At 67.4% G+C, this 114,242-nt stretch carries 112 protein-coding genes and 2 tRNA genes (1 of these 114 running past the window's edge); 23 read left to right on the top strand and 91 right to left on the bottom strand.

Annotated features, from left to right (window positions below; genetic code table 11):
- The 10 genes from clpX to FFS56_RS03250 all read right to left on the bottom strand — a co-directional run.
- On the bottom strand, positions 1-902 hold the 5' portion of the coding sequence (clpX, locus tag FFS56_RS03295) for an ATP-dependent Clp protease ATP-binding subunit ClpX (protein WP_127012095.1). 367 nt of this gene lie to the left of the window's left edge; only the first 902 of its 1,269 coding nucleotides appear in the window; it begins with the start codon at positions 900-902; the stop codon falls past the left edge of the window.
- 176 nt (positions 903-1,078) lie between these two features.
- Positions 1,079-1,930, bottom strand: a complete 852-nt coding sequence (locus tag FFS56_RS03290; protein WP_046749263.1) for an aldehyde dehydrogenase family protein — start codon at positions 1,928-1,930, stop codon at positions 1,079-1,081.
- Positions 1,927-3,369, bottom strand: coding sequence for an aldehyde dehydrogenase family protein (locus FFS56_RS03285; protein WP_058632256.1), 1,443 nt, complete (start codon positions 3,367-3,369; stop codon positions 1,927-1,929). Before FFS56_RS03285 ends, FFS56_RS03290 begins: the two co-directional genes overlap by 4 nt.
- Before the next feature lie 13 nt (positions 3,370-3,382).
- Complete coding sequence (gene deoC, locus FFS56_RS03280) at positions 3,383-4,384, bottom strand: deoxyribose-phosphate aldolase (protein ID WP_127012094.1); 1,002 nt, start codon at positions 4,382-4,384, stop codon at positions 3,383-3,385.
- Positions 4,381-5,316 carry a sugar-binding domain-containing protein gene (locus FFS56_RS03275; protein WP_231728769.1) on the bottom strand — a complete coding sequence of 312 codons (936 nt, stop codon included), beginning with the start codon at positions 5,314-5,316 and terminating at the stop codon, positions 4,381-4,383. The genes deoC and FFS56_RS03275 overlap by 4 nt, the downstream gene beginning before the upstream one ends.
- 148 nt (positions 5,317-5,464) lie before the next feature.
- The gene (locus FFS56_RS03270) at positions 5,465-6,106 is read right to left on the bottom strand and encodes an ATP-dependent Clp protease proteolytic subunit (protein ID WP_046749265.1); all 642 of its coding nucleotides are present in this window, start codon (positions 6,104-6,106) and stop codon (positions 5,465-5,467) included.
- A 20-nt stretch (positions 6,107-6,126) separates the two neighbouring features.
- Positions 6,127-6,723 (bottom strand): ATP-dependent Clp protease proteolytic subunit, encoded by a 597-nt coding sequence (locus tag FFS56_RS03265; protein WP_017830295.1) that lies wholly within the window; start codon positions 6,721-6,723, stop codon positions 6,127-6,129.
- 81 nt (positions 6,724-6,804) lie between these two features.
- Positions 6,805-7,299, bottom strand: coding sequence for a tetratricopeptide repeat protein (locus FFS56_RS03260; protein WP_127012093.1), 495 nt, complete (start codon positions 7,297-7,299; stop codon positions 6,805-6,807).
- A gap of 72 nt (positions 7,300-7,371) precedes the next feature.
- The gene (gene tig, locus FFS56_RS03255; RefSeq protein WP_127012092.1) at positions 7,372-8,862 is read right to left on the bottom strand and encodes a trigger factor; all 1,491 of its coding nucleotides are present in this window, start codon (positions 8,860-8,862) and stop codon (positions 7,372-7,374) included.
- A gap of 63 nt (positions 8,863-8,925) precedes the next feature.
- Positions 8,926-8,999 (bottom strand) — tRNA-Pro (locus FFS56_RS03250).
- Positions 9,000-9,108: 109 nt separating this feature from the next.
- Here FFS56_RS03250 and FFS56_RS03245 point away from each other — a divergent pair.
- Together FFS56_RS03245 and FFS56_RS03240 are read left to right on the top strand one after the other, a co-directional pair.
- Positions 9,109-9,182, top strand: a tRNA-Gly gene (locus tag FFS56_RS03245).
- Positions 9,183-9,291: 109 nt separating this feature from the next.
- A complete protein-coding gene (locus FFS56_RS03240) occupies positions 9,292-10,494 on the top strand; it encodes a hypothetical protein (protein WP_127012091.1) in 1,203 nt (400 codons plus the stop codon).
- A gap of 67 nt (positions 10,495-10,561) precedes the next feature.
- On the opposite strand, the gene FFS56_RS03235 is transcribed toward FFS56_RS03240, so the two are convergent.
- The 16 genes from FFS56_RS03235 to FFS56_RS03160 all read right to left on the bottom strand — a co-directional run bounded on the left by FFS56_RS03235 (position 10,562) and on the right by FFS56_RS03160 (position 26,555).
- Positions 10,562-10,915 (bottom strand): RNA polymerase-binding protein RbpA, encoded by a 354-nt coding sequence (locus FFS56_RS03235; protein ID WP_017830291.1) that lies wholly within the window; start codon positions 10,913-10,915, stop codon positions 10,562-10,564.
- Positions 10,915-11,163: a preprotein translocase subunit SecG gene (secG, locus tag FFS56_RS03230; protein ID WP_017202783.1), complete on the bottom strand. Its 249-nt coding sequence runs from the start codon at positions 11,161-11,163 to the stop codon at positions 10,915-10,917. The genes FFS56_RS03235 and secG overlap by 1 nt, the downstream gene beginning before the upstream one ends.
- 81 nt (positions 11,164-11,244) lie before the next feature.
- A complete protein-coding gene (gene tpiA / locus FFS56_RS03225; protein WP_046749268.1) occupies positions 11,245-12,036 on the bottom strand; it encodes a triose-phosphate isomerase in 792 nt (263 codons plus the stop codon).
- Positions 12,027-13,241, bottom strand: a complete 1,215-nt coding sequence (locus FFS56_RS03220; protein WP_127012090.1) for a phosphoglycerate kinase — start codon at positions 13,239-13,241, stop codon at positions 12,027-12,029. Before FFS56_RS03220 ends, tpiA begins: the two co-directional genes overlap by 10 nt.
- A 10-nt stretch (positions 13,242-13,251) precedes the next feature.
- A complete protein-coding gene (gene gap, locus FFS56_RS03215; protein ID WP_046749270.1) occupies positions 13,252-14,262 on the bottom strand; it encodes a type I glyceraldehyde-3-phosphate dehydrogenase in 1,011 nt (336 codons plus the stop codon).
- Between the two features lie 115 nt (positions 14,263-14,377).
- On the bottom strand, positions 14,378-15,004 hold the full coding sequence (locus tag FFS56_RS03210) for a superoxide dismutase (protein WP_137772074.1): 627 nt from the start codon (positions 15,002-15,004) through the stop codon (positions 14,378-14,380).
- A 185-nt stretch (positions 15,005-15,189) separates the two neighbouring features.
- Positions 15,190-16,167 (bottom strand): DNA-binding protein WhiA, encoded by a 978-nt coding sequence (gene whiA / locus FFS56_RS03205; protein ID WP_017830285.1) that lies wholly within the window; start codon positions 16,165-16,167, stop codon positions 15,190-15,192.
- A gap of 67 nt (positions 16,168-16,234) precedes the next feature.
- The gene (rapZ, locus tag FFS56_RS03200; RefSeq protein WP_046749271.1) at positions 16,235-17,107 is read right to left on the bottom strand and encodes an RNase adapter RapZ; all 873 of its coding nucleotides are present in this window, start codon (positions 17,105-17,107) and stop codon (positions 16,235-16,237) included.
- Positions 17,108-17,141: 34 nt separating this feature from the next.
- Positions 17,142-19,046, bottom strand: coding sequence for an excinuclease ABC subunit UvrC (gene uvrC, locus FFS56_RS03195; RefSeq protein WP_113680974.1), 1,905 nt, complete (start codon positions 19,044-19,046; stop codon positions 17,142-17,144).
- Positions 19,046-21,934, bottom strand: a complete 2,889-nt coding sequence (uvrA, locus tag FFS56_RS03190) for an excinuclease ABC subunit UvrA (protein ID WP_137772075.1) — start codon at positions 21,932-21,934, stop codon at positions 19,046-19,048. The genes uvrC and uvrA overlap by 1 nt, the downstream gene beginning before the upstream one ends.
- Before the next feature lie 9 nt (positions 21,935-21,943).
- Complete coding sequence (locus FFS56_RS03185) at positions 21,944-22,540, bottom strand: hypothetical protein (protein WP_127012089.1); 597 nt, start codon at positions 22,538-22,540, stop codon at positions 21,944-21,946.
- On the bottom strand, positions 22,537-23,850 hold the full coding sequence (locus tag FFS56_RS03180; RefSeq protein ID WP_233437402.1) for a DUF58 domain-containing protein: 1,314 nt from the start codon (positions 23,848-23,850) through the stop codon (positions 22,537-22,539). The genes FFS56_RS03185 and FFS56_RS03180 overlap by 4 nt, the downstream gene beginning before the upstream one ends.
- A complete protein-coding gene (locus FFS56_RS03175; protein ID WP_046749276.1) occupies positions 23,847-24,818 on the bottom strand; it encodes a MoxR family ATPase in 972 nt (323 codons plus the stop codon). Before FFS56_RS03175 ends, FFS56_RS03180 begins: the two co-directional genes overlap by 4 nt.
- Entirely contained in the window at positions 24,815-25,288 is a 474-nt protein-coding gene (locus tag FFS56_RS03170; protein WP_233437401.1) for a hypothetical protein, read from the bottom strand. The genes FFS56_RS03175 and FFS56_RS03170 overlap by 4 nt, the downstream gene beginning before the upstream one ends.
- Entirely contained in the window at positions 25,285-26,040 is a 756-nt protein-coding gene (locus FFS56_RS03165; RefSeq protein ID WP_127012087.1) for a DUF4129 domain-containing protein, read from the bottom strand. The genes FFS56_RS03170 and FFS56_RS03165 overlap by 4 nt, the downstream gene beginning before the upstream one ends.
- A gap of 71 nt (positions 26,041-26,111) precedes the next feature.
- Complete coding sequence (locus tag FFS56_RS03160; protein ID WP_058632243.1) at positions 26,112-26,555, bottom strand: MarR family transcriptional regulator; 444 nt, start codon at positions 26,553-26,555, stop codon at positions 26,112-26,114.
- Positions 26,556-26,600: 45 nt separating this feature from the next.
- Between FFS56_RS03160 and FFS56_RS03155 the strand changes: the two genes are divergently transcribed.
- Complete coding sequence (locus tag FFS56_RS03155; RefSeq protein WP_105724504.1) at positions 26,601-26,843, top strand: hypothetical protein; 243 nt, start codon at positions 26,601-26,603, stop codon at positions 26,841-26,843.
- Between the two features lie 55 nt (positions 26,844-26,898).
- Here the strand turns inward: FFS56_RS03155 and FFS56_RS03150 are convergent, their stop codons facing one another.
- The 12 genes from FFS56_RS03150 to rpsA form a co-directional block, all read right to left on the bottom strand.
- Positions 26,899-27,249, bottom strand: a complete 351-nt coding sequence (locus FFS56_RS03150) for a TfoX/Sxy family protein (RefSeq protein WP_046749280.1) — start codon at positions 27,247-27,249, stop codon at positions 26,899-26,901.
- 13 nt (positions 27,250-27,262) lie between these two features.
- Complete coding sequence (gene uvrB, locus FFS56_RS03145) at positions 27,263-29,335, bottom strand: excinuclease ABC subunit UvrB (RefSeq protein WP_127012086.1); 2,073 nt, start codon at positions 29,333-29,335, stop codon at positions 27,263-27,265.
- Positions 29,336-29,382: 47 nt separating this feature from the next.
- Complete coding sequence (locus tag FFS56_RS03140) at positions 29,383-30,174, bottom strand: GNAT family N-acetyltransferase (protein WP_046749281.1); 792 nt, start codon at positions 30,172-30,174, stop codon at positions 29,383-29,385.
- Between the two features lie 12 nt (positions 30,175-30,186).
- Complete coding sequence (locus tag FFS56_RS03135) at positions 30,187-31,404, bottom strand: MFS transporter (RefSeq protein ID WP_127012085.1); 1,218 nt, start codon at positions 31,402-31,404, stop codon at positions 30,187-30,189.
- Positions 31,401-32,000, bottom strand: coding sequence for a dephospho-CoA kinase (gene coaE, locus FFS56_RS03130; protein WP_127012084.1), 600 nt, complete (start codon positions 31,998-32,000; stop codon positions 31,401-31,403). Before coaE ends, FFS56_RS03135 begins: the two co-directional genes overlap by 4 nt.
- A gap of 31 nt (positions 32,001-32,031) precedes the next feature.
- Positions 32,032-32,619, bottom strand: coding sequence for a CoA-binding protein (locus FFS56_RS03125; protein ID WP_233437400.1), 588 nt, complete (start codon positions 32,617-32,619; stop codon positions 32,032-32,034).
- Positions 32,616-33,920 carry an O-acetylhomoserine aminocarboxypropyltransferase/cysteine synthase family protein gene (locus FFS56_RS03120; protein ID WP_127012083.1) on the bottom strand — a complete coding sequence of 435 codons (1,305 nt, stop codon included), beginning with the start codon at positions 33,918-33,920 and terminating at the stop codon, positions 32,616-32,618. Before FFS56_RS03120 ends, FFS56_RS03125 begins: the two co-directional genes overlap by 4 nt.
- 25 nt (positions 33,921-33,945) lie before the next feature.
- Positions 33,946-35,940, bottom strand: a complete 1,995-nt coding sequence (gene acs, locus FFS56_RS03115) for an acetate--CoA ligase (protein WP_233437421.1) — start codon at positions 35,938-35,940, stop codon at positions 33,946-33,948.
- A gap of 2 nt (positions 35,941-35,942) precedes the next feature.
- Positions 35,943-36,803 carry an ABC transporter permease gene (locus FFS56_RS03110; protein ID WP_046749286.1) on the bottom strand — a complete coding sequence of 287 codons (861 nt, stop codon included), beginning with the start codon at positions 36,801-36,803 and terminating at the stop codon, positions 35,943-35,945.
- The gene (locus FFS56_RS03105) at positions 36,800-37,840 is read right to left on the bottom strand and encodes an aliphatic sulfonate ABC transporter substrate-binding protein (RefSeq protein WP_127012081.1); all 1,041 of its coding nucleotides are present in this window, start codon (positions 37,838-37,840) and stop codon (positions 36,800-36,802) included. Before FFS56_RS03105 ends, FFS56_RS03110 begins: the two co-directional genes overlap by 4 nt.
- Positions 37,837-38,685, bottom strand: coding sequence for an ABC transporter ATP-binding protein (locus tag FFS56_RS03100; RefSeq protein WP_046749288.1), 849 nt, complete (start codon positions 38,683-38,685; stop codon positions 37,837-37,839). The genes FFS56_RS03105 and FFS56_RS03100 overlap by 4 nt, the downstream gene beginning before the upstream one ends.
- Before the next feature lie 142 nt (positions 38,686-38,827).
- A complete protein-coding gene (gene rpsA / locus FFS56_RS03095) occupies positions 38,828-40,282 on the bottom strand; it encodes a 30S ribosomal protein S1 (RefSeq protein WP_046749289.1) in 1,455 nt (484 codons plus the stop codon).
- Positions 40,283-40,521: 239 nt separating this feature from the next.
- Between rpsA and FFS56_RS03090 the strand changes: the two genes are divergently transcribed.
- Together FFS56_RS03090 and FFS56_RS03085 are read left to right on the top strand one after the other, a co-directional pair.
- On the top strand, positions 40,522-41,079 hold the full coding sequence (locus FFS56_RS03090) for a hypothetical protein (RefSeq protein ID WP_127012080.1): 558 nt from the start codon (positions 40,522-40,524) through the stop codon (positions 41,077-41,079).
- A 221-nt stretch (positions 41,080-41,300) separates the two neighbouring features.
- The gene (locus FFS56_RS03085) at positions 41,301-41,900 is read left to right on the top strand and encodes a hypothetical protein (RefSeq protein WP_233437399.1); all 600 of its coding nucleotides are present in this window, start codon (positions 41,301-41,303) and stop codon (positions 41,898-41,900) included.
- An 18-nt stretch (positions 41,901-41,918) separates the two neighbouring features.
- Here FFS56_RS03085 and FFS56_RS03080 read toward each other — a convergent pair whose 3' ends face one another.
- Positions 41,919-42,098, bottom strand: coding sequence for a hypothetical protein (locus tag FFS56_RS03080; protein WP_127012079.1), 180 nt, complete (start codon positions 42,096-42,098; stop codon positions 41,919-41,921).
- A 61-nt stretch (positions 42,099-42,159) separates the two neighbouring features.
- Complete coding sequence (locus FFS56_RS03075) at positions 42,160-42,666, bottom strand: hypothetical protein (protein WP_127012078.1); 507 nt, start codon at positions 42,664-42,666, stop codon at positions 42,160-42,162.
- A 107-nt stretch (positions 42,667-42,773) separates the two neighbouring features.
- Here FFS56_RS03075 and FFS56_RS03070 point away from each other — a divergent pair, with 107 nt between their 5' ends.
- Complete coding sequence (locus tag FFS56_RS03070; protein ID WP_127012077.1) at positions 42,774-43,709, top strand: 5'-3' exonuclease; 936 nt, start codon at positions 42,774-42,776, stop codon at positions 43,707-43,709.
- A 21-nt stretch (positions 43,710-43,730) separates the two neighbouring features.
- Here the strand turns inward: FFS56_RS03070 and FFS56_RS03065 are convergent, their stop codons facing one another.
- Together FFS56_RS03065 and trpD are read right to left on the bottom strand one after the other, a co-directional pair.
- Positions 43,731-44,717 (bottom strand): PHP domain-containing protein, encoded by a 987-nt coding sequence (locus tag FFS56_RS03065; protein ID WP_171011007.1) that lies wholly within the window; start codon positions 44,715-44,717, stop codon positions 43,731-43,733.
- A gap of 2 nt (positions 44,718-44,719) precedes the next feature.
- Positions 44,720-45,790 (bottom strand): anthranilate phosphoribosyltransferase, encoded by a 1,071-nt coding sequence (gene trpD, locus FFS56_RS03060; RefSeq protein ID WP_046749293.1) that lies wholly within the window; start codon positions 45,788-45,790, stop codon positions 44,720-44,722.
- A gap of 288 nt (positions 45,791-46,078) precedes the next feature.
- On the opposite strand from trpD, the gene FFS56_RS03055 reads away from it, so the two are divergent.
- The 7 genes from FFS56_RS03055 to FFS56_RS03025 all read left to right on the top strand — a co-directional run bounded on the left by FFS56_RS03055 (position 46,079) and on the right by FFS56_RS03025 (position 51,946).
- The gene (locus FFS56_RS03055; protein ID WP_227751204.1) at positions 46,079-46,636 is read left to right on the top strand and encodes a heme-copper oxidase subunit III; all 558 of its coding nucleotides are present in this window, start codon (positions 46,079-46,081) and stop codon (positions 46,634-46,636) included.
- A 20-nt stretch (positions 46,637-46,656) separates the two neighbouring features.
- Positions 46,657-47,460: a c-type cytochrome gene (locus tag FFS56_RS03050; RefSeq protein ID WP_046749294.1), complete on the top strand. Its 804-nt coding sequence runs from the start codon at positions 46,657-46,659 to the stop codon at positions 47,458-47,460.
- A gap of 36 nt (positions 47,461-47,496) precedes the next feature.
- Positions 47,497-48,573, top strand: coding sequence for a Rieske (2Fe-2S) protein (locus FFS56_RS03045; RefSeq protein WP_046749295.1), 1,077 nt, complete (start codon positions 47,497-47,499; stop codon positions 48,571-48,573).
- A complete protein-coding gene (locus tag FFS56_RS03040; RefSeq protein WP_046749296.1) occupies positions 48,570-50,381 on the top strand; it encodes a cytochrome bc complex cytochrome b subunit in 1,812 nt (603 codons plus the stop codon). Before FFS56_RS03045 ends, FFS56_RS03040 begins: the two co-directional genes overlap by 4 nt.
- 79 nt (positions 50,382-50,460) lie before the next feature.
- A complete protein-coding gene (locus tag FFS56_RS03035; RefSeq protein ID WP_046749297.1) occupies positions 50,461-50,865 on the top strand; it encodes a Rid family hydrolase in 405 nt (134 codons plus the stop codon).
- A gap of 30 nt (positions 50,866-50,895) precedes the next feature.
- Entirely contained in the window at positions 50,896-51,411 is a 516-nt protein-coding gene (locus tag FFS56_RS03030; RefSeq protein WP_046749298.1) for a GNAT family N-acetyltransferase, read from the top strand.
- A 115-nt stretch (positions 51,412-51,526) separates the two neighbouring features.
- Positions 51,527-51,946, top strand: coding sequence for a rhodanese-like domain-containing protein (locus FFS56_RS03025; protein WP_046749299.1), 420 nt, complete (start codon positions 51,527-51,529; stop codon positions 51,944-51,946).
- A gap of 68 nt (positions 51,947-52,014) precedes the next feature.
- Here FFS56_RS03025 and FFS56_RS03020 read toward each other — a convergent pair whose 3' ends face one another.
- From FFS56_RS03020 to FFS56_RS03000, 5 genes are all read right to left on the bottom strand, one after another.
- Positions 52,015-52,449, bottom strand: a complete 435-nt coding sequence (locus FFS56_RS03020) for a cytochrome c oxidase subunit 4 (RefSeq protein ID WP_046749300.1) — start codon at positions 52,447-52,449, stop codon at positions 52,015-52,017.
- A gap of 3 nt (positions 52,450-52,452) precedes the next feature.
- Positions 52,453-54,186 carry a cytochrome c oxidase subunit I gene (gene ctaD / locus FFS56_RS03015; RefSeq protein WP_171011008.1) on the bottom strand — a complete coding sequence of 578 codons (1,734 nt, stop codon included), beginning with the start codon at positions 54,184-54,186 and terminating at the stop codon, positions 52,453-52,455.
- A 3-nt stretch (positions 54,187-54,189) separates the two neighbouring features.
- Positions 54,190-55,092, bottom strand: coding sequence for a cytochrome c oxidase subunit II (gene coxB / locus FFS56_RS03010; RefSeq protein WP_046749301.1), 903 nt, complete (start codon positions 55,090-55,092; stop codon positions 54,190-54,192).
- 139 nt (positions 55,093-55,231) lie between these two features.
- On the bottom strand, positions 55,232-55,594 hold the full coding sequence (erpA, locus tag FFS56_RS03005) for an iron-sulfur cluster insertion protein ErpA (RefSeq protein ID WP_017830247.1): 363 nt from the start codon (positions 55,592-55,594) through the stop codon (positions 55,232-55,234).
- A gap of 61 nt (positions 55,595-55,655) precedes the next feature.
- The gene (locus tag FFS56_RS03000) at positions 55,656-57,068 is read right to left on the bottom strand and encodes a dipeptidase (protein WP_046749302.1); all 1,413 of its coding nucleotides are present in this window, start codon (positions 57,066-57,068) and stop codon (positions 55,656-55,658) included.
- A 46-nt stretch (positions 57,069-57,114) separates the two neighbouring features.
- Between FFS56_RS03000 and FFS56_RS02995 the strand changes: the two genes are divergently transcribed.
- Complete coding sequence (locus tag FFS56_RS02995) at positions 57,115-57,687, top strand: DUF3043 domain-containing protein (protein ID WP_046749303.1); 573 nt, start codon at positions 57,115-57,117, stop codon at positions 57,685-57,687.
- Here the strand turns inward: FFS56_RS02995 and FFS56_RS02990 are convergent.
- The 29 genes from FFS56_RS02990 to FFS56_RS02850 form a co-directional block, all read right to left on the bottom strand.
- On the bottom strand, positions 57,662-58,699 hold the full coding sequence (locus tag FFS56_RS02990) for a quinone-dependent dihydroorotate dehydrogenase (protein WP_127012075.1): 1,038 nt from the start codon (positions 58,697-58,699) through the stop codon (positions 57,662-57,664). The two genes, FFS56_RS02995 and FFS56_RS02990, sit on opposite strands and share 26 nt — an antisense overlap.
- Positions 58,700-58,709: 10 nt before the next feature.
- A complete protein-coding gene (gene nrdR, locus FFS56_RS02985) occupies positions 58,710-59,180 on the bottom strand; it encodes a transcriptional regulator NrdR (RefSeq protein WP_046749305.1) in 471 nt (156 codons plus the stop codon).
- A 10-nt stretch (positions 59,181-59,190) separates the two neighbouring features.
- The gene (hisD, locus tag FFS56_RS02980; protein ID WP_127012074.1) at positions 59,191-60,495 is read right to left on the bottom strand and encodes a histidinol dehydrogenase; all 1,305 of its coding nucleotides are present in this window, start codon (positions 60,493-60,495) and stop codon (positions 59,191-59,193) included.
- Between the two features lie 2 nt (positions 60,496-60,497).
- Positions 60,498-61,727 carry a UbiA prenyltransferase family protein gene (locus tag FFS56_RS02975; protein WP_127012073.1) on the bottom strand — a complete coding sequence of 410 codons (1,230 nt, stop codon included), beginning with the start codon at positions 61,725-61,727 and terminating at the stop codon, positions 60,498-60,500.
- Between the two features lie 72 nt (positions 61,728-61,799).
- Positions 61,800-65,318: a DNA polymerase III subunit alpha gene (gene dnaE, locus FFS56_RS02970; protein WP_127012072.1), complete on the bottom strand. Its 3,519-nt coding sequence runs from the start codon at positions 65,316-65,318 to the stop codon at positions 61,800-61,802.
- Positions 65,319-65,390: 72 nt separating this feature from the next.
- Complete coding sequence (locus FFS56_RS02965) at positions 65,391-66,491, bottom strand: hypothetical protein (protein ID WP_127012071.1); 1,101 nt, start codon at positions 66,489-66,491, stop codon at positions 65,391-65,393.
- Positions 66,466-67,071, bottom strand: coding sequence for a sigma-70 family RNA polymerase sigma factor (locus FFS56_RS02960; RefSeq protein WP_127012070.1), 606 nt, complete (start codon positions 67,069-67,071; stop codon positions 66,466-66,468). The genes FFS56_RS02965 and FFS56_RS02960 overlap by 26 nt, the downstream gene beginning before the upstream one ends.
- 38 nt (positions 67,072-67,109) lie before the next feature.
- On the bottom strand, positions 67,110-68,237 hold the full coding sequence (locus FFS56_RS02955) for a hypothetical protein (RefSeq protein ID WP_046749311.1): 1,128 nt from the start codon (positions 68,235-68,237) through the stop codon (positions 67,110-67,112).
- Positions 68,224-68,814 (bottom strand): sigma-70 family RNA polymerase sigma factor, encoded by a 591-nt coding sequence (locus tag FFS56_RS02950; protein WP_046749312.1) that lies wholly within the window; start codon positions 68,812-68,814, stop codon positions 68,224-68,226. Before FFS56_RS02950 ends, FFS56_RS02955 begins: the two co-directional genes overlap by 14 nt.
- Before the next feature lie 31 nt (positions 68,815-68,845).
- Complete coding sequence (locus tag FFS56_RS02945) at positions 68,846-69,445, bottom strand: GNAT family N-acetyltransferase (RefSeq protein ID WP_127012068.1); 600 nt, start codon at positions 69,443-69,445, stop codon at positions 68,846-68,848.
- Between the two features lie 50 nt (positions 69,446-69,495).
- On the bottom strand, positions 69,496-70,416 hold the full coding sequence (locus FFS56_RS02940) for an RluA family pseudouridine synthase (RefSeq protein WP_046749314.1): 921 nt from the start codon (positions 70,414-70,416) through the stop codon (positions 69,496-69,498).
- A gap of 2 nt (positions 70,417-70,418) precedes the next feature.
- Positions 70,419-71,093, bottom strand: a complete 675-nt coding sequence (gene lspA / locus FFS56_RS02935) for a signal peptidase II (protein ID WP_249352931.1) — start codon at positions 71,091-71,093, stop codon at positions 70,419-70,421.
- A gap of 9 nt (positions 71,094-71,102) precedes the next feature.
- Positions 71,103-71,693: a DivIVA domain-containing protein gene (locus FFS56_RS02930; RefSeq protein WP_046749316.1), complete on the bottom strand. Its 591-nt coding sequence runs from the start codon at positions 71,691-71,693 to the stop codon at positions 71,103-71,105.
- Between the two features lie 181 nt (positions 71,694-71,874).
- On the bottom strand, positions 71,875-72,174 hold the full coding sequence (locus FFS56_RS02925; RefSeq protein ID WP_046749317.1) for a YggT family protein: 300 nt from the start codon (positions 72,172-72,174) through the stop codon (positions 71,875-71,877).
- A 3-nt stretch (positions 72,175-72,177) separates the two neighbouring features.
- Positions 72,178-72,651 (bottom strand): cell division protein SepF, encoded by a 474-nt coding sequence (gene sepF / locus FFS56_RS02920; RefSeq protein ID WP_046749318.1) that lies wholly within the window; start codon positions 72,649-72,651, stop codon positions 72,178-72,180.
- 43 nt (positions 72,652-72,694) lie between these two features.
- Positions 72,695-73,402 (bottom strand): YggS family pyridoxal phosphate-dependent enzyme, encoded by a 708-nt coding sequence (locus FFS56_RS02915; RefSeq protein WP_082108726.1) that lies wholly within the window; start codon positions 73,400-73,402, stop codon positions 72,695-72,697.
- The gene (gene ftsZ, locus FFS56_RS02910; protein WP_127012066.1) at positions 73,399-74,541 is read right to left on the bottom strand and encodes a cell division protein FtsZ; all 1,143 of its coding nucleotides are present in this window, start codon (positions 74,539-74,541) and stop codon (positions 73,399-73,401) included. Before ftsZ ends, FFS56_RS02915 begins: the two co-directional genes overlap by 4 nt.
- A gap of 164 nt (positions 74,542-74,705) precedes the next feature.
- Positions 74,706-75,638, bottom strand: a complete 933-nt coding sequence (locus tag FFS56_RS02905) for an FtsQ-type POTRA domain-containing protein (protein WP_046749320.1) — start codon at positions 75,636-75,638, stop codon at positions 74,706-74,708.
- A 3-nt stretch (positions 75,639-75,641) separates the two neighbouring features.
- Positions 75,642-77,042 carry a UDP-N-acetylmuramate--L-alanine ligase gene (murC, locus tag FFS56_RS02900; RefSeq protein ID WP_046749321.1) on the bottom strand — a complete coding sequence of 467 codons (1,401 nt, stop codon included), beginning with the start codon at positions 77,040-77,042 and terminating at the stop codon, positions 75,642-75,644.
- Positions 77,043-77,081: 39 nt separating this feature from the next.
- A complete protein-coding gene (locus FFS56_RS02895; RefSeq protein WP_046749322.1) occupies positions 77,082-78,158 on the bottom strand; it encodes a UDP-N-acetylglucosamine--N-acetylmuramyl-(pentapeptide) pyrophosphoryl-undecaprenol N-acetylglucosamine transferase in 1,077 nt (358 codons plus the stop codon).
- Complete coding sequence (gene ftsW / locus FFS56_RS02890) at positions 78,155-79,360, bottom strand: putative lipid II flippase FtsW (protein WP_046749429.1); 1,206 nt, start codon at positions 79,358-79,360, stop codon at positions 78,155-78,157. The genes FFS56_RS02895 and ftsW overlap by 4 nt, the downstream gene beginning before the upstream one ends.
- Positions 79,329-80,864: a UDP-N-acetylmuramoyl-L-alanine--D-glutamate ligase gene (gene murD, locus FFS56_RS02885; RefSeq protein WP_127012065.1), complete on the bottom strand. Its 1,536-nt coding sequence runs from the start codon at positions 80,862-80,864 to the stop codon at positions 79,329-79,331. The genes ftsW and murD overlap by 32 nt, the downstream gene beginning before the upstream one ends.
- Entirely contained in the window at positions 80,854-81,960 is a 1,107-nt protein-coding gene (mraY, locus tag FFS56_RS02880) for a phospho-N-acetylmuramoyl-pentapeptide-transferase (RefSeq protein WP_046749324.1), read from the bottom strand. Before mraY ends, murD begins: the two co-directional genes overlap by 11 nt.
- Positions 81,957-83,369 carry a UDP-N-acetylmuramoyl-tripeptide--D-alanyl-D-alanine ligase gene (murF, locus tag FFS56_RS02875; RefSeq protein ID WP_127012064.1) on the bottom strand — a complete coding sequence of 471 codons (1,413 nt, stop codon included), beginning with the start codon at positions 83,367-83,369 and terminating at the stop codon, positions 81,957-81,959. Before murF ends, mraY begins: the two co-directional genes overlap by 4 nt.
- 27 nt (positions 83,370-83,396) lie before the next feature.
- Entirely contained in the window at positions 83,397-85,166 is a 1,770-nt protein-coding gene (locus FFS56_RS02870) for a penicillin-binding protein 2 (RefSeq protein WP_137772077.1), read from the bottom strand.
- A 25-nt stretch (positions 85,167-85,191) separates the two neighbouring features.
- A complete protein-coding gene (locus tag FFS56_RS02865; protein ID WP_127012063.1) occupies positions 85,192-85,758 on the bottom strand; it encodes a hypothetical protein in 567 nt (188 codons plus the stop codon).
- Positions 85,755-86,693 carry a 16S rRNA (cytosine(1402)-N(4))-methyltransferase RsmH gene (gene rsmH / locus FFS56_RS02860; protein WP_046749328.1) on the bottom strand — a complete coding sequence of 313 codons (939 nt, stop codon included), beginning with the start codon at positions 86,691-86,693 and terminating at the stop codon, positions 85,755-85,757. The genes FFS56_RS02865 and rsmH overlap by 4 nt, the downstream gene beginning before the upstream one ends.
- A 102-nt stretch (positions 86,694-86,795) precedes the next feature.
- Positions 86,796-87,227, bottom strand: coding sequence for a division/cell wall cluster transcriptional repressor MraZ (gene mraZ, locus FFS56_RS02855; protein ID WP_017830220.1), 432 nt, complete (start codon positions 87,225-87,227; stop codon positions 86,796-86,798).
- 265 nt (positions 87,228-87,492) lie between these two features.
- On the bottom strand, positions 87,493-87,867 hold the full coding sequence (locus FFS56_RS02850; protein WP_046749329.1) for a DUF3040 domain-containing protein: 375 nt from the start codon (positions 87,865-87,867) through the stop codon (positions 87,493-87,495).
- Between the two features lie 97 nt (positions 87,868-87,964).
- Here FFS56_RS02850 and FFS56_RS02845 point away from each other — a divergent pair, with 97 nt between their 5' ends.
- On the top strand, positions 87,965-89,053 hold the full coding sequence (locus tag FFS56_RS02845; RefSeq protein WP_231589736.1) for a polyprenyl synthetase family protein: 1,089 nt from the start codon (positions 87,965-87,967) through the stop codon (positions 89,051-89,053).
- Between the two features lie 4 nt (positions 89,054-89,057).
- On the opposite strand, the gene FFS56_RS02840 is transcribed toward FFS56_RS02845, so the two are convergent.
- Positions 89,058-89,411 carry an Rv2175c family DNA-binding protein gene (locus FFS56_RS02840; protein ID WP_046749430.1) on the bottom strand — a complete coding sequence of 118 codons (354 nt, stop codon included), beginning with the start codon at positions 89,409-89,411 and terminating at the stop codon, positions 89,058-89,060.
- Positions 89,412-89,543: 132 nt separating this feature from the next.
- Here FFS56_RS02840 and FFS56_RS02835 point away from each other — a divergent pair, with 132 nt between their 5' ends.
- Complete coding sequence (locus tag FFS56_RS02835; protein WP_127012062.1) at positions 89,544-90,758, top strand: LysM domain-containing protein; 1,215 nt, start codon at positions 89,544-89,546, stop codon at positions 90,756-90,758.
- 78 nt (positions 90,759-90,836) lie between these two features.
- Entirely contained in the window at positions 90,837-92,783 is a 1,947-nt protein-coding gene (gene pknB / locus FFS56_RS02830) for a Stk1 family PASTA domain-containing Ser/Thr kinase (protein WP_127012061.1), read from the top strand.
- 110 nt (positions 92,784-92,893) lie between these two features.
- On the opposite strand, the gene FFS56_RS02825 is transcribed toward pknB, so the two are convergent.
- Positions 92,894-94,234, bottom strand: coding sequence for a class II 3-deoxy-7-phosphoheptulonate synthase (locus tag FFS56_RS02825; RefSeq protein WP_046749332.1), 1,341 nt, complete (start codon positions 94,232-94,234; stop codon positions 92,894-92,896).
- A 47-nt stretch (positions 94,235-94,281) separates the two neighbouring features.
- Positions 94,282-94,971 carry a lysophospholipid acyltransferase family protein gene (locus FFS56_RS02820; RefSeq protein WP_046749333.1) on the bottom strand — a complete coding sequence of 230 codons (690 nt, stop codon included), beginning with the start codon at positions 94,969-94,971 and terminating at the stop codon, positions 94,282-94,284.
- A 151-nt stretch (positions 94,972-95,122) separates the two neighbouring features.
- Between FFS56_RS02820 and FFS56_RS02815 the strand changes: the two genes are divergently transcribed.
- Positions 95,123-96,955 (top strand): AMP-dependent synthetase/ligase, encoded by a 1,833-nt coding sequence (locus tag FFS56_RS02815; RefSeq protein WP_058632789.1) that lies wholly within the window; start codon positions 95,123-95,125, stop codon positions 96,953-96,955.
- Positions 96,956-97,010: 55 nt separating this feature from the next.
- On the opposite strand, the gene def is transcribed toward FFS56_RS02815, so the two are convergent.
- The 3 genes from def to FFS56_RS02800 all read right to left on the bottom strand — a co-directional run bounded on the left by def (position 97,011) and on the right by FFS56_RS02800 (position 102,690).
- Positions 97,011-97,502 carry a peptide deformylase gene (gene def / locus FFS56_RS02810; protein ID WP_046749335.1) on the bottom strand — a complete coding sequence of 164 codons (492 nt, stop codon included), beginning with the start codon at positions 97,500-97,502 and terminating at the stop codon, positions 97,011-97,013.
- Positions 97,502-99,217, bottom strand: coding sequence for a MinD/ParA family protein (locus FFS56_RS02805; protein WP_127012060.1), 1,716 nt, complete (start codon positions 99,215-99,217; stop codon positions 97,502-97,504). The genes def and FFS56_RS02805 overlap by 1 nt, the downstream gene beginning before the upstream one ends.
- A gap of 65 nt (positions 99,218-99,282) precedes the next feature.
- Positions 99,283-102,690, bottom strand: a complete 3,408-nt coding sequence (locus FFS56_RS02800; protein ID WP_046749337.1) for a pyruvate carboxylase — start codon at positions 102,688-102,690, stop codon at positions 99,283-99,285.
- A gap of 93 nt (positions 102,691-102,783) precedes the next feature.
- Here FFS56_RS02800 and FFS56_RS02795 point away from each other — a divergent pair, with 93 nt between their 5' ends.
- Positions 102,784-103,596: a ParA family protein gene (locus tag FFS56_RS02795; protein ID WP_046749338.1), complete on the top strand. Its 813-nt coding sequence runs from the start codon at positions 102,784-102,786 to the stop codon at positions 103,594-103,596.
- Positions 103,597-103,671: 75 nt separating this feature from the next.
- On the opposite strand, the gene FFS56_RS02790 is transcribed toward FFS56_RS02795, so the two are convergent.
- From FFS56_RS02790 to FFS56_RS02780, 3 genes are all read right to left on the bottom strand, one after another.
- On the bottom strand, positions 103,672-104,217 hold the full coding sequence (locus FFS56_RS02790; RefSeq protein ID WP_046749339.1) for a MerR family transcriptional regulator: 546 nt from the start codon (positions 104,215-104,217) through the stop codon (positions 103,672-103,674).
- A gap of 99 nt (positions 104,218-104,316) precedes the next feature.
- Positions 104,317-105,003 carry a MerR family transcriptional regulator gene (locus FFS56_RS02785; RefSeq protein WP_046749340.1) on the bottom strand — a complete coding sequence of 229 codons (687 nt, stop codon included), beginning with the start codon at positions 105,001-105,003 and terminating at the stop codon, positions 104,317-104,319.
- Complete coding sequence (locus tag FFS56_RS02780) at positions 105,003-105,488, bottom strand: FHA domain-containing protein (RefSeq protein ID WP_046749341.1); 486 nt, start codon at positions 105,486-105,488, stop codon at positions 105,003-105,005. The genes FFS56_RS02785 and FFS56_RS02780 overlap by 1 nt, the downstream gene beginning before the upstream one ends.
- 100 nt (positions 105,489-105,588) lie before the next feature.
- Between FFS56_RS02780 and FFS56_RS02775 the strand changes: the two genes are divergently transcribed.
- Both FFS56_RS02775 and lpdA read left to right on the top strand, forming a co-directional pair.
- Complete coding sequence (locus FFS56_RS02775; protein ID WP_061018625.1) at positions 105,589-106,239, top strand: copper resistance CopC family protein; 651 nt, start codon at positions 105,589-105,591, stop codon at positions 106,237-106,239.
- 9 nt (positions 106,240-106,248) lie between these two features.
- The gene (gene lpdA, locus FFS56_RS02770) at positions 106,249-107,646 is read left to right on the top strand and encodes a dihydrolipoyl dehydrogenase (RefSeq protein WP_046749343.1); all 1,398 of its coding nucleotides are present in this window, start codon (positions 106,249-106,251) and stop codon (positions 107,644-107,646) included.
- 67 nt (positions 107,647-107,713) lie between these two features.
- On the opposite strand, the gene FFS56_RS02765 is transcribed toward lpdA, so the two are convergent.
- From FFS56_RS02765 to FFS56_RS02740, 6 genes are all read right to left on the bottom strand, one after another.
- Positions 107,714-108,832 (bottom strand): NAD(P)/FAD-dependent oxidoreductase, encoded by a 1,119-nt coding sequence (locus FFS56_RS02765; RefSeq protein WP_046749344.1) that lies wholly within the window; start codon positions 108,830-108,832, stop codon positions 107,714-107,716.
- Positions 108,819-109,556 (bottom strand): methyltransferase domain-containing protein, encoded by a 738-nt coding sequence (locus tag FFS56_RS02760; RefSeq protein WP_127012059.1) that lies wholly within the window; start codon positions 109,554-109,556, stop codon positions 108,819-108,821. Before FFS56_RS02760 ends, FFS56_RS02765 begins: the two co-directional genes overlap by 14 nt.
- Positions 109,553-110,713, bottom strand: coding sequence for a type III polyketide synthase (locus FFS56_RS02755; protein ID WP_046749346.1), 1,161 nt, complete (start codon positions 110,711-110,713; stop codon positions 109,553-109,555). Before FFS56_RS02755 ends, FFS56_RS02760 begins: the two co-directional genes overlap by 4 nt.
- A 62-nt stretch (positions 110,714-110,775) precedes the next feature.
- The gene (locus FFS56_RS02750) at positions 110,776-111,390 is read right to left on the bottom strand and encodes a CYTH domain-containing protein (protein ID WP_127012058.1); all 615 of its coding nucleotides are present in this window, start codon (positions 111,388-111,390) and stop codon (positions 110,776-110,778) included.
- A complete protein-coding gene (locus tag FFS56_RS02745) occupies positions 111,383-111,595 on the bottom strand; it encodes a hypothetical protein (RefSeq protein WP_046749348.1) in 213 nt (70 codons plus the stop codon). Before FFS56_RS02745 ends, FFS56_RS02750 begins: the two co-directional genes overlap by 8 nt.
- Positions 111,596-111,644: 49 nt before the next feature.
- Entirely contained in the window at positions 111,645-112,115 is a 471-nt protein-coding gene (locus FFS56_RS02740; protein WP_127012057.1) for an A24 family peptidase, read from the bottom strand.
- A gap of 127 nt (positions 112,116-112,242) precedes the next feature.
- On the opposite strand from FFS56_RS02740, the gene FFS56_RS02735 reads away from it, so the two are divergent.
- Both FFS56_RS02735 and FFS56_RS02730 read left to right on the top strand, forming a co-directional pair.
- Positions 112,243-113,031 carry a hypothetical protein gene (locus FFS56_RS02735; protein WP_046749350.1) on the top strand — a complete coding sequence of 263 codons (789 nt, stop codon included), beginning with the start codon at positions 112,243-112,245 and terminating at the stop codon, positions 113,029-113,031.
- Positions 113,028-114,242: DNA polymerase Y family protein (locus FFS56_RS02730; protein WP_137772322.1), on the top strand; the 1,215-nt coding region annotated here is incomplete at its 3' end. The genes FFS56_RS02735 and FFS56_RS02730, both read left to right, overlap by 4 nt.

Genomic DNA, 114,242 nt, shown 5'->3' with positions numbered 1-114,242 from the left:
CCGAACTTGTGCAGGTCTTCCGGAAGCACCTCGCTGAACAGGTCGAGGTCCTTGCCCTTGTCGTGCAGCGGAGCACCGAAGCCGATTCCATGCTTGCCGACGCGGGCCGACACGATGTCTTCGAGACCCGCGAAGGCTCCGGCGACGATGAACAGCACGTTGGACGTGTCGATCTGCAGGAACTCCTGGTGCGGGTGCTTGCGACCGCCCTGGGGCGGCACCGAGGCTACCGTGCCCTCGATGATCTTCAGGAGCGCCTGCTGGACGCCCTCGCCCGAGACGTCGCGCGTGATGGAGGGGTTCTCCGCCTTGCGGGCGATCTTGTCGACCTCGTCGATGTAGATGATGCCCTGCTCGGCGCGCTTGACGTCGTAGTCGGCGGCCTGGATGAGCTTGAGAAGGATGTTCTCGACGTCTTCACCGACATAGCCGGCCTCGGTCAGAGCGGTGGCATCGGCAACGGCGAACGGGACGTTCAGCCGCTTCGCGAGCGTCTGTGCGAGGTACGTCTTCCCACAGCCGGTCGGGCCGATGAGCAGGATGTTGCTCTTGGCGATCTCGACCTCTTCGGCCTTCTGCTCAGCGGTCTGAAGAGTGCCGTGGGCGCGAACGCGCTTGTAGTGGTTGTAGACGGCGACGGAAAGAGCGCGCTTGGCCGGCTCCTGGCCGACGACGTACTCCTCAAGGAAGGAGAAGATCTCACGCGGCTTGGGAAGCTCGAACTCGGCGACCCCGTCGGCAGACGACTCGGCCATGCGCTCTTCGATGATCTCGTTGCACAGTTCGACGCACTCGTCGCAGATGTACACACCGGGGCCGGCGATGAGCTGCTGCACCTGCTTCTGGCTCTTTCCACAGAAAGAGCATTTGAACAGGTCAGCGCTTTCACCGATGCGGGCCATGCGCGTCCTCCTAGGGGGGATCAGAGATCGTCCTTCGAGCCTAACCGCTGCTTACGACACCGGGCCGCATTGAGGGCACTCGACATCGCGCCCATTGGACGGCGAAGGGATCGACAGCCGTCTGGCGCCTTCTCCGGGCGATGGCTGCCGACCCCTTCACGAGATCGACTGTTCGGTCAGACCATGCTCTTCGTGTGCCAGACGGTCTTCACCTCGGTGAAGGCGCCGATCCGTTCCGGCGAGGCGACGACCTCACCGGGGGTAAGCACACGCTTGAGCGTCTCCGCTGCGGCGATCTGCATGTCCACCCAATCCAAGGCGCCGGCACCCGCGAGGTCGAGGGCGTTCACGTCCTGGTGGGATGCCAGCCATGGAGCCATCTCCGCCGGCGAACCCGTCAGCACGTTGACGACGCCACCGGGGACATCGCTGGTGACGAGGACCTCGGCGAGGCTGATGGCCGAGAGCGGGTGCTGCTCACTCGCGATGACGACCACGGTGTTCCCGGCGACCAGCGCGGGAGCCACGACCGACACCAGGCCGAGCAGCGCCGAGTCCTGCGGTGCGATGATCGCGACGACGCCCGTCGGCTCCGGCACGGAGATGTTGAAGTACGGCCCGGAGACGGGGTTCGCGTTGCCCGCCACCTGGGCGTACTTGTCGCACCAGCCGGCGTACCAGACCCAGAGATCGATCGCCTCATCGACCTGCGCGGCCGCAGCGGCGGACGACACGCCCTCCTGCGCCGAGATCTCGTCGATGAACTGCGCACGGCGACCCTCGAGCACCTCTGCGACGCGGTACAACACCTGTCCGCGGTTGTAGGCGGTCGCCCCCGACCAGCCCTTCACCGCCGCGCGAGCGGCGACGACGGCGTCACGGGCATCCTTGCGAGAGCCCTTCGCGGCGTTCGCGAGGAAGGCCCCCTTGGAGGAGAGCACCTCGTACGTGCGGCCGGACTCGCTCCGCGGGAACGCTCCGCCGATCGCGAGCTTGTAGGTCTTCGGCACGGTCAGTCGCTTGCTCATGCTGCGGCTCCCTTGAGGTAGGCGGTGAGCCCCTGACGGCCGCCCTCGCGACCGTATCCGGACTCCTTGTAGCCGCCGAACGGGCTCGACGGGTCGAAGCGGTTGAAGGTGTTCGCCCAGATGACACCGGCACGCAGGCGATCGGCCACCGCGAGGATGCGCGATCCCTTGTCGGACCAGATACCCGCGGAGAGCCCGTACGGCGTGTTGTTCGCCTTCGCGATCGCCTCGGCGGGGGTGCGGAACGTGAGCACCGAGAGCACAGGCCCGAAGACCTCGTCGCGGGCGATGCGGTGCGACGCCTCGACGCCGGTGAAGATCGTCGGCGCGAACCAGAAGCCCTGCTCCGGGATCGCGCAGTCCGCCGTCCAGCGCTCTGCGCCCTCGGCCTCGCCGATGTCGCTCAGCTCACGGATGCGGGCGAGCTGCGCTGCGGAGTTGATCGCGCCGATGTCGGTGTTCTTGTCGAGAGGGTCGCCGAGGCGGAGGGTCGACAGGCGCGACTTGAGCCGATCGACGACCTCGTCGTGGATCGACTCCTGCACGAGCAATCGGCTTCCGGCGCAGCAGACGTGGCCCTGGTTGAAGAAGATGCCGTTCACGATGCCTTCGACCGCCTGATCGATGGGGGCGTCGTCGAACACGATGTTCGCGGCCTTGCCGCCCAGTTCGAGCGTCAGCTTCTTCGGAGTGCCGGCGACAGCCCGGGCGATGTCCCGTCCGACACCGGTCGAACCGGTGAAGGCCACCTTGTCGACGTCGGGGTGACGCACGAGCGCAGAGCCCGTCGCTCCGGCACCCGTCACGATGTTGACGACACCGGCCGGAAGGTCGGCCTGCTGCAGGATCTCGGCGAAGATCAGCGCGGTGAGGGGCGTCGTCTCGGCCGGCTTGAGCACCACCGTGTTACCGGCGGCGAGAGCGGGAGCGATCTTCCACGCCAGCATCAGCAGCGGGAAGTTCCACGGGATGATCTGACCCGCGACGCCGAGAGCCCGCGGGTTCGCGCCCAGTCCCGCGTGATCGAGCTTGTCGGCCCAGCCCGCGTAGTAGAAGAACCAGGAGGCGACGAGCGGCACGTCGACGTCGCGGCTCTCCTTGATCGGCTTGCCGTTGTCGAGGCTCTCGGCGACGGCGAGCTCACGGGCGCGCTCCTGCACGAGGCGGGCGATGCGGAAGAGGTACTTCCCTCGGTCGCGACCGCTCATCTTCGACCAGGTCTTCTCGTAGGCGCGACGCGCGGCGGCGACCGCACGGTCGACGTCCTCATCACTCGCCGAAGCGATCTCGGCGATGTGCTTCTCGGTCGCCGGTGAGATGGTGTTGAACGGCGTGCCGGAGCCGTCGACGAACTCGCCGTCGATGAACAGCCCGTAGCTGTCCTTGAGGTTCAGGACCGCGGTGGACTCCGGTGCGGGAGCGTATTCCAGAAATGACATGTTCGTCTTCCCGTCAGTCGATCGTGACGTAGTCGGGGCCCGAGTAGTGGCCGGAGCTGAGCTTCTGTCGCTGCAGGAGCACGTCGTTGAGGAGGCTGGAGGCGCCGAAGCGGAAGAGGTGCGGCTGGAGCCACTCCTCGCCGACAGTCTCGGCGACGGTGACGAGATACTTCACCGCATCCTTCGACGAGCGGATGCCACCGGCCGGCTTCACACCGATCTTCTCTCCGGTGCCGCGGTACCAGTCGCGCACGGTCTCCAGCATGAGGAGCGTCGTCGGGAGGGTGGCTGCGGGCTGCACCTTACCGGTCGAGGTCTTGATGAAGTCCCCTCCCGCCAGGATGCCCAGCCACGAGGCGCGCTTGATGTTGTCGTAGGTGTTCAGCTCGCCGGTCTCCAGGATCACCTTGAGCGAGGCGTGCGAACCGTCCTCACGACGGCAGGCCTCCTTGACCTGGGCGATCTGGTCGAAGACCAGGCCGTACCGGCCGGACAGGAACGCTCCACGATCGATCACCATGTCGATCTCATCGGCGCCCGCAGCCACCGCCTCGGCGGTGTCGGCGAGCTTGATCGCAAGCGAGGAGCGTCCGCTGGGGAATGCCGTGGCGACGGCCGCGACGGAGATCAGGCCGTCATCGGGGTCACCGTGCATCCCGCCGAGCGCGGTCACCGCGTCGCCGACCATGTCACCGTACACGCAGACCGCTGCGACCCGCGGGGTCGAAGGATCCGCGGCGTCCGGATTCTTCGCCTTGGCCACGAGAGAGCGCACCTTTCCGGGAGTGTCAGCTCCCTCGAGCGTCGTGAGGTCGATCAGCTTGATGATCGTGTCGAGCGCCCACGCCTTCGAGGTGGTCTTGATCGACCGGGTGCCGAGCCCGGCAGCGCGCTGCTCCAGACCGACGGCATCCACGCCGGGAAGTCCGTGCAGGAATCGCCGGAGCGTGGCGTCGTCGGGCTCGCCGCCCAGAACGTCCACCGCCGCCCTGCGACTGAGTTCTTTGGTCGTCACTGTTCCTCCAACAATGCTCGTGCTGTGGTCTCATCGGTCACCAGAACGCCGCACAGGCCGCTGGTGACCACGGTGCGTGCGATGTCGTGCTTGGCGGGGCCCGCCGTCACGAAGATCGCACGAGCGGCTCCGCGCAGACGGTCGAGAGAGACTCCGACGGTCCGTGCATCGAGCTGCGAGTCGACGATGTTGCCCTCCGCGTCGACGTAGCGCCCGAGGACGTCGCCGACGGCGCCGCGTCGTGCGAGCTCTTCGACATCCTCCGCACTGAGGTAGCCGTTCTCGACATGGGCGGACGAGGCATCGCAGGGTCCGGCGGTGAACAGGAAAGCCTGGGCTTCGGCTGCCTCTTCGAGGACGGCGGCGACGGTGCGGTCGGACTCGATCGCCTGCTTCGTCTCCACGCGCTCGAGGATGGCCGGGCTCGGCAGCAGGGAGACTTGCCCCGAAGCGCGCTGGGCGATCGTGACGGCGAGGCCTGCTGCGCCTCCGGAGCGTCGGTTCAGGCTCACTCCCCCGTTGAGCTGCACCACGGTCACGCCGTTCGCCCAGCCGTCCGGAAGCGCCTCGGCCACGGCACGGAGTGTACGGCCCCAGCTCACCCCGAGGGTGCGGGGAACGGGGCGCAGCGCGGTCAGGAAGTCGGCTGCGGCCTGAGCGACGCGTTCGAGGGTGCCGTCATCGCCTTCCGGAGCCGGCACGACCACGGCATCGGTGAGGCCGAAGCGTTCGACGAGAAGCCGCTCCAGGCCGAGTCGGCGGGCGCGCGGGTGCACGATCTCGATGCGGACGATGCCGCGTTCGCGGGCCTGGGTCAGCAGACGGCCGACCTTCCAGCGCGAGATCTTGAGGAGTCCGCCGATCTCGTCCTGGGTCTTGTCCTCGTCGTAGTACAGCTCGGCGACGCGGACCATGAGCAGATCTTCTTCCACGGCTTCCTCCTTCCTCCTCCAGAGTAGGCCCTCGTCAGCGTTCGCGCACCACAGTGCTCATATGCGCACTTTGTCGTCGGGTCGTGCACATCCGCCGGGCACGACGAAGGGCGCCCGTCGGATGACGGACGCCCTTCGATCGATCGGGTCAGACGCGCTTGCGCGTCGTGAGCACCTGGTCGACGATGCCGTACTCCAGCGCCTGTGCGGCGGAGAGGATGTTGTCACGATCGATATCGCGGTTCACCTGCTCCGGGGTGCGGTTGGTATGTCCCGCGAGCGTCTCCTCCAGCCAGGTGCGCATGCGGAGGATCTCCGCGGCCTGGATCTCGATGTCGGACGCCTGGCCGTGGCCGGCCTCCCCCATCGCGGGCTGGTGGATGAGCACGCGGGCGTTCGGGAGCGCGAGACGCTTGCCCGGCGCACCGGCAGCGAGCAGCACGGCCGCAGCCGAAGCCGCCTGGCCGAGCACCACGGTCTGGATCTGCGGCGCGACGTACTGCATCGTGTCGTAGATCGCCGTCATCGCGGTGAACGAGCCACCAGGCGAGTTGATGTACATCGTGATGTCGCGCTCGGCGTCCTGGCTCTCCAGAACGAGGAGCTGCGCCATCACGTCGTCGGCCGAGGCGTCGTCGACCTGCACGCCGAGGAAGATCACGCGGTCTTCGAACAGCTTGTTGTACGGGTCCTGGCGCTTGAAGCCGTAGGCGGTGCGCTCTTCGAACTGCGGCAGCACGTAGCGGCTGGAAGGCAGGTCACCGGCTGAGCGGAAGGTGGGTGTGTACATGAGCGTCCTTTCGCTTTCCGTTACTCGGTGTCCTGGTCGGTTCCGCCGCCGCCGATGACGTCGGAGGCCGATTCGCGGATGTGATCGACGAAGCCGTACTCGAGCGCTTCCTCGGCCGTGAACCAGCGGTCGCGGTCACCATCAGCGTTGATCTGCTCGACCGACTTGCCGGTCTGGGCAGCGGTGATCTCGGCGAGGCGGTTCTTCATCGACATGATGAGCTGCGCCTGCGTCTGGATGTCGCTCGACGTTCCGCCGAACCCGCCGTGGGGCTGGTGCAGCAGCACGCGTGCGTTGGGCGTGATGTACCGCTTGCCCTTTGTGCCGGCGGTCAACAGCAGCTGCCCCATGGAGGCGGCCATTCCGATGCCGACCGTGACGATGTCGTTCGGCACGAACTGCATCGTGTCGTAGATCGCCATGCCCGCGGTGATCGATCCGCCGGGCGAATTCACGTAGAGGTAGATGTCTCGCTCGGAGTCTTCTGCGGCGAGGAGAAGGATCTTCGCGCAGATCTCGTTCGCGTTCTCGTCGCGCACCTCCGACCCCAGCCAGATGATGCGGTCCTTCAGCAACCGGTCGAAGACGCTCGTTGCGAGGAGGGGTTCTGCAGCCATGTCAGCTCCTGATTCCGTGTTTCAGTGATTCGAATCTACCGGCGACAACGCAGCGCCCAGGCCGTGTTCGCCGTCGGCATATCAGGTGTCGGCGTCCGCGATCTCGTGGGCATAGGCCGTCATCGAACGGTGGTAGCGCGGCAGATGCGGGACGAGGGCGAGCAGCGCCACGGAGAGACCCTCTGCCGGGCGCCCGGCGCTGGCCAGGATGAGGGCATGCACGCAGGCGACGGCGTCGCGATAGGGGCCGTCGGGCGCGAGCTCCTCCTCGGCACGGATCACGGCGAGTGCTTCGTCGTACTCGCCGAGGTTCCGGAGCGAGCTGGCCATCTGGATCACGCACTGCGGACGATGCTCACCATCCAACCCCAGAGCCAGCGCGCGTCGATACAGGGCGACAGCCTCCGCCGGCCGGCCAGCGGAATCCCGTGCACCACCGCGCTCGAACTCCGCGCGAGCGTTGTCAGGGCCGCGCTCAGCGGCGAGGGCGTCGATGCGGCTGATCGTGTCGTCACCGACCTCTTCGCCCGTCGCGTCGTCCCACACCTCGTCGATGCGCTCATCCCACGTCTTCATCGCTGCCCTCTCCTCGGATGGAAAAGAGGGCGGATGCCGCAGCACCCGCCCTCTTCACTGGATCGTGTTCGATCACTCGGCCTTGTCGGCCGCCTTCTTGGCCGGAGCCTTCTTGGCAGCAGGCTTCTTGGCCGGAGTCTTCTCGGCAGCGGGCGTCTCGGCGTCGTCGGCCTCGGCGGCCTTCTTCGCCGGAGCCTTCTTGGCGGCGGGCTTCTTGGCAGGAGCCTTCTTCGCCGGCTTCTCCTCGGCTTCCGCGGAGTCCGCGTCTGCAGAATCGGCCTCGTCGTCGGTGACGATGAAGTCGGACAGATCGACGGGCTTGCCGTTGCTGTCGACGACCTTCACCTTGCCGAGCGCGATCGCGAGCGCCTTGTTCCGGGCGACCTCGCCGACGAGCGCCGGGAGCTGGTTCGAGGACTGCAGCGCCTCGACGAACTCCTGCGGGGCCATGCCGTACTGGGCAGCCGACTGGATGAGGTACTGCGAGAGCTCCTCCTGCGAGACCTGCACGTCGGCCTGCTCGGCGATCGTGTCGAGAAGAACCTGCGTGCGGAACTGCTTCTCGCTCGCCTCGGTGACCTCGGCGCGGTGCACGTCGTCCTCGAGACGGCCTTCGCCCTCGAGGTGGTTGTGCACCTCGTCCTCGATGAGCTGCGGCGGAACCGGGATCTCGATCTGCTCGAGCAGCACCTCGACGAGCTTGTCGCGTGCGGCGGAGCCCTGAGTGAACACGCCCTGCTGAGCGACGCGCTCCGCGAGGCTCGCACGGAGCTCGGCGATCGTGTCGAACTCGCTCGCGATCTGCGCGAAGTCGTCGTCGGCCTCGGGAAGCTCGCGCTCCTTGACCGCCTTGACCGTCACGGAGACCTCGGCCTCGGACCCGGCGTGGTCGCCACCGACGAGAGCGGAGCGGAACGTGGTGTCCTCACCCGCGGTGAGCGACTCGATCGCGTCATCGATGCCCTCGAGTAGCTCGCCGGAGCCGATCTCGTAGGAGACGCCCTCGGCGCGGTCGATCTCGGCGCCGTCGATCGTGGCGACGAGGTCGAGCTCGACGAAGTCACCCTTCGCGGCAGGCCGGTCGACCGGCACGAGCGTGCCGAAGCGGGCGCGCATGTTGTCGAGCTCTGCATCGAGCGCAGCGTCATCGGCCTCGACAGCGTCGACGGTCACGGTGATGCCGTCGTAGGAGGGCAGCTCGATGTCGGGACGGACGTCGACCTCGATGTCCACGAGCAGGTCACCCGAGAAGTCCTTCTCGTTCGGCCACTGCGTGATGTCGGCCGCCGGGCGCCCCACGACGCGCAGCTTGTGCTCGTTGGTCGCCTCGCGGAAGAACTTGTCCAGGCCTTCGTTCACGGCGTGCTCGATGACGGCGCCACGACCGATGCGCTGGTCGATGATCGGTGCCGGGACCTTGCCCTTGCGGAAGCCGGGGATCTGGACGTCCTGAGCGATGTGCTCGTACGCGTGAGCGATGCTGGGCTTGAGGTCGTCCGGGGTGACCGTGATGGTGAGCTTGACCCGGGTCGGGGTCAGCTTCTCGACGGTGCTGTTCGCCATGCTGGTGTGTTCTCCTTGTGATTTCCGCTTCGAATCGCGGCTGTAAGGTCCGTGGGGGCCGTGTCGGGGCGACAGGAGTTGAACCTGCGACCTCCCGCTCCCAAAGCGGGCGCTCTACCAAACTGAGCTACGCCCCGGGGAATCCGCATGCGGATTCAGCCCCCCCGAGTCTAACGGACAGGAGCATGCGTCAGAGTCCGGTATAGTCGATGAGTCGGTAACCGAACCTTTCGAGGCTCGGATTCCGGGGCTGTAGCTTAGTGGTAAAGCCTTAGTCTTCCAAACTAATGATGCGGGTTCGATTCCCGTCAGCCCCTCCACTCGAGAAGGCCCCCGCCATACGGCGGGGGCCTTCCGCATTTCCGGTCGCCTCGTCGAATACGCTGACAGCATCGCTGCACGCAGGCTCCGACCGGAAGGCATCATCGAATGGGTCAGTCGCCCCGCGACGACGGGCATCAGCTTCCCGTCGTCTTCTCTTCCGGGGCCTCGTCCTCCACGCCGACACGGTCGCGTCGGAGGAGACGGCCGGGGCTCGTCATCGGCCTGCTCGGCGGCGCCGCACTGATCGCGGCTTTGGCCATCGTCCAGGTGAGCGCGAACCTCGGTTACGACGATGCGGCGTCCCGTTATGAGAGCGCAGCTCAGACGACATCGACCGCGAAGACGCAGCTCCGCGCCGACACCGCTGAACTGCGAACCGTCACCGACGCAGCGGGCCAGGTGGCTGCAGGGGGCGATCAGCCGATCTCCGTGCCCGACGAACTGCACGCGAGCTTGGCCTCTGCCGTCGAGGCGGGCACCGCTACCGCGTCAGACGCGGACGGCGTGGTCTCCGTGGCGATCGCTCCGGTGAGCGAGAAGCCCCATTGGTTCTGGGAACTGTTCGGTGCCACCTCGGAGCTCGAACAGCGACGTGACGAAGTGGAGGACCTGTCCGTCGACGTCGCCGGCGCGGCCGGCGACGTCTCGTCGGCGCACACGGCGATGACGGAGCGCGGCCTCGCGGTGATCACGACGGCCGGAGCGGCTGCGCCTGGATTCGAAGCGGCACATCTGTCGGCCCGCAACGACGCGGTGATCGCGCTACGCGACGCCGCCGCCGATGCCACCGCCGCGACGACACTCGACGAAGGCACCGCAGCCGCCTACCTCGCCCTGCAGACCGCGGCGGCGCAGGTCGTCGCCACCGAGAGAGAAGAACTGGCGGAGAAGGCAGGCCCGCTCCTGAACTCCCGGCTCGAGATCGAAGCGTTCGCCCGCTCCCTCGCGCCCGGCGTGCTCCTGGACTTCGACTGGGCGCCGGTCGTCAGCGGCGCCGGTTACAACGGCAGCATGGGCGGCTACACGACCTGGTGGTGGGGCGAGTCGGGGCGGGCGACCATCGCGTTCTCGAACTCGGTCGCCGAGCAGTGGCCGGCCGTTCGCAGCAAGGCACTGATCGCGCACGAGGTGGGGCACGCGATCAGCGTGAGGTGCCAGAGCATGTACGACTCCTCCACGCAGGACAGCATCGAGAAGTGGGCGACGGCGTGGGCCATCAGCATGGGCTACACCGATGATGCGAACGGCGTCTGGGCGTATGGGTACCCGCCGCAGAGCTACATCGATGCGGCGGCGGGCTGCCGCTGACCGCCGCCTGATACGGAAGAGGCCGCCGCGATCGCTCGCGACGGCTTCTTCGATGTCAGCCTCGAGGTCACTGCCCCCGACGCTCGCGCAGCTGCGTGAGCGCGTCGTCGAGCAGCTGGACGGCTTCCTCGTCCGTACGGCGTTCCTTCACGTAAGCGAGGTGCGTCTTGTACGGCTCCGCCTTCGCGAGCGCAGGAGGATTCTCCTTGTCGCGACCGGCGGGGAGCCCGGACTGCGGGTGGTCGATCGTCTCCGGGATCTCCTCTTCGGGGAGACCAGCGGCGAAGTAGCGGACGGTCTCGTTGCCGAGACCATCCCAGTAGGAGACCGCGATGCGGTCGGCGTGATAGCCGTGGTCCTGCTCCCCCATGGGGCCGGAGCCCACGCGGGTGCCACGGATCGCGTTTCCACCGGTAGCCATCAGATGACCTCGAATTTCGTGATGAGGCCCAGCGCGACGATGGAGACGAACCATGTCAGAGCCAGGACGACGGTGAAGCGGTTGAGGTTCCGCTCCGCAAGCCCGGACGAGCCGACCGCAGAGGTCATGCCCCCGCCGAACATGTCGGAGAGGCCGCCACCGCGGCCCTTGTGCAGGAGGATGAGGAGGGTCAGCAGAACGCTGGTGATGCCCAGCACGACCTGCAGGACGAACTCGAGAATTGCCACGAGAAAGAGCCTTTCGCTGGGGCCGGAGCGCCCCCGTAACGGTCAAGTATACGGTGCAGCGGGGCCGAAGCCCCGCCGCACTCACACGCCGACGTGCTTCTCGAAGCGGATGATCGCGGCGAACTCGTCCACGACGAGGCTCGCCCCGCCGACGAGTGCGCCGTCGACATCGGGCTCGCGCATGAAGCTGGCGATGTTCCCCGACTTCACGGAACCTCCGTAGAGGATCCGCGTGCGCGCTGCCGCCTCGTCGCCGAGCACCTTCGCGATGACGGCGCGCAGAGCGGCGCAGACGTCTTGCGCCTGCTGAGGCGTCGCCGCCTGACCGGAGCCGATCGCCCACACGGGCTCGTACGCCACGACGATGTCCGCCTTCGGCGAGACCCCCTCGAGCGCTGCCTCCAGCTGCGACACCGGAACCGCACTGGCACCGAACTTCTCGAGGTCGCCGGCCGTCTCGCCGACGCAGATGACCGGCACCAGGCCGTGCTTGAGCGCTGCCTTGACCTTGGCGGCCACGACATCGTCACCTTCGGAGTGGTACTCACGACGCTCGGAGTGGCCGATGATCACGTACTTCGCATCGAGCTTCGCCAGGAACGCTCCCGACACCTCGCCCGTGTACGCGCCCGAGTCGTGTGCCGACACATCCTGCGCTCCGAGCGCGAACGGGATCTTGTCCGCGTCGATGAGGGTCTGCACGCTGCGGATGTCGGTGAACGGCGGGAACACCGCGACCTCGACGGATCCGTCCTCGTGCTTCGCATCCTTCAACGTCCAGTGCAGCTTCTGCACGAACGCGACCGCCTGCAGGTGGTCCAGGTTCATCTTCCAGTTTCCCGCGATCAGCGGGGTACGAGAGTTCACACCCATCCGAGGACCTCCAGCCCAGGTAGTTTCTTGCCCTCGAGGAACTCGAGGCTCGCGCCGCCACCGGTCGAGATGTGACCGAACTGGTCGTCGCTGAAGCCGAGCTGGCGCACGGCTGCAGCGGAGTCTCCCCCGCCGACGACGCTGAGGCCGTCGACCTCGGTGAGCGCTTGCGCGACGGTCTTGGTGCCCGCTGCGAAGGCGGGGAACTCGAACACGCCCATGGGTCCGTTCCAGAACACCGTCTTCGACCCGCGGATGACCTCGGCGAAGCGTGCCGCCGTCTCCGGACCGATGTCGAGCCCGATGCCGGAGGCACCGAACGGCGTCGACTCGATCGCGTCGGCTGCGGCGACCTCGTGCGCGGCGTCGGCGCCGAAGGACGCGGCCACCACGACGTCGGTGGGGAGCACGAGCTCCACGCCGCGCTCAGCCGCTTCCGCGATGTACCCGCGCACCGTGTCGAGCTGATCCTCTTCCAGAAGGCTCGAGGCGACGGCGTGCCCCTGGGCCTTGAGGAAGGTGAAGAGCATTCCGCCACCCACCAGGATCTTGTCCACGCGCGGGAGCAGGTGCGAGATGACGCCGAGCTTGTCGCTGACCTTCGAGCCGCCGAGCACGACCGCATAGGGGCGCTCGGGGTTCTCGGTCAGGCGGTCCAGCACGTCGAGTTCCGCGGCGATCAGCAGACCGGCCGCCGACGGGAGCAGCTCGGCGAGCTCGTAGACGCTGGCCTGCTTGCGGTGCACGACGCCGAACCCGTCGGAGACGAGCACGTCCCCGAGTTCTGCGAGCTCGGCGGCGAAGGCACCACGCTCGGCGGCGTCCTTCGAGGTCTCCCCCGGGTTGAACCGCAGGTTCTCGATCACGACGACCCCGCCGTCCTCGAGCGATGCCACGGCCTCCTTGGCGGATTCGCCGACCGTGTCGCGCGCGAACGCGACCGGGGCGCCGAGCAGCTCGGAGAGCCGCTGAGCCACCGGCTCGAGGCTGTACTGCGGGTCGGGCGCACCGTCGGGTCGGCCGAGGTGCGAGCACACGACAACACGGGCGCCCGCGTTGATGAGTGCGTTGAGGGTCGGCAACGAGGCGCGGACACGGCCATCGTCCGTGATGATCCCATCCCGCAGGGGGACGTTGAGATCACAACGGACGATGACGCGCTTGCCCTCGAGCGACCCCAGGGTGTCCAGGGTGCGCAGAGTCATGTGTCTGAGCTTAGAGGCGCTCGGCCACGTACTCGGTCAGGTCGACGAGACGGTTGGAGTAGCCCCACTCGTTGTCGTACCAGCTGGACACCTTGATCAGGTTGCCGCTCACGTTGGTGAGCGTCGAGTCGAAGATCGAGGAGTGCGGGTTGTGCACGATGTCGCTCGACACGATCGGGTCCTCGTTGTACTGGAGGTAACCCGCGAGGCGACCGTCGGCGGCGGCCTTCTTGTAGGCCTCGTTGACCTCGTCGACCGTCAGGTTCTCACGGTCGGTGATGAGGGTGAGGTCGACGATCGAGCCGGTGGGAACCGGCACGCGGTACGACGAGCCGCTCAGCTTGCCCTGGAGCTCAGGGAGCACCTCGCCGATGGCCTTGGCCGCACCGGTCGATGCCGGGGTGATGTTGATCGCAGCGGCACGGGCACGACGGAGGTCGCTGTGCGGGCCGTCCTGCAGGTTCTGGTCGGCGGTGTACGCGTGCGCGGTCATCATGAAACCGCGGTCGATGCCGAACGCGTCGTTGAAGACCTGAGCCAGCGGCGCGAGGCAGTTCGTGGTGCAGGACGCGTTGGAGATGATGTGGTCGGTCTCCGGGTTGTACGTGTCCTCGTTCACGCCCATGACGAACGTGCCGTCGACGCCCGTACCGGGAGCCGAGATGAGGACCTTCTTCGCGCCGGCCTCGATGTGCTTCTTGGCGAGCTCGGCCTTGGTGAAGAAGCCGGTCGACTCGATCACGATGTCGACGCCCAGCTCGCCCCACGGGAGGCCTGCGGGGTCGCGCTCGGCGAACGCCTTGATGGTCTTGCCGTTGACGGTGATGCTCTCGTCGTCGTAGCTGATCTCGGCGTCGAGGACGCCGCCCACCGAGTCGTACTTCAGCAGGTGCGCCAGGGTCTTGTTGTCGGTGAGGTCGTTGACGGCGACGATCTCAAGGTCTGCTCCCTGCGCGAGAGCCGCGCGGAAGTAGTTGCGTCCGATGCGGCCGAAGCCGTTGATACCGATCTTGACAGACACTCAGGTCTCCCTGTTTCTCGTGCATCGCACGCGGCTTTCCAGCGAGCGTGAGGTGCGGGGTTTTTTGGCTGAGAGGGCGTCCCGACGAGCCGTGGCCCGTCGGGACGCGACCCGATTACGACAGTACCAGCAGGCCGTTCGTCTGCTGACGGGCGACCTCGAGGCGCTGGGCGACGTTCTCCCAGTTGGCGATGTTCCACGCGGCCTTGACGTAGTCGGCCTTCACGTTGAGGTAGTCGAGGTAGAAGGCGTGCTCCCACATGTCGAGCTGGAACAGCGGGATGGTGCCCTGCGCCGTGTTCGACTGCTGGTCGAAGAGCTGCTGGATGATGAGGCGCGAGCCGATCGAGTCCCAGCTGAGCACCGCCCAGCCGGAGCCCTGGATTCCGGTGGCCGCGGCGGTGAAGTGCGCCTGGAACTTCTCGAACGAGCCGAAGTACTCATCGATCGCGGCCTTCAGCTCGCCCTCGGGCTGACCTCCGCCGTTCGGCGACAGGTTGGTCCAGAAGATCGAGTGGTTGACGTGACCGCCGAGGTTGAAGGCGAGGTCCTTCTCGAGCTTGTTCACGTTCGCGAGGTTGCCGCTCTCGCGAGCCTCGGCGAGCTGCTCGAGAGCGGTGTTCGCGCCGGCGACGTAGGTCGCGTGGTGCTTGTCATGGTGCAGCTCCATGATCTTGCCGCTGATGTGCGGCTCGAGGGCTGCGAAGTCGTGGGGAAGGTCGGGGAGCGTGTAGGTCGCCATATCGCTTTCATCCAATCCGCGCCGCGCCGCGGCGCTTGCCGATCCTCCGCGCCGCCGATGTGCGGCGTAGAGCGGACGTGATTCATCCTACTGACGACAACGCGCCCACGGCCCCGATCCTTCCGCCGTATGACGAAGACCCGCCGTCCGGATGCCGGACGACGGGCCTTGGTCGAGGATGCGGATCAGACGTCGAGTCCGACGGGGACGGCGGCTTCCGTTCCGGGAATGCCCTCCTGCTGCGCGCGCTTGTCCGCCATCGCCAGCAGGCGACGGATGCGACCGGCGACGGCGTCCTTCGTCAGTGGCGGGTCGGCATGGTGTCCCAGCTCGTCGAGGCTGGCATCACGGTGCGCGAGACGGAGCTCGCCCGCCACCTTCAGATGATCGGGGACCTCGTCGGCCAGGATCTCGAGGGCACGCTCGACACGCGCGCACGCGGCAACGGCGGCCTGTGCGGAACGGCGCAGGTTCGCGTCGTCGAAGTTCACCAGACGGTTGACGCCGGCCCTGACCTCGCGGCGCTGGCGGAGCTCCTCCCAGGCGATCGCGGTCTTCTGCGCTCCCATCTCGTTCAGGATGGTGCGGATGGCCTCGCCTTCGCGCACGACCACGCGCGGCATACCGCGCACCTCACGGGCCTTCGCGGCCACCCCGAGTCGATGCGCGGCGCCGACGAGAGCCATGGCCGCCTCCGAGGACGGGCAGACGACCTCGAGCATGGCGGAGCGTCCTGGCTCGCTCAGGCTGCCGGCCGCGAGGAACGCGCCGCGCCACAAGCCGGCGACCTCGGCCCGGGAACCGGTGGTGAGCCGGTTGGGAAGCCCACGGACGGGCCGTCGACGCTGATCGAGCAGACCCGTCTGACGGGCCAGGGTCTCCCCCTGCGCGATCACGCGCACAGCCCAGCGTGCACCGTCGTTCGCGGTGCTCGACTGCACCTGGGCGATCTCCGGGCGCACGCCGTAGATCTCGGCGAGGTCGCGGGCGACGCGTCGTGCGAGAGTCTCGGCATCCACCTCGGCCTCCACGGCCACACGGCCGGCGATCGAATGCAGACCACCGGCGAACCGGAGGATGGCGGTCACTTCAGCGACTCGCACCGTCGGGGGTGCGTTGCGGATGCTGACCAGCTCGGCCTTGACGTCGGTGGTTAGTGCCACGACACTCCTTCACGTTCACGCGCCGGATCGCGACGCAAACGTCCAGCTTACTCGGCCGGACGGCCCGCTACTCTCGGCCCAGGTCCCGGTGACGGACGTTCACGGCCACTCCGGGGATCGCAGCGAGGCGGCGCGCCAGCTCTTCCGACATCGCCACGGAACGGTGCTTCCCGCCGGTGCAGCCGATAGCGATCGTCGAGTGGCTCTTGTTCTCGCGCTGGTATCCCTCGAGCACGGGCACCAGCGCCTTCGAATAGGAGTCCAGGAACTCCATCGCGCCTTCGCGGGAGAGGACGTACTCGCGCACGGGCTCGTCCTGTCCCGTCTGACCGCGCAGCTCCTCGTTCCAGAACGGGTTCGGCAGGAATCGCATGTCTGCCACGATGTCGACGTCGGTCGGAAGCCCGTACTTGAATCCGAAGCTCAGCAACGTGACCCGATGCCGCGCCTCGCCCTCCGCCGAGAAGATGTCGGAGACGTGCGTTGCGAGCTGGTGGATGTTGAGCATCGAGGTGTCGATCACCAGGTCCGCGCCTTCGCGGATCGGGGCGAGGCGCTCACGCTCGGTGCGGATGCCGTCGAGCAGAGTCCCCTCCCCCTGCAATGGATGCGGTCTGCGCACGGACTCGAATCGACGCACCAGCACGTCGTCCGACGCGTCGAGGAACAGCACGCGGACGGAGCCACGGGAACGCAGCGCACGCGCCACACCGGGGAAGTCGTCGAAGAGGTTGCGTCCACGGACGTCCACGACGGCGGCGACCTTGGGCAGCGCCGTGCCACCCATGTCGGTCAGATCGAGCAGAGGACGCAGGATCTGCGGGGGCAGATTGTCGACCACGTACCAGCCGAGGTCCTCGAGTGCGTTCGCCACCGTCGTCCGACCCGCGCCGGACATTCCCGTGACGATGAGGAACTCGCCCTTTTCCCCGTCAGACATCGCTCAGTGCTCCCTCTCCCCCTCGACCTCCAGCCTAGCGAGTGGAGAGGTGCGTGTGGATGTTCTGGGCGAGCACGGGACCGATCCCCTGGACCTCTTCGATCTGCCCCGGTTCTGCCGCGCGAAGAGCGGTGACCGAACCGAAGTGCTTGAGCAGCACCTTGATGCGCGCGGCACCCAGCCCGGGAACCTCGGCGAGGACGGAGCCGATGTCGTTCCGCCGCTTCTTGCGCTGATGCGTGATCGCGAACCGGTGTGCCTCGTCGCGAAGCCGCTGCAACAGATAGAGGGCTTCGCTCGTGCGCGGGAGGATCACCGGGAAGTCCTCGCCGGGAAGCCAGACTTCTTCGAGTCGCTTCGCTATGCCGCACACCGCGATCTCGGTGTGTCCCGCATCACGGAGCGCCCTGGCTGCTGCTTCGACCTGAGGCTGTCCGCCGTCGACCAGAAGCAGCTGCGGTGGATACGCGAAGCGGGGCTTCCGACGTGCTGTCGCCTCGCCGACATCTTCCCCGACGACCTCGTCTGTCGTCGGGTCGATGGCCTCCGGCTCTTCGGGTCGGTCGAGGTAGGCCAAGCGACGACGAAGCACCTGATACATCGAGTCGGTGTCATCCGTGGTCTCGGCGATGTTGAACGAGCGGTACTGGTCCTTGCGGGGAAGGCCGTCCTCGAACACCACCATCGAGGCGACGACATTCGTACCGCCGAGGTGCGAGATGTCGAAGCACTCGATCCGCAGCGGCGCTTCGTCCATCCCGAGCGCCTCCTGCAGGTCAGTGAGAGCCTGCGTGCGGGCGACGTAGTCGGTCGTGCGCCGTGTTTTGTGACGGATCAACGCCTGCTGTGCGTTCAAGGTCGCCGTGCGCATGAGATCTGCGCGTTGGCCGCGTTGCGCCACCGCGATCTCGACCTTCTTGCCGCGGCGTTCACGCAGCCACAGCTCGAGCTCCGCGGCGTCGTCGGGCAGCGTGGGCACCAGGATACGCCGCGGCACGTCCTGCGCTTCGCCGTAGGCCTGCTGGAGAACCTGCTCGACGAGTTCGCCGCTGGAGATGTCGATCTCCTTCTCGATCGTCAGAGCACGCACACCACGGACCCTGCCGCCGCGGATGACGAAGTGCTGCACCGCCGCCGCCAACTCGTCCTCGGCGATGCCGAACAGGTCGGCGTCCTCATCACTGGGGAGCACGAGTGCACTCTTGCCCAGCACAGCTTCGATGGCCGAGAGCTTGTCCCGATACTTGGCTGCGGCCTCGTAGTCCATCGCCGCCGACGCGGCCAGCATCCGCTTCGTGAGCTCGCGCGTGAAGCGCTCATCACCACCGGCCATGAAGGCGACGAAATCGTCGACCATGGCACGGTGCTCCTCGATGCTCACCGTCATCGAGCACGGACCACCGCACTTGCCGATCTGGCCGGGGAAGCACGGCCTGCCCGTCTGCATGGCGCGACGGTAGCTGGAGTCACTGCAGGTGCGGATCGGGAACGCCTTGATCATCAGGTCGATCGTCTCGTGCACGGCCCACACCTTCGGGAAAGGGCCGAAGTAGCGAGCGCCGGGGATCTTCCGGTTGCGCGTGACGATCACACGCGGTGCTTCGTCTGCGAGCGTGACAGCCATGAAGGGATAGGACTTGTCGTCCTTGTACCGCACGTTGAAGGGCGGATCGAACTCCTTGATCCACATGTACTCGAGCTGGAGCGAGTCGACATCGGTCGGGACCACCGTCCACTCGACGGACGACGCCGTCGTGACCATGCGTCGGGTCCGCTCGTGCAGGGTCCGCAGCGGCGCGAAGTAGTTCGACAGCCGCTGCCGGAGGTTCTTCGCCTTCCCCACGTAGAGCACGCGACCGGCCGAGTCGCGGAACCGGTACACGCCGGGGTCGGTGGGTATCTCTCCGGCCCGCGGCTTGTACGGCAACACGTCGGCCATCAGCTGGCCTTCCGCGCGGAGCGCCCCTCACCCAGGATCTCGGCGAGGAAGAGACCGGTGTGGCTCTCCTCGACGCGCGCGATCTGCTCCGGGGTACCCGTGGCGACGATCTGCCCGCCGCCCGAACCGCCCTCAGGGCCGAGATCGATCACCCAGTCCGCGGACTTGATCACGTCGAGGTTGTGCTCGATCACGATGACCGTGTTGCCCTTGTCGACCAGTCCGTTGAGCACTTCGAGGAGCTTGCGGACGTCTTCGAAGTGCAGACCCGTCGTCGGCTCGTCGAGCACGTAGATGCTGCGTCCGTTGCTGCGTCGCTGGAGCTCGGTCGCGAGCTTGACGCGCTGCGCCTCACCACCGGACAGGGTCGTCGCCGACTGGCCGAGTCGCACGTACCCGAGCCCGACGTCGACGAGCGTCTTCATGTAGCGGTGGATCGCCTGGATCGGCTCGAAGAACTCGGCTGCCTCCTCGATCGGCATCTCGAGCACCTCGGCGATGTTCTTGTCCTTGTAGTGCACGGCGAGCGTGTCGCGGTTGTAGCGCTTGCCGTGGCAGACCTCGCAGTCGACGTAAACGTCGGGCAGGAAGTTCATCTCGATCTTGATCGTGCCGTCGCCCGAGCAGGCCTCGCACCGGCCGCCCTTGACGTTGAAGCTGAAGCGTCCGGGCTGGTAACCGCGGACCTTCGCTTCGGGCGTCTCGCTGAACAGGGTGCGGATGCGGTCGAACACTCCCGTGTACGTGGCCGGGTTCGACCTCGGGGTGCGACCGATCGGGGCCTGGTCGACGTGCACGACCTTGTCGAGGTTGTCGAGTCCGGTGACCCGCGTGTGCTTGCCGGGAACGGTTCTCGCACCGTTCAGCCGCGACGCCAGCACCTGGTACAGGATGTCGTTGACGAGAGACGACTTCCCGGAGCCGCTGACCCCGGTGACTGCGGTGAGGACGCCGAGCGGGAAGTCTGCGGTGACATTGCGGAGGTTGTTCGCCCGAGCGCCCACGACGCTCAGCATCCGCTTCTTGTCGATCTTCCTGCGCTTCTTCGGCATGGGGATCTCACGACGGCCGGACAGGTACTCCCCGGTCATGGATTCCGTGTCGGCGAGCAGGGCGGAGTACGGTCCGGAGTGGACCACCGCACCGCCGTTGACGCCCGCGCCGGGGCCGATGTCGACGACCCAGTCCGCTGCTTCGATCGTCTCTTCGTCGTGCTCCACCACGATCAGCGTGTTGCCGAGGTCGCGCAGCGTGAGCAGCGTCTCGATCAGACGGCGGTTGTCGCGCTGATGCAGACCGATCGACGGCTCGTCCAGGACATAGAGGACTCCGGTCAGTCCGGAGCCGATCTGCGTCGCGAGACGGATGCGCTGCGCCTCACCACCGGACAGCGACCCCGCCGAGCGGCTGAGGTTGAGGTAGGACAGACCCACCTGCAGCAGGAAATCGAGACGAAGGCGGATCTCACGCAGCACCTGAGCCGCGATCTTGGCTTCGCGCTCGGTGAGTGTGAGCGTCTCCATGAAGGCACGCGCGTCGGCCAGGCTCAGGTGCGAGACCTCGGCGATCGAGTGCCCGTGCACCTGCACCGCGAGGACCTCGGGCTTGAGCCTGTCGCCGTCGCACACGGGGCACGGCACCTCGCGGAGGTACTCGCCCCAGCGGTTGCGCTGGTTGTCCGATTCGGCCTGCAGGTACTGGCGCTCGATGTAGGGCACCACACCCTCGAAGCCCGAGGTGTAGCGCATCTCGCGACCGTAGCGGTTCTTCCATTTCACGGAGACCTTGTAGTTCTCGCCACGCAGCACAGCGTTCTGCACATCGGAATGCAGTTCACGCCACGGAGTGTCCAACGAGAAGTCGAGGTCGTTCGACAGTCCCTCGAGCAGCCGCTCGTAGTACTGGAACAGCCCCTTGCCCTGCGTGGTCCACGGGATGATGACGCCCTCGCGGATCGACAGGTCTTCGTCACCGAGCATCAGGTCGACGTCGACGGACATGCGCGTGCCGAGGCCGGAGCATGCGGGGCAGGCTCCGAACGGCGCGTTGAACGAGAACGTGCGCGGTTCGATCTCGGTGAGCGTGAGAGCGTGGCCGTTCGGACAGGCGAGCTTCTCGGAGAAGGTCTGCCAGGCGTCGTCGCCCTCGCCGTCGACGTAGTTGATCTGCACCACACCGCCGGCGAGTCCCAGCGCCGTCTCGACCGAGTCGGTCACGCGTCCCAGGATGTCGTCGGATGCGACCAGGCGGTCGACCACCACGGCGATGTCGTGCTTGTAGCTCTTCTTGAGCGTGGGAGGCTCGGCCAGCTGGATGAGGTCGCCGTCGACGATCGCGCGTGAGTACCCCTTCGCGCCCAGTTCCCGGAAAAGGTCGACGAACTCGCCCTTCTTCTGCGAGACGATCGGCGCGACCACCTGATACCGCGTGCGCTCGGGGAGCTCCATGAGCTGATCCGCGATCTGCTGCACCGTCTGACGCTGGATCCGCTCGCCGCACTCAGGGCAGTGCGGGATGCCGATGCGCGCCCAGAGCAGTCGCATGTAGTCGTAGATCTCGGTGATCGTGCCGACCGTGGACCGCGGGTTGCGGTTGGTCGACTTCTGGTCGATCGAGACGGCGGGGCTCAGCCCTTCGATGAAATCGACGTCGGGCCGATCCACCTGACCGAGGAACTGGCGCGCGTACGCGCTCAGCGATTCGACATAGCGGCGCTGCCCCTCGGCGAAGATCGTGTCGAACGCGAGGCTGGACTTTCCCGATCCGGACAGGCCGGTGAACACGACGAGCGAGTCGCGGGGAATGTCGATGTCGACGTTCTTGAGATTGTGGACGCGGGCACCGCGGACACTGAGTTTTCCGGGGGAGGCAACGGGGACGATGGGCACCGGACAAGTCTACGAGGGGCCACGGACATTGGCTCCGTCGTGCCGCACCGCGATGCTCTCCCCCTCCACCCGTTCGGACTCTCGGGGGTGAGCGTCCGCTCTCCGGGCGGCGTGCAGGGCCAGCAGAACTCCGACGGCGAGCGCCGCGGCGGCGAGCGGTGCGAGCGGGGTGAGGCCGTGCACGACATCCGAAGGCGCGAGCAGCCACACGCCGAACACGACGGGCTGCGCCAGCAGCTGGATGACGAGGAGACGCGCGAGACTCGACCCCAGAACGGGAAGCGCGACACGCGAGGAGATCGGGATCACCAGGCTCAACGATCCGAGCACGTGGATCGCATGCACGAGCAGCACTGCCAGAGCGGTGCGCCCCGGATCCGGGTCCGTCAGGAGAATGCCGAACACGAGGCATGCGGCTGCCAGCCAGGCGGCCAGGGAACGTGGGAGCACGACGGCGAGCGCTGCGGCGATCACGGCGACGCCCTGCCACAACGGGAAGGGGACCAGCACGAGCGCCCCTCCCCACGCGATACCCACCACCAGCAGTCGGACGACGACCCCCGGAACGGCCGCCCGCACCCGGAACGATCGGAGTCGGCGCCTCACCTCCGTACCATCCGCATCCGTTGCTGGCGAAGAGCCGCGAGCCTCATCGCGACGTCGGCATCGGAATCCGTCCATCTGACGACCTCGACGCCGGCGTGCTCGAGCTCGACGAGGATGTCGGAGCGCTCCGCCAGCAGGGTGCGCAACGCGATGCGCTGTTCACGCGTGAGTCGGCTCTCCTCCGGTGCAGGGAGGACGTCGACGGCCACCACGGCGTGGCCTGACGCCCGCCAGCGAGTGACCAGCTGAGCGGCGGCGCCGTCGAAGAACGTCGAGAGTACGAAGATGATGGAACCCGGCGGCACGACCGGCGACCGGCGATACCGGGGGTCGCCCTCACTCTGACCCGTCGCCGCGATCACGTCGCGAAGGCGGGCGAGGTGACGCGGGCCGCCGCCGGCGGGAAGGCTCCGGCCGCCGGGCGACAGTGCGTGGTACGACACGCGATCCCCGACGCCGATCGCAGCGGTCGCGATCGACAGCGCGGCTTCGCGGGCGTGGTCCAGGGAGGTGACACCCGATCGGTCGGCGTCGTCCGTTCCCCAGGATGCGACGACCGTTCCCAGGTCCTCTGCGGTGTCGATCGCGATCACCACCGATGAGTCGCTGAGGGCGACGGTGCGTCGCACGAGCAGGTCGCCGGGTCGACGGGCGGCGCGCGCGGTCGCCCGCCAGTCGACACGACGCAGCTCGTCACCGGGGGCGAACGGATGGATGTCTCGGAATTCGCCGCCCTGTCCGGGCCGAGACCCCTCGTGGGCACCGTGCAGGCCCGTGAGCCGTGGCGCGACCGGCAGCTGCCCGATGCGCTCCTGCCTCGGTGGCGCGTGCCACTCCAGCGCGACGCGGGGTGCCGGCTCCGACACCCAGGCGCCGTCGAGAGCCACTCCTCGGGCCGTCACGCCGAGGAGCTCGACAGGACCAGAGTGCTGCAGCCGGTTGCGCGATGTCAGGATGGAGCGCCCCGGCAACACGTCGGCGACCCCGGACCGCCGTTCCTCCTGGTCGACCGCGACCTGGAGCCAGCCGGTATCGAGGTCGGCGCCCACCGCCCCCACCACATCCGACGAAGGGGCGAAACCCTCCGGCCGTGCCCGCAGCTCGATCGACAGCACGCCGTCGCAGGGACGGCGCAGCAGTACCCACACCGTCGCCAGTGCGAGCGGGAGACCGATACCGACCACATCGGGCCGAGAGAACACGAGGCCGGCGGCTGCGACGATCGCCGAACCCGCGAGTCCTATCGCGATCACAGGCGTCCGACTCCAGCGCACATGCGAGCGCGCCGTGACGCGGACCGACTCTGTCACCGTACCGCAGCCACTGTCGGAGGAACCGGAGTCACGGCGACCACCGTCGCGACGACCGAACGAGGATCCACTCCCTGGGCCCAGGCCTGCGGCGTCAGCGTGAGTCGGTGAGCGAGGACGGACCCCGCGATGCGCTTGATGTCGTCCGGTCGGACGTAGTCGCGATCATCCAGGGCGGCGAGTGCTCGGCCGAGCAGGACGAGAGCCTGTGATCCCCGAGGAGAGGCGCCGACGGCGACGTGCGCCGCGTCCCGGGTGGCCCTCGTCAGCTCGACGCAGTACCTCGCGACATCGGCATCGACGTGGATCCGTTCGACCGCCGCCTGGATCGCGAGGAGCCCTGCTCCGTCGACGACGGACTCGACGGAGGCATCCGGGCTCTGCCGTCTCACGCGGTCGAGGATGATGCGGGTCTCGTCCTCCGGCACGGGGTAGCCGACCGCGAGCCGCACCATGAAGCGGTCGAGCTGCGCCTCGGGAAGCGCGTACGTTCCCTCGTACTCGATGGGATTCGACGTGGCGATCACATGGAAGGGACGCGGTAGGGCGAAGCTGTTGCCCTCGACCGTCACCTGACGCTCCGCCATCGCCTCCAGCATCGCCGACTGCGTCTTCGGCGTGGTGCGGTTCACCTCGTCGGCAAGGAGCAATCCGGTGAAGATCGGCCCCGGCCGGAACACGAACTCGCCGGTGGCCGGTGCGTAGACGTAGGAGCCCGTGACATCCCCGGGAAGCATGTCAGGGGTGCACTGCAGACGTCGGAAGTCGAGGCCGAGCGCCGAAGCCAGGCTCCGCGCGGCGAGTGTCTTGCCGAGGCCCGGGACGTCTTCGAACAGCACATGGCCGCCAGCGAGGATCGCGGCGAGGGCGATCGTGAGAGGCTCGTCCATCCCGACCACGGCTCCACGGACGCTGTCGAGCACCCGACGCCCGGTCTCGGCGATCTGCGTGGTCTCCTGGTTGGTCATCCGGGCTCCTCCATGTCGTTGGGGATTCTGTCGATCGCATCGAGCACCATCTCGATGTCGGTGCGCTGCACCTCGCGACGGTGCAGGGCGTCCCGCACCCCCTCGCCGAGGAGTGCGTCGATGCGTGCGTGCTGTGCGGGGTCGTCGAGGTCGAGACCGCGCAGGGCGAGGCGTCTTCGCAGCACCGCCTGCACGCGACGCACGACGACGTGTCCGGCGACCCCCGTGCGGGTGTTGATCGCCCATGCCATGCGGGAGACCTCAGAGCCGTGCGAACTGCGGCTCGGCGCTTCCGGAGGCCACTCGGGTCCGACCTCGATGAACTCCTGACGACAGGCGAAGACCACCGCGAGGGCGAGGATCATCCAGGCGAGCACGAACGGCTCGGGGAACCCCAGCTGTCCGAGCAGGAGGAGGACGCCCGCGGCGCCGATGACACCGACGCTCACGACGAGGACCCGTCTCTTCATCGCCACCCCTCCTGGATGCCGCGAAGACACTCGGCAGCTCGGGCACGATCGTCTTCGTCGGCATCGTGACCGCCGAAGCGGACGCGTTCGTAGAGGCCCAGCAGGGTGACGACGTCGTCGGTGATCCCGGCGCGTCTGCCGATGATGCGCACGGTGAACTCTGAGGGCGTCTCGTTGACACCGCGCCCCGCACCGGCATCCGCCGCGGATTCCTCCAGCCCCACCCACGCCGCGATGATGCTGTCGCCGGGTCGGGACCGGTCATCGACTGTCCGCAGCGCCTCCGCGATGCCGCGCCGGATCGTCGCCTCGTCCGGGTCGCCCCCGGCTGCAGACACTGCGACGACGTGTGCATCCAAGGCCGACGCCGTTCGGCGCGCGAGAGGACGGTCGCGCCAGAGGCCGACGAGGTAGCGGATCAGGAGGCGGGCGCCGAAGAACACCATCGCGAGCACGGCGGCGAGGACGAGTGCGGCGAGGACGTATCCGATGATCGCGAGCAGCGGAGAGTCCTCCGGGGGATCCATCGGAGGGGGTGCGGTCTCCGCCGGCGCCGTCGGCCCCGTGCCCTCGCCGGCCCGTGGTTCGGCATCGGCGAGCCATCCCCCGAACTGCGGAAGCCCCTGCGCCGCTGCAGCGAACATGATCGTCGTGAAGAAGCCGGCGATCGCGACGAGCGGAAGCAGCAGCATCCGTGGGCGATTCGACCTGGCAGTCTCATGCACCGGGACCGAGGGCTCGGAGCGGGACATGCCCCCACCCTAGGGGCTGCGTCTCCCCCGGACCGCCATCACCTCCGGCAGAGCCGGACGCCGACGACAGGTCAGCCGAGGTCGGGACGGCGCCCGGCGAACGGGCCCAGACCGTCGCGGAGCGCCGCGATCTCGTCGATTCCCATACCGACCGCGGCCATCACCTGGTGCGGAACCTCCACCGCGCGCTCGCGCAGCGCAGCGCCCGCCGACGTCAGAGTGATCTCGAGTCGCCGCTCGTCCTCGGTGCTTCGCTGACGCGCGACCAGCCCGTCCGCCTCGAGCCTCTTCACCAGCGGGGATGCGGTCGCGGGCTCCATGGCCAGGTCGACAGCCAGGTCGTTCAGCGTGCGAGGAGCTCGTTCCCAGAGCGCCAGCATGACGAGGTACTGCGGGTGCGTCAGGCCGAGTGGCTCGAGGATCGGTCGATACAGGGCGACGACGTTGCGTGCCGCTGTCACCAGGGCGAAGCAGAGCTGGTTCTCGAGCCGGAGCAGGTCGTCGGTGGGGGTCACAAGGGAGACTATACATCTGCACTAATAGTTAGTACACTAATCAACATGGCACAGGACTCCGACCGCCCGCCCCTCCGCACTCGCATCCGCGAAGCAGGAGGACTGTACTCCTGGGTGAACACGAACCTCATCCGGTTCGCAGGACCCGCCTCCGTCGGCCCGTACGAGAAGACGCCCCCACCCAGCGCGGCCGAGCGGGCCGAACGCGCCTGCCCTCTCTGCGGGGCTCCGATGACGCAGCACGAGATCGACCGCTCCGGGCCCAAAACGCTGGTGCACTGCCCCTAGGGCGAGCGGCCGACCGCGCCCTGGCACGCGGCCGTTGAGAGCGCGGGGATCCGTATCAGCCCTGCCCCGAGCTCTCCGCCCTCGAAACGGCGGACTCTCGAGCGACATCCAGCCAGAACATGAGCGCTGTGTCGTCTTCGATCGCCGTCTGCGAAACGTCGAGCCACCCCGAACTCATGGTGCGCGCCCCCATCACCGCGCGTGCCGCGCCTGGCTCGGTGAGCAGCGCGGCGCCGTCCTCATCCGCCACACGGACCAGCAGCACTCCCCCGGGACGCGCGCCCACCAGGATGTGCCCGTCGTCGAGGAACGCTCTCGTGCCGAACATGCGCCGCTCTTCGATCTCCGTGTCTGCTCCGAGCAACGCGCGCACACGATCCGCCAGCTCGTTTCCCGCAGCGTCCATCGTTCGTCCCCGCTTACGCGTGTCCGGCGCGCTCCATGGCGCGGAGTTCCTTCTTGAGATCCTGCACCTCGTCGCGCAGACGCCCGGCGAGCTCGAACTTGAGCTCCGCCGCAGCCGCGAGCATCTGGTCGGACAGATCCTGGATGGTGGCCTCGAGCTGCTGCGCGCCCTCGGCGGCGATCCCGGTACGACGCAGGTTGGGCGTCGGCGATTTGCCCTTGCCCGTCGCGCGGCCACGACCCGACAGCATCTCCGCCGTGTCGGCACCTTCACGGGCCAGCACCTCGGTGATGTCAGCGATGCGCTTGCGGAGCGGCTGCGGATCGATGCCGTTCTCCTTGTTGTACGCGACCTGCTTCTCCCGACGTCGGTCGGTCTCCTCGATCGCCTTCGTCATGGAGTCGGTCATCTTGTCGGCATACATGTGCACTTCACCGGACACGTTTCGTGCCGCACGGCCGATGGTCTGGATCAGAGACGTACCCGAGCGCAGGAACCCCTCCTTGTCGGCGTCGAGAATCGCCACGAGGGAGACCTCTGGAAGGTCGAGGCCCTCGCGCAGGAGGTTGATACCCACGAGAACGTCGTACACGCCAGAGCGCAGCTCACTGAGCAGCTCGACGCGGCGCAGCGTGTCGACATCGGAATGCAGGTAGCGGACACGCACACCGTGCTCGCCGAGGAAGTCGGTGAGCTCCTCGGCCATCTTCTTGGTGAGAGTCGTGACAAGCACACGCTCGTCACGCTCGACCCGCACGCGGATCTCCTCGAGCAGGTCGTCGATCTGCCCCTTCGACGGCTTCACCACGATCTCCGGGTCGACGAGGCCGGTCGGGCGGATGATCTGCTCGACGACGCCGTCGGCGATCCCCATCTCGTACTTCCCGGGAGTGGCCGAGAGGTACACCGTCTGTCCGATGCGGTTCTTGAACTCGTCCCAGCGCAGCGGACGGTTGTCCATCGCGCTCGGAAGACGGAACCCGTGGTCGACCAGCGTGCGCTTGCGGGATGCGTCGCCCTCGTACATCGCGCCGATCTGCGGCACCGTCACGTGCGACTCGTCGATCACGAGCAGGAAGTCGTCGGGGAAGAAGTCGAGCAGCGTGTGCGGAGGCTCGCCGGGCATGCGACCGTCCATGTGACGCGAGTAGTTCTCGATGCCGGAGCAGAAGCCCAGCTGCTGGAGCATCTCCAGGTCGAAGGTCGTGCGCATGCGCAGACGCTGCGCCTCGAGGAGCTTGCCCTGACGTTCGAACTCGGCGAGGCGCTCTTCCAACTCGTGCTCGATCGTGCCGATGGAGCGCTGGATGACGTCGGTACCGGCCACATAGTGCGATGCCGGGAAGATCGGCACGGCGTCGAGCTTCTCGATGACCTCGCCGGTCAGCGGATGCAGCGAGTACAGCGCCTCGATCTCGTCACCGAACAGCTCGATGCGGATGGCGTGCTCTTCGTAGACGGGGATGATCTCGATGGTGTCTCCGCGCACACGGAAGTTGCCCCGCGAGAAGTCGACATCGTTGCGGTTGTACTGCATGGCGATAAACTGACGGATGAGCGCATCGCGGTCATAGCGCTCCCCCACCTGGAGGGCGACCATGGCCCGCAGATACTCTTCCGGCGCCCCGAGTCCGTAGATGCAGGACACTGTGGAGACCACGATGACATCGCGTCGGCTCAACAGCGAGTTGGTCGTCGAATGCCGCAGTCGCTCGACTTCGGAGTTGATCGAGGAGTCCTTCTCGATGAAGGTGTCGGTCTGCGGTACGTACGCCTCCGGCTGGTAGTAGTCGTAGTACGAGACGAAGTACTCGACCGCGTTGTTGGGCATGAGCTCGCGGAACTCGTTCGCGAGCTGGGCGGCGAGGGTCTTGTTGTGCGCGAGCACGAGCGTGGGACGCTGGACCTGTTCGACCAACCAGGCCGTCGTGGCGGACTTGCCGGTACCCGTCGCGCCGAGAAGCACCACGTCTGTCTCACCGGCATTGATGCGCGCCGCCAGATCGGCGATGGCCTTCGGCTGGTCTCCGGCCGGCTCATACTCGCTGATGACCTCGAAGGGGCGGACACTGCGCGTGGGTTGCATACCTCCAGCGTATGCCGCCCCTCCGACATCGAGGCCGTCGCGCAGGATCAGCCTCGCACGGGAGTCCACACGTACGGCGTTGTCGTCGACACCTTCACCAGTCCCGACCGCTCCAGGATCGGGCGCGAGAACTCAGTGGAATCGGAGTGGAGGTAGCGGACCCCACGCGCGAGAGCCGAGCGCGCCCGCTCCGCCGTGAGAGCGCGGTAGATGCCGCGGCCTCGCCACTCCGGGAGCGTCGCACCGCCCCAGAGACCGGCGAACTCGGTGCCGGCCACCGGCTCGAGCCTCCCGGCGCTGATCACCTCGTCGTCCACGACAGCGATCCACAGCTCCGCCGAAGGGTCTTCGCGCAGGTGCACGACGAGCTCCTCCGACCTCGAACGCCAGTCGGGGTCATCGAAGACGCGGCCCTGCATCTCACCCGCCGCGAACACGTCGGCATCACTACGGCTCCGCCTGATCGTGACGTGCTCAGGAACGTCGACGTGCCGCGCGAGCGGGCGGGCCTCACCGATCATGATGGACTCCGGCTCCTCCGGCACGAAGTCGCGAGCGACAAGAGCGTCGTGCAGGCCGGGGGCACGATCGTGACCGCGGGTCTTCCACTCGACCGACCTCACCTCCCGACCCCCCGCGAAGTGGTCGGCCGCCGCGTCGACCAACAGCGCGACGTCGTCCGCATCCGCGTCGCCGAGCTCGGCATACGTGACGAAGCCGCGTCCGCCGGGGAACGTCGCCATCAGGAGCGGTCCGTGCCCCACCACGTTCGATGCCCCCGCGATCTCAGGATGTGTGCGGAGCTGACGGTCGTACGCTTCCAGGAACTGCAGCTGCATGATGGGATCCTCTCAGACGGCGGGGCGGCCGCTCTCGGCACCACGGAGAGCGGCGACCGCCGCGAGCGCGGCAGCACCGCACATCGCGACGATGACGGCGACGAACCAGCCCCAGGTCGTCGCACCGAACACGAGACCGAGCAGCCACCCGAACACGCTCGACCCGGCGTAGTAGGCGAAGTAGTACAGCGAGGATGCCTGTGCCCTGCTGGCGGGGTCGGCCGCGACGGGCGTCCACCCCGAGGCGATGGCGTGCGCGCCGAAGAACCCGGCGGTGAACAGCACGAGCCCGGCCAGGACGACGCCGGCCACCGGAAGCAGCAGCAGTGCGGCACCCACGGCCATCACTCCGATCGAGGAGAGCAGGACCGGGAATCGCCCGGCCCGCGAGGCGAGCGCCCCGGCCCACGGCGACGACACCGTGCCGGCCAGGTATGCCAGGAACAGCAGGGTGACCAGCCAGGCGGGAAGGAGGAACGGTGCGGCCGAGAGATGGAACCCGAGGTAGTTGTACACCGCGACGAAGGCACCCATCAGCAGGAATCCCTGCGCGTACAGGGCCCACTGCAGAGGTGAACGCAGAGGCGCCAGGAGCTTCGCCAGGATGCCGGGCCCTCGATCGGTGCGCAGACGACCGGGGACGAATCCCCTGGCGCGGGGTGTGAGCCAGAGGAACAGAACGGCGGCGAGCGCGCACATGACCGCGACCGAGAGGATGCCGGTCCGCCAGCCTCCCACTTCCCCGATGATCCCCGAGACGATGCGCCCGAGCAGTCCACCGACCGTGGTCCCGGCGATGTAGCTCCCCGCGGCAGCGGCGGTATGACGTACTTCGACCTCTTCGCTGAGATAGGCCAGTGCCACTGCGGGTACGGCCCCCAGCGCCATCCCCTCCGCGAATCGCAGGACCAGCAGCGCGGCGATCTCTCCGCTCAGCGGAGCGACGAGGCCGAGTCCCGTGGCGGTGAGCACCCCGGTGGCCATGGCAGGCACGCGACCGATGCGATCGGCCACCATCGACCAGGGGATGACGGCCAGCGCCAAGCCGAGCGTGGCAGCCGACACGCTCAGCGCAGCCGTGGCCGGTGTGACCGAGAGCTCGGCCGAGATCTGCGGCAGCACGGCCTGCGCCGAATACAGCTGGGCGAAAGTCGCGACCCCGGCGAAGAACAGACCGACGAGGAGCCGGCGGTACTCGCGTGATCCCGGGGTGTGACCCGCGAACGTCACCGTGAGCTGATCCGCTGCCAGAGGGCGTCGGCCTGCTCGATCGTGCTCTCCACGGTGCCCGACGTATCGATCACGACGTCGGCGATCGCGAGACGGCGGTCGTCGGATACCTGGGCGTCGATACGCTCCTGCGCTGCACCCTCACCCATGCCGCGCAGCTCGACGAGACGCTCGCGGCGCACGTCAGCCGGCGCGTGCGCGACGACGATGAGATCCCAGGGATCGTCTACCCTCGCCTCGACCAGGAGCGGCACGTCGTAGACGACCACGGCATCCGCGTCGCCGCGGACGGCCGCATCGAAGCGCCGCTGGGATTCCTCACGGACCGCGGGGTGGACGATCGCGTTGAGCTGCGCGAGGAGACCCGCATCGCCGAACACCTTCGCACCGAGCGCCGCCCTGTCGAGGGAGCCGTCCGATGAGATGACGTCGTCGCCGAAGGTCTCGGCGATCCTGACGAGCACCGTCGAACCGGGAGACTGCACATCGCGAACGATCTGATCGGCGTCGACGATGACGGCACCGTGCTCGGCCAGGCGGCGGGCGATGGTCGACTTCCCGGACGCGATACCGCCGGTGAGTGCGATGAGAGGCATGCGGTCAGTCTAGGCTTCGCCCCGGCGCGACTCATCTCGCGCGCAGCTGGCGACGGGAGCTGATCACACCGGTATCGAAGCCGGCCAGGTGAAGTCCGCCATGGAACCGCGCGTGCTCGATCTTGATGCAACGGTCCATCACCACGGACAGCCCCGCGCCCTCGGCGATCGCCGCGGCATCCTCGTTCCACGAGCCCAGCTGCAGCCACAGCGTCTGCGCGCCCGCCTCGATGGCCTCCTGTGCCACGCCGGGCAGGTCGTCGTGGCGTCGGAACACATCGACGATGTCGGGGACGACGGGCAGATCGCTCAGGGTCGCGTAGACGGGCTGCCCGAGGATCTCGGTCTCCCGCGGGTTCACCAGGTAGACGTCGTAGTTCGTGCTGGAGAGCAGGTAGGTCGCGACGAAGTAGGACGCGCGGGCGGGGTTGTTCGACGCCCCGACGATCGCGATCGACCTCGCGCGTCGCAGCAGGCCGAAGCGCTCCTGCTGGGTCGGTCCGCTCCAGGTGCGCCCCGGCGCCGCGACCGCGACGGGAGTCCCACCGGTCAGTGCACACGTCGCCGCATCGGTCACAGCCGGCAGCGCGCAGGCATCGCCCGAACTCGTCGTGCTCATCGGTTCGCTCCCGTCGCCGTGGTGAGGGCCTGGTCGAGGTCCCAGATGATGTCGTCGGCGTCTTCCAGACCGACCGAGATGCGGATGAGGTCGGGACGCACGCCCGCGGCGACCAGCTGATCCTCTGTGAGCTGCCGGTGCGTCGTCGAGGCCGGATGGATCACGAGCGTGCGCGCGTCGCCGATGTTCGCGAGGTGCGAGGCCAGTTGCAGATTCTCGATCAGGGTCTCCCCTGCCGCGCGACCGTCCGGCGCCGCGACCCCGAACGCGAAGACCGAGCCGGGACCGAGAGGCAGGTACTTGGCTGCGCGTGCGTGGTGCGGGTGTCCTTCGAGCCCGGCCCAGGTGATGTAGGCCACACGAGGGTCCGAGGCGAGCCAGTCCGCGACGACGCGGGCGTTCGCGAGGTGGGCGTCCATGCGCTGTGGAAGGGTCTCGATCCCCTGGAGGAGGTTGAACGCCGACTGCGGGCTGAGCGCGGGGCCGATGTCCCGCAGTTGCTCGGAACGGAGCTTGGTGAGGAAGCCGTACTCGCCGAAGTTGTCCCACCACTTGATGCCGCCGTACGACTCGACGGGTTCGGTCATCTGCGGGAACTTGCCGTTGCCCCAGTCGAAAGCGCCCTTCTCGATGACGACGCCGCCGAGGGTGGTGCCGTGTCCTCCGAGGAACTTCGTCACGGAGTGGATGACGATGTCGGCGCCGTGCTCGAGCGGACGGGCGAGGTAGGGCGTGGCGAGCGTCGCGTCGACCACGAGCGGGACACCGGCCGCGTGGGCGATCTCGGCGAGCCCTTCGATGTCGGCGATCTCCCCGGAGGGGTTGCCGATCATCTCGACGTAGACCACCTTCGTCTCCGGACGGATCGCGGCGGCGAAGTCCTCGGGATCGGTCGAGGCGACGAACGTGGTCTCGACCCCGAAGCGACGCAGCGTGACGTCGAGCTGCGTGACCGTGCCACCGTAGAGCTGGGCGGCGGCGACGACATGATCGCCTGCTCCGACCAGGGCCGCGAACGTGATGAACTCCGCGCTCATCCCGGAAGCCGTCGCGACGGCGCCGATTCCACCCTCCAGCGATGCGAGGCGCTCTTCGAGAGCCGCGACCGTCGGGTTTCCGATACGCGAGTAGATGTTGCCGTACTTCTGCAGGGCGAACAGGTTGCCGGCATCCGCGGCGTCGTCGAAGACGAACGAGGTGGTCTGGTAGATCGGCACCGCCCTGGCCCCGGTGGCGGCATCCGGCGTTCCCCCCGCATGGAGGGCTCTGGTGCGGAATCCGAAGCGGTGTTCTTCGGTCATGATGTCCTCGATTCAGAAGCGGAGTTCAAGAGCGCAGTTCCGCTGTGGAGAGCACGTCGGCGATGTCCGCGACGGCCCAGGGATTCTGCAACGACGTCGTGTCACCGAGCTGCAGGGCCTCGCGACCCTGCCTTCGTGCCTGCTCGGCCTCCCAGAGCTGCGCCAGGAGCCGGCGCATGATCTTGCCGGACCGGGTCTTGGGCAGGTCGGGGACCACGACGATGTGCTTCGGCTTGGCGACGGGACCGATCGACCGGGCCACCTGAGCGCGGAGGTCGGCCGGCGTCACCTCGGCCCGCCCCGAAGCCGTCACGAACGCGACGACGGCCTGACCGGTGACGGGATCGGAGACCCCGGCTGAACCGGCTTCGCCGACGGTGTCGTGAGCGACGAGGGCCGACTCGATCTCGATGGTGGAGAGTCGGTGACCCGAGACGTTGACGACGTCATCGAGTCGCCCGAGGATCCAGATGTACCCGTCGATGTCGACGGTCGCCCCGTCGCCGGCGACGTAGAAGCCGCCGAACTCTCCCCGACCGGCGTAGGCCGACCAGTACGAGTCGCGATAGCGCTCCGGATCACCCCAGACGGTGCGGGCCATGCCCGGCCAGGGTCGGCGCACGACGAGCGTCCCCGAACGTCCCGGTTCGACCGGATGCCCCTCGGCATCGACCACCGCGGCATCGATCCCCGGGAGCGGCACCGAGGCCGAGCCCGGCTTGAGGCGCGTGACGCCCGGCAGCGGGGCGATCATCGCGGCACCGGTCTCGGACTGCCACCAGGTGTCGATCACCGGCAGCGCATCCCGGCCGAAGTTCTTCCGGAACCATACCCACGCCGCGGGGTTGATCGCCTCGCCCACCGTACCGAGCAGACGGAGCGTCGAGAGGTCGTGGCCCCCAGGGAGATCGGCGCCGAACCAGGTCATGAAGGTACGGATCAGCGTGGGCGCCGTGTAGTAGACGGTCACGCCGTAGCGCTCGATGATCTCGAGGTGTCGCTCCCGGTGCGGCGAGTCCGGCGTGCCTTCGTAGATGACCTGGGTCAGCCCGTTCGACAGCGGACCGTAGATCTCGTAGGTGTGCGCGGTCACCCAGGCCAGATCGGCCGTGCACCAGTGCACGTCGTCGGGCTTCGCGTCGAAATGCGCCCAGTGCGCCCAGCTCGCCTGCGTGAGGTACCCGCCCGACGTGTGGACGAGTCCCTTCGGCTTCCCGGTGGTGCCGGACGTGTAGATGATGAAGAGAGGATGCTCGGCGTCGAACGCCGGGGCGTCGTGCGCCGGCGATGCCGTGTCGACCACCTCGTGCCACCAGACGTCCCGACCTTCGGTCCACGACACCTGCTGGCCCGTGCGTCGGAACACAAGCACATGCTCGAGGTCGGGGAGGTCCGCGGCCGCCGCATCGGCCGTCGACTTCACCTCGGTGGCGGTGCCGCGTCGGAACTGTCCGTCGCTCGTGACCAGCAGCTTCGCTCCGGTGTCCTCGAGGCGGAAGCGCACGGCCTCCGCGGAGAATCCCCCGAACACCAGGGAGTGCACGGCTCCGATCCGGGCACAGGCGAGCGTGATGACGATCGTCTCCACGAGCACGGGCAGGTAGATCACCACACGATCACCCGGCTCGATGCCGAGCGCCACGAGAGCATTCGCGGCGCGTGCGACCCGCTGCTGCAGATCGGAGTACGTCACCGCGATGCGGTCGCCCGGCTCCCCTTCGAAGTACAGCGCCACCTTGGCTCCCCGACCGGCATCGACGTGCCGGTCCACGCAGTTGACGGCCACGTTGATCCGCCCTCCGACGAACCAGCGCGCGGCGGGAACCGCATCTCCAATCGGAGGCTCCCACTCGTGCGCGGTGTCCCACGGCTTCGCCCAGTCGAGGCGTCGAGCAGCGTCCTCCCAGAACGCGACGGGATCCGCTGCCGCGCGCGCATAGGCCTCACCGGAGACGTTCGCCTCCGGGAAGTCGTTCGACGGCGCGTAGACGCGTGTCTCCTGCAGCCGGGCCTCGGTCACGCTCACACCCACCGTCGCAGCAGGTACTTCTCTGCCAGGGCGAGGACTCCGTTGGTCACCGTACCGAGCAGTGCCAGCAGCACGATCGAGAGCAGGATCCGATCGACACGGCCACTGTTCTGGGAGTCGGTCAGCAGGAAGCCGAGGCCCATCGAGGAAGCGATGAGCTCTGCGGCCACCAGGAACAGCCACGCCTGTGCGAGCGCGAGGCGGAGCCCGGACACGACGGACGGTACGACCGCGGGCAGCTGCACGATGCGGAACAGTGACCATCCGCGCAGGCTGAACGAGCGCCCGGCCTCGACGAGCTGCGGATCCACGTGTCGGAGCGCCGAGGCGACGGTCGTGTAGACGGGGAAGAACGCTCCGATCGCGATCAGCGTGACCTTCGACTCCTCACCGATCTGCATCCAGAGGATGAGCAGCGGCACCCAGGCCAACGAGGGCACAGCCCTCACGGCGGCGAGCGTCGGGCTCAGCAGCACGTCCCCGAGCCGTGACAGGCCCACCACACCGGCCGCGGCGAGTCCGATCACCGAGCCGATCGCGAATCCGAGCAGTACGCGCTGCACCGAGATGGCGATGTGCGTCCAGAGCTGCCCGGTCTCGGCCAGCTCGATGCCTGCCTGGAGGACCGAGACGGGTGTGGGCAGACGGTAGGGCGGGACGAGTCCGTTCGTCGTCACCACCTGCCAGACGATCAGGATGATCGCCGGTAGCAGCAGCCCTGCCACGATCCGCACGACGGGGCGGTCCCAGGATCGTCGTGCGCCGCGGTTCGGACGTCGGAGCTCGCCCTTGGCGAAGTCGAGCGCGTCCCGCGAGTCCGCGGGCACGAGCACGCGCTGGTCGAGTTCGCTCACTCGCCACCGACCGTCTTCTCGGCGAACGTCGCGTTCACGATCGAGGACAGCGCCTTGTCCACCGACTCCTTGCCGCCCTGCACGTCGCCGGACTCGACGAGCACGGGCGCGATCTTCTCCAGGACGCCGATCTGATCGTCACCCGGGATGCCGCTCACGTCGAGGTTCGAACGCTCCTGGATCACGGTGGTGGCGACGCCGATGTCGATGCCTGCCACCTCGGCGAGGAGCGCTGCCGTCTCGTCGGGGTTCGCCAGCGCCCATTCTCGTGCGTTCTCGTACGCATCCACGACCGCTTGCGCGAGGTCGGGGTGGTTCGTGATGAAGTCCTCGGTCGCGTTCAGGAACCCGTACGTGTTGAAGTCGACGTTGCGGTAGACGAGCTTGTCGCCCGACTCCGCCTCGGCGGCTGCCATGATCGGGTCGAGGCCGGACCACGCATCCACCGAACCGCCGTCGAGGGCGGCGCGACCGTCCGCGTGCTGAAGGTTCTGCACCTCGACGTCCGACAGCGACAGGCCCCCTTCTTCGAGCGCCTGGAGCAGGAAGAAGTACGGGTCGGTCCCCTTGGTCGCGGCGACGGACTTGCCCGTGAGGTCTTCAATCGACGTGATGTCACTGTCCGGTCCGACGACGATCGCCGCCCACTCGGGCTGCGAGAAGATGTCGATGACCTGGATGGGCGAGCCGTTCGCTCGGGCCAGGAGCGCTGCGGAGCCGGCCGTCGAGCCGACGTCGACCGAACCGGACCGCAGCAGTTCGTTCGCCTTGTTCGAGCCGGCGGACTGCACCCACTCCACGGTGACGTCATCTCCGAGGATGTCCTCCAGGATGCCCTGGTCGCGGATCACCAGGCTCAACGGGTTGTATGTCGCGAAATCGATCGACAGCGTGTCGGACGACCATTCGGTCGTGCCGGATGTGGGCTTCGCGTCGGTGGCAGCAGCGTTCTCTCCGGCGACGCAGCCGGTGGCGACGAGCATCATCGTCCCCGCGATGGCGATCGCAGGGATGATTCGGCGGGTGGTGATGCTCATCGGGTCTCCTCGGCGGTGCGGTGGTGGGTGTCTACGCCGAGGCCCTCGAGGAGCTCGGCGCGCAGGTCGGCGAGACCACGATCGGCGCGGTCACGGGGACGGGCGCCTGGCACGGTGATCGTGCGGGCGATGGATGACTCGTCAGGTCGGGTCGCGCTCAGTGTGCGCAGGAGCAGGACGCGATCGGCGAGATAGAGCGCTTCCTCGACATCGTGCGTCACGAGGAGCACGGTGGTCGGCTCTGCGGCGTGGATCTTCAGCAGCAGATCGTGCATCCGCAGGCGCGTGAGCGCGTCGAGCGCCCCGAAAGGCTCATCGAGCAGCAGGACACCGGGGTTCCTGGCAAGGGCTCTGGCGAGGGATGCACGCTGCGCCATCCCGCCGGATACCTCTCGCGGTCGCTGATCGGCGGCATCGTCGAGGCCGACCAGGTGCAGAAGTTCTCGTACACGATCGCGTCCCGCGCGGCGCGCGGTGCCGCGCGGCAGGCCCAGTTCGACGTTCTGGGCGATCGTGCGCCACGGGAGCAGTCGTGGCTCCTGGAAGGCGACGGCGGTGCGGTCGTCGACTGCCGCTACGGGTGTGTCCTCGAGGCGGATGGCACCCCGTGTCGGGGAGTCCAGACCGCCGACCAGACGGAGGAGCGTCGACTTTCCGCAGCCGGAAGGCCCGACGACGGCGACGATCTCTCCGGCGGAGACCTCGAGGTCCACGCCGCGCAGGACGTCGCGGCGTCCCCGCGCGAGAGGGAAGGACCGTTCTACACCTTCGAGCCGCACTTCCTGCGCTGCACCGGCCGCCGCAGAGGCATCGGTCGTATGCGGCGCCGGCAGCAGGGTGGTCATATGCCCATGCTGGCCGAGCGCGTGGCCTGTTACGAATGCGGTCGTAATGTTGCGTCACGGGCGGGCAGCCGCGGTCCGCACATGCGAAACGGGCCGCCACACCCGCCCGAAGGCGAGGTGACGACCCGTTTCAGAATGCTGCTTAAGCGTTGCCGCCCGAGAGCTTCTCGCGCAGAGCGGCGAGAGCCTCGTCGTCGGCGAGGGTGCCGGCGCCGGCAGCCTCGCTCGTGAAGGACTGGCCGCCGAAGTCTTCGCCGGCCGCAGCCTCGGCCTCGGCCGCCTTGACGACCTGAGCCTTGTGCGCCTCCCAGCGAGCCTGGGCTGCAGCGTACTCCTGCTCCCATGCCTCGCGCTGGGCGTCGAAGCCTTCCTTCCATGCACCGGTCTCGGCGTCGAAGCCCTCCGGGTACTTGTACTCGCCGTTCTCGTCGTACTCGGCGAGCATGCCGTACAGGGCCGGGTCGAACTCGGTGCCGTTGGGGTCGACCGACTCGTTGGCCTGCTTCAGCGACAGCGAGATGCGACGACGCTCGAGGTCGATGTCGATGACCTTGACGAAGACCTCTTCGCCGACGGAGACGACCTGCTCAGCCAGCTCGACGTGCTTGCTGGAGAGCTCGGAGATGTGGACGAGGCCCTCGATGCCGTCTGCGACGCGGACGAACGCACCGAACGGAACGAGCTTGGTGACCTTACCCGGCGTGACCTGACCGATCGCGTGGGTACGGGCGAAGACCTGCCACGGGTCCTCCTGCGTCGCCTTCAGCGACAGGGAGACGCGCTCGCGGTCGAGGTCGACCTCGAGGATCTCGACGGTGACCTCCTGGCCCACCTCGACGACCTCGGAGGCGTGCTCGATGTGCTTCCAGGACAGCTCGGAGACGTGCACGAGGCCGTCCACGCCACCCAGGTCGACGAACGCACCGAAGTTGACGATCGACGAGACGACACCCTTGCGGACCTGACCCTTGTGCAGGTTGTTCAGGAACGTGGTGCGCGACTCCGACTGCGTCTGCTCGAGCAGCGCGCGGCGGCTCAGGACGACGTTGTTGCGGTTCTTGTCGAGCTCGAGGATCTTGGCCTCGATCTCCTGGCCGAGGTACGGCGTGAGGTCGCGGACGCGGCGCAGCTCGATGAGCGAGGCCGGCAGGAAGCCGCGGAGTCCGATGTCGACGATGAGTCCACCCTTGACGACCTCGATGACCGTACCGGTGACGACGCCGTCGTTCTCCTTGATCTTCTCGACGTCTCCCCAGGCACGCTCGTACTGTGCGCGCTTCTTGGAGAGGATCAGACGGCCTTCCTTGTCCTCCTTCTGGAGAACGAGGGCCTCGACCAGATCGCCGACAGCGACGACCTCGTTGGGGTCGACGTCGTGCTTGATCGAGAGCTCACGCGAGGGGATGACACCCTCGGTCTTGTAGCCGACATCGAGGAGGACCTCATCGCGGTCGATCTTGACGATCGTGCCTTCGATGATGTCGCCGTCGTTGAAGAACTTCAGGGTCTTCTCGACCGCGGCCAGGAAGTCCTCAGCAGATCCGATGTCGTTGATGGCGACCTGCTTGGTGGCCGGGGCGGTCGTTGCGGTAGTCATGTAGTGGGTTGTCCTTGTTGAATGGAGACTCGGGCTGAGAGGCAAAGACCGCGCACGGCCGACAGCATGCTTCACAGCAGTTGGATTTTGGTTTTCTCGCCACGAGGGCATGCGCATGCACGCCACGAGTGACGGTTAAGGCTATCAGAAGTTCTGATACAGCAGGAGTCGGATTCGGCGGACCGACCGACTGTGGATAACTCCCGCGGGCTCGTGGGGCTTCCGACTACCGTGACGGGGTGATCTCGCCGACTCCCGCTCCCGCCACATCCCGCCGCTTCGGCGCCTTCGCGATGGTTCTCGGCGTCATGGTCCTCGCCGGATGCACGCCGTCGCCAGCCCCGACACCCACTCCGACCGCAGTGTTCGCCTCGGAGGAAGAAGCCTTTGCCGCCGCCGAGGAGACCTACCGGGCGTTCACAGCGAGACTCAATGAGGTCGACTTGGCGAATCCAACCACCTTCGAACCCCTCTTCGAGCTGTCTAGCGGCGAGTTCGAGGCCGCCGACCGCAAGGCCTACTCAGCGATGCACGCTGACGACTTCACACTCGAGGGCGAAACCAAGATCCTCTCGTTCGAAGGCACAAGCGCCGTCGAGCCATTTCAGACGGTTAGCGCCAAAGTCTGCCTCGATGTGAGTGCGGTCACGGTCACTGACGCGGCAGGGGTTTCCCGAGTCGACCCAGGTCGCCCCAATGTCTACGGGCTAGACATCGTGTTTGTCGCCTCCAGCTCATCTTTCTTTACTATCGACTCGGCTTCAGTTGACGAGGGCGCCGCGTGCGCCGGACAGTAGCTCGCTTTCATGCCGCGCTCGGGGCAATCGCCTTGACTTGCGCATTATCTCTGTCCTCGAACGCGGACCACGAGGATCCACCCCTCGGGAGCGCCGCGATCTCTGTCGGCACCACCGAGATTGTGATCTCGGGCACCCAGACGCAACCCTCCTCCGGCACACCCCACAGCGGCTCGCCCCGAGGAGACGCTCCGCCCTCCCCCTCCGGTCCCGGACTCCCCGTGCACGAGTTCGACTTCGATTCCTGCCTCGACGACTGGAACAGCTCCCGCGGGTGCTTCCGCGCGGTGTCCGATGAGGAGCCGCCGACCGATCCCGCGCAGGACGCGACTGCCGCCCCGACCATCACCATCGACGACCTCGCACAGTTCGCGCCCGATCCCGTGGCGAATGTGGGAGAGCCCGACAACCTCGGCGTCGCCGGCATGCCCACGAACTTCGTCGCTGCAGCAGCGGTGCACACCCGCTCAGGATCGCTGTTCGGCACGGTTCTCACCGTGCGGTTCACGCCTGTCGGGTATGAGTTCGTGCACGGCGACGGCACCTCCGCGACCTCGAGCACAGGCGGACAGACCTGGTCAGTGCTCGGCCAGGCACCGTTCACGCCCACCACGACGAGTCACACCTATGACGAGCGCGGCACCTACCGGGCCCACGTCACCGTGCGCTACACCGCAGAGGTCGATCTCGGCGGGGGCTGGTTCCCGGTGACCGGGCAGCTCACGATTCCTGGTCCGGCTCGGGAGATACGCATCTTCGAAGCGCATACCGCCCTCGTGGCCCACACCTGCGAGCAGAGACCGACAGCACCGGGGTGCTGAGTCGGACCGACAGGCGCGCTATCGCACGGCAGTCACGACCGCCGCAGCGCCGTCGGCATCGACGAAGCCCTCGAGGGTCAGGACGGCGTCGTCCTCGATGCCTTCCGCAGGCACGAAGGTGATCTGCGGGACCAGGTCCATCGTGCACACCTCGTTCGCACTCGGCTCCAGTCGGATGATCCCTTCCTTCGCATTCACGGTTTCCAGCGCTCCCGAGGCCGGCACACAGGTGGACGAGCCCCATGTGAGGATCGCGAGCTCATGCGCGTCTATCCACGCCGCCGCGGGGGTCTGCGGCGGCATCCGATCGGCCGGGATGATCTCCCCGGTTGCGAGTGCCGGCAGGGTGAGCTCGGCCTTCTCTCCCCCGACCTCGGTCACCCTCTCCCCCGACCTCGGTCACCGTCAGCTCGACAGGGCGGGAGGAGTCGAACCCGGCGGGGAGGCCGAGGTACAGGCCGCGCGCCGTCTGCACAGCGGCACACGCCCGGTCCGGCCCTGCGACGAGCACGATCTCCAGCGACTGCTCCCCCGCCACGAGGTCACCGATCTGCGGTGCGCATGCGTCGCCCCACGTCTTCAGCACGAACGACGTCGCATCGAGCCACGCCGCCCGCGGCGCGTACGAGGCATCGGATGCGTCGGGGTCGGATGTCGACTCCGGGGCCGGGGAGGTGCCCGCAGATGCCGCACAGCCGGCCAGGACTCCGGCGAGCACCACCCCGCCCAGGATCACAGCGGACAGCGTTCGAGGGAGAGCATTCATACTCCTGTGTGTCACGACACCCAGGATCGTCTCATCCACGGCTGGTGGGCCACGCCGCCGACGCAGGGGGCCGGTGCCGGGTCGGAGCCCCGTGTCAGACTGTGCTCGTGACCGATCGCCTCATGCTGCTCGACACCGCCAGCCTCTACTTCCGTGCGTTCTACGGCGTCCCCGACAAGGTGACCGCGCCGGACGGCTCTCCGATCAACGCGGCGCGGGGTCTGCTCGACATCGTCGCCAAGCTCGTCACGCTCTACGAGCCCACGCACGTCATCGCCTGCTGGGACGACGACTGGCGGCCGCAGTGGCGCGTGGATCTCATCCCGAGCTACAAGACGCACCGCGTCGTCGAGGTCATCGCGAATGGGCCCGATGTCGAAGAGGTACCCGACCCGCTCGAAGCGCAGATCCCCCTCATACGCGAGACGCTCGCTGCGATCGGCATCCCCATCATCGGTGTCGCCGACCATGAGGCCGACGACGTCATCGGAACCCTGGCCACCGACGCCACGATGCCGGTAGACATCGTCTCGGGCGACCGCGACCTCTTCCAGCTCGTCGACGATGCCCGCGATGTGCGTGTGATCTACACCGCGCGCGGCATGAGCAATCTCGAAGTCGTGACCGACGCGACGGTCGTCGCGAAGTACGGGGTACTCCCCTCCCAGTACGCCGACTTCGCCACGATGCGCGGCGATTCCTCCGACGGCCTCCCCGGCGTCCCCGGTGTCGGAGACAAGACCGCCGCGACGCTCCTGCAGGCGCACTCCGACCTCGAGGGCATCCGCGCCGCTGCCGAGACGGGAGAAGGCATGAACGCCGGGGTACGCGCGAAGATCCTCGCAGCGACCGCCTACCTCGACGTGGCTCCGACGGTGGTCGCGGTGGCCAGGTCCCTCCCCATCACTGCGCCGGACGTTCCACTCCACGTGCTCGACCCCTCAGAGGTCGACGCGGCGAACACCCTGGCCGAGAAGTGGAATCTCGGCGGCTCCATGACGCGCGCGGTCGCCGCCGTGTCGAAGGCCGCCCTCGCGTCCTGATCGCTCTCGAGGCCGCTGCGTCTACTCCGCCCAGGCGAGCAGTCGGGAAAGCCCCCACGTCGTGACGATCCGCGAGGCGGGAACGCCTGCACGCTCTGCGCGCTCGGCGCCGTGATCGAGCAGAGAGAGCTGTCCTGGTGCGTGCGCATCCGAGTCGATGGAGAACAGGCATCCCGCCTCGAGGGCGATCGCGATCAGTTCGTCCGGTGGATCCTGCCGCTCGGGGCGGGAGTTGATCTCGACGGCGACGCCGTTCTCGGCGCACGCGGCGAAGACCGCAGTCGCATCGAACACCGACTGCGGGCGGGTCCCCCGCTCTCCTTGCACCAATCGCCCGGTGCAGTGGCCGAGCACGTTCACCCGCGGATGCGACACCGCGGCGATCATCCGCGCGGTCATCGGTCGTGCGTCCGTGCGCAGCTTGGAATGCACGGACGCCACGACGATGTCGAGCTCGCCGAGCAAAGAGTCCTCCTGGTCCAGAGTGCCGTCTTCGAGGATATCGACCTCGATACCGGCCAGAAGCGTGAAGCCCTCACCGGACTCCTTGCGCACCAAGGGAATCTGCTCCCGCAGCCGTTCGGCGGAAAGCCCGCGTGCCACGCGAAGTCGCGGCGAGTGATCGGTGATCGCCTGATACTCGTGCCCGAGCGCACGCGCTGCCGCGGCCATCACCGGGATGGGCGTGGTGCCGTCGGACCAGTCAGTGTGCGCATGGAGATCACCGCGCAGCTTCGATCGGAGCACGGATACCCGCTCCGGCTCGACATCGCCGCGCAGTTCGACCAGGTACTCCGGCACCTCCCCGGCCTGAGCCTGCCGGATCACCGCGAACGTCGACTCCCCGATCCCCTTCGCCGCGCGCAGCCGCGTGGGGTCGGCGCGGACGTCCTCGGGAAGGTCCTGCAGCGTCGCCGCCGCCTGCCGGAACGCCTTCGCCCGATACCGGGAGGCCCGCTCGCGCTCGAGCAGAGATGCGATCTCCAGCAGCGCGTCGACGGGATCCACGGTCACTCCTTCGGTGCAGCCAGCTCGCGACTCACCGAGATCCACTGGTCGAGCTTGGCCAGCGCGCGGCCGTCGTCCACCGCAGCCGCCGCCTTGTCGTATCCCTCACGAAGGCGTTCGAGGATCGGTCGCTGCACCTGTGTGGCGTCCTGGGAGAGCTCGAAGGCGACGATGCCCGCGGCGGCGTTGAGGAGCACGATGTCCCGCACCGCGCCCGTCTCGCCCGCGAGGGTTCGCCTGAGCACCTCTGCATTGTGCTGCGGTGACCCTCCGATCAGGTCCGCGAGGTCGGCGATCGGGATGCCTAGATCACGCGGGTCGAGATCGTGCTCATGGATGTCTCCGCGCGTGACCTCCCAGATACGACTGTGCCCCGTGGTGGTCAGCTCGTCGAGCCCGTCATCCCCTCGGAAGACGAGCGCCGTCGCGCCACGCGTTCGGAACACACCGGTGATGAGGGGAACGCGCTCGATCTGTGCGACGCCCACCGCATTGGCCTCCGCGCGGGCCGGGTTGCAGAGCGGTCCGAGCATGTTGAAGACCGTGGGAACGCCGAGCTCGGCGCGGACGGAACCGGCGTGCCTGAACCCGGGATGGAAGGCCCCCGCCCAGGCGAACGTGATCCCGGTGCGATCGAGGATAGAGGAGACCGACGACGGATCGAGCGACAGCTCGAGACCGAGAGCTCCGAGCACGTCAGAGGAGCCGGACGCCGAGCTCGCGGCACGGTTGCCGTGCTTGACCACCGGCACTCCGGTGGCGCCGATGATGATCGCCGCGGTGGTCGAGACGTTCACCGTACCGACGCGATCGCCGCCGGTACCGACGATGTCCAGCACGTCAGGAGAGACAGGAAGAGGCACCGCGGCCTCGAGGATCGCGTCACGGAATCCGACGATCTCGTCGATCGTCTCCCCCTTCGCCCGAAGTGCGACCAGGAAGCCGGCGAGCTGAGCCTCGGTGACACTCCCTTGCATGATCTGGCGCATCGCCCACGTCGACTCCCACACACTGAGATCGCGGCGCTCCAACAGAGAGGTGAGCACGTCGGACCAGGTCAGGGAATCAGCCATGTGTGCGATCCTATCGGCGCGGAGAAAACATGCAGATGCTTCCGGGCGGACGTGCGATCAGCGCCCATCCCTTGTTTCCCGCGGATTCACCGGCTATTCGCAGTGTTTTCTTAGGGTCCCCTAAGTCGAACTCAGGCAATCCTGGGCCCGCAGGTGCAAGAATCACGCCCGCGGATCGGCCATAATGGAGGGGTGACGACCTCAGCGACGTATGCCCCGGCGGCGAGAACGATTAAGCGGCCCAACCCGGTAGCTGTCGGCACCATTGTGTGGCTCGGCAGCGAGGTGATGTTCTTCGCGGGACTCTTCGCGATCTACTTCACCCTCCGCAGCACCTCTCCGGAGCTGTGGGCGGACCGGACCGAGCTGCTGAACGTCCCGTTCGCCGCAGTGAACACTGCGATCCTGGTGCTCTCCTCGTTCACGTGCCAGATGGGCGTGTTCGCGGCAGAAGACCTGCAGCCCTACAAGATCGGCAAGGGACAGAAGAACGGCGCCGGCCGCCGTCGTCTGTTCGGCTGGGGAATGGTCGAGTGGTTCTTCCTCACCTTCGCCCTCGGCGCGATCTTCGTCTCCGGCCAGGTCTGGGAGTACGCGCAGCTGGTGGCTGAAGGCATGCCGATCAGCGCAGACTCGTACGCCTCCGCGTTCTACCTGACCACGGGCTTCCACGCCCTGCACGTCACGGGTGGCCTGGTCGCGTTCCTGCTCGTCATCGGCCGCGCCTACGCGGTCAAGAACTTCCGGCACAAGGAGGCGACCTCCTCGATCGTGGTGTCCTACTACTGGCACTTCGTCGACGTCGTCTGGATCGTGCTGTTCCTCGTTATCTACTTCCTGAAATAAGAGCGGAGCTGATCCCCGAGATGGCACGAGAGAAGAAGCGCCGTTCCAGCGGTCGTCGCAGCCCTTTGGCGGCGGCCGCGCTCATCGGAGCAGGCCTCATGATCACCGGCGCTGTGTACGCCGGAGCGACCGCCGCGTTCGCCGCGACCGACACCCAGTCGGCTGCGACCTCGCAGCTGACGGTGGAAGACGGCAAGAAGCTGTTCACCGCCAACTGCGCCACCTGCCACGGTCTCGACCTGCAGGGAACCGCCAACGGCCCCAGCCTGTACGGCGTGGGTGAGCTGGCCACCGAATTCCAGCTGTCGACCGGCCGCATGCCGCTGCAGATGCAGGGCCCGCAGGCTCCGCAGAAGGCACCGCAGTTCACCGAGGACCAGATCCTCGCCATGGCCGCCTTCGTCCAGTCCGAGGCTCCTGGCCCGACATTCCCGTCGGACCAGATCCTCGACGGCAAGGGCGATGTCTCCAACGGTGCGGAGCTCTTCCGCGTCAACTGCGCGATGTGCCACAACGTGGCCGCAGCCGGTGGAGCGCTCACCGAGGGCAAGTACGCTCCCGGTCTCGGCGAGACCAGTGCACTGCACATGTACGCGGCCATGGTCACCGGCCCGCAGAACATGCCGGTCTTCGGCGACATGAACCTGTCCGACGAGGACAAGCGCGACATCATCTCGGCACTGCTCTTCCAGCAGCAGTCCGTGCAGATCGGTGGATTCTCGCTCGGCTCGCTCGGACCGGTCTCCGAGGGCCTGTTCGTGTGGATCTTCGGTATCGGCGCGCTCGTCGCCGTCACCGTGTGGATCACGGCGAAGTCCAACTGACGCTTAATCATCGAAGAGGAACGTACGAGGAGCACCATGGCACACGACGACGACTCGCAGGCTCTTGACAGGGCCTACCAGCCCTCTCCAGGGCTGGGTGTCGCAGTCAGCGATCCCGTGCAGAACCCCGGGCTTCCGCCGCACCGCGAGCGGATGACCGACAAGGACCCGCGCGCAGAGAAGGCCGCTGTCCGCACTGTCTACACGCTGTTCTACCTCTCGCTCGCCGGGAGCATCTGGGCGGTCGCCGCCTACATGCTGTTCCCGATCGAGAGCGGCGCGCTCATCGACATCCGTCAGAACAACCTCTTCATCGGTCTCGGCATCGCTCTCGCGCTGCTGGCCCTCGGCATCGGTGCGATCCACTGGTCCAAGGCGCTCATGTCCGACAAGGAGTTCATCGAGCACCGCCACCCGACCCGCGGCAAGGACTCCACGCGTGAGGCGGCCATCAAGGCCTTCTCGGACGCGAACGAGGAGTCCGGTTTCGGCCGTCGCACCATGATCCGCAACTCGCTGTTCGCCGCGATCGTCGCCTCGATCATCCCTGGTGTGACGCTCTTCCGCGGACTGGCTCCGCACTCCACACCGGATGACCCCACTGCGGGAGATCCGGTCGTGCTTCTCAAGCACACCATGTGGGAAGAGGGAGCACGCCTGGTGCGCGACCCCGACGGCACACCGATCCGCGCGGCCGACGTCACGCTCGGCTCCGCTTTCCACGTGATCCCGGAAGAGCTCGCCACCCTCAGCCACAGCGACGGTTACCTCGAGGAGAAGGCCAAGGCCATCGTGCTGATGATGCGCCTGCGTCCCGAGCAGCTGATCGAGGCCGAGGACCGCAAGGACTGGTCGTACGACGGCATCGTCGCCTACTCCAAGGTCTGCACGCACGTCGGCTGCCCTGTGGCACTGTACGAGCAGCAGACACATCACCTGCTGTGCCCGTGCCACCAGTCGCAGTTCGACGTCACGGACCACGCAAAGGTCATCTTCGGCCCGGCGGCACGTCCGCTGCCGCAGCTGCCCATCACCGTCGATGACGAGGGCTACCTGGTCGCACGCAGCGACTTCACGGAACCCGTCGGCCCGAGCTTCTGGGAGCGCCATTGAGCACCGCAACGCTGTCCAAAGAGGACAAGGACACCAAGGCGCCCCTCGGCGGTCGCTTCGTCGGTGCCGCGTCGAACTACATCGATGAGCGCACCAGCCTCTCCGGCTTCGTCAAGGAGCTGGGACGCAAGATCTTCCCCGACCACTGGTCGTTCATGCTCGGCGAGATCGCCCTGTGGAGCTTCGTGGTCGTGTTCCTCTCCGGAACCTTCCTGACGTTCTTCTTCCAGGCGTCGATGGTCGAGACCCACTACACCGGCGCCTACGCGCCGATGCGTGGAATCGAGATGTCCGCGGCTCTCGAGTCGTCCCTGCACATCTCGTTCGACCTGCGCGGTGGCCTTCTGGTCCGCCAGATCCACCACTGGGCGGCTCTGGTGTTCATCGCCGGCATCGGCGTGCACATGCTCCGCGTGTTCTTCACCGGTGCGTTCCGCAAGCCGCGCGAGCTGAACTGGGTGATCGGTTTCATCCTCTTCATCCTCGCGATGGCCGAGGGCTTCACCGGCTACTCGCTGCCCGACGACCTGCTCTCGGGTAACGGTCTCCGCATCATCGACGGAATGATCAAGGGCCTCCCCCTGATCGGCACGTGGACCTCCTTCCTCCTGTTCGGCGGAGAGTTCCCGGGCACCGACATCGTCGGCCGCCTCTACACGCTGCACATCCTGCTGCTGCCGATGCTGGTGATCGCGCTGATCGTCGTGCACCTCATGCTGATGATCATCAACAAGCACACGCAGTTCGCCGGCCCCGGCCGCACGAACGACAACGTCGTGGGCTACCCGATGATGCCGGTCTACATGTCCAAGATGGGCGGCTACCTGTTCATCGTCTTCGGCACCATCGTGTTGATCGCGACCTTCTTCCAGATCAACCCGATCTGGAACTACGGCCCGTACGACCCCTCCCCCGTCTCCGCCGGCACCCAGCCGGACTGGTACATCGGCTTCGCGGATGGCGCCCTGCGTCTCGCTCCGTCGAACTGGGACATCGTCTTCCTGAACCACACCTGGTCCTTCGGAATCATCGCGCCTGTTCTGGTCCTCGGTCTGTTCATCGTGGCCGTGGCGATCTACCCCTTCATCGAGGCGTGGGTCACCGGCGACAAGCGCGAGCACCACATCGCACAGCGCCCCCGCAACGCGGCCACCCGCACCGCGATCGGCGTCGCAGGCGTCATCTTCTACGCCGTGCTGTGGGCTGCCGCATCCTCCGACCTCATCGCGACGCACTTCATGCTCACGATGGAAGGCGTCATCCACACCCTGCAGGCGCTGCTCTTCCTCGGACCTATCCTCGGCTACTTCATCACCAAGCGCATCTGCATCGCGCTGCAGAAGAAGGACCGCGAGATCGTCCTGCACGGTTACGAGTCGGGCCGCATCGTCCGCCTCCCCGGCGGCGAGTTCATCGAGGTGCACCAGCCCGTCGACAAGTACGACCGCTGGAAGCTCATCGACGTCGACACCTACGAGCCGCTCGTGGTGCGTCCGAACGCGAAGGGTCGCATCCCGTGGACGGAGAACCTCCGTTCTTCGATCTCGCGCTGGTTCTTCGAGGACCGTCTGGCGCCGCTCACCCAGGCGGAGGTCGAGGCCGCGGATGCTCACCAGCACCACGTCACGGCTCAGAACGACGAGACCGAGGCTGCGGAGATCCAGGGCGCGCACGAGCGTGCAGGATTCCCCGACGCCCCGCTCACGGTCGACGAGACGCACGTCGACGAGACGCCCAACACCCCCAGCACGGTCATCGCGACCGAGCCGGTGAAGAAACCCCGCAAGAAGTCGGAGGACGGCGAGTAGTCGCCGCTCCCCCACTGTTGAAGGCCTCGTCCACGCGGACGGGGCCTTCATCGTTGTTGCCGAATGAGAGGATCGAACCATGTCTTCCGCCGTCCAACTGATCCGGGCCACTTCCCTCGCCGATGCTCCCTATGCCTACGCCGCGACAGCCCCGTCCGGATCACGCCTCATCTTCCTTGCGGGCGCGTGTCCGCTCAACGACGACGGCTCGACCGCCGCGCCCGGCGATTACGCGGCACAAGCAGCCAGGTGTGTGGAGACCCTCGAGGAGGCGCTCGACGTCGCCGGCGCGTCCCTCACCGATGTCATCAGCACACGAGTACTGGTAGCCTCCTCGTCCCAGGCCGACCTCGTCACCGCCTGGGATGTGGTCCACGCCGCCTTCGGCGCGCACGACGTCCCCAGCACCCTCCTCGGCGTCACGGTGCTCGGATACGACCACCAGCTCGTGGAGATCGAGGCCATCGCCGCCGTGGCCGACTGACCTCGGCCAACTGATCCTGGCTGCCAGATCATGGAGATCGTCATCCGTCCGGCCACCCCTGACGACGACGCCGCCACCGAACGCATCGAGATCGCCGCGGATGCGCTGCTGGTCGACCGTTTCGGCGCGGTCGACTGGCCTCCCCCTACGCCCGCGGTCGAACGCACGTCGTCGCCGGGGTTCGTGTTGGTCGCCGAGCACACCGACGACGCAGCAGTCGAGCCCCCTGTCGTCGGGTTCGCCCACGTGCTCGAGATCGATGGCCATGCGCACCTCGAACAGCTTTCCGTGCTTCCGTCATACGGGCGCCGGGGAATCGGTCGTGAGCTCGTCGAGGCTGCTCTCACGGAGGCACGGGACCGCGGGTACGCAGAGATCACGCTCCGCACGTATGTGGATGTGCCCTGGAATGCCCCCTTCTACAGCTCCTGTGGTTTCGTCGCGAGCGATCCGGACACTCCGCTGCTCCGGAAGCTCGTCGAGGTCGAATCCGCGCTCGGTCTCTTCGAGTATGGTCCGCGCGTGCAGATGACTGCATCACTCTGAATTGCGGGAGCGGAACAGGCCTCCTGCGATTCGTGGGCAGGATGTGACCGCATTCGCGCGTCACGAGACGGGATTCCGCTGTCGACGTCTCGCATCGGCTCCTTAGGCTGAGGGAATGATCGATCGCACCGACTTCTATGAGGCCAAACTGACCTACGAGACCGACTCCAGCGACGTCCATGCCGCAATCAAGGCCGGTGTGAACCTGGTGGTGATCGACGTCCGTTCGGACGAGGCATGGGCTCAGGGGCGCGTCGCCGGCGCCGTGCACATGCATTACAGCGAGATCGCCTCCCGTGCCCCGAGGGAGATCCCTGCGGACACCGATGTCGTGGTCTACTGCTGGAGCCCTGGGTGCAATGCGGGTGCGAAGGGTGCGCTCGAGTTCGCACGCCTCGGCTATCGGGTGCGCGAGATGATCGGCGGCTTCGAGTACTGGGTCAGGGAAGGGTACGCGGTGGAGGACGCCGATGGCGTGCATCATCGCCCGGTGGATCCGCTCACCGGGATCGCTCGGATCCGCACCCGCGCCTGAACACGACTGTCGCTACACAGGAAGAAGGCCCCCGGACGGATCCGAGGGCCTTCTTTCGATACGCGGTATCAGCGGGCGAAGTTGCCGCGGTAGTACTCGTATACCCAACCGACGATCGCGACGACGAAGATCGCCAGCCCGATCGGGAGAAGGAAGTGGCCGACTGCCAGGCCCACCACGAAGACACCGGCTGATGCGGCCAGGACGATGGGCCACCACGACCACGGGCTGAACTCGCCGAGCTCCGGGTCACCGTCGTCGATGTCCGACGTCAGGATGTCCTCCGGCAGCTCGCCGCGCTGGGCCTTGTGGGTGCGGTCGAGGTAGAACGCGATCATCGCGGCCATGAAAGCGGCGAAGAACAGGGCGACCGTGCCGACCCACTCGACCCGCATGGCGAAGTCGTCGTTAGGCGTGGCGAGGATGTGCCAGCCGGTGTAGACGACTCCGACGAGGGCGAAGAACGCCGTCAGGATCCACCAGAGAATGACGTTGTCGCGCATGACTTAGTGGGCCTCTCGCTCGCCGGGAGCCGTCGTGGCGAACTCCGCAGCTTCCGGGTGATTCAGGTCGAACGCAGGACGCTCGCTGCGAATGCGCGGGATCGACGTGAAGTTGTGTCGCGGCGGCGGGCAGGACGTCGCCCACTCGAGCGATCCGCCGTAGCCCCACGGGTCGTTGACCGTGACCTTCGGAGCCTTGCGTGCCGTGATCCAGACGTTCAGGAAGAACGGCAGCATCGAGGCGCCGAGGATGATGGCACCGATCGTGGAAACCTGGTTCTGCCAGGTCCAGCCGTCGGCTTCCGAGTAGTCGGCGTAACGACGCACCATGCCGTCGACACCCAGCCAGTGCTGGATGAGGAACGTCATGTGGAAGCCGATGAACAGCAGCCAGAAGTGCACGTAGCCGAGACGCTCGTTCAGCATGCGTCCTGTCCACTTGGGCCACCAGAAGTAGAAGCCGGCGAACATGGCGAACACCACGGTTCCGAACACCACGTAGTGGAAGTGGGCGACGACGAAGTACGAGTCGGAAAGGGCGAAGTCCAGCGGCGGAGCCGCGAGGATGACACCCGTCAGACCACCGAAGACGAACGAGACGAGGAAGCCGAGTGCGAAGACCATCGGCGTCTCGAAGGTCACCGAACCTCGCCAGAGCGTACCGATCCAGTTGAAGATCTTCACACCCGTCGGCACAGCGATGAGCATGGTCATCAGAGCGAAGAACGGCAGCAGGACCGAGCCCGTCACGTACATGTGGTGAGCCCACACGGCGACGGACAGCGCCGCGATGGCGATCGTCGCGTAGACGAGGGTCTTGTATCCGAAGATCGGCTTGCGGCTGAAGACCGGGAAGATCTCGGAGACGATGCCGAAGAACGGCAGCGCGATGATGTAGACCTCAGGGTGTCCGAAGAACCAGAACAGGTGCTGCCAGAGCAGGACTCCGCCGTTGGCCGGGTCGTAGATGTGCGCACCGAGGATACGGTCTGCAGCAGCAGCGAAGATGGCCGCGGCCAGCACCGGGAATGCCATCAGAATGAGCAGGCTCGTGATGAGCGTGTTCCACGAGAAGATCGGCATGCGCCACATGGTCATACCGGGCGCACGCATCGTGATGATCGTGGTGATGAAGTTGACGGCACCGAGGATGGTACCGAAACCGGAGATGCCGAGACCGACCATCCAGAGGTTTCCACCTGCGCCAGGCGAGAACGACGCTCCCGCCAGTGGCTGGTACGCGAACCATCCGAAGGAGGCCGCGCCCTGCGGGGTCAGGAAGCCGGCGACGGCGATCGTGGAGCCGAAGAGGAAGAGCCAGAAGGCGAAGGCGTTCAGACGCGGGAAGGCGACGTCAGGGGCGCCGATCTGCAGCGGCAGGATGGCGTTGGCGAACCCGGCGAACAGCGGCGTCGCGAACATCAGCAGCATGATCGTGCCGTGCATCGTGAAGAGCTGGTTGTACTGCTCCTTCGTCGGGATGATCTGCATGCCCGGCGCGAACAGCTCTGCGCGGATGACGAGAGCCATCACACCGCCGAGGAGGAAGAACATCACCGACGCGATCAAGTACATGTACCCGATCGTCTTGTGGTCGGTGGAGGTGATCCACTTGACGACGATGTTGCCCTTCTGCTCGACGCGCGAGGAGCTCATGAGAGCGGCCTGGCGTGCGGGCAGAGTGCTGGGACGCGAGCGGGGGGACTCGTCGGTACGGGGAGCTTCTGTGGTCGACATGGCTTACTCCCCTCCTTCCTCGGTGTCGGTCTTCGGGGTGGTCCCCGGCAGGTTCGCGAGACGGTCGTACGCACCGGTGATGTCGCCGGTGTTGCCCTTCTCCTCGAGCGATGCCACGTAGGCGTCGTAGTCGCTCTGGGAGACCACCTTCACGTTGAAGAGCATCATGGAGTGGTACTCACCGCAGAGCTCGGCGCACTTGCCGGCGTACTCTCCCTCTCGAGTCGGGATGAACGACCAGGAGTTGTCCTTCCCGATGAACATGTCCTTCTTGTACAGGAAGTCGATGATCCAGAAGGAGTGGATGACGTCGCGCGACTGAAGGTTGATCGTGACCTTCTTGTCGACGGGCAGCACCAGGGTCGGCAGCTGTGCCTGGTCGATGTTGCCGTCCTTGTCGGGCTGCGCCTGGACGCCCATCGTCCAGACGGCGTCGGAGTTGTCCTCCTCCTCGCCGTCGTACTGGAAGTCCCAGGCCCACTGCTTCGCGATCGCGGTGATCTCGACGTCGGGGTCGTCCCACTTCGCCTCGATCTCGGACTGGTCGCGAGCCGTGAAGAAGAACATGCCCAGCACGAGGATGAGCGGCACGATCGTGTAGAAGATCTCGATCGGCATGTTGTAGCGCATCTGCACCGGGAGGCCGGTCTGGCCCTTGCGGCGGCGGTAGGCGATCGCAGCCCAGGCCATCAGGCCCCAGGTGATGATGCCGACGGCGAGGAGCACGATCCAGGAGTTGACCCAGAGCGACGAGACGCGCTCGGTCTGGTTGGTGGCTGCGGGACCACCCTCCACGAAGCCCGGAAGAAAGCCGTTCAGCTCGGTGGGAGAGCATCCCGCCAGGGCCAAGGCTGCCGCAACTCCCACAGGGAGGGCGGCCCAACGAAGGCTGCGTTTCGAGGGCACGATGCACCTTTCAGATCGCGAACAGAGCACACCCAAGTCTAGGGCAACCTCACACCTGATTCATGCCATCCACGCAGGTTATGAAACCAGAACGGCCGCCGTCACCAGCGGTGACGGCGGCCGTGTGCACGGCGCGGGATCAGTGGAAGCTGTCGCCGCAGGCGCAGCTTCCCGCCGCGTTGGGGTTGTCGATCGTGAAGCCCTGCTCGGAGATCGTGTCCTTGAAGTCGATCGCCGCACCGTCGAGGTACGGGACGCTCATGTTGTCGATGATGACCTCCACGCCGTCGAAGTCGACGGTCTCGTCACCCTCGAGGTAGCGCTCGTCGAAGTACAGCTGGTAGATCAGGCCCGAGCATCCGCCCGGCTGCACGGCAACGCGCAGCCGCAGATCGTCGCGGCCCTCCTGCTCCAGGAGGTTCTTCACCTTGGTGGCAGCAGCGTCGGTCAGGGTGACGCCGTGTGCGCGGGTGGTCTCTGGGGAGAGTGTGGTGTCGCTCATGTCGCTCCTTGTGACGGGCCGCGGGTGCACGGCTTCTCGGACGATTCTACCGCCGCTGATCTCAGACGGCTCCGCGTTCTTCGTCATTCATGCGGGCGAGCAGCAACGCCTCGGTCGCGATCGCATGGCGGAAGGTGTCGAGATGCAGCGACTCGTTGGGGCTGTGTGCGCGCGAGTGCGGGTCCTCGACACCGGTGACCAGGATCTGCGCGTCGGGGAACTCCCGCACGAGGTCCGCGATGAACGGGATCGAGCCGCCCACTCCGAGGTCCACGGGAGGCACCCCGTAGCCGTCGCGCATGGCGTCGCGGGTGAGGGCGACAGCCCAGCCGCTGGTGTCGACGAGGAAGCCGTCACCGAGGTCGATGTCGGAGAAGGTGAGGTCTGCTCCGAACGGCGCGTGCGCGCGGAGATGACTCTCGAGAGCGTCGTAGGCCTCCCTGCCGGTCTGGCCCGGTGCCACCCGCGCGCTGATGACCACCGTCACCTCGGGGAGCAGGGTGTTGGAGGCCGCCGCCACACTGGTGGCATCGATCCCGATGACCGTCACCGAGGGCTTGTTCCAGATCCGGCTGAGGATGGTGCCGCCGCCGATCGGCGTGGTGCCGGGCAGCAGACCCGCCTCGTCTCGCAACGTCGCCTCGGTGTATTCAGGAGTGGGAGCGTCCCGCTCGGTCATGCCCTCGACCGCGACCGAACCGTCGGCGTTCCACAGTGTGGAGAGCAGTGTGACAGTCGCCATCATCGCATCGGGCACGGCGCCGCCGAACATGCCGGAGTGCGAAGCGTGGTCGAGGGTGCGCACACGCATCGTGAAGCGCGCATTGCCACGGAGCGAGACCGTGAGCCCCGGGGTCACGGAGTCCCAGTTACCGGAGTCCGCCACGACGATCGCGTCCGCGCGGAGAGCGTCCTTGTTGTCGGAGAGGAACTGCGCGAACGAGCGGGAGCCGTACTCCTCCTCCCCCTCGATGAACATCGCGATGCCGAGGTCGAGATCGTCGCCCAGCACCTCGCTGACCGCACGGATCGAGGCGATGTGCGACATGATGCCGGCCTTGTCGTCCGCCGCACCACGGCCGTAGAGACGCCCGTCACGCACCGTCGGCTCGAACGGCGGAGTCTCCCACAGGGCATCATCCCCCGGAGGCTGCACGTCGTGGTGGGCGTAGAGCAGGATCGTCGGCTTGCCGTTGCGCGCGGCACGCGTGGCGAGCACAGCCGGCTGTCCCTGCTCGTCTGTCCCGGGGATCGCGGCGCGGAGCACGCGCACCTCGTCGAACACACCGGTGCCGGATGCCAGCGCGGCGACAGCCTCTGCGCTGCGTTCCAGCTGCGTCTGATCGAACGCCGGCCAGGCCATGCCGGGGATGCGCACCAGGTGGCCGAGATCCGACAGCGCAGAGGGGATCCCGGTCGCCACCGCCTCGAGGACGGCGGCGTCGGACTCACGGGGAGGAACAGGAGAGGTCATGCGAGTAATCTTAAGGTGATCCCCCACCGGCGAACCGAGGAACTCCGTGTCCACTACCCCTACCTCCCCTTCCACGAACGACGACGCACCCGAGACGACCTCCGTCGGCAAGGGGCGCGCGACGCCGAGCCGTGCGGAGCAGGAGGCAGCTCGTCGCCGGCCCCTCGTCGCCAACACCAAAGAGGCGAAGGCGGCGGCCAAGGCGGAGCTCAATGAGCGCCGTGCCCGCGCGCAGGCAGGCATGGCCGCCGGTGAGGAGAAGTACCTCCCGGTTCGCGACAAGGGCCCGCAGCGCCGCTGGGTCCGCGACTACGTGGACGCGGGGTGGCACCCGGCCGAGTTCGTGATGGGTGTGATGGTGCTGGTCATCCTCGCCTCGCTGGTGCCGGCGAACACGGCCATCTCCTTCTACGCCTACATCGTGATGATGGGCTACCTCGTGATCGCGATCGGCGGCATGATCCTGCTCGGCATGCGGGTCAAGCGCAAGGCGGCGGCGAAGTTCGGCAAGGACCGGCTCGAGCGCGGCCTCGGCTGGTACGCCGCGATGCGCGCGCTGCAGATGCGCTTCATGCGTCTGCCGAAGCCGCAGGTCAAGCGCGGCCAGTACCCCGCCTGAGCAGTCCCCTGTTGATCTCGCGACCCCAGAACGGGCCGCGGTAGAGGAACGCCGTATAGCCCTGCACGAGCGTCGCACCTGCGTCGATGCGCTCCTGCACGTCCGAAGCGGTCTCCACTCCCCCGACCGCGATGACGCAGAAATCTGCGGGAACGGCGTCGCGCACGACGCGCAGCACTTCGAGGGACCGCTTCTTCAGCGGCGCCCCGGAGAGCCCACCCGCTCCCGCGGCCTCGACGGTCGCCGCATCCGTACGCAGCCCGTCTCGACTGATCGTCGTGTTGTGGGCGATGATCCCCGCCAGCCCTTCGGCGACGGCCAACTGAGCGATCGCCGTGATCTCATCATCCGGGAGGTCAGGCGCGATCTTCACGAGAAGTGGCGTGCTGCCGGAGGCTTCCCTGACCGCGCGAAGAAGCGGCGCGAGCGTCTCGACAGCCTGCAGGCCGCGCAGCCCCGGCGTGTTCGGTGACGACACGTTGACGGCCAGATAGTCGGCGAGCGGAGCGAGGCGCGTCGCCGAAGCCACATAGTCGGCGGTCGCGTCTTCGACGTCGACGACACGGCTCTTGCCGATGTTGACGCCGATGATCGTGTCGGGCGCGCCACGCCGCAGGCGCGCGAGTCGACGAGCGGCGGCATCCGCTCCCGCGTTGTTGAAGCCCATCCGATTGATCACGGCCCGGTCTTCGACGAGACGGAACAGCCGCGGCTTGGGGTTTCCCTCCTGAGGGATCGCCGTCACGGTGCCCACTTCCACGTGCCCGAACCCCAGCGCGGCGAGTCCCCGCACGCCCACCGCGTTCTTGTCGAACCCCGCAGCGACACCGAACGGCGAGGGGAACGTGAGACCGAGGGCTTCGACCTGAAGCGACGGATCCGGTCGAGTGAGAGCCCGCGTGGCCCAGGAGAACGGAGGCGCCCCGAGCACACGGATCACCGCCATGCCGGCGTGGTGGGCGAACTCGGGGTCGAAGCGCGACAGGACAGCGCGAAAGAGCAGCGGATACATCCCTGCCAGATTACCGCTCCGCGGACTCCCGCTTCGTGTGGTCGGCGCGCAGGTCGGTGATAGCGGACTCGAAGTCCTCGAGCGAATCGAACGCCTGATAGACGCTGGCGAACCGCAGGAACGCGACCTCGTCAAGCTCGCGCAACGGTCCCAGGATGGCCAGACCGATCTCGTTCGTGTCGAGCTGCGAGACGCCGGTCTGCCGCACGGCCTCTTCCACGCGTTGAGCGAGCACCGCGAGGTCCCCCTCGGTGACCGGACGTCCCTGGCACGCCTTGCGCACGCCCGTGATGACCTTCTCCCGACTGAACGGCTCCATCACCCCGGAACGCTTGATGACGTTGAGGCTCGCCGTCTCCGTCGTGGTGAACCTGCCACCGCACTCCGGGCACTGTCGACGACGCCTGATCGAGAGTCCGTCGTCGCTGGTGCGTGAATCGATGACGCGGGAATCGGGGTGTCGACAGAAGGGGCAGTGCATCTGACCGATCCTACGCGGTGAAACGCGCCTCGATCGCTTCGCCGTGGGCAGGAAGCACCTCGGTTTCGGCCAGGGCGACGACTCCAGCCCGCACAGCCGCCAGGGCAGCTCTGTCGTAGGAGATCACCTGCTGCGGGCGAAGGAAGGTGTACGAGCCGAGACCCGGGGCATAGCGCGCCTGCCCTCCAGTCGGCAGGACGTGATTGCTGCCTGCCATGTAGTCCCCGAGGCTGACGGGGGTCTGGTCGCCGACGAACACGGCCCCGGCGCTGGTGAAGGCTGCAGCAGCCTGCTCGGCGTCGACCAGGTGGAGTTCGAGGTGCTCCGGCGCGTAGGCGTTGCTGAAGGCGGTGGCCATGTCGCGATCGTCGACGAGGACGATCGCGGACTGCGGCCCCGACAGCGCGGCCGCGACACGTTCGCTGTGGCGTGTGCCGGCGGCGATGCGCTCCACTTCGGCGGCTACCTTCTCGGCCAGATCCGCCGCATCAGTCACCAGCACCGCCGATGCCTGCTCGTCGTGCTCCGCCTGGCTGACGAGGTCTGCGGCGATGAGCCGAGGATCCGCGTGGGCGTCGGCGACGACGAGGATCTCCGTGGCCCCGGCTTCCGAGTCCGTTCCGACGACGCCGGCGACGGCGCGCTTGGCGGAAGCGACGTAGTTGTTCCCTGGACCCGAGACGACGTCGACAGGGTCGAGGTCGAGCGACGGCACTCCGTGGGCCAGCGCGCCGATCGCGCCGGCGCCACCCATCGCGTACACCTCGGTCACACCCAGCAACGCGGCCGCCGCGAGGATCGTCGGGTGGATTCGTCCGCCCTGGTCCGACTGCGGCGGCGATGCCAGGGCGATCTCCTGGACACCGGCGACCTGTGCCGGCACGACGTTCATGATCACGCTCGACGGATACACGGCTTTGCCGCCGGGGATGTAGACCCCCACGCGGTGCACCGGCTGCCAGCGCTGCGTGATGACGGCCCCTTCCCCGATGCGCGTCACCTGCGTCGCGGGAACCTGGGCTGCCGACGCGAGGCGCACGCGACGGATCGCCTCCTCAAGCGCACTCCGCACCTCCGGCGCGAGCTCTTCCAACGCCGTGATGAGGTGATCGGCGGGCACGCGCACTGCGTGTTCCGTGACTCCGTCGAATCGTTCGGCCTGCTCCCGAAGAGCCGCCTCACCGCGCTCGCGCACGTCGTCGACGATGCGCGCTGCGGTGTCCAGCGCTTCGGCTCTGGCCTGCGTTGCCCTGGGGACGGCGGCGAGCATGCCCGCGGGCGAGAGCTCGCGCCCTCGCAGATCGATCGTGCGCATTGTCAACCCTTCGTGATGTCGGAGATGTCGTGGAGGTAGCCGATCCGTCCGTCGTCATGTCGGACGACGAACGCACCCCCACGGTCCTCGATCACGAGAGCCCACGCGCTCGGGCCGATGCGGAAGAGCGGCTCTCCACGCTCGTCGTGGACGTCGCGCTCGGACGGCGCGAGGATCCAGAACGGCTGGGCTGCGGGCGCCGTCGCTCGGGGATTCGTCGCCTCGAGGTCGGCGTCCGTGACGCCCTCCAGGATCAGCGGCTCCGGCTCTTCCTCGGGCGTGCTCGTCTCATACGTCGCCGCTGTCTCGAGCAGCGACTCGATGCTCCCGGTATCCGAGACGATCTCCGGCTCCTGGTTGCGGGAGCGACGTGAGTACGAGGGAACGTAGTCCTCGGCGGACTCCTCCGGCGTGGTGCCGATCCCGCCACCGGACGCGTGTGCCGTGAGCGGCACCTGCTCGGCGAGGTCGAAGCGAGCGATCTCGTCCGTGGCCTGGTGGCCCGACAGCTCGACATCGCGGTCGATGACGAGAGGAAGAGCCGAGCTGTCGACGATGACGTCGGTCTGCGTCTCGGACTCCTCAGACACCTCGAGCTCGTCGGAGGTCGCAGGTACGCGCGACGGCTCTTCGACCGTGTCGGTGATCGCGGGCTCGGGACGCGGTCGCGCGATCACGGGACGAACGGGGTTCGCATTGCGGTGTGCGAGCGTCACGAGACGCCCGTGGAAGTCTTCCTTGAGACCCGGGATGATCGGGGCGAACACTGTGAGGATGACGAGCGCCACAGAGGTGATGGCCAGAGCGACTCCGTTCCACGGAAGGGTCCAGACGCCACCGGAGACGAGGGCGGAGATCGCGAGCCACAGGCTGCCGATCCAGACCGCGGCGGACACGGAGAACGCGACAGAGGCGAACTGATCGATGCCGAGTGAGCCGACCCGGCGGATGCCGTCGGGCGAGAATCGGCGGAGCACCAGAAGGAACACGGCGACGGTGGGCAGCGCGATCGGAAGCACCCACTGGATTCCGACGCCCCAGAGCGAAAGGTCGCCGATGAGCGGGAAGAACGAGAACACGAACGAAAGCAGCCACACGCCCACGATCAGCAGCTCGCGCAGCGTGAACCCGAGGATTCCGAACTCCGGCGTGACCTCTTCGTCGTAGAGGACACCGTCGTCGTCGCTGAAGACCTCGTCCTCAGGATCCGTTTCGGGGAGATCCGTGCTCATGCGTGGTCCTTTCGTCACGGGGCTCGACGGGTGGTTTCGTCGTGCTGCCGACGGCTCACGATCCTACCCCGCTCACCCCAGACAGGTGGGCCCGAGCAGCGACTTGAGGTCACCGAACAGATCCGCGGACACCTTGACGGGCATCGGCACCTCGAAGACCTTCGCCGTGCCGCCCCGGTGCACGCGGAGCACCACCTCGGTGTCTCCGTTGTGGCGCCGGAGCACCTCCGCGAGTTCCATCATCACCCGCTCGGTCGCCCGCTGCTCGGCGAGGACGAGTGCCAGCGGACCGGCGGCGTCGAAAGAGCCTACGTCGGGAGCGAACGCCGACTGCGCGTGCAGGTTGAGCCCGTCGTCGCGCCTGGACACGCGCCCGCGCACGGCGAGGATCGCGTCCTGCTGCAGCGTGTGCTGGAACTCGGTGTAGGTCTTTCCCATGAACATCACGGTGACCTCACCGTTGAAGTCCTCTACGGTGATCATGCCGTACGGGTTTCCGCTCGCCTTGGCCACGCGGTGCTGCACGCTGGTCACGAGTCCGGCCACCGTCACCTGGTCGCCGTCCTGCAGGTCTTCGGAGTTGTTCAGATCGTTGATCGAGATCGACGCATGCTTCGCGAGCGGTACCTCGAGTCCGGCGAGAGGGTGGTCCGACACGTAGAGCCCGAGCATCTCCCGCTCGAACGCGAGCTTGTCCTTCTTGACCCACTCGGGTCTGGCCGGGACCTTCGCCGGCGCGACCTCTTCGGTCCCGTCGTACAGGCTGTCGAAGTCGAAGCCGATCGCCCCCTGGGCCTCGTTGCGCTTGCGGTCGACCGCCGCCTCGACCGCGTCTTCGTGCACCTCGTACAGCGCGCGACGGGTGTCTCCCATGGAGTCGAACGCGCCCGCCTTGATCAGGGACTCGACGGTGCGCTTGTTCGAGACGTGCAGAGGAACCTTCTCGAGGAAGTGATGGAACGAAGTGAAGCGCTCGTCCTTGCGGGCCTTGACGATGCCCTCGACGACGTTGCTGCCGACGTTGCGCACGGCTCCGAGGCCGAAGCGGATGTCGTCGCCCACGGCGGCGAAGAAGTTGATCGATTCGGAGACGTCGGGCGGGAGCACCTTGATGCCCATCCGACGGCACTCGTTCAGGTACAGCGCCATCTTGTCCTTGGAGTCGCCGACGCTGGTGAGCAGCGCCGCCATGTACTCGGCGGGATAGTGCGCCTTGAGGTATGCGGTCCAGTACGACACCAGGCCGTACGCGGCGGAGTGCGCTTTGTTGAAGGCGTAGTCCGAGAAGGGCAGCAAGATGTCCCACAGGGCCTTGATCGCCGCCTCGCCGAAGCCGCGTTCCTTCATACCGCCGGCGAAACCCTCGTACTGCTTGTCCAGCTCGGACTTCTTCTTCTTGCCCATGGCACGACGGAGGATGTCTGCCTGTCCGAGGCTGAAGCCGGCGACCGCCTGAGCGATGGCCATGACCTGCTCCTGGTAGATGATGAGCCCGTAGGACTCCTGCAGGATCTCGGCGAGAGGCGCTTCCAGTTCGGGATGGATCGGAGTGATCTCCTGCAGGCCGTTCTTGCGCAGGGCGTAGTTCGTGTGCGAGTTGGCGCCCATGGGCCCCGGACGATACAGGGCGATGAGTGCCGAGATGTCGCCGAAGTTGTCGGGCTTCATCAGCCGCATCAAGGAACGCAGGGGCGGACTGTCGAGCTGGAACACACCGAGGGTGTCTCCGCGGGCGAGCAGCTGGTACACGCCGGGGTCGTCGAGGCCGAGGTGCTCGAGGTCGAGTTCCTCACCTCGGTTGGTGCGGATGTTGTCGAGCGCGTCGGAGATGATCGTGAGGTTGCGGAGCCCCAGGAAGTCCATCTTGATCAGACCGAGCGACTCGCACGACGGGTAGTCGAACTGCGTGACGATCTGGCCGTCCTGCTCACGGCGCATGATCGGGATGATGTCGAGCAACGGGTCGGACGACATGATCACACCGGCGGCGTGCACGCCCCACTGACGCTTCAGGCCCTCGAGACCCAGCGCACGGTCGAAGACGGTCTTCGCCTCCGGATCGGTCTCGATCAGGGTGCGGAACTCGCTCGCCTCCTTGTACCGCGGGTGCGCCGAGTCGAACATGCCGTCGAGGGGCATGTCCTTGCCCATCACGGGCGGCGGCATCGCCTTGGTGAGACGCTCCCCCATGCTGAAGGGGAACCCGAGCACGCGCCCGGCGTCCTTCAGCGCCTGCTTGGACTTGATGGTGCCGTACGTGACGATCTGCGCGACGCGCTCGGAGCCGTACTTCTCGGTCACGTAGTCGATGACCTCGCCACGGCGCCGGTCATCGAAGTCGACGTCGAAGTCGGGCATCGATACACGGTCGGGGTTGAGGAATCGCTCGAAGATCAGTCCGTGCTCGAGCGGATCGAGGTCGGTGATCCTCATCGCGTACGCGACCATCGATCCGGCACCGGAGCCACGGCCGGGACCGACCCGGATGCCGTTGTCCTTCGCCCAGTTGATGAAGTCGGCGACGACCAGGAAGTACCCGGGGAACCCCATCTGCAGGATGATGCCGGTCTCGTACTCGGCCTGCTTGCGCACCTTGTCGGGGATGCCACCCGGGTAGCGGTAGTGGAGCCCCGCCTCGACCTCTTTGATGAGCCAGCTGTCCTCGGTCTCGCCGTCCGGCACCGGGAATCGCGGCATGTAGTTCGCGGAGGTGTTGAACTCCACCTCGCACCGCTCGGCGATCAGCAGCGTGTTGTCGCATGCTTCCGGGTGGTCTCGGAAGAGCTGCCGCATCTCGGCCGCTGTCTTGATGTAGTAGCCGTCGCCGTCGAACTTGAACCGGTTGGGGTCGTCCATCGTCGACCCCGACTGCACGCAGAGGAGAGCCTCGTGTGCGTCGGCCTCGTGCTGGTGCGTGTAGTGCGAGTCGTTGGTGGCGACCAGGGGGATGTTCAGGTCCTTCGACAGCCGGAGCAGGTCGGTCATGACGCGCCGCTCGATCGACAGGCCGTGGTCCATGATCTCGGCGAAGTAGTTCTCCTTGCCGAAGATGTCCTGGAACTCGGCCGCCGCCGCGCGCGCCGCGTCGTACTGTCCCAGTCGCAGACGTGTCTGGATCTCCCCCGAAGGGCAGCCTGTCGTGGCGATGAGTCCCTTGCCGTAGGTCTGGAGCAGCTCGCGGTCCATACGCGGCTTGAAGTAGTACCCCTCCATGCTCGATCTCGAGCTGATGCGGAAGAGGTTGTGCATGCCCTCGGTGCTCTGGCTCCACATCGTCATGTGGGTGTACGCGCCGGAACCCGAGACGTCATCGCTCTTCTGGTCGGGCGAGCCCCACTGCACGCGAGTCTTGTCGCTGCGGTGGGTACCGGGGGTCATGTACGCCTCGAGCCCGATGATGGGCTTGATGCCGGCGTTTCGTGCGGCGTTGTAGAACTCGAAGGCCGCGAAGGTGTTGCCGTGATCGGTGACGGCGATCGCGGGCATGCCGTATTCGGCAGCCGCCTGGGTCATCGCATTGATCTTCGCCGCACCGTCGAGCATCGAGTATTCGCTGTGCACGTGCAGGTGGACGAAAGAGTCGGATGCCATGCCTTCGAGTCTACGGCGGGGCCCCGACACCGGAGGTCGGTGGCGGGGCCCGGAAGGTGGCACGCCGAGCGGCTACGGGGCAGAGTCGACGATCGACACGGAATACGTCATCCGGATGTCGGGCACGGTCGGGGGGACCATGTCCCCCTGACCTGTGTCAATTCGATCCGACCGCAGCGTGTACTCGGTGGCCCACCCCGTCGCCGTGTTGATCGAGACCGTGTCGGTCCGGTGATCCATGTGCTCATACCTGATCCGGTACGTCTCCACGCCGTTCGCCGACGAGGAATCCACGCCGGTGAGCTGAAGCGCCTGGAGTAGGGATTGCCGAAGATCTGCGGGCGCGACGTTCGATCGCAGGACATCAACAAGAGTGCTGATAGCGGCCTCATTCGCTTGTTCAGGCGTCTGCTCGTACTCGCGCATGTATGTGCGAGCGAAATAGAGAAGCGCCTGCGGATCGCGCGGGAATGCGGCAGCCCACTCCGCGGACCCTCTGCGCGGGTACCCGTCACCCTCGAATCCGCCGCGGCTGTCCCATTCACGCGCCCCCTGTCCGGGAGGCATGAGTGTGTCCCATGCGGCGACACCGTCAGAACTCGGATTCGCCGGGAAGTACGCGACGCGTTCGTCTACACCGAATCGGCCGGACCACTCGGACGCACGGTCAGCTGGCATGTATACCTCGCTCTCCTCACGGAGCATGAGTGCCGCGACCGGCTGGACCCCGCTCAGGCCCGACTCCGCCCAGGCCGAGTAGATCGACTGGTCGTCGCGGTAGACGATCGATTCCGTGGTGTTCACGATCCTGAGGTACTGCCCCGCCTGCAGTGCGGTACCGGGGAACGGCTCTGTGACCGTCGTACCCGAGGTGGTGCTGGGCTGCGGAACAGGCGTTGATTGCGGCGTCGGTCGCAGGGTTTCCCTGGGCACCGCCTCGACCTGCGGGCTCGGCGCCGTCAACTGGCTGACGGCCACGACACCCGCCGTCGCCGCGGCCAACCCTGTTACGGCTCCGGCGATCACGAACACCGGGCGGCGGGTGATCCGCTTCCTTTCCGCGCTCACGCCGGCATCGATGCCGTCGAGAAGTCGCGCTCTTGCAGCGGTGATCCGCTCCTCGCTCAGACCAGTGCCCCGGTTGACCTCACGCACTCGCTCGAAAACGTCCATCGACCTCTCCTTCCTGCTCATTCACGACACGGCGACGGCCACTCGGCCGCGCGGGGTCCAGCCGTGTGCGGATCCGATTCATACGTGAACGGACCGTCCCCACCGGGACGCCGAGGGCTATCGCGATCTCCTCATAGGTGAGATCCCCCCATGCATACAGGAGCAACGTCTCGCGATCCTTCGCGGAGAGCGACGCGATCATCGGCGCGAGCTCACGCGTGGAGATCTCCGCGTCGAGACGGGCCACCGTCACATCGAGATCGCCCAGGGAGATGTGCTCTTCTCTGGCCGCAGACGCTGCGCTCGACCGCAGATGCTTGGCTTCTCGCGCCCGATGCTTCTTGATCAGACGGGACGCGATCCCGTACAACCACGGAAGGGCCGAGTCCCAGGCTGTATCGAACGACTTCCGCCGTGCGAATGCGACGAGGAAGGTCTCACTGAGGATGTCTTCGCCTGCATCGGGTCCAAGACGGCGGGCGGCGTAGCCTCCCACCGTCTCGGCATGCCGATCGAACAGTTCGGCGAACGCCCGGGGCTGCCCGAGCGACCGCTGAATGATCTCGCTGTCTGTGCTCACACTATGTATTGCCCTAGAAGGCGAAGACGGTTCGAAACTCACCAGGGCAGCGCGTCCACGATGCTCATCTCGTACCTGACCCGGGTGTCGGGGACATCGCTCGGCATGATCCCCAGCCCGACATCACTGGTCTCCGTGGTCTCGGTGACGAGCCCTGTCCCCACCTCGATCGTCACCGTGTACCTCGTCAGGGAGGTCCCATCGCCCTCGGGCGTTGCAAGCTGTGAGTCGAAGGTGATCGTACGCTGACCTTCCTGCTCCGGCCCGACGGTCGACCCGGGCAGAAGGCTGAGTGCACGGTACATGGCCGCCCGCATCTCGGGGTCGCCCACGTTGAAGGACAGCAGCCCGATGAGCATCCAGCCGACCTTGCCGTCTTCCCAGCCCTCGCGGTCAGGTCCCTGATAGTCACGGATCCACGCGAGCATCGCGTGCGGGTCGCGCGGCATGGTGTCGAAGTACCAGAGCATGTTCTCGGCAGCGCTCTCAGGGAGCCACGGCACCTCGGGGGACAACCGCTGACCTTGTCCGGAGTACTGCAGGAACCTATCCGAGTACGTCCGCGCCAGCTCCTCGTCGCCGAAGATCCTCGTCACCTGGTACGGACCGGTCTCCCGATACCACTGAGAGCGAAGATCTGCAGGGCTGTAATCGGCCCCGCTTCGTTCGATAACCCAGCCGCTCGTCGCCGTTGCTCGCGTTCCGAGGTCCCCCGGTGAGAATCCCTGATCGGCAAGCGTCCGGTCGAAAGTCACCAGGTGCTCCTCCGTCCAACCATGCCGCAGGTACTGTCCGGGTCCCAGAGCAGGCGGAGCAAACTCGGCTGCCGCGTTCGCAGCGCCCTGAAGGATTTCCGGCGCCGTAGCCGGTGTCAGCGTCGGGGCCGGACTCGGCACGTCCGTCACACGTGGTTCAGCTGTAGGCACCGCCTCCACGATCCGAGAGGGAGCGGTGCCGCTGTTCACGACGAGCACGCCCACCGTAATCGCCGCCGCAGCCCCGAGAGCCCCTGCGGCGATGAACCAGGGTCGCCGAGCTGAGCGCGGCCCCGCGGGGCGCCGTTCCTCTCGGATCTCCGTCAGAAGGACGGCCCGCGCCGCGGCGAGATTCTCCTCCTCGCCCTCGATCTCGGGCCTGGTCTGCTCGACCTTCTCAAAGACGTCCAAGGGACTCCCCCTTCTGCTGCAGTTGCTCGAATGCCTGGATCCTCCGGGTGGAGTCCAGCCGTCCGCGAACCCGGTTCAAACGCGATCGCACGGTTCCGACGGGAACGCCGAGTGCCGCCGCGACCTCGTCGTAGCTCATCCCCTGCCAGGCGTACAGCAGCAGGGTCTCGCGGTCCTTCGGCGCGAGGGCCGCTATACGCGCTCTCAAGGTCTCGACCTCGCGCTCGGCGTCGACCCGCGACATCGCGTCGTCCAGACCTCCGAGCGACGAATGATCCTGCTGAGAGACGGACGCTGCGAAAGACCTCCAGTGTTTCGCTTCCACCGCACGATGGCGGCGGATCAAGCGCGAAGCTATGCCGAGGAGCCACGGCGCCGCCGACTCGACGTCTGTGTCGAAATCCGCTCGGCGGCGGAATGCGACGAGGAATGTCTCGCTCAGGACGTCTTCCGCCGCGTGCCGGCCGATGCGATACGTGGCGAAGGCGTTGACGGCGCGCGCGTGTCTGTCGAAGAGCTCGGCGAACACCGCCGGATGCTGAAGAGATCGCTGGATGATCTCGCTATCTGTGGTCACGCTATGTATTGGCCGTGCGCCGCAGAGCGGTTCACGGTTTCTTCGACGACGTCGACGATGCTCCGAGTTCGAGCCGCATCAGGACGCGGGGGAACCCGTCCAGCACGGACCGGGTGTCGGCGGCCCTCTCGAACCCCGCGCTCTCGAACAGCGACCGAGTGCCGACGTATGCCATCGTCAAGTTCACCTTCTCGTCGCCGTTGTCGACGGGGTACCCCTCGATCGCCGGGGCTCCGCGCTCCCTCGCATAGGCGACTGCGCCCTCGACGAGCGCATGCGTGATCCCCTGCTTCCGGTACCCAGGGCGAACCCGGAAGCACCATAGCGACCAGACGTCGAGGTCGTCGACGTGCGGGATCAGCCGGTTTCGGGCGAAGCTCGTCTCACGACGCGGCTGGAGGGCCGCCCATCCGACCGGTTCCCCGTCCAGGTACGCGATCACTCCGGGAGGAGGATCTTGATGGCAGAGTTCACGCACGCGATCGGCACGAGCCTGACCCCTCAGCCCAGCGTTCTCCTTGCTTCCGATGCGATAGCTCAGGCAGAAGCACACGTTCGACGTCGGCTTCCTCGGCCCGACGAGTGTGGCGACGTCGTCGAAATCGGTCGCGGGACGAACCTCGATGGTCATGCGCCCAGTGTCGCGCACCTCACGGACACACGTCCGGCGAGACACGGGGATCATTCCCCGCGCAGCACATCCAGAGCGTGCTCGAAATCCGCGGGATAGGGAGACTCGAACTGCACCCAGTCACCCGTCGTCGGGTGCGCGAAGGCGAGCTGATGCGCATGCAGCCACTGGCGGGTGAGCCCCAGCCGCGCCGACAGCGTCGGGTCGGCGCCGTACAGGGGGTCGCCGACGCACGGGTGCCGGTGCGCAGCCATGTGCACGCGGATCTGATGCGTGCGGCCGGTCTCGAGGTGGATCTCGAGCAGCGATGCGCCGGGAAAAGCCTCGAGGGTCTCGTAGTGCGTGACGGACGGCTTCCCATCCGGGACGACGGCGAACTTCCAGGAGTGATTGGGGTGGCGCCCGATCGGAGCGTCGATCGTGCCGGCGAGCGGGTCCGGGTGCCCTTGGACGACGGCGTGATAGATCTTCTCGACCGTGCGGTCCTTGAACGCCTGCTTCAGCACCGTGTAGGCGTGCTCCGACTTCGCGACGACCATCAGGCCGCTCGTGCCCACGTCCAGCCGGTGCACCACGCCCTGGCGCTCCGGCGCTCCGCTGGTCGAGACACGGAAGCCCGCCGCGGCGAGGGCACCGACGACGGTGGGCCCCTCCCAGCCGAGGGAAGGATGAGCGGCGACGCCCGTCGGCTTGTCGACGACGACGATGTCGTCATCGTCGTAGACGATGCCGAGCTCCGGCACCGCGATCGGGACGATCTTCGGCGCCTCCTTCGGCTGCCATTCGATGTCGAGCCAGCCGCCTCCTCGCAAGCGATCGGACTTGTCGAGCGTGACGCCGTCGAGACGCACTCCCCCGGCGGCGGCGACGTCAGCCGCGAAGGTGCGGGAGAAACCCATCAGCTTCGCCAGGGCCGCATCGACACGCGAGCCGTCGAGACCGTCGGGTACAGGCAGTGACCGCGACTCCACGGTCAACGTCCCTCCGCTGCGGGTGCCGCGCCCTCCGAAGGCGTGTCGTCATCGGCCTTTCGCAGGGGCGCCGCGTCGGCTGCGTCGACCATGTCGTCATCGGTGTCGGTCGCCTCGACCGCCGCTGCGGCCTCGGCCTCGGCCTCGGTCTGCACGAGCTGGTGATCGCGTTCCCGCGTCCCGTCGAAGCGCAGGCCGACCACGACGAGCAGCGCCACGGAGATCATCCCCGTCACGATGAAGACGTCCGCGACGTTGAAGATCGCCGGCATCATCCACGGCATCGAGATCATGTCGACGACATGTCCCACAGGGAATCCGGGCTCGCGGAAAAGACGGTCGCTGAGATTGCCGAGCACTCCGCCGAGAAGGCAACCGAGGACGACAGCCCACAGCCGGGACTTGAGACCGAATGCCTTCCAGACGATCACGCCTGCCACGACCGCGAGGGCGATGGTGAAGATCCACGTGACTTCGGACCCGAGCGAGAAAGCAGCTCCGGGATTGCGCACGTAATACAGCTGAAGGAACTCGCCGAGCACGGGAACCGGCTCCTGATAGGGCAGGTTCTCGATCGTGAGGTACTTCACAAACTGATCGGCGGCCAGCACGAGCGCCGCGAGAATCGCAACGATCGCGCCGGCCGCCGACCGAGGAAGGGGACGGCGTCCTGACAAGAGGGCGCCTTACAGACCGATCGCGGAGACGGGGGTCGAGTCCGTGGAGGTCGACTTCTCGTCAAGCTCGCGGAGCTGGCCCTCGATGTAGCCGCGCAGCTGCGAGCGGTAGTCGCGCTCGAAGTTGCGGAGCTCGGTGATCCGAGCCTCGAGCGTGTTGCGCTCGCGCTCGAGGCGTGCGGTCTCTTCGCGCTGCTTGGCCTCGGCCTCGGTGCGGATGCGAGCGACCTCGGTCTCAGCCTCGGAGATGAGCTGGTTGCGCTTGGCCTCACCCTCGGCCACGTGCTCGTCGTGCAGACGCTGTGCGAGCTCGATGATGCCGGCGGTGGCGGTCGCGGATCCGGTCGGAGCCGGCTCTGCCGGAGCCTCGGCGACAGGAGCGGCGGCGGGGGCCTCGACAGCGGGAGCGGCGGCCTCAGGGGCAGCACCGGACTCGTACGCGGCCAGCTTGGCCTTCAGCTCGACGTTCTCCTCGAGAGCCTTGCGCCACTCGATGACGATCTCGTCGAGGAAGTCGTCCACCTCGTCCGGGTCGAAGCCGTCCTTGAAGCGGACGTGCTGGAACTGCTTGGTGACGACGTCATCCGGGGTAAGTGCCATGGGTGGCTCCTCTTTCGATGAGTTCGATTGCCAGTATCGATGTATGGCGTGGTCGTGATGTGGCGCGAACCCGGGGCGCGCACCTGGGTGCCAGCATAGCCCCCGCGCATCGGTGCCGCGATGTCACGACACTCAGAGAGCGGGAACTCACCGCAGCCGGAACACGGGACACGCCGGTGATTCAGCGGACGAACAGTCGGACGATGTTCATCAGAATCAGGACGATCAGCAGTGTGAGTGCAAACCCGAAGTCGAGCGACAGCGAGCCGATCCGCAGCGGCGGGATGATCCGTCGGAAGAACCGGATGGGGGGATCGGTGAGCGTGTAGACCGCTTCGGCGGCGACGAGGCCGAAGCCCTTGGGCCTCCATTCCCGATTGAACATCGGGATGTAGTCCAGGATCAGCCGCGCGAAGAGCACGATGACGTACAGGAGGAGCACCAGATGAACGATGCTCGCGAGGACCGAGACCAGCTGCACGGGCTACGACTGGTCGAAGCTCGCAGACTCAGCGTCTGCGTGTGCGATGCCCCCGTGACCCGAGACCGCGATGTTCTCCGGCGACAGCAGGAACACCTTCGAGGTCACGCGCTCGATCCGGCCGTAGAGGCCGAGCGAGAGCCCACTCGCGAAGTCGATGAGGCGACGCGCATCGGCATCGCTCATCTGCGAGAGGTTGATGATGACCGGGACACCCTCGCGGAAGCTCTCCGCGATCAACTGGGCGTCACGGTACTGCTTCGGGTGGACGGTGAGGATCTCGTTCACGGCTCCTGCAGACGGCTGGCGGACGGCGACGGGGCGGCGAAGCGGCGTGACGGGGGCCGGTGCCGGCTCCTCGCGGTCACGATCGCGTTCGCGGTGAGCGCGGGCGGGCGCCTGCGCTTCTTCTTCGTAGACCTCTTCCTCGTCGGCGAGGCCGAGATACACCATGGTCTTCTTCAGTGGGTTACCCATCGTGTCCTCCGGTTCGAACGTGTCGGGCTGGTCTGTTCACAGGTTAACCCCGGTCAGGCCGGGGGCCGGTGATTGCGGAACCGATCCGCAGGTGTGTCGCGCCGGCGGCGATCGCCTCGACGAAGTCCCCCGTCATCCCGGCAGAGATCCACGATGCCGAAGGGTCGATCGCACGGACGCTCTCCGCGATGCCGTGCAATCGTGCGAAGGCGGAGGCAGGCTCCTCGTCGAGCGGCGCCACCGCCATCACGCCGCGCAGGCGCAACGACGGCAGCGAGAGGACGTGCTCCGCGAGAGCGACCGCCTGCGCCGGCACCGCTCCCCCGCGGCCGGGATCGTCGGTGAGGTTGATCTGCACCAGCACATCGAGCTGATCGTCATCATCGGCCGCGCGGTGCAGGGCGTCGGCGAAGCGGTCGCGATCGACCGAATGCACGACTGACGCGCTCCGTCGGATCGCACTCGCCTTGTTGGTCTGGCCCTGGCCGATGAAATGCCACCGCAGATCCAGCTCGGTGAGCTCGCTCTCCTTCGCCGACAGCTCCTGCTGACGGTTCTCGCCGACGTCGCGCACTCCGAGCTCGTGCAGATCACGCACCAGCGACGCCGGATGGAACTTCGTCACCACGATCCTGGTGATCTCGTCGTGATTGCGTCCCACGGCTTGCGCGGCTGCGGCGATCCTGTCATCGATCGCCGACAGCCGCGCAGCCAGAGGCGCGAGCCCAGGGCCGTCGACCGGAGAGGTCACTTCAGGAATTCAGGGATGTCGATGTCGTCGTCCGCGAAAGCCGGCTCGATGCTGGTGGTCGGAACGCGCTGGTGGATCGGCTCGGGCTTGACCGGCTCAGGCTTGTTGTCCGTCTCCTCGTCGAGCGCCACCTCGGGGAGCGGAGTCGTCGAGGGCCGGGAGACGACCATCGGGTCCAGCCGCAGCGAGGGCTCACCGCCGTCGAAGCCTGCTGCGATCACGGTCACGCGCACCTCGTCGCCGAGCGTGTCGTCGATGACGGTACCGAAGATGATGTTTGCCTCGGGGTGAGCGGCTTCCTTGACGAGGTCTGCCGCGTCATGGATCTCGAAGATACCGAGGTTGGAACCACCCTGGATCGACAGCAGAACGCCGTGCGCACCCTCGATGCTCGCTTCGAGGAGCGGGGACTCCACAGCCAGCTCTGCGGCCTTGATCGCGCGATCTGCACCGCGAGCGGAGCCGATGCCCATGAGCGCGGAGCCTGCTCCCTGCATCACGGACTTGACGTCGGCGAAGTCGAGGTTGATGAGACCGGGGGTCGTGATGAGATCCGTGATGCCCTGCACACCGGCGAGGAGTACCTGGTCGGCCGTGGCGAACGCCTCGATCATCGAGATACCGCGGTCGCTGATCTCGAGGAGACGGTCGTTCGGCACCACGATGAGGGTGTCGACCTCTTCCTTGAGCTTGGAGACGCCGGCCTCAGCCTGGCTCTGGCGACGGCGCCCCTCGAAGGAGAACGGCTTGGTCACGACACCGATGGTGAGGGCGCCGATGGACTTCGCGATGCGCGCCACGACGGGCGCCCCGCCGGTTCCGGTACCGCCACCCTCTCCCGCCGTCACGAAGACCATGTCGGCCCCGGTCAGCGCCTGCTCGATCTCCTCGGCGTGGTCCTCGGCGGCACGACGCCCCACCTCGGGGTCGGCACCTGCACCGAGACCGCGAGTGAGTTCACGACCGACGTCGAGCTTGACGTCGGCGTCGCTCATGAGCAGCGCCTGCGCATCGGTGTTCACGGCGATGAACTCGACTCCGCGGAGGCCGAGATCGATCATGCGGTTCACGGCGTTGACGCCGCCACCGCCGACGCCGACGACCTTGATCACGGCGAGGTAGTTCTGGTTCTGGCTCATGGCCGGCCTCCGATTATTCGAGCCTGGAAGTGGGTGAACCTTAAACCTCAACTAGAGGTGTAAAGTATTTCCCGGTATTGCGTTCTCTTTGATCGAAGGTAAGCGCCGCCCGGCCGTGCACGCGCGAAGACACGGGCGTGTCGCCTCATTCCCGACGAAAGCGCTCAGCCGACGACGGCGACTTCGGGAGACGTCACGTCGATCGAGCCCGCCGCCGGATTCGCCGCCATCGTCTTCGAGAGCACGACGGCCTTCAGCGCCGACTCCTCCGCACTCCCCCAGACCACCGTCAGCCCGCCGTTGAGGGTGAGGGTCACGTCGTCCGCCGTCGTCGCGCGGACACCGGTCAGAGCGGCGCGGACGTCCGCGGGAAGGGTGCGCACGACGAGGCCAGCGCTCCGGAACGCCGCCGATTCGACACCCCCGACGACGTCGAGCACCGGCTGCCCTGCCGGCTGATCGGAGGTGGTCGAAAGGACCACGCCGGCGGCGTCCACCAGTGTGTAACCGGCGTCGGAGCGGAGCACGCCGACGGGAGTGCGCTCGACTATCCGCACGGTGAGGTCATGCGGCGGGCGCGCTTCGAGGGCGTATGTCTCGATGAGAGGGAAGCCCAGCAACGCGGCCTTCACCTTGCTGGAGTCGACCAGTGCGAGTGGAGTGCCGAGCTGATCCCCCAGTGCCGCCTCGATCGCGGCGGGATCGAGACTCGTGGCACCTTCGACGGTGATCTTCTGCACGGCGAACAGCGGACTGTACGCTGCGGCGACGCTGCCCCCGACCAGCAGCAGTGCGGCGCCGATGCTGCTCAACCAGACGATCCTCCGCCGCCGCGACCTCTGCGTGAAACGCCGGATCTCCGCACGAAGAGCCTTCCGACGCGCACGTGCCGCGCGCCAGACATCCATCGTCGACGTCTGCTGCGGGTCGCCGACCGAGGTGCTGTCCGGCTCCTCGCCGGGTGCCGGGTCAGGAGTCGACGGAGTGTCCTGACCGGCTCCGGGATCGCGTCGCCGCCGACGGGACCTCTCCTCCGGCGCGGCGTCCTTCTCGTCCGGAGACTCCGGGCTGGTCGGAAGCGGTGCGGGCCGGCGCATCGGCTACTCCTCGTCGGTCCGGCGCAGAGAGTCCAGGACCTGCGGGATGATCTGGTAGACGTTGCCGCACCCGAGCGTGACGACGAAGTCGCCGTCTCGCGCGACCGAGGCGGTGTAGTCGGCGGCCTGCTGCCAGTCTGCGACATAGTGGACGCGCGACGGGTCACGGAAGGCACCGCTGACGAGCTCGCCCGTGACACCGGGCACGGGGTCTTCCCTGGCCCCGTAGACGTCGAGCATCACGGTGTGGTCGGCGAACTGCTCCAGGACGTCGGCGAACTCCTGGTACATGTGCTGCGTGCGCGAGTAGGTGTGAGGCTGCTGGATCGCGATGATCCGACCGGACCCGGCGATGCTGCGCATGGCTTCGAGCGCTGCTCGCACCTCCGTGGGGTGGTGCGAGTAGTCGTCGTACACGGTGACCCCACGCTCGACGCCGTGCTGCTCGAGGCGACGCACCGTACCGGCGAAGCCCTCCACCGCACGAACGGCGTCGCCGAGCGGATAGCCGAGGGCGCGGAGAACGGCGACGGCGCCGGCCGCATTGATCGCGTTGTGGATGCCGGGGACGGCGAGCTGCATCCGGGCGTGCTCGTCGCCGTGCGTCAGCGTGGCGGCGACCGGTCCCGCAGCCACGATGTCGGTGACGCGCACATCCGCGCCGTCTGCCTGCCCGAAGGTGAGCACGTTCGGGTGCGACAGGCCCGCACCGACGCGCAGTGCGCCGGCGTCGTCGCTCGAGATCACCACGGCCTCGGTCGCGGCGTCCGCGAACTGCACGAACGCCTGATGGAAGGCTTCGTCGGAGCCGTAGTGGTCGAGGTGGTCGGGGTCGACGTTCGTGATGAGCGCCACAGCCGTGTCGTACAGGAGGAAGGTGCCATCGGACTCGTCTGCCTCGATGACGAAGAGGTCGCCGCTCCCGGTGGCGCTGGACACGCCGAGCTGCTCGATCACGCCGCCGTTGACGAAGTGCGGGTCGACGTCGAGGTCGCGCAACGCCGTGACGATCATGCCCGTCGAGGTGGTCTTGCCGTGCGCACCCGCCACCGAGACGAGGCGCCGCGTGCCGATCAGCCAGTGCAGAGCCTGGGACCGGTGGATGACGTGGAGGCCCCGCTCCTTGGCGGTGACGAACTCGGGATTCTCCGGCCAGATGGCGCCGGTGTGCACGACCGTGTCGGCATCACCGAGGTGGGCGGCATCATGACCGACGTGGACCGTCGCCCCCGCGGCGGCCAGCGCCCGCAGGTTGTCGCTGTCTGCGCGGTCGCTGCCGGACACGCGGATGCCCGCGTCGAGGAACATCTTGGCGAGTCCGCTCATCCCGGATCCACCGATGCCGATGAAGTGCGCGGAGGTGATCGTCTCGGGAATGGGGAGGGAGAGGTCGGGTCTGATCATGTCCGCTTCAGTCTACTTTTCTTCCGCTTCGTGGACGCGTCAGGCAGCCGCGAGCGCACGGTCGATGAGGGTGATGACGTTCTCGGTTCCTGCGCGGGTTCCGGCCGTCTGGGCAGCGGCAGCCATCTCCGCGATCCGCGCCGGGTCTTCGAGCAGCGGCACCACGATGCGCCGCACGGCATCGCCGTCGAAGGTCGCATCGTCGAGCAGCTCGGCAGCTCCGGCAGCGACGGCCGATGCGGCGTTCAGGCGCTGCTCGCCGTTTCCCACGGAGTACGGGACGTAGAGCGCGGGTATCCCCAGCGCGCTCACCTCGCTCACGGTCGCCGCACCGGAACGGGAGACGATCAGATCCGCGACGGCGAAGGCAAGATCCATGCGGTCGACGTAGCGGCGCAGCACGTAGCCGTCCGTACCGGGATCTGCCAGATCACTGCGCTCACCGGTCACGTGCAGCAGCTGCCATCCGGCGTCGAGGACGTCTCGCCATGAATCAGCGAGCGCCTCATTGAGTCGCTGCGCGCCCAGCGAGCCGCCGAAGACCAGGAGGACGGGCCGTTCGGGGTCGAGACCGAAGTAGTCCGCCGCTTCAGCGCGCGACGCCGCGCGGTCCAGAGCGATGACCTCTTGGCGCAGAGGCATGCCGACGACCTCGCCACCACGAAGCGGGGTCCCCTCGAACGCGACGCCGACGGCAGCTGCCCGCCGCGCACCGAGCACGTTCGCCAACCCCGGCTTGGCATTGGCCTCGTGCACGACGAACGGCACGCGCTCACGGCGAGCAGCGACATAGGCAGGCGCGGAAGCGTATCCCCCGAAGCCGACGACCACGTCGATGCCGTGCTGACGGATATGGGCGCGCACCTGGGAGACGGCGCGACGGAACCGTGCGGGGAACGACATCGCCTGCTTGTTCGGTCGGCGCGGGAACGGCACCTTGTCGACGATGAGGAGCTCGTAACCGCGTGCAGGGACCAGACGGGATTCGAGCCCCTCGGCAGTGCCGAGCACGAGAACGGTGGCCTCGGGATCGCGGGCGCGGAGGCCATCGGCGACCGCGAGCAGGGGATTGACGTGACCGGCGGTGCCACCGCCGGCGAGGAGATACGAAGTCACCTGGTGACCCTACCCCGCTCAGCTGGTCGCTTCTCGGTCACAGGGATCGTGCGCGCGAATGCGAGCAGCACACCGCACGCGATCAGCACGGCGAGCAGAGCGGTGCCGCCCTGCGACATGAATGGGAGCGGGACACCCATGACGGGGAAGACGCCGATGACGACGCCGACGTTCATGACGGCCTGGCCGACGATCCACACGGTGATGCCGCCGGCCGCCACCCGGATGAAGGGGTCGGAGGTCTTGCGGATGATATGGAACGCGCCGATCGTGAAGAACGTGAAGAGGGCGAGAACGACGATGCACCCGATCAGTCCCAGCTCCTCGCCGACGATGGCGAAGATGAAGTCGTTGCCCGCCGCAGGGAGCCACCCGTACTTCTCCTGCGAGTTGCCGAGACCGAGACCGAAGATGCCACCGGTCGCCATTCCCCAGATCCCGTGGATCGACTGGTAGCAATCGGTGTAGTAGAGCGCCATGTTGTCGCACGTCGCGGTGATGCGCCGCATGCGATCCTCGCTGGACAGCGCATAGGCGAGCACGGCGACGACGCCGAGGATCAGCGGGATGATGAACAGCCGGAGCTTGACCCCCGAGAAGAACAGACAGCCGAGCAGGATGAGCACCAGGACCATCGCCGTGCCGAGGTCCTTCCCCGCGAGGACGGTGCCGATCGCCAGTGCCCCGACCGGGATCACCGGGATGAAGACGTGATGCCAGGTTCCGAGCATCGCGCGCTTGCGTAGCAGCACGGCCGCGATCCACAGGGCGAGAGCGAGCTTGAGGAACTCGGACGGCTGGAGCGTGAAGCCTGCGATCCGGATCCAGTTCCGGTTTCCGCCGTCTTCGATCCCGAGCGGGGTGAACACCAGCATCTGCAGGGCCACGGCGCCGAAGAGTGCCGGCCACGCCATCCGCTTGAGGAACTCGATCGGCAGGCGGCTGATCAGGAACATCAGCGGGATGCCGAGGAGTGCGAAAACCCCTTGACGAAGCACACCGTCCAGCGGATTGACGCCCTTGGACACGGCGGTGGCGCTGGTCGCCGACAACACCATCACGAGGCCGAACAGAGTGAGCAGCAGGGCGGTGGACGCGATCAGCAGGAACTCGGTCGACACCGGGGTGAACCGGCGTCCGAGCGAGACCCTGGCAGCGAGACCGCCGGCTTCAGAGCGCGGAGGGCGGGATACCTGTGTCATCGGCACTCCCCCGGTCGATCCAGTCCCGCACCGCCTCGGCGAAGCGATGGCCCCGTTCCGCGTAGCCGGAGAACTGATCGAAGGATGCCGCCGCCGGGGCCAGCAGGACTGTTCCCTCGTCGTCGACGATTCCCGCGGCGATCTCCACGACACGGTTCATGACCTGTCCAGTGTCACCAGCATCGACCTCGAACACCGGCACCCCGGGCGCGTGTCGCCGGAATGCCGTGACCACGGCAGAGCGCTCGACGCCGATCACGACGGCCGCCCGGGCTGTCGTCCCGACGTCGGCGACGAGGTCGGAGATGTCGACCCCCTTCAGATCCCCGCCGAGCACCCATACGGCTCCGGGGTACGCGCGCAATGATGACGCGGCCGCATGCGGGTTGGTGGCCTTGGAGTCGTCGATCCACGTGATGCCGCGATGCCGCGCGATCACCTGGATGCGGTGAGGATCGAGGCGGAAGGACTGCAGGGCCGTGTGGATGGCCTCGGGCTCGACGCCGAGCGACCGCGCCAAGGCGCTCGCTGCGAGGATGTTCTGCACGATATGGGGAGCGGCGAGACCCGCAGCCTCGAGGTCGGCGACGGTCGTCAGCTCGAGAGCGCTGCGAGACCGGTCGTCGAGGAAGGCCCTGTCGACGAGAAGGCCCTCCACCACGCCGAGGTCGCTCGGACCGGGGATCCCCAGGTCGAAGCCGATCGCCCTAGCGCCTTCGACGACCTCCGCCTCCTCGACCATCTGCCGTGTGGCCTCGTCCGCCTTGTTGTAGACGCACGCGATCCGGGTGTTGCGGTAGACCACGGCCTTCGCGTCGCGGTAGGCCCGAGCGCTCCCATGCCAGACGAGATGATCGTCGGCGAGGTTGAGGCACACGGACGCGTAGGGGAAGAGCTCCCCCTCGGCCCGCGACTGCCCCAGGTACCAGAGCTGATGGCTGGAGAGTTCGACCACGAGGACGTCGAACCCTGCGGGGTCGCGTACCGCGTCGAGCACCGGCACACCGATGTTGCCGCACGGAGCCGCACGCAGTCCTCCCTCGACGAGGAGGGTGGCTGTCAGCTGGGTCGTCGTGGTCTTGCCGTTCGTGCCCGTGATGAGCACCCAGTCCGCCGGTGTGCCGTCGGAGCGCAGGACCTTGTCACGGACGCGCCAGGCGAGTTCGACGTCTCCCCAGATCGCGACATCCGAATCCTGCGCCCATCGGATGACCGGGTGCGACGGCGAGAACCCCGGCGAGGCGACGATGACCTCGGGGGCGAACTCGACCAGCACGGCAGGGACTTCTGCAAGCGGACCCAGCTCGAGCCGGGCGCCGATGACAGGAAGCAGACGCTCGTACTCCTCTTCGGCGGCTTCGCTCAGCACGAGCACGTCCGCGCCGAGTTCGGCCAGCGTGTCGGCGACCGAGAACCCGGTCATGGAGAGGCCGAGCACGGCGACCCGCAGGCCGCTCCAGTCGGCGTTCCAGCTGGTGAGGCCTGCCAGCCGATCAGTCGACACGGGTCAGCCATTCGACGTAGAACAGACCGACGGCAGAGACGGCGAGCAGCCCGGCGATGATCCACATGCGGACCACGATCGTGACCTCGGACCAGCCGCGCATCTCGAGGTGGTGGTGGAACGGGCTCATCAGGAACAGCCGCTTGCCGCGCGTGATCTTGAAGTATGCGCGCTGCAGGATGACCGAACCGGAGGACAGGACGAAGACACCGGCGATCACGAGCAGGAGCAGCTCGGTCCGGGTCAGGATGGCCATCGCGGTGATGACACCACCGATCGCCATGGATCCGACGTCGCCCATGAAGACCTTCGCCTTGGGGGCGTTCCACCACAGGAATCCGATCAGGCTGGCGGCGAAGGACGCGGCGATGATCGCCAGGTTGAACGGGTCGCGCACTTCGTAGCATCCGCCCAGGGCATCGGGGTCTCCGCCGATGCAGGGCTGCTTGAACTGCCAGAAGGCGATGAGGCTGTACGCGCCGACGACGATGACGCCGGCTCCGGCCGCGAGACCGTCGAGACCGTCGGTCAGGTTCACGCTGTTCGAGGTGGCGACCCCGATGATCGAGATCCACACGAGATAGAGGATCCACCCGAGGATCACGCCGAAGGCGAAGAGGTTGAGCCAGGTGATGTCGCGGAACAGGGAGATCGCGGAACTCGCCGGCGTCTGGCCCCATTTGTTCGGGAAGTTCAGCGCGACGATGCCGAAGGGGATCATGACCAGCAGCTGACCGATCACCTTGCGCCAGCCCGACAGTCCGAGACTGCGCTGGCTGCGCACCTTCATGTAGTCGTCGATGAACCCGACGGCACCGAAACCGACCATCAGCCAGATCACGAGCAGCGCCGAGAGCGCCGGCACCTCTCCGCTGACCAGAACACCGGTGAAGTAGCCCACCATCGAGCCGACGATGAAGATGACGCCGCCCATCGTCGGCGTTCCGCGTTTCGCTTCGTGGCTCGGGTTGTGGACGGACTCCGGGGTGCGGATCACCTGCCCCCAGCCCCACTTCCGGAAGAGCCGGAGGAAGACGGGGGTCAGGAACAGGGTGAAGGCGAGCGAGATCGCCGCCGACATGATGAGAGACCTCACGAGAACAATTCTCCCAGACGATCGCCGAGATGCCGGAGGCCCACGGAGTTGGATGACTTCACGAGCACGCGATCGCCGTCGCGGAGCTCGGTGCGCAGATACTCGAACGCCGCGTCCTGGTCGGGCAGATGCACAGCCTCGCTGTCCCACGAGCCCTCTCCGACGGCGGCGAGATACAGCCGTCGCGCCTCAGCGCCGACGACCACGATCCGCTGGATGTTCAGACGCACGGCGAGCAGCCCGATCCGGTCGTGCGCCTCCCCCGCGCTCTCCCCGAGCTCGCTCATGGCACCGAGGACGGCGACCGTGCGCTCTTCGGGGCCGGTGATCTGCGCGAGAGTACGCAAGGCAGCGGCCATGGAATCCGGGCTGGCGTTGTAGGCGTCGTTGATGATCCGCACGCGGTCGTTGCCCAGGGGCTGCATCCGCCACCGTTCGGCGATCTCGACGGCCTCCAGACGAGCCACGGCATCGACGGGCGAGACGCCGAGGACCAGCGCCGAGGCGATCGCTGCCAGAGCGTTGGAGATGTGGTGAGCCCCGAGGACCCGGAGCCGCAGGGGCAGGCTCTGCCCGCCGACCTCGACGATGCAGGAGGTGCCGGAGGCCGACACCTCGATGTCGCGGGCCCGCACATCGGCCGTCGGGCCCTGGCCGAAGCCGACCGTGCGCAGCCCGCGGGAGTCCGCGAGCTCTCGCATCGCCGCGACTCTGGGGTCGTCGACGTTCAGGACGGCAGTCCCCGGCACCCGGGCCGCCGCGACGAGCTCGGCCTTGGCCTTCGCCGTCGCTTCGATTCCGCCGAAGCCGCCGGCGTGCGCCATGCCGACCATCAGCACCACAGCGATGTCGGGCTCCACGAGGCCGGCGAGGTGGGCGATGCTTCCCGGAGCCGCCGCTCCGAACTCGCTCACGAGGTACCGCGTGCTCTCCGTGACACGAAGCATGGTGACGGGAGCGCCGACTTCGTTGTTGAACGACTTCACGGGCGCGACGGTCTCGCCCTCGTCCTCGAGGATGCGTGCGAGGAAGTTCTTGGTGGTGGTCTTGCCGTTGGATCCCGTGATGCCGACGATGCGGAGCCGACCTGCGGCTCGGACCCGCGCGACGACATCTCTGGCGAGTGCGCCGAGTGCGGTGACGGCATCCGCGACGATGATCTGGCTCACCGCGATGTCGACGGGATGCTCGACGATGGCCAGCACGGCGCCCGCCTCGACGGCGGATCCGACGAATCGGTGGCCGTCGGTCTCGGCTCCGGGTTTGGCCACGAAGATCGAGCCGGGGCCCATCATCCGCGAATCCGTGTCGACCAGGCCATCGACCACGGTCTCGGGTGTGTCTGGTGCGACCACGCGAAGATCACCGCCGACTGCGGCGGCGATCTCAGCGAGCGTCAGGGCGATCATGTCATCTCCATGCGCGGCTCTCGCCGACTATCCGAACTTGGGGAGGAGCTCGTCCATCGGGACAGAGGACGGCATCACGCGATAGGTTTTCATCACCTGCGTCATCGCCTTCTGGAAGGCGGATGCGGTGGCCGCGGACGATACAACCTTAGTCGGCTCGTCGAGGGTGACCACGACGACGTACTGCGGATCGTCGACCGGTGCGAAGCCCACCATGCTGGTGTAGTACACCCCGGACTTGTATCCACCGTTGCCGTCGGAGACCTGGGCAGTACCCGTCTTGCTGGTCACGCGGTAGCCCGGCACCTGGATGCGCTCCGCATTGCCGCCCTGCACCGCGACGTTCTCCAGCATCCGGGTGAGCTCGCCGGCCGTCTGCTCCTTGATGATCTGCTCGTGCTTCGGATCTGCCGGTGTGGTGACCTTGCCGTCGGATCCCGTGCACGACTCGACGAGCGAGAGATCGATCTTCTCTCCGCCGTTGGCGATCGCCTGGTAGGCGCCGGCGAGCTGGGCTGCCGTCACCGTGAAGTACTGGCCGAACGTGGTCGTGTACAGCGACTGGCTGTCCCAGTCCTTGACAGGGTGCAGGATGCCGCCGACCTCGGACGGGAAGTCGAGCGTCTTGTCGCCGACCCCGAACCGCTCGAGGTAGTCGTAGCGGACCTCGGGACTCACCATGGTGCCGAACTTCGACAGTGCGACGTTCGACGAGTCGATGAGTCCGCCGGCGAGGGTGTAGTTGTAGGCGGGGTGGGTGAAGGCGTCGTTGACGACGGCGCCGTTCGGGAACTTCTCGCGAGAGGCCGCGCTGACGGTGCTGTAGGGGGTGAGGCCGGCGCCCTCGATGGCCGCGGCCGCGGTGATCGCCTTGAACGTCGAGCCCGGCTCGAAGTCCCTGTGGAAGATCTGGCTGGCCCTCGTCGCCGGTGTCGAGGCATCGAGATCGTTGGGGTCAAGCGCGGGCCATTCGGCCGCCGCCCTGATCTTGCCGGTCTTCACCTCGACCACCGTGACCGTGCCGCCCTCGGCGCCCTGGGTCTGCGCCTCCTCGGCGATCATCTGCTGCAGGTACCAGTTGAGATCGCTGTTGATGGTCAACTGCACGGAGCCGCCGTTCACGGCGTCGACCGTGCGCTCGCTCCCGGGGATCACGACCCCGTCCTTGCCGATGCGATAGCTCTCCTCGCCGTCGACGGGCGCGAGGCAGGAGTCGTCCAGCTGCTCCACGCCGGCCTGCGCCTCGCCGGAGCTGTCGAGGTAGCCGAGGAGGTTCCCGGCGACCGCGCCGTTCGGGTAAACCCGGGTCTCACGCGCCTTGAGTGCGAGATAGGAGCCGACTCCCAAGTCCCTCAGCTTCATGTACTGCTCGGTGTTCAGCCCCTTCTTGAGGGGTGCGTACTGGCTGTTCGGGTTCTCGGCGAGGGCGTTCGACACCAGCGCACGCACTTCCTCCCCGGACTGCCCGGTGATGGCCGCGATCTTCTCGGAAGCCTCGGCCCACGGCAGCTTGGGGTCGTTCTCCTCCATGAGCATGATGACCTGGGGGCTGAGCTGAGCGTCGTAGACCATCACGCTGGAGGCGAGCACTGTCCCGGAGGAGTCGACGATCGATCCGCGCTGTCCGGAGATGGCCGAACTCGCCCCGATGTGCTCGAGAGAGTCGGAGACATGCTCGTCGGCGCTGACCACCTGGATGTCGACCAGCCGCACGACGAAGGCGCACAGCACCGAGAGGATGACGGCGAGGGCGACGACTGTGCGTCGCCGCGGTCCGCGGGTGGCTCGTGTCGTCATGGGATCTCTCCGTCGATCGTGGGTGTCAGTGCGTCGTGGGGCTCGGCAGGCCGTCGGTGATCGGCGGCGGAAGCTCTTGTGTCGGCTGCTCGGTCGTCGCTGCGCCGTCCGTCTCCTGTGCAGGAGGAGGCGGCGGTTCCACGATGAGCGAGTTGCTCACGGCTCCGACGCCGTCAGGGTTGACCGTAGAGGTCCAATCGGCGCCGTCGCCGGTACCGAAGACGGCTCCATCGCTGAGGCGCAGATACGACGGCGATCCGGCGACCACCATTCCGAGTCCGGCCGCGCTGCTCGCGAGCACCTGCGGGGAGCTGACCCCGGTCAGTTCCTCCTGGAGAGCGTGCGTCTTGAGGTTGAGTTCGCGCTGCTGCGACGAGAGACTGGCGAGGGTGAACGAGTCCTGGGTGATCGCGAGCGAGAGCGCGATCTGCGCGGCGCCGATCGCGAGCGCTCCCCCCAGCGCGACGAGCGCATAGGCGAGCTTGGGCTTGCGGCGGGCGGCGGGATGCGTGACCGGCTGCAGCTTCCGCTGCGGAGTCTTCTCCGGCGCGACCGGCTGTACCGGCTTCCGGACGACGGCGTTCAGGCTCATGCGCTCTCCCGCAGCTTCTCGGCGGCGCGCAGACGCACCGGGATCGCCCGCGGGTTGCGCGCGCGCTCATCATCGTCGGCGAGTTCTGCGCCCTTGGTCAGGATGCGGAATCGCGGGGCGTGTTCGGGGAGTTCGACCGGAAGACCGGCAGGTGCGGATGAGGCGGCCGCGGCGGCGAACGCCTGCTTCACGAGGCGGTCTTCGAGCGACTGATACGACATCACGACGATGCGTCCTCCGACGCTGAGCGCATCCATGGCCGAGGGGATCGCGTCGGCCAGCACATTGAGTTCCGTGTTGACCTCGATGCGCAGCGCCTGGAAGACGCGCTTGGCGGGGTGCCCCGCTCGTTGCGCGGCAGCGGGAGTGGCCGCGATGAGGATGTCGACGAGCTCGCCCGACCGCGTGATGGGCTGCTTCTGACGTGCCTCGATGATGAAGCGGGCGTAACGGCCGGCGAGCTTCTCCTCGCCGTAGCGCTCGAAGATGCGACGGAGGTTGCCTTCGCTGTACGTGGCGATGACATCGGCGGCGGTGACGCCCTTGGTCTGGTCCATCCGCATGTCGAGGGGAGCGTCCTTGGAGTACGCGAAGCCGCGCTCGGCCTCGTCGAGCTGCAGGGAGGACACCCCGAGATCGAACAGGATGCCGGACGCGCCCTGCGCATGCAGGCCGATCTCGTCATACACCGTGTGTACGAGAGTCACACGGTCTCGGAATCGTGCCAGTCGCTCCCCCGCGATGCGCAGCGCATCGGTGTCTCGGTCGAGCCCGACCAGACGGATGTTCGGGAAGCGTTCGAGCAGCGCCTCCGAGTGGCCGCCCATGCCGAGGGTGGCGTCGACGAGGACCGCACCGTCCGCGTGAAGGGAAGGAGCGAGCAGCTCGACACAGCGGTCGAGCAGGACGGGGGTGTGGATGTCTCGGAGGTTCATGATCTTTCTCGGGGTGACCTTCGGCTCTGATCCCCCTCCGCTTCTCGACCCGGCACCGGGGAAGTGTGTCGGGGCGGGAGCGGCGGGGCATCACAGCCGTGGTCAGAAGAGTCCCGGAATCACCTCCTGCTCGAGGTCGGAGTAGGTCTCCTCGCCGGCGGCGAGGTAGGCGTTCCAGCTCTCCGCGTCCCAGATCTCGGCGTGGGCGCCGACTCCGGTGACGATGAGTTCCTTCTGCAGACCTGCGTACTGACGCAGGTGCGCCGGGATGGTGATGCGGTTCTGGCTGTCTGGCATCTCCGCGCTGGCTCCGGAGAGGAACAGGCGCATGAAGTCACGCGCCTGCTTGTTGGCGAGCGGTGCCTGCCGGATCCGCTCGTGCATCGCCTCGAACTCGGCCGTGCTGAACACGTAGAGGCACCGTTCCTGCCCTCGGGTGACGACGATGCCGCCGCCGAGGTCTTCGCGGAACTTCGCAGGAAGGATGACCCGTCCTTTGTCGTCCAGCTTCGGAGAGTGCGTACCCAGCAACATCGGCCACCACCCCCTCTGCGTCCGGCCAACTCGAGGTGCGCCCCACTTTACTCCACTTTCCTCCACATACCTACGACCAATCCGCAGACGATCGCGGCCAGCGCGAGCGGGCATGCCAAAAAACCGCGAGATTCCGCGGTGGAGGAAGGTGGAGGATGAGTGGAGGGATCTCCCGGGTCAGCGGCCGACCCTCCCCCGCCCGGCGTTAACGACCGAAGCCCGGATGCTGAGCATCCGGGATTCGGTGGTGAAGATGTGAGAGAGGTCAGTGACCGTCTTGGCGTCGATCCCATCGATCGTTCATACGATCCATGAACGACGCGGATTCCTGTCGCTTCGGTGCGGAGTGCTCTCGCGGTGCCGTCGCGGTCGTCCGCCGAACGGGCGTCACGGCCACCATGACTCCGGCGAGCATCGCCGCGAAACCGACGACGCCGACGACGATTCCCCAGACACCGCCGAGGATGACGCCGGCGACCAGACCACCGACACCGGCGAGCAGCAGGAGCGCACCGTAGACGAGATTTCGGTAGCTCAGAGCTCGGTCACCGGACGGCGCGGTCACGACGTCGGCATCATTGTGAAGGAGATGGCGTTCCATCTCGTCGAGCAGACGCTGCTCCTGTTCGGAGAGTGGCATTTCGTCCCCCTCGGGTATCGTGCCTTCCATTCTACGCGCGCGAAGGCGTCCGGGGCTAGCAGTTCGACCCACCCTTGCTTTACGTATGCTGGGAGTCGTGCCGTCCTCCTCCCCCGTCCCCGACGCCGTCGCCGCACACCTCGACCACTTCCTCTCGCGGATGCGGGACGAAGCGACGGACTACGGTCCGGACGCGGCGGCGTTCCTCGACGCGGCCGCCGGCACCCTCGACGGCGGCAAACGCCTGCGTGCGCGCTTCTGCCATGCGGGTTGGCGTGCCGTCTCGGCTTTCAGAGACCGCGACGCGACAGAGCCCGACGCGCTGTGGGACATCTGCACCGCGCTGGAAATCTTCCAGTCCGCGGCGCTCGTCCACGATGACCTGATCGACAACTCGGACACACGCCGTGGCCGCCCTGCCGCGCACCGTGCCCTCGAGGCCTCCCACCGCGCCGCGGGATGGGCGGGCGACGCAGACGCCTTCGGCCGCGCCTCAGCGATCCTCCTCGGCGATCTCCTCGTCGCCTGGAGCGATGACCTGCTGGAATCGGCCCTCGACGGGCAGCCGCACGCACGCGCCGTGCGTTCCGAGTACGCGAGGATGCGGAGGGATGTCACGACCGGTCAGTTCCTCGACATCGCCGAGGAATCGGCGTGGAGCGTGAACGACGGGAGCCTGCACGCGGAACGGGCGTTGCGCGTGGCATCGCTCAAGTCCGCGAGGTACAGCATCGAGCAACCTCTGGTTCTCGGCGGCGCGTTCGCCGGGGCCGAGCCTGATCAGACGGAGGCGCTGCGCCGCTTCGGACATCCCGTCGGCATGGCCTTCCAGCTGCGCGACGATGTGCTCGGAGTGTTCGGCGACCCGTCCGTCACGGGCAAGCCGACCGGGGACGACCTCCGGGAGGGCAAGCGAACCGTCCTGATCGCTCTCACCAGGCAGACGCTGGACGCGTCCGCGCGGAACCTGCTGGACGAGATGCTGGGCGACCCGGAGCTCACGCCGCAGCAGGTGACGTTCCTCCAGGCCACCATCCGCGACTCGGGGGCCGTGGATCAGCTGGAGGCGATGATCACCGGCTATGCCCGCGACGCCGATCGCGCCCTGTCAGGCGCCCGACTGGACAACGCCGCGGTCGGTGAGCTGCGTGATCTCGCACGAGCGGCGACGGTGCGCTCGGCCTGACGGATCAGGCGAGCGTGCGCGCCAAGCGCCGCACGGAACTCTTGTGCCCGGCCAGCAGGGCGTCGATCGGGGAACGCCCCAGGCTCTCCTCCTCCGCGAGGAGCCAGTCGATCAGCTCGTCGTCGGTGAACCCGGCGTCCTGAAGCACGATCACGGTGCCACGCAGTGAGCTCAGCGGGTGTCCGTCGACGATGAAGACGGACGGCACCGCGAATGCTCCGTTGCGACGAGAGCCGACGAGATAGTGCTCATCGATCAGACGGCGCACACGGCCGAGGGGTTCGTCGAGCACCTCGACGAGGTCGGGCATCGTCAGCCACTCGACGGCGGCAGGGGTTCCGGCAACGTTCTCAGACACGTCGCCCACTATCTCACCTCCGGATGATCTGCGCATGTCGGCACTCCAGTCACACTGTTCACTTGCGTCACTTCTGTTGACTTCTGTTTACATCCGTGTCAGCGTGAAAAGCTCGAAAAAAGGGGGCAGACCTTGACTCTGAAGACCGCCACACGGCGAACGCGACACCTGCAGATCGGAGTGCCTGCAGCGGTGCTCGGAGCACTGGCGACCACTCTCACCGCTGCGCCGGCCGGAGCGACTGTGCACGCGGACACGACTGCCGTCGAGCGGCCTCGCCTTCTTCCAGCACGCGTCGCACCCGCCGAGGCCGCACCATCGACCTACCGCGTCCAGCCCGGCGACACGGTTTCGGCGATCGCCTCGCGCTTCGGATTGCGCACGGTCGATGTCCTGACCTGGAACGGACTCTCCTGGCGCTCGGTGATCCACCCCGGCCAGACACTCACGCTCGCGCCCTCGGTCGCGCCGGCAGCCCCTGCGACGCCCCAAGCCTCTGCTCCCGCGGCCGCCGCGACGCATCAGGTCGTCTCCGGCGACACCGTGTACGCCATCGCCCGGAAGTACGGGACCTCCGTCGATGCCGTCCTCGCGGCAAACGGGCTCACACGCGCCTCGGTGATCTACCCCGGCCAGAACCTCGTCATCAGCGGCTCGGTCGGCGCGCCGACTGCTGCCGCTCCCATAGCGGCCGCGGCGCCGACCCCGGCTCCGGCCCCGGCGTCCGCCGCGTCCCATACCGTCGTCGCAGGCGACACCCTGTTCGGCATCGCGCAGAAGTACGGCACCACCACGCAGGCGCTGTACGCCGCGAACGGTCTCGGGCCGTCGTCGATCATCTACCCGGGCCAGGCCCTCTCCCTCCAGGGCACGCCGCCGACAGCGCCTGCACCGGCCCCGTCGGCGACCCCCTCGGCGGCGAGTGGCCCGCAGACAGCGGTGCTGACGGCCGAGCAGGCCTCGAACGCCGCGCTCATCATCCGCGTCGGCCGCGAGATCGGGGTGTCCGATCGGGCGATCGCGATCGCTCTCGCCACCGGCATGGTCGAGTCGGGTCTGCGAAATCTCGACTGGGGCGACCGCGACTCACTCGGCATCTTCCAGCAGCGTCCGAGCACCGGCTGGGGAACGCCGGCCCAGATCATGGACGCCGATCGGAGCACTCGCGTGTTCTACGGAGGGCAGAGCGACCCCAACGGCCAGGTGACCCGCGGGCTTCTCGACATCCCCGGCTGGGAGAACATGGCCTTCACCGACGCTGCTCAGGCGGTCCAGATCTCGGCCTATCCCGAGAGGTACGGACAGTGGGAGGCGCAGGCATATGCCTGGCTCGCGCTCCACGGTTGACGACATCCGGGAAAACCCGCAGGTGCGAGGGGTGAGCCGCTCCCCTGTCTTTCAGGCAGTTCTCCATAGAATTCTGACGTGACGACCAATCAGCAGGCCGACCCCCTCATCGGGCGGCTTGTCGACGGCCGGTACCGCGTCCGCGCTCGCATCGCTCGGGGTGGCATGGCGACGGTGTACGTCGCGACCGACCTCCGCCTCGAACGACGCATCGCTCTCAAGGTGATGCACGCGCACCTCAGCGACGACTCCGCTTTCCAGAGCCGCTTCATCCAGGAGGCGAGAGCCGCTGCCCGCCTGGCCGACCCCCATGTCGTGAATGTGTTCGACCAGGGGCAGGATGGCGAACTCGCCTATCTCGTGATGGAGTACCTCCCCGGCATCACGCTGCGTGAGCTCCTCCGCGAGCAGAAACGTCTGACGATCCCGCAGACCATCACGATCATGGACGCGATCCTGGCGGGCCTCTCTGCGGCACACCGCGCGGGGATCGTGCATCGCGATGTGAAGCCGGAGAACGTCCTCCTCGCGGAAGACGGTCGCATCAAGATCGGCGACTTCGGATTGGCACGGGCGACCACCGCGAACACCGCGACCGGACAGCAGCTGCTCGGGACGATCGCCTACCTCGCCCCCGAACTCGTCACGCGCGGCACCGCCGATGCCCGCAGCGACATCTACGCCCTCGGCATCATGCTCTACGAGATGCTGGTCGGCGAACAGCCGTACAAGGGCGAGCAGCCGATGCAGATCGCGTTCCAGCACGCCACGGAATCGGTACCGCGTCCCAGCGTGCGCAATCCTGCCGTACCGGAGCAGCTCGACGAGCTCGTGCTCTGGGCCACCGAGAAGTCACCGGACGATCGACCGGACGATGCCCAGCAGATGCTCGAGCGCCTGCGGGAGATCGAGCGCGACCTCGGCATCGCCCCGACCACGGCCAGAGCCACCGCCCCGCAGCACAGCCACGGTGATTCCGGAGACCTCACCAAGGTGATGCCGGGCACCATGCCCCCCGCCGACCCTACGGCTCCCGTCCCTGCGACACTGGACAACGCGACGCTCCTGCGCAGACGCGCATCCAAACGTCGCGCCCGCGGTGCCTTCCTGCTCGCTCTCGTCCTGCTGCTCGCGGTGCTCGCCGGCGGGGTCGGCTGGTGGTTCGGTTCCGGCCCTGGTTCGCTCATCGCCGTACCAGCCGTCGCCGGCGGCACGTACGACGCGGCAGCAGCAACCCTGACCGAAGCCGGGTTCGTCCCCACGCAGAAGGACGAGTTCTCCATCGACATCCCCGCCGGAACGGTGATCGAGACCGATCCGGCCGAGGGCGTGCGCCTCGACAAGGGCGCCTCGGTCTCCGTGATCGTTTCCGCAGGACCGGCGTCCCACACCCTCGATCCGCTGAACGGACGCGCCGAGCAGGATGCGCGCGACTACCTGGCCGGACTCAACGTCAATGTCACGGACACCTCGCTCCTGCTCTTCTCCGACGCCGACGCCGGCATCGTCATCAACGCCTCCGTCACGCCCAGGGCGGGCGGGGAGTCATACATCTGCGGCGACGGGTGCGAGATCTTCGAGGACGACACCGTCGAGCTGTTCGTCTCGGCCGGCGAGTTCCCCGACGTCGCCGGCATGTCGGTCGACAAGGCGACCTCCACCCTCACGGACAAGGGACTCACCGTCACCGCCGACCCGCAGTACGTCTTCAGCGACAGCGTGTCCAAGGATGTGGTGATCGGGGTCGCCGATCGCGCAGAAGAGGGCAACTGGCGGCCGGGAGACAGCGTGCAGCTGATCGTCTCGAAGGGCCCGGAGCTCTTCCCCGTGCCCGACGTCTCGGGCAAGACCCTGAACGAGGCGAAGAAGATCCTCTCGGACAAGGGTTTCAAGTCGACCTACGCCGCCTGGGGAGACCTGCCCGGTTTCGCCGAGATGGCCAAGGTCACGGGCCAGGATCCGGGCTCGGACAAGTCCCTCCCGCGTGGCGGCACCGTGAACCTCTCGATTCAGCTCAGCGGCTGAGAGGCCCTACCCGTTCGGTCGAGCGCTCGCATGTGCGACGAAGAACGAAAAGGAGCCGCCCTCCCCGATGGTCTCGGGGAGGGCGGCTCCTTTTCGTCCCGTGTGGGAGGTCAGCGCTTCTCGAGCTCCTCCGCCACCAGGAAGGCGAGCTCGAGCGACTGCATGTGATTCAGACGCGGGTCGCACAGGCTCTCGTAGCGAGTGGCCAGGGCCGCCTCGTCGATCTGCTCGGACCCACCGAGGCACTCGGTGACGTCGTCGCCGGTCAGCTCGACGTGGATGCCGCCGGGGAACGTGCCGACCGCGCGGTGCGCTTCGAAGAAGCCCCGCACTTCGTCGACGACGTCGTCGAAGCGACGCGTCTTGTAGCCGGTCGGCGTGGTGATGCCGTTGCCGTGCATCGGGTCGGTGACCCACAACGGCTGGGCGCCGGAGTCACGGACCGCTTCGAGCAGCGGCGGCAGGGCGTCGCGGATCTTGCCCGCTCCCATGCGCGTGATGAAGGTCAGGCGCCCGGGCTCGCGCTCGGGGTCGAGCTTGTCGATCAGCGCGAGGGCGGTCTCGGGCGACGTGGTCGGTCCGAGCTTCACTCCGATGGGATTGCGGATCTTGGAGAAGTAGTCAACGTGCGCACCGTCGAGCTCACGCGTGCGCTCTCCGATCCAGAGGAAGTGGGCGGAGGTGTTGTACGGCGTGTCCGTGCGCGAGTCGATGCGCGTCATCGGACGCTCGTAGTCCATCAGCAGACCCTCGTGCCCCGTGAAGAACTCGACGCGCTTGAGTTCGTCGAAGTCGGCTCCCGCCGCTTCCATGAACTTGATCGCGCGGTCGATCTCCGCCGCCATGCGCTCGTACCGCTGGTTGGCCGGGTTCTGCGCGAAGCCCTTGTTCCAGGAGTGCACCTCGCGGAGATCGGCGAACCCGCCCTGCGTGAAGGCACGGATCAGGTTCAGCGTCGATGCCGCCGTGTGGTAGCCCTGCAGCAGTCGACCGGGATCGGCCGTGCGGGAGCCCTCGGTGAAGTCGTAGCCGTTCACGATGTCGCCGCGGTACGCGGGCAGCGTGACGTCGCCACGGGTCTCGGAGTCGCTCGAGCGCGGCTTCGCGAACTGCCCCGCCATGCGGCCCATCTTGACGATGGGCATCGAGGCGCCGTACGTGAGCACGACCGCCATCTGCAGCACCGTCTTGATGCGGTTGCGGATCTGCTCGGCAGTCGCTCCGGCGAAGGTCTCGGCGCAGTCGCCGCCCTGGAGCAGGAACGCCTGGCCGGACGCCGCGCGCGCGAGCCGGTCGCGAAGGTTGTCGACCTCGCCGGCGAAGACCAGCGGCGGGAGGGTCGCGATCTGCTGGGAGACGTCGGCGACGCGGTCCGCGTCGGGCCACTGCGGCTGCTGCTTGATGGGAAGCGAGCGCCATGCATCAAGGGCTTCGATGTGGTGCGGGAGCATGCGTTCCAGCCTAGTGGTCGCCGGTACCACCGAGATCCGCGTCGGGCCTATGTGACGCGGGTCGGGATCCGGTCCTTGACCGTCGACGCGTAGACGTCTTCGTACTTCTGCTCACCGAGACGCTGGAGCGCCACCATGATCTCGTCCGTGACCGAGCGGAGGATGTACCGATCGTTCTCCATGCCAGCGTATCGGGAGAAGTCGAGCGGCTCCCCGATCACGATTCCGACCCGCACGATGCGGGGCAGTCGCCTTCCGATGGGCATCGCTGTGTCGGTGTCGACCATGATCACCGGCACGACGGGGACCTTCGCCTCGAGCGCCATCCTGGCGATGCCGGTCCGGCCCCGGTACAGCTTGCCGTCGGGGCTACGCGTCCCCTCGGGGTAGATCCCGAGCAGATCGCCCCCGCCCAGCACCTGGAGCCCCGTGTTGAGTGACGCCTCGGAAGCCTTGCCACCCGATCGGTCGATGGGGATCTGCCCGGTGGCCTTCATGAAGAACTTCGTCGCCCACCCTTTGAGGCCCCGACCGGTGAAGTAGTCGCTCTTGGCGAGGAAGGACATCGACCGGTCGATGACCAGTGGAAGGAAGATGGAGTCTGCGAACGAGAGATGATTGCTCGCCAGGATCGCCGCCCCGTTCGCGGGCACGTTGTTCCTCCCCACGATCCACGGGCGGAACACCGCCTTGACCACGGGGCCGATCACCACGTACTTCATCAGCCAGTAGAACATCGTGGTGAAGTCTAGCGCCGCGCCCGGGCTCCGACCGAGCGGTCTCTTCAGCTCTCCCGCTTCCGCGACCCAGTTCCACCTGGAGAGCGACTGGGTTCCATGCCCTAGACTCGATGGAAGTCCGTGCCCGACCGGTACCGAAGGAGCTGCCGTGGTCCAGTTTGAAGTCCCCGCGATCGTCCCCGCCGATCCCGACGCGAACGTCGCCGACCTCCTGGTGAAGCGCGTGGAGGCGACGCCGGATCGGGCGTTGTTCTCCGTCCCGGAGGGAGACGGGTGGCGCGACATCTCCGCCGCCGACTTCCAGACCGCGGTGATCGCGCTCGCGAAGGGCTTCGCCGCAGCAGGCATCCAGCCCGGAGAGAAGGTCGGCTTCCTGGCGCGCACCACATACGAGTGGACCCTCGTCGACTTCGCGTTGTTCTACACCGGCGCCGTGATGGTGCCGATCTATGAGACCAGCTCCCCCTCGCAGATCCAGTGGATCCTCGAAGACTCCGGTGCGATCGCGCTCATCGTGGAGTCGCCGGAGCATTTCGCCCGCGTCGACGAGGTGCGCGGCGACCTGCCGCTGCTCCGCGAAGTCTGGCAGCTGCACCTCGGAGCGATCGACACTCTGACGGCCCAGGGCGCGTCGGTGAGCGACTCCGAGATCGAGCGCCGGCGAAACCTCGCTGTCGGTTCCGATATCGCGACGCTCATCTACACCTCGGGGTCCACAGGCCGCCCGAAGGGATGCGTCCTCACGCACAGCAACTTCGTCGAGCTGTCGCGCAACTCGGCGAAGGCACTGGACGAAGTCGTCCAGACGCCCGGCGCATCCACACTCCTCTTCATCACCACCGCGCACGTGTTCGCGCGATTCATCTCGATCCTCGATGTCCACGCCGGAGTGCGCACCGGGCACCAGCCCGACACGCGCCAGCTCCTGCCTGCACTCGGGTCGTTCAAGCCGACCTTCCTCCTCGCCGTGCCGCGCGTCTTCGAGAAGGTCTACAACTCGGCGGAGCAGAAGGCGGAAGCCGGGGGCAAGGGGAAGATCTTCCGCGCCGCCGCCGAGGTCGCGGTCGAGCACTCGAAGCTGCTCGAGGAGGGCAAGCCGATCCCGTTCGGCATGAAGCTCAAGTTCGCGCTGTTCAACAAGCTCGTCTACAGCAAGCTCCGTGAGGCCATGGGCGGCAACGTCGTCTACGCGGTGTCCGGCTCCGCTCCCCTGGGCTCACGACTCGGACACTTCTTCCACAGCCTCGGTGTGGTGATCCTCGAGGGCTACGGCCTGACGGAGACGACGGCCCCCGCGACGGTGAACCTGGCGGACAAGTCGAAGATCGGCACCGTCGGTCCCGCTCTCCCCGGCGTCGGTGTGCGTCTCGCCGACGACGGCGAGATCGAGGTCCGCGGCATCAACGTGTTCAAGGAGTACTGGAACAACCCGGAGGCGACGGCCGACGCCTTCAGCGAAGGCGGCTGGTTCCACACGGGCGACATCGGCAGCTTCGACTCCGAGGGATTCCTGACGATCACCGGCCGCAAGAAGGAGATCATCGTCACCGCCGGCGGCAAGAACGTCGCACCCGCCGCGCTCGAGGACCCGATCCGCGCGAACCCGATCATCGGGCAGGTCGTCGTGGTCGGCGACCAGCGTCCGTTCATCTCGGCCCTGGTGACGCTCGACCCGGAGATGCTCCCGACATGGCTCGCGAACAACGGACTCGAGGGCACGATGTCGCTCGCCGATGCTTCGAAGAACGCGGCGGTGCGCGCGGAGGTGCAGCGTGCGGTCGATGCCGCGAACGGCCGTGTCTCGCGCGCGGAGTCGATCCGCAAGTTCACGATCCTCGACTCCGAGTGGACGGAAGCCTCCGGTCACCTGACGCCGAAGCTCTCGATCAAGCGCAACATCATCATGAACGACTTCGCCGACGAGATCGCCGCGATCTATGACGAGCCCGTCGCCACCACGAACGTGCCGATCGGCGGCTGACCCTGAGGACACGAAGAAGGGCCCCGCAGGTGCGGGGCCCTTCTTCGTGTGCTCATCAGAACCAGGAACTCTCCCGCACCTCCCGCATCGCGATCTTGCGCGTCTCCGGGTCGAGGCGAGTCAGGAAGAGCTTGCCGTCCAGGTGATCGGTCTCGTGCTGCAGAGCCTGGGCGAGGAGGCCCTCGCCTTCGAGGACCACCGGGTTGCCGTCGAGGTCGATTCCCTCCACGCGTGCCCATGGATGGCGCTGCGCGTCGTGCCACAGGCCGGGGACCGAGAGGCAGCCCTCCCCCGTCGGCTCGGGCTCGCCGCGGACTTCGGTCAGCACGGGGTTGAGGACATATCCGATGTCACCGTCGATGTTGTAGCTGAACGCGCGCAGGGCGACGCCGATCTGAGGCGCGGCCACGCCTGCGCGCCCGGGGAGCTCGACGGTATCGACCAGGTCTGCGACGAGGGCGCGCACTCCGTCGTCGATCTCCTCGATCGGGGCGCAGACCGTGCGCAGGACGGGGTCGCCGAAGATGCGGATCTCACGGACGGCCATCAGGCGGCCTTCGCCCGGAGGCCCTCGACGAGCAACGCGGCGAGTTCGCGGGCGGCGATCCGTGTCTCCGGCAGGAGGTTGGCGAACACGATCGCCCCTCCCCCGGCGATCTGCGGGTCGTACGGCACGCGGACGACACTCCGGGCCCGCGTGGCGAAGTGCGCCTGCAGTTCGTTCAGACGCACGAGCGGAGCGCCCGGCGTGGACTGATTGAGGACGACGATCGCCTCCCGCGCCTGCTCCGCGTACCCGTTGGTCTCGAGCCACGTGAGCGTCTCGGATGCGAGTCTCGCCTCGTCCACGCTGAGCCCCGAGACGATGACGATCTGATCCGCCAGGTCGAGGGTCGCCGACATCACCGAGTGGACGATCCCCGTCCCCGTGTCGGTGAGGACGAGCGAGTAGTAGTGAGCGGCGACGTCCGCGACGTCGCGGTAGTCGCTGTCGCTGAAGGCCTCAGCGATGCGCGGGTCGGCATCGGAGGCCAGGACGTCGAGGCGTGTCGCGTCACGCGCAACGATCGCGGAGATGTCGTGGTAACCCCTGACTTCGTCGTGGATCCGGACGAGGTCGCGCACCGACTTGCTGTGGTTCGGTCGCACGATCCGCTCCGCGAGCGTGCCACGGTCGGGGTTCGCGTCGACCGCGATCACCCGGTCCTCGCGCGCATCGGCCAGGGCCATGCCCAGGAGCGCGGTGATCGTGGTCTTGCCCACCCCTCCCTTGCGGGAGAGCACCGGCACGAAGCGCGCTCCGCCCGCGATCGGCGCCGCGATCCGCGCGGAGAGGGCTTTGCGCTCCCGCGCGCGGCGCCCGTCGCCGATGTTGATCCGCCGGCCGGAGACCGCGTACAGCAGATGACTCCACGCTCCCTCAGGCTCGGGCTTGGTGATCTGATGCGGATCGAGCAGTCGGTCTGCCGTCAGCAGATCAGCGGATTCGCGTGAGGATTCGCCCAGCTCATCCAGGCGCTTCGACGTGAGTGTCACGTCCGCGCGACCCGCCGGGCGTGCCGGCTGGGCCACGACGGGCCTCTCTTCGGGGATGGACACAGTGGTCTCCTTCTCAGCGGGTGTCCGCACGGCGGGTGCCGGTGCAGATGCCGTCGTCTCGGTCCGGGCCTGAGCGAGGAGACGCGCCGCAGCCTCTTCCTCGGCAGCCTCTTCCTCGGCAGCCTCTTCCTCGGCAGCCGCTTCCTCGGCAGCCGCTTCCTCGGCAGCCGCTTCCTCGGCAGCACGCTCACGAACGGCGTCGGGATCGTCGGCGATCGAGTCGCCGGGCTCCTCGTCATCGACGATCACGGCATCGATGACGGCGTCCGCATGCGGACGCGAACCGATCGCTGTCGCATCGATCGCGATCGGCTCGATCACGGGCGAATCGATCACACCGGTGACGACATCGGGCTCTGCGGGCGGCTCCTCCGCCGACGCCGTATCGATCGAGGGCGCCTCGGGCAACGGCTTCGTCTTCGTCTTCGCCGGAAACGCCGTCTCCTGTTCGACGGCAGGCACCGGATCGATAACGAGGTCTCCGATGACCTCGCCGTCGATCACCTCGTCGTCGGCGAGATCGTCGTCCTCGTTCATGGGCAGGGTCACACGGACCTGGGCCGTCCCGCCGAGGATGCCGATACCGGCCGTGTCGAGAGACGCGGCTTCGTCGAGCACCCCCAGCGAGTCGTCCTCGGGGTCGGTGGTGTTCTTCGGTGTCACGATGTCGCTCCAAGCCTGCGCGAGCCCCGGGTGCGCACGGATGCGCGGCCCTCGCCCGCACAAGATTAGTGCGCCGGGCGGATCACGACCAAAAGATCTCCGGCGTCCACCTGCTGCGTCTCGGCGATGGCGTGCCGCTCGATGACACCGTCGACGGGTGCGGTGATGGCCGCCTCCATCTTCATCGCCTCGATGGATGCGACCGGTTCGCCGGCGTGCACGGTGGCCCCCACCTCGGCCTTCAACGTGACGACACCGGAGAACGGTGCGGCGACCTGGCCGGGAACCGAGGTGTCCGCCTTCTCCACCTCGATCGCATCGACCTTGACCGCGCGATCACGGACGAACACCGGACGAAGCTGCCCGTTGAGGGTGGTCATGACCGTGCGCATGCCCTTGTCATCCGCGTCGCCGATGGCCTCGAGTCCCACGTAGAGCCGCACGCCCCGGTCGATCTCGACCTGATGCTCCTGGCCGGCGACGAGGCCATAGAGGTAGTCGCTGGTGTCGAGCACCGAGAGGTCGCCGAACAGTTCACGGCGCTCGGCGAACTCCGCACTCGGCGCAGGGAACAGCAGGGTGTTGAGCCGCGCTCTGCGCTCAGAGCTGGTGCCGCCGAGCGCTGCTTCATCGTCCGCGGTGATCGCCGTGATCCCGGTGCGCACCGACCGTCCTGCGAGGACCTTGGTACGGAACGGCTCTGGCCATCCGCCGGGAAGGTCGCCGAGTTCACCCGCCATGAATCCGACGACCGAGTCCGGCACGTCGTACTTCTCGGGGTTGGCCTCGAAGTCGGCCGGATCGGCTTTCACCGCCGCGAGATGGAGCGCGAGGTCTCCGACGACCTTCGACGACGGCGTGACCTTGGGCACCCGCCCGAGGATGCGGTCCGCGGCGGCGTACATGTCCTCGATGAGTTCGAAGTCGTCGGCCAGACCGAGTGCCTTCGCCTGCTGCCGGAGGTTGGAGAGCTGGCCGCCGGGGATCTCGTGGTGGTAGACACGGCCCGTGGGTCCGGGCAGTCCCGACTCGAAAGGCGCATACTGGCGACGGACCGCCTCCCAGTACGGCTCCAGGTCGGAGACCGCCCCCAGGGAGATGCCGCTGTCGCGCTCCGTGTGGGAGAGCGCAGCCACCAGGGACGACAGCGAGGGCTGGCTCGTGCTCCCCGAGAGGGGTGCCGATGCGGCGTCCACCGCGTCGACGCCGGCCGCGCTGGCGGCGAGAAGCGTGGCGAGCTGGCCTCCGGGGGTGTCGTGCGTGTGCAGATGCACGGGCAGGTCGAAGCGCTCGCGCAGCGCCGTCACCAGCTTGGCCGCCGCCGCGGGTCGCAGCAGACCAGCCATGTCCTTGATGGCGATGATGTGCGCGCCAGCTTCGACGATCTGATCCGCCAGGCGCAGGTAGTAGTCGAGCGTGTAGAGGTCTTCTGCCGGATCGAGCAGGTCACCGGTGTAGCAGAGCGCGACCTCGGCGACGGCGGTCCCCGTGTTGCGGACGGCCTCGATCGCCGGACGCATCTGCTCGACGTCGTTGAGGGCGTCGAAGATGCGGAAGATGTCCACCCCGCTGGCGGCCGCCTCGGCGACGAACGCCTCGGTCACCGCGGTGGGGTACGGGGTGTATCCGACCGTGTTGCGCCCGCGCAGCAGCATCTGGATCGCCACGTTCGGGAGCGCGGCCCTGAGCTTGTCGAGTCTCTCCCAGGGGTCTTCGCCGAGGAAGCGCAGCGCGACGTCGTATGTCGCCCCTCCCCACGCCTCGACCGACAGCAACTCGGGAGTCAGCCGTGCGAGATAAGGAGCCGCGGCGACGAGGTCCTTCGTGCGCACACGCGTGGCGAGGAGGGACTGATGCGCGTCGCGGAAGGTGGTGTCGGTGATCGCCAGCGCCGTCTGCGCACGGAGACTGCGGGCGAAACCCTCCGGTCCCCGTTCGAGAAGCCTCTGGCGAGAGCCCGGAGCAGGCTCGGTCGTCAGATCGACGGAAGGAAGCTTGGCGACCGGATCGATGACGCCGGGGTGCGCACCGTGCGGCTTGTTCACCGTGACGTCGACCAGCCAGTTGAGCAGCTTCGTTCCACGGTCCTTCGAAACCCGGCCACGCAGCAGCTCTGGACGCTCATCGATGAAGGACGTGCTGACGTCACCGGCGATGAACGCGTCATCTTCCAGGAGAGCCTGGAGGAAGGGGATGTTGGTGGAGACACCCCGGATGCGGAACTCCGCGAGCGCTCGACGTGCGCGGGCGACCGCCGCAGGGAAGTCACGACCGCGGCACGTGAGCTTCGCGAGCATCGAGTCGAAGTGAGGGCTGATCTGTGCGCCCTGGTGCACCGTGCCGCCGTCGAGACGGATGCCGGCGCCTCCCGGCGAGCGGTAGGTGGTGATCTTGCCGGTGTCAGGACGGAATCCCTGAGTGGGATCCTCCGTCGTGATCCGGCATTGGAGCGCCGCTCCGCGCAGGTGCAGATTCTGCTGCTGCAGACCGAGGTCGGCGAGGGTCTGGCCGGAGGCGATGCGCATCTGGCTCTGCACGAGGTCGACGTCGGTGACCTCCTCTGTGACCGTGTGCTCGACCTGGATGCGCGGATTCATCTCGATGAAGACGACCTCGCCCGTGCGCTCCCCCGCGGTCTCCAGCAGGAACTCGACGGTTCCCGCGTTCTCGTAGCCGATCGACCGGGCGAAGGCCACGGCGTAGCCGTGCAGCGCCGTCCGCACGCTGTCGTCGAGGTTCGGCGCCGGAGCGATCTCCACGACCTTCTGGTGGCGCCGCTGCACCGAGCAGTCGCGCTCGAACAGGTGGACCGTCTCACCCGTCTTGTCGGCGAGGATCTGCACCTCGATGTGCCGAGGGCGCACGACCGCCTGCTCGAGGAACATCCGGGCGTCGCCGAATGCGCTCGCAGCTTCCCGCATGGCCTCCGCGAGAGCGGGCGCGAGATCACCTGCCGTCTCGACACGACGCATCCCGCGGCCTCCACCACCGGCCACGGCCTTGGCGAACAGCGGGAAGCCGATCTCCGCCGACTGGGCGACGAGTGCATCGACGTCGTCGGAGGCTTCTGTGGATCGCAGCACCGGCACTCCGGCCTCGACCGCGTGCCGCTTCGCCTCGACCTTGTTCCCCGCCATCTCGAGCACATTCGAGGGTGGGCCGATGAACACGATGCCGTTCGCTGCGGCCTTCTCGGCGAGCTCCGGGTTCTCGGAGAGGAACCCGTACCCGGGGTAGATCGCATCGGCGCCGGACTCCAGCGCGACCCGGATGATCTCGTCGACATCGAGGTAAGCACGGACGGGGTGACCGCGTTCGCCGATCTCATAGGCCTCATCGGCCTTCAGCCGATGCACGGAGCCGCGATCTTCGTAGGGGAACACCGCGACGGTGCGCGCTCCCACTTCGACTGCCGCACGGAAGGCACGGATCGCGATCTCGCCGCGATTCGCCACAAGGATCTTCTGGAACATGCACACCTCTGGAAGCTCGATGCGCAGCTTTTTCGATGCGCATGGGGCGGGGCTGAGTGTTCCCCCAGCCTAGGGGAAGGTAACGTTGTCTCCGTGCACGTACTCAGCGTCAGCTCTCTCAAGGGAGGCGTCGGCAAGACGACCGTGACACTCGGGCTGGCCTCAGCGGCTTTCGCCCGAGGAGTCCGGACGCTCGTCGTCGACCTCGACCCGCAGTCCGACGTCTCCACCGGGATGGACATCCAGGTGGCCGGACGACTCAACATCGCCGATGTCCTGGCGAACCCGAAGGAGAAGGTCGTCCGTCAGGCGATCACGTCCAGCGGGTGGGCGAAGGTGCACCCCGGGACGATCGATGTCCTCATCGGCAGCCCCTCCGCGATCAATTTCGACGGCCCGCACCCGAGCGTGCGCGACGTGTGGAAGCTGGAAGAGGCTCTCGCATCCGTCGAGTCCGAGTACGACCTCGTGCTCGTCGACTGCGCACCGTCGCTGAACGCCCTGACCCGCACGGCGTGGGCGGCGAGCGACCGCGTCATGGTCGTCACCGAGCCCGGCCTCTTCTCCGTCGCCGCAGCCGACCGTGCCCTCCGCGCGATCGAGGAGATCCGCCGCGGTCTCTCGCCGCGACTCCAGCCGCTCGGCATCGTGGTGAACCGCGTGCGTCCGCAGTCCATCGAGCACCAGTTCCGCATCAAGGAGCTCCGCGACATGTTCGGCCCTCTCGTGCTCTCCCCCCAGCTTCCGGAACGCACGTCTCTGCAGCAGGCGCAGGGCGCCGCCAAGCCCCTGCACATCTGGCCGGGCGACTCCGCTCAGGAACTCGCCGCCGACTTCGACCAGCTGCTCGACCGCATCATCCGCACCGGACGCATCGCCGTGCCCGAGAGCGGTCAGCAGAGCTGACACCTCCGACGCATACAGCGAAACGGCCGCCCTCTTCGAGGACGGCCGTTTTCTGTCTGTGGGTGAGGCGCTGTATCACGCCGAGCGCTTGGTCCGGCGAGCCGACAGCTCGTCGACGGGGTCAGGCGCCGTCGCGTCGAAGGAGACGAGCGTCGACTCCACCTCGCGGAGGACCTTGCCGACGGCGATGCCGAACACACCCTGCCCGCGGCTGACGAGGTCGATGACCTCGTCGTTCGACGTGCAGAGGTAGACCGAGGCTCCGTCGCTCATGAGCGTGGTTCCGGCCAGGTCGCGGATACCGGCACGCCGGAGCTCTTCGACGGCCGTGCGGATCTGCTGCAGCGAGATGCCGGTGTCGAGAAGGCTCTTCACCAGCTTGAGGACGAGGATGTCACGGAAGCCGTAGAGACGCTGCGAGCCGGAGCCGTTCGCGCCGCGCACGGTGGGCTCGACCAGCTCGGTGCGCGCCCAGTAGTCGAGCTGACGGTAGGTGATACCGGCGGCACGCGCTGCGACCGCACCACGGTAGCCGACCTCGTCATCCATGGCCGGGAGTCCGTCGGTGAAGAGGAGTTCGGGTACGAACCGCGGGTCGCCTGCGAGCTCATCCGCATTCATCTGAAATCCTCTCTGGAACGGTTTCTTCCACGGTAGAGCAGTGCCAGGGCACCGGCAATCACATCCGTGTGGCCGCGAAGGTGTGTCGCAATCAGTTCGTTACGAAAGCACGCGCGAGAGCGCATCCTTGACGAAGAGCGATCGCACCTCGTCGATGCGCGAGGCCAGTTCGGGGGCGAGTTCGCTGGCCTTCGCCCGTGACGCGGCGTCGGTCCGGCGCAGCAGCGCGGACATGGCGGATTCGATCAGGGCGACCTCACGTTCGGCGCCCTGACGCAGCGAGCGCAGGTGCCGTGGCTCGATGCCGTGGCGGTCGAGCGCGACCAGGCCGCGCAGCAGCGTCACGGTCGCCTCGGGATAGCTCTCCTGCGCGGTGATGACCCCTGTGCTGATCGCGTCGTTGAGAAGCTGCGGTCCCGCTCCCGCCGCGGCGAGGAGTTCGTCTCGGCGATAGCGACGGGGCGACGGGGCGATGGACGGCGGTGGCAGCAGCGGGGTCGAGTCCCCGGCGGCATCGGCCTCGTCGAGTTGCTCGCGGATCACGCTCAACGGAAGGTAGTGATCGCGCTGCAGGGTGAGCCCGAGACGGAGACGCTCGATGTCGGACGCCGAGAACTTCCGGTAGCCGGAGTCCGTGCGAGAAGGACTGACGATGCCCTGCACCTCGAGGAACCGCAGTTTGCTGGAGGTCAGGTCGGGAAACTCCGGGGTGAGCCTCGCGAGCACCTGACCGATACTCAGCAGGCCCGCGGACGCAGAGCGTTCGCGGGCGGGAGAGGCCGCCATCAGGCGTTCGCCGCCTGGCGGTCCTGCGGGGAGGCGAAGAAGTTCAGACGGAACTTGCCGACGCGGAGTTCGGAGCCGTCAGCCAGAGTGCTGCGGTCGACGCGCTCACCGTTGACATAGGTGCCGTTGAGCGAGCGCTGGTCGATGATCTCGAACGTCGATCCCGTGCGGGTGATCTCCGCATGCCGACGGGAGACGGTCACATCATCGAAGAAGATGTCGGCCTCGGGGTGGCGACCCACGGTCGTCACATCGGTGTCGAGGAGGTACCGTGCCCCGGCGAGAGCGCCGGAACGGACCAGCAGAAGAGCCGATCCTGCAGGCAGCGCGGCGATGGCCGTCTGCTCGACGTCGGTGAGCTCCACACCGAACGGCACGAAGGACAGATCGGAATCGTGTCCGAACGTCTGCGTCACGTCGTGTCTCTGCTCACCGGAACGGTGGATCGCGGCTTCTCCGGCCGGTCGGCTGTCGCTGTCAGTCACTGTGCCCTCCTGGTTGTCCAGACTAACGGATGCCGAGGGGCTCGCGGGAGGGCGCATCCACACTCAGCCGTCCCATACCGAGGATTCATAGGCTGTACTCGTGAAGACCAAAGCTCTGAGCCGCTCGGCCGCACCGATCGCCCTCGCCGCGACCCTGCTCGCCGCCTTCCTCGTGTTCCTCTCCCCGCTGTCGGCCTCGGCGCACGACGCGCTCGTCTCGTCGTCACCGGCAGCCGACGAGTCGGTCGAGACGGTCCCCGACACGCTGACCCTCACCTTCAGCGCGAAGCTGATCGGCGGCGAGGGCGCGACCGAGGTCGTCGTGACCGACCCCGCGGGGAACCCGATCACGGACGGGCCGGCGACGGTCGACGGTGCGATCGTCACGCAGCCCCTGCAGGGCGCGGGACCGGCCGGTGCCTATCATGTGATCTGGAAGGTCGTGTCGAGCGACGGGCACCCCACCTCCGGCGAGTACTCCTTCACCGTGACCGTGGGGGACGAAGGAGCCGCCACGGAGGAGCCCAGCGCCGCACCGACGACGGCCGCGCCGACCGCGGAGCAGACGGCATCCCCCGAGGTGACGAGCACGCCGACCGCGAACGCGGATGACGAGGCGGGTGGATCGGCGGCGATCTGGATCGTCGCGATCCTCGCTGTGCTCGTGGTCGCCGGCGTGGTCGTCTGGATCGTCATGAGCCGCCGCCGAGGCGCGGCCGCGACCGATTCCGACACCCCCTCGGAGCGATAGGCTTAAGGCATGCCACACTACGACGTCGTCATCCTTGGTGCAGGTCCTGGCGGATACGTCGCTGCGGTTCGCAGCGCGCAGCTCGGTCTCTCCACCGCCATCATCGAGGAGAAGTACTGGGGTGGTGTCTGCCTCAACGTCGGCTGCATCCCTTCCAAGGCGCTCCTGAAGAACGCGGAGCTCGCGCACACCCTGAACCACAAGGCCGACTTCTTCGGGATCTCCGGCGAGTTCACGATCGACTTCGGCAAGGCGTTCGACCGCAGCCGCGAGGTCGCGGAGGGTCGCGTCAAGGGCATCCACTTCCTGATGAAGAAGAACAAGGTGACCGAGTACAACGGTCGCGGCACCTTCACCGGCCCCAAGGCGATCTCGGTCGCCAAGGCCGACGGCTCCACCGAAGAGGTCACGTTCGACAACGTGATCATCGCCACCGGCTCCAAGGTGCGTCTGCTCCCCGGTGTCACGCTCAGCGAGAACGTCGTCACCTACGAAGAGCAGATCATGACCCGGGACCTGCCCGAGTCGATCGTCATCGTCGGCGCCGGCGCCATCGGCATGGAGTTCGCCTACGTCCTGACGAACTACGGCGTCAAGGTGACCATCATCGAGTTCCTCGACCGCGCACTCCCCAACGAGGATGCGGACGTGTCGAAGGAGATCACGAAGCAGTACAAGAACTACGGCGTCGACATCCTCACCTCGACCAAGGTCGAGTCGGTCGTCGACAACGGCTCGTCCGTCACCGTCACCTACACCGGCAAGGACGGACAGCAGTCGTCGATCGAGGCCGGCAAGGTTCTCATGTCGGTCGGGTTCGCCCCGAACATCGAGGGCTTCGGCCTGGAGAAGACCGGCGTGAAGCTGACCGAGCGCGGCGCGATCGACATCGACGACCACATGCGCACCAATGTGGAGGGCATCTACGCGATCGGCGATGTGACCGCCAAGCTGCAGCTCGCCCACGTGGCCGAGGCCCAGGGTGTGGTCGCGGCCGAGACCATCGGCGGCGCCGAGACCCAGACGCTGGGTGACTACCGCATGATGCCGCGGGCGACGTTCTGCTCCCCGCAGGTCGCCTCGTTCGGCCTCACCGAGCAGCAGGCCAAGGACGAGGGACGCGAGATCAAGGTCGCGACCTTCCCGTTCATGGCGAACGGCAAGGCACACGGCCTCGGCGAGCCGGTCGGCTTCGTCAAGCTGATCGCCGACGCCGAGCACCTCGAGCTCATCGGCGCGCACATGATCGGCCCCGATGTGTCGGAGCTCCTCCCCGAGCTGACGCTCGCACAGAAGTGGGACCTCACGGCTCTCGAGCTGGCCCGCAACGTGCACACGCACCCGACGCTGTCGGAGGCGCTGCAGGAGGGCTTCCACGGCCTCGCTGGCCACATGATCAACTTCTGATCGAGACTCCGCAGAAGGCCCGGTCCGCGCACAGCGGACCGGGCCTTCTGCATCCCCGGAGCCGGCGTCAGATCCCGCGCATCGTGAGCAGACCCGTCGTCCAGCCCCGCAACGGCGCCGAACCGAGGGCGCGCATCACCAGCTCCCTGCCCCGCACGACCGCAGCCGGCGCCGGCGCGCCCATCGACATGTAGAACCTCGAGCGTCGTCCGGCCATGGCGGCAGCCCGGCGCACGCGATGGTCGTAGGCGGCGAGGTCGGGAACCCGTGTCGGGAGGGAACGGACGAGCTGCTCGGCGAGGCGCACGGCGTCGGCCCACCCCAGGTTCATCCCCTGCCCTCCGATCGGGCTGACCTCGTGCGCGGCATCGCCCAGGAGCACGGCCCTCCCCCGATGCACCCGTGTGGCCATGTGCTGCGCGGCGACGAACGACGCCGGTTGCGCGCCCACCGGGAGCTCGAGGTCGATTCCGGTGCGCTGCCGGACGGCCGTGCGGAAGCCCGCTGCGGAACCGACCCCCTCGTCCCCCTCCCTCACCACCCATCGGCGCCGCCCACCCGGCAGCGGGAAGCACTCGACGAGTCCATCCGGCTCGCAGTGCAGGATCGCGCGGTCACCCGGAGTCTCGTCGTGCACGTCGAGCATCGAATACGACCCGCGCCCCGGCCGAGGACGCCAGCCGATCCGCAGGTCACCGCGCAGTCGGCTCCGCACCCCGTCGGCGACCACCACCATCGATGCGGTGACCTCGCGTGATCCTTCGATCGTCTCCGTCGCGACGACGACCTCGTCATTGGTCTGGCGCACCTCGCGCACCTCGCAGCCGACGACCAGAGCGTCGGGAGCGAGCGCGCGCAGACGGGCGCGCAGCACCGCATCCGTGTGAGGTTGCGGAAGCACCAGGACCGGGCGGTCGCGGTCGAAGGTCAGCGTCGCCAGAGTCCGCCGACGGCTACGCACCTCGCCGCCCGCGAGTCGCAGCGCCTCCGCCCGCACCTCGCCGCCGACCCCTGCCGCGTCCAGGGCATCCAGGCCGGGACGGTGGATGCCGATGGCTCTGGTCCGGTCGTCGGTCCCCGTCCGCCGCTCGCAGATCGTCACCCGCAGCCCCTCCTGCGCCAACAGACAGGCCAGCAGCAGACCGACAGGACCCGCACCGACGATCAGGACGTCATGTTCGGGCATGCGCTCCCACCCACCGCAGCTCCAGTCGAGAGGGCACGCCGCCGCGGACGACCCATCCGGGAGGAGCGATCGCCCTGAGCTCGGCCGTCGTGTACGAGCGGCGGATGCTGATGAGACCGTCCTCACGGATGAACGAGTCCGCGAGGAGGGTGCTCGAGATCGTCCAGGTGGCTGCGGAGAACAGCGCATGAGCAGTGCGGCTCCGAGCGATGTCACGGTGCGAGACCATCCCGCCGGGAGCGACGAGCCGCACGGAGTCGTCGAGCACCGTCCGCAGCTCGGCATCGTCGAGATGATGCAGCACGTGATTGGACAGCACCATGTCGTAGATCTCTCCCGCAGCCACCAGCTCGGTCGTGAGGGCACGACGGTAGCGGATGCCCGCGCCGCGATCGTGCGCCGATGCCCAGCGGATCGCCCGCACGTCGGCGTCGAGCGCGGTGACCTCTGCATCGAAGCCGTCCCGACGCAGTCTCCAGGCGAGCAGCCGACAGAGATCTCCCCCACCCGCACCGATGTCGAGGATACGCAAGGCGCGCGACTGCTCCCTGGCGTGCGCGGCCCGTGGCCGGACGTCACGCCGGTAGAGGCTACCCGGGCGGGAGACCAGAGCGTTCACGAACCCGAACCGCCCATAGGTCCGGGCCAGCATCCGTGCATCGGCGTCCGGGGCGTCCATCAACTCGCGGGTGTCGACGTCCCGCGTCGCGAGAGGCCGGGTCATGAACGAGGCGGTGCCACGACGGTCATCAGCGCGCTCTCGGCGGTCAGCCCCGGCCCGAAAGCCATCGCGGAGACGCGGTCACCGGCACGGGCACCCTCCTCCTCGAGGATCCGTTTCAGGATGAACAGCACGGTCGCGCTGGACATGTTGCCGTTGTTCCGCAGCACCTCCCTGGCCGGGTGCAGTTGAGCGTCGCTGAGGTTCAGCCGCTCCTGAACCTTGTCGAGGATGCTGCGTCCGCCCGGATGGATGGCCCAATGCTGCACGGCTTCCCCCACGCCGCCGCCTTCGAAGGCCTGCCCGAGGTCCTCTTCCGGACTGTACAGCGGCCGGAGCGCACCGATGATGGTCTCGCCGATGATCTGCGGGACGGCCGTGGAGAGGATCATCTCGAAACCGGTGTCTCCGATCGTCCAGGCCATGTCCTTCTCGCCTTCCGGCGCGATCGCGGTGTGGAAGCGATCCAGGCGCAGTGCGGGAACCGGGGAGGGGAGGTCGCGTGCCGTGACGATTCCGGCGGCCGCACCGTCGGCGAACAGCGAAGACGCGACGATCGTGTCGGGGTTCTCCGAGGTGCGAAGGTGAAGGGTGCACAGTTCGACGCTCACGACCAGGACGACCGCGTTCTCGTCCGCGGCGCAGAACTGACTCGCGGCCCGGAGCGCCGGCATCGACGCATAGCAGCCCATGAATCCGAAGTGGAAGCGCTGCACGGCATCGGAGAGGCCGAGCGCGCGCACGATCTCGTACTCGGGACCAGGGGCGTGGAACCCGGTGCAGGAGACCGTGATGACGTGTGTCACATCGGCGGGGCGGAGGTCGGGGTCGGCGTCGATCGCCCGCCGCGCGGCCTCGACGAAGAGCACGGTGGCCTCACGGGTGTAGAAGTCGTTGCGCGCTTTCGTGCCCGGAGCGAGCAGCATGCCCGTTCGGCGGTCGAAGAAGACGGGGTCGGTGACGTCCGAATCGGGTGACAGCTCATCGATCACCGTGTGGCGGGTGTCGATGCCCGAGACGTTGAACGAGGTCGTGACGATCCGTTGCGCGAGTCTTCCCAGGTCGGGCTGCTGTGCGAAGACGTCACGCACCTGCTCCTGCACGAGAACGGTGTCGGGGACGATCGTCTGCAGCGATCGAAGCACAGGCGTTCGGCTCATGGTGTCACTCAAGCACTGCGCACCGCTCGGGGGGAAGGGGTTGCGCCCGAGCGCTGTCCGCCCTAGACGCCGAGAGCTCTGGCGAGCTTCGACCCCGACGCCGACTCCGTGCCTCCGGCAGCAGCCACCGCCTGCTCCACCGCGTCGAAGAACGCGGTGCGTCCCGCCTCATCGGAGGGCGCGGCTGGACCGAGTTCCATCTCCCACTCACGCCATTCGCGCGTCACGTTCCCGCGCAGATCGGTCGCTCGCACCCGATCGTCGACGAACTCGGCGACCACCCCGTGCGGGCCGCTGAGCAGATAGGCGGTGCGGTCGTTCTCGATCCGGGCGAGCGGGGTGAGCGGAGCTGTCGTCCATTCGGAGATGGTCTCGGCCACGGCGGGAGGGAGCGTGTCGCCCTCTCCCAGCGGCCAGCCGAGTTCGAGTCGACCGTCTCCCTGTCGCGGCCCCTTCACGTGCCAGCCCTCGTCGGGGCCGCCGGTGCGACGACGCAGCGCCACTCCGGCACGCGAGAGAGTGCCCTCAGCGGTGTCGAAGTACCGGGCGTCCAGGGCGCGGACCTCTCCGGTGCTGACCGCCTCGACGCCGGGGATCCTCTCCCACCGGGGCAACGGGGTCTCGAGGTCGACGTCGTACTTGCGCTCGACCTCGACCGTGCGGGACGGCTCAGTCATCCTCGAGGGTGAGGTCCTCGAGCGACTCCTCGAACCAGTAGTCGACCTCGGTGGGACCGTCGCCCTCTCCAGTGTTCTGCGGTTCGCCGCGGCGGTTGTACACCACCTGCGTCTCGCTGTAGGGGACGATCAGCTTGTCGTCCGCGTCGCCGAGGGGGATGATCTGCCCGTCGAGCGGGCCGCCGTGAAGTCGTGCGAGTGCCATGTGCTCAGGGTAGCCCCGTCGTCGCAGAATGCGAGCGAGGCGTGCAGGTTCAGCCGAAGGCGACTCCGAGCAGGGCGCCGGCGATCATCCAGGGCCCGAAGGCGATGCGGGTCGCTCCGTCGGCTCTGCGCAGCAGGATGAGCACCAGCGCATAGAGCGCGCCCAGCACGAATGCCGAGGCCGCCCCGATCATCAGCGCCTGCCAGCCGTGCCATCCCAGCACCAGGCCGATGACGGCGGCGAGCTTCACGTCTCCCCCGCCCATCCCCGCGCGGCTGACCATCCGCAGCACGGCATAGAAACCACCGAGGACCACAAGGCCGATAGCGGCGCGCACGGACGACGCCCACTGCCCTGCGGCGAGAGCATCGATCGACACGAGCACCAGGAGGACACCGAGCGTCGGCAGCACGATCCGATCGGGGAGACGGTGAGTGCGGGCGTCGATCACGATGAGCCAGCCTCCGACACCGATCAAGGCAGCATGCACGAGCGCGATGAGCGTGAGCCGGATGTCCATCCCGGCAGGTTAGGAGATCGAGGGAGAACTCTCCGACAGCCTGTGGACAACCCCCTGGCGAATGTCCGATGTACGAACTATCGTCGATCAGACGACTTGTTATATTAGAATATATCTTCGAGAAAGGATGCAGGTGATCGGGCTCGACGCAATCGCCTCGCTCTCCCCCGCGGGCGACTCCCGTGCGGGAGAAGTGCTGCGGCTGCGTCGCGAGATCAGCCGGATGCAACGACGGCGCAGCGAACAGGCGCTGCTGCCCCTCGACCCTGCTTTCGCCTCACTCCTTCCGGAAGGGGGACTGCAGACCGGCACCTCCTACTCCGTGTCCCCTTCACCGAGCCTCGTCCTCGCGCTGCTCGGCGCCGCGTCGCAGAAGGGGCTGTGGTGCGCCGTGGTCGGCATGCCGACCCTCGGCGTGGAAGCCGCAGCCGCATTCGGCATCGACCTCGCCCGCCTGATCCTCGTACCGACGCCGGGAGATCGCTGGCTCGCCGCGACATCCGCTCTGGCCGAGGTCGTGCCCCTGATCGTCGTCTCCCCCGGCTCACGCGCACGAGACGCCGATGTCGCCCGGTTGAGCGCTCGTCTGCGCGATCGCGGTTGCACACTCCTCGTCACCGAGACACCGGGGGCGGAGCGCTGGCCACAGAGCGAAGGAACCATACGCCTGCATGACCCGCACTGGCACGGACTCGGCGCCGGATGGGGACTGCTCTCGGACTGCACGGTCACGGTGACCGCCCGGACACGGCACAGCCCTCGTCCGTCGAGCGTGCGCGTGCAGCTGCCAGGAGGACATGGTGCGGTCGAGACCGTCGGAGCCGAGCTCACCGCGCTGCCGGCGCTCGCTCCGGAGACCGCCATATCGAGCGGATCCCCGCCACCTGAACTCCTGCGATGGGCGGAAGCCGGATGAACAGCCCGCTCCGTGTGCTGGTGCTGTGGTTCCCCGATTGGCCGATGCGGGCGGCGCTCGGCATCGCTCCCCCGCACCCGCCCACCGCCCTGGTGCAGGCGAACACGATCGTCGCCTGCACCGCGTCCGCCAGGGAGCACGGTGTGCGCACCGGTCAGCGCCGCAGGATCGCGCAGGGGCACCTCGCCTCTTTGCGCGTGCTCCCCCACGATCCCGACCGCGACGAGCGGGCCTTCCTGCCGGTGCTGCACCTGATCGAGAAGCATGCGCCAGGGGTCACGCTGCTGCGACCGGGACTCGCGATCCTCCGCGCCAGAGGCATCTCCCGCTATCACGGAGGAGAGACGGAAGCCGCCGAAGCCCTCACCGCCGTCCTGGCCGATGCAGGGTTCCCCGAGGTGCGGGTCGGCGTCGCCGACGGCCCGTTCACGGCTGAGATCGCGGCTCGCGGCACCGCACCATGCACAGTGGTGCCGCCGGGGGCGTCCGGAGAGTTCCTGGCACCGTATCCCGTCCAGGTGCTGCGCGACGAGCAGATCGCCGGACTCCTCGTCAGGCTCGGCGTGCGCACGCTCGGTGAATTCGCATCCCTCACCGCGCTCGACGTGCGCGACCGTTTCGGCGAGCACGGCGCCCGCTTGCACGCCCTCGCCGCCGGTGCCGACTCCCGTCCGCTGACGCCGCGCCCGCCCGATCCGGAGCTGGTGCGGGCCATCGAGTTCGACTCCCCGCTGGGGGGAACGGACCAGGTGGCCTTCGCGGTGCGTCAGACGGCGGACGCGGTGATGCTCGCTCTGGGCGACGCCTCCCTCGTCTGTACGGAGGTGCGGATCGATCTGACCGACGACAACGGCGCCGTCTTCTCCCGGTCCTGGCTGCATCCGACCTGTTTCGACGCCTCCGACCTCGTCGACCGGGTGCGCTGGCAGCTGGAATCCCTGGCCGCGCAGTCCGCGAAGGAGCCGGTCGACGAGGCGCGGGCGTTCGGCGGCATCGTGGCGGTGCGGATCGTTCCCGCGGCCGTGGACGATGCCGCGCACCACCAGCCGGGGCTCTTCGGCTCCGGCACGGATGAACGTCTGCACCATGCGGTCTCGCGCGTGCAGACCATGCTGGGCCATCAGGGCGTGGTCACCGCCGCCGTCGCCGGTGGTCGCTGGCTCGCGGATCGCCAGGTGCTCACCCCGTGGGGAGAGCGCACCGTCCCGCCC

This window comes from Microbacterium sp. Beta, from assembly GCF_005502545.1.
GTDB lineage: Bacteria > Actinomycetota > Actinomycetes > Actinomycetales > Microbacteriaceae > Microbacterium > Microbacterium oxydans.
The sequence above is the reverse complement of the archived record's forward strand: the minus strand, read 5'-3'. Positions and strand labels throughout refer to the sequence as shown.

What these genes read in the sequence shown, in the direction of transcription:
- FFS56_RS03290 (WP_046749263.1), bottom strand. Translation starts at nt 1,930, where the DNA reads ATGAGCAAGCGACTGACCGTGCCGAAGACCTACAAGCTCGCGATCGGC.
- FFS56_RS03285 (WP_058632256.1), bottom strand. Translation starts at nt 3,369, where the DNA reads ATGTCATTTCTGGAATACGCTCCCGCACCGGAGTCCACCGCGGTCCTG.
- FFS56_RS03270 (WP_046749265.1), bottom strand. Translation starts at nt 6,106, where the DNA reads ATGTACACACCCACCTTCCGCTCAGCCGGTGACCTGCCTTCCAGCCGC.
- FFS56_RS03265 (WP_017830295.1), bottom strand. Translation starts at nt 6,723, where the DNA reads ATGGCTGCAGAACCCCTCCTCGCAACGAGCGTCTTCGACCGGTTGCTG.
- FFS56_RS03260 (WP_127012093.1), bottom strand. Translation starts at nt 7,299, where the DNA reads ATGAAGACGTGGGATGAGCGCATCGACGAGGTGTGGGACGACGCGACG.
- tig (WP_127012092.1), bottom strand. Translation starts at nt 8,862, where the DNA reads ATGGCGAACAGCACCGTCGAGAAGCTGACCCCGACCCGGGTCAAGCTC.
- FFS56_RS03240 (WP_127012091.1), top strand. Translation starts at nt 9,292, where the DNA reads ATGGGTCAGTCGCCCCGCGACGACGGGCATCAGCTTCCCGTCGTCTTC.
- FFS56_RS03235 (WP_017830291.1), bottom strand. Translation starts at nt 10,915, where the DNA reads ATGGCTACCGGTGGAAACGCGATCCGTGGCACCCGCGTGGGCTCCGGC.
- tpiA (WP_046749268.1), bottom strand. Translation starts at nt 12,036, where the DNA reads ATGGGTGTGAACTCTCGTACCCCGCTGATCGCGGGAAACTGGAAGATG.
- FFS56_RS03220 (WP_127012090.1), bottom strand. Translation starts at nt 13,241, where the DNA reads ATGACTCTGCGCACCCTGGACACCCTGGGGTCGCTCGAGGGCAAGCGC.
- FFS56_RS03210 (WP_137772074.1), bottom strand. Translation starts at nt 15,004, where the DNA reads ATGGCGACCTACACGCTCCCCGACCTTCCCCACGACTTCGCAGCCCTC.
- rapZ (WP_046749271.1), bottom strand. Translation starts at nt 17,107, where the DNA reads ATGTCTGACGGGGAAAAGGGCGAGTTCCTCATCGTCACGGGAATGTCC.
- uvrC (WP_113680974.1), bottom strand. Translation starts at nt 19,046, where the DNA reads ATGGCCGACGTGTTGCCGTACAAGCCGCGGGCCGGAGAGATACCCACC.
- FFS56_RS03175 (WP_046749276.1), bottom strand. Translation starts at nt 24,818, where the DNA reads ATGACCAACCAGGAGACCACGCAGATCGCCGAGACCGGGCGTCGGGTG.
- FFS56_RS03170 (WP_233437401.1), bottom strand. Translation starts at nt 25,288, where the DNA reads ATGAAGAGACGGGTCCTCGTCGTGAGCGTCGGTGTCATCGGCGCCGCG.
- FFS56_RS03165 (WP_127012087.1), bottom strand. Translation starts at nt 26,040, where the DNA reads ATGTCCCGCTCCGAGCCCTCGGTCCCGGTGCATGAGACTGCCAGGTCG.
- FFS56_RS03155 (WP_105724504.1), top strand. Translation starts at nt 26,601, where the DNA reads ATGGCACAGGACTCCGACCGCCCGCCCCTCCGCACTCGCATCCGCGAA.
- FFS56_RS03150 (WP_046749280.1), bottom strand. Translation starts at nt 27,249, where the DNA reads ATGGACGCTGCGGGAAACGAGCTGGCGGATCGTGTGCGCGCGTTGCTC.
- uvrB (WP_127012086.1), bottom strand. Translation starts at nt 29,335, where the DNA reads ATGCAACCCACGCGCAGTGTCCGCCCCTTCGAGGTCATCAGCGAGTAT.
- FFS56_RS03140 (WP_046749281.1), bottom strand. Translation starts at nt 30,174, where the DNA reads ATGCAGCTGCAGTTCCTGGAAGCGTACGACCGTCAGCTCCGCACACAT.
- coaE (WP_127012084.1), bottom strand. Translation starts at nt 32,000, where the DNA reads ATGCCTCTCATCGCACTCACCGGCGGTATCGCGTCCGGGAAGTCGACC.
- FFS56_RS03125 (WP_233437400.1), bottom strand. Translation starts at nt 32,619, where the DNA reads ATGAGCACGACGAGTTCGGGCGATGCCTGCGCGCTGCCGGCTGTGACC.
- FFS56_RS03120 (WP_127012083.1), bottom strand. Translation starts at nt 33,920, where the DNA reads ATGACCGAAGAACACCGCTTCGGATTCCGCACCAGAGCCCTCCATGCG.
- FFS56_RS03105 (WP_127012081.1), bottom strand. Translation starts at nt 37,840, where the DNA reads ATGAGCATCACCACCCGCCGAATCATCCCTGCGATCGCCATCGCGGGG.
- FFS56_RS03100 (WP_046749288.1), bottom strand. Translation starts at nt 38,685, where the DNA reads ATGACCACCCTGCTGCCGGCGCCGCATACGACCGATGCCTCTGCGGCG.
- rpsA (WP_046749289.1), bottom strand. Translation starts at nt 40,282, where the DNA reads ATGACTACCGCAACGACCGCCCCGGCCACCAAGCAGGTCGCCATCAAC.
- FFS56_RS03075 (WP_127012078.1), bottom strand. Translation starts at nt 42,666, where the DNA reads ATGAATGCTCTCCCTCGAACGCTGTCCGCTGTGATCCTGGGCGGGGTG.
- trpD (WP_046749293.1), bottom strand. Translation starts at nt 45,790, where the DNA reads ATGGCTGATTCCCTGACCTGGTCCGACGTGCTCACCTCTCTGTTGGAG.
- FFS56_RS03055 (WP_227751204.1), top strand. Translation starts at nt 46,079, where the DNA reads ATGTTCTTCGCGGGACTCTTCGCGATCTACTTCACCCTCCGCAGCACC.
- FFS56_RS03050 (WP_046749294.1), top strand. Translation starts at nt 46,657, where the DNA reads ATGGCACGAGAGAAGAAGCGCCGTTCCAGCGGTCGTCGCAGCCCTTTG.
- FFS56_RS03045 (WP_046749295.1), top strand. Translation starts at nt 47,497, where the DNA reads ATGGCACACGACGACGACTCGCAGGCTCTTGACAGGGCCTACCAGCCC.
- FFS56_RS03035 (WP_046749297.1), top strand. Translation starts at nt 50,461, where the DNA reads ATGTCTTCCGCCGTCCAACTGATCCGGGCCACTTCCCTCGCCGATGCT.
- FFS56_RS03030 (WP_046749298.1), top strand. Translation starts at nt 50,896, where the DNA reads ATGGAGATCGTCATCCGTCCGGCCACCCCTGACGACGACGCCGCCACC.
- FFS56_RS03025 (WP_046749299.1), top strand. Translation starts at nt 51,527, where the DNA reads ATGATCGATCGCACCGACTTCTATGAGGCCAAACTGACCTACGAGACC.
- FFS56_RS03020 (WP_046749300.1), bottom strand. Translation starts at nt 52,449, where the DNA reads ATGCGCGACAACGTCATTCTCTGGTGGATCCTGACGGCGTTCTTCGCC.
- ctaD (WP_171011008.1), bottom strand. Translation starts at nt 54,186, where the DNA reads ATGTCGACCACAGAAGCTCCCCGTACCGACGAGTCCCCCCGCTCGCGT.
- erpA (WP_017830247.1), bottom strand. Translation starts at nt 55,594, where the DNA reads ATGAGCGACACCACACTCTCCCCAGAGACCACCCGCGCACACGGCGTC.
- FFS56_RS03000 (WP_046749302.1), bottom strand. Translation starts at nt 57,068, where the DNA reads ATGACCTCTCCTGTTCCTCCCCGTGAGTCCGACGCCGCCGTCCTCGAG.
- FFS56_RS02990 (WP_127012075.1), bottom strand. Translation starts at nt 58,699, where the DNA reads ATGTATCCGCTGCTCTTTCGCGCTGTCCTGTCGCGCTTCGACCCCGAG.
- nrdR (WP_046749305.1), bottom strand. Translation starts at nt 59,180, where the DNA reads ATGCACTGCCCCTTCTGTCGACACCCCGATTCCCGCGTCATCGATTCA.
- hisD (WP_127012074.1), bottom strand. Translation starts at nt 60,495, where the DNA reads ATGCGCACGATCGATCTGCGAGGGCGCGAGCTCTCGCCCGCGGGCATG.
- FFS56_RS02975 (WP_127012073.1), bottom strand. Translation starts at nt 61,727, where the DNA reads ATGAGCACGGATCTCCCCGAAACGGATCCTGAGGACGAGGTCTTCAGC.
- dnaE (WP_127012072.1), bottom strand. Translation starts at nt 65,318, where the DNA reads ATGGCATCCGACTCTTTCGTCCACCTGCACGTGCACAGCGAATACTCG.
- FFS56_RS02965 (WP_127012071.1), bottom strand. Translation starts at nt 66,491, where the DNA reads ATGGACGTTTTCGAGCGAGTGCGTGAGGTCAACCGGGGCACTGGTCTG.
- FFS56_RS02945 (WP_127012068.1), bottom strand. Translation starts at nt 69,445, where the DNA reads ATGACCATCGAGGTTCGTCCCGCGACCGATTTCGACGACGTCGCCACA.
- FFS56_RS02930 (WP_046749316.1), bottom strand. Translation starts at nt 71,693, where the DNA reads ATGGCACTTACCCCGGATGACGTCGTCACCAAGCAGTTCCAGCACGTC.
- sepF (WP_046749318.1), bottom strand. Translation starts at nt 72,651, where the DNA reads ATGGGTAACCCACTGAAGAAGACCATGGTGTATCTCGGCCTCGCCGAC.
- ftsZ (WP_127012066.1), bottom strand. Translation starts at nt 74,541, where the DNA reads ATGAGCCAGAACCAGAACTACCTCGCCGTGATCAAGGTCGTCGGCGTC.
- FFS56_RS02905 (WP_046749320.1), bottom strand. Translation starts at nt 75,638, where the DNA reads ATGCGCCGGCCCGCACCGCTTCCGACCAGCCCGGAGTCTCCGGACGAG.
- murC (WP_046749321.1), bottom strand. Translation starts at nt 77,042, where the DNA reads ATGATCAGACCCGACCTCTCCCTCCCCATTCCCGAGACGATCACCTCC.
- ftsW (WP_046749429.1), bottom strand. Translation starts at nt 79,360, where the DNA reads ATGACACAGGTATCCCGCCCTCCGCGCTCTGAAGCCGGCGGTCTCGCT.
- murF (WP_127012064.1), bottom strand. Translation starts at nt 83,369, where the DNA reads ATGATCGCCCTGACGCTCGCTGAGATCGCCGCCGCAGTCGGCGGTGAT.
- FFS56_RS02870 (WP_137772077.1), bottom strand. Translation starts at nt 85,166, where the DNA reads ATGACGACACGAGCCACCCGCGGACCGCGGCGACGCACAGTCGTCGCC.
- FFS56_RS02865 (WP_127012063.1), bottom strand. Translation starts at nt 85,758, where the DNA reads ATGAGCCTGAACGCCGTCGTCCGGAAGCCGGTACAGCCGGTCGCGCCG.
- rsmH (WP_046749328.1), bottom strand. Translation starts at nt 86,693, where the DNA reads ATGAACCTCCGAGACATCCACACCCCCGTCCTGCTCGACCGCTGTGTC.
- mraZ (WP_017830220.1), bottom strand. Translation starts at nt 87,227, where the DNA reads ATGTTGCTGGGTACGCACTCTCCGAAGCTGGACGACAAAGGACGGGTC.
- FFS56_RS02850 (WP_046749329.1), bottom strand. Translation starts at nt 87,867, where the DNA reads ATGCCACTCTCCGAACAGGAGCAGCGTCTGCTCGACGAGATGGAACGC.
- FFS56_RS02825 (WP_046749332.1), bottom strand. Translation starts at nt 94,234, where the DNA reads ATGCTCCCGCACCACATCGAAGCCCTTGATGCATGGCGCTCGCTTCCC.
- FFS56_RS02820 (WP_046749333.1), bottom strand. Translation starts at nt 94,971, where the DNA reads ATGTTCTACTGGCTGATGAAGTACGTGGTGATCGGCCCCGTGGTCAAG.
- def (WP_046749335.1), bottom strand. Translation starts at nt 97,502, where the DNA reads ATGGCCGTCCGTGAGATCCGCATCTTCGGCGACCCCGTCCTGCGCACG.
- FFS56_RS02800 (WP_046749337.1), bottom strand. Translation starts at nt 102,690, where the DNA reads ATGTTCCAGAAGATCCTTGTGGCGAATCGCGGCGAGATCGCGATCCGT.
- FFS56_RS02790 (WP_046749339.1), bottom strand. Translation starts at nt 104,217, where the DNA reads ATGAATGCGGATGAGCTCGCAGGCGACCCGCGGTTCGTACCCGAACTC.
- FFS56_RS02785 (WP_046749340.1), bottom strand. Translation starts at nt 105,003, where the DNA reads ATGGCGGCCTCTCCCGCCCGCGAACGCTCTGCGTCCGCGGGCCTGCTG.
- lpdA (WP_046749343.1), top strand. Translation starts at nt 106,249, where the DNA reads ATGCCACACTACGACGTCGTCATCCTTGGTGCAGGTCCTGGCGGATAC.
- FFS56_RS02765 (WP_046749344.1), bottom strand. Translation starts at nt 108,832, where the DNA reads ATGCCCGAACATGACGTCCTGATCGTCGGTGCGGGTCCTGTCGGTCTG.
- FFS56_RS02760 (WP_127012059.1), bottom strand. Translation starts at nt 109,556, where the DNA reads ATGACCCGGCCTCTCGCGACGCGGGACGTCGACACCCGCGAGTTGATG.
- FFS56_RS02755 (WP_046749346.1), bottom strand. Translation starts at nt 110,713, where the DNA reads ATGAGCCGAACGCCTGTGCTTCGATCGCTGCAGACGATCGTCCCCGAC.
- FFS56_RS02750 (WP_127012058.1), bottom strand. Translation starts at nt 111,390, where the DNA reads ATGACTGAGCCGTCCCGCACGGTCGAGGTCGAGCGCAAGTACGACGTC.
- FFS56_RS02745 (WP_046749348.1), bottom strand. Translation starts at nt 111,595, where the DNA reads ATGGCACTCGCACGACTTCACGGCGGCCCGCTCGACGGGCAGATCATC.
- FFS56_RS02740 (WP_127012057.1), bottom strand. Translation starts at nt 112,115, where the DNA reads ATGGACATCCGGCTCACGCTCATCGCGCTCGTGCATGCTGCCTTGATC.
- FFS56_RS02735 (WP_046749350.1), top strand. Translation starts at nt 112,243, where the DNA reads ATGCAGGTGATCGGGCTCGACGCAATCGCCTCGCTCTCCCCCGCGGGC.